Origin of the sequence: Paracidovorax oryzae ATCC 19882 (genome assembly GCF_000687165.1) — a bacterium.
In the GTDB taxonomy this organism is placed as follows: domain Bacteria; phylum Pseudomonadota; class Gammaproteobacteria; order Burkholderiales; family Burkholderiaceae_C; genus Paracidovorax; species Paracidovorax oryzae.
The window spans coordinates 55,336-157,532 of sequence record NZ_JMKU01000017.1; the positions used below are offsets into that span (position 1 = coordinate 55,336).

88 protein-coding genes and 1 tRNA gene (1 of these 89 running past the window's edge) are annotated in these 102,197 nt (G+C 70.4%); 44 read left to right on the forward strand and 45 right to left on the reverse strand.

What is annotated here, in order from left to right:
• The 3 genes from T336_RS0114175 to T336_RS0114185 all read left to right on the forward strand — a co-directional run.
• On the forward strand, nt 1–2,125 hold the 3' portion of the coding sequence (locus tag T336_RS0114175; protein WP_026433056.1) for a beta-keto acid cleavage family enzyme. 1,133 nt of this gene lie to the left of the window's left edge; the window shows 2,125 of its 3,258 coding nt (coding positions 1,134–3,258); its start codon lies off the left edge, out of view; it ends in the stop codon at nt 2,123–2,125.
• 189 nt (nt 2,126–2,314) lie between these two features.
• Nucleotides 2,315–2,812: a hemerythrin domain-containing protein gene (locus T336_RS0114180; RefSeq protein WP_019702050.1), complete on the forward strand. Its 498-nt coding sequence runs from the start codon at nt 2,315–2,317 to the stop codon at nt 2,810–2,812.
• Between the two features lie 257 nt (nt 2,813–3,069).
• A complete protein-coding gene (locus T336_RS0114185) occupies nt 3,070–4,674 on the forward strand; it encodes a methyl-accepting chemotaxis protein (RefSeq protein WP_035226085.1) in 1,605 nt (534 codons plus the stop codon).
• A gap of 97 nt (nt 4,675–4,771) precedes the next feature.
• Here T336_RS0114185 and T336_RS0114190 read toward each other — a convergent pair whose 3' ends face one another.
• Together T336_RS0114190 and T336_RS0114195 are read right to left on the reverse strand one after the other, a co-directional pair.
• Entirely contained in the window at nt 4,772–6,352 is a 1,581-nt protein-coding gene (locus T336_RS0114190) for an MATE family efflux transporter (protein WP_026433058.1), read from the reverse strand.
• Nucleotides 6,353–6,483: 131 nt separating this feature from the next.
• Entirely contained in the window at nt 6,484–7,185 is a 702-nt protein-coding gene (locus T336_RS0114195; protein WP_026433059.1) for a MarC family protein, read from the reverse strand.
• 620 nt (nt 7,186–7,805) lie between these two features.
• Between T336_RS0114195 and rpoH the strand changes: the two genes are divergently transcribed.
• From rpoH to T336_RS25205, 4 genes are all read left to right on the forward strand, one after another.
• Complete coding sequence (rpoH, locus tag T336_RS0114200; RefSeq protein ID WP_013596157.1) at nt 7,806–8,747, forward strand: RNA polymerase sigma factor RpoH; 942 nt, start codon at nt 7,806–7,808, stop codon at nt 8,745–8,747.
• A 105-nt stretch (nt 8,748–8,852) separates the two neighbouring features.
• On the forward strand, nt 8,853–9,881 hold the full coding sequence (locus T336_RS0114205; protein ID WP_026433060.1) for a Bug family tripartite tricarboxylate transporter substrate binding protein: 1,029 nt from the start codon (nt 8,853–8,855) through the stop codon (nt 9,879–9,881).
• A gap of 118 nt (nt 9,882–9,999) precedes the next feature.
• Nucleotides 10,000–10,380, forward strand: a complete 381-nt coding sequence (locus T336_RS0114210; protein WP_026433061.1) for a Gfo/Idh/MocA family oxidoreductase — start codon at nt 10,000–10,002, stop codon at nt 10,378–10,380.
• A gap of 7 nt (nt 10,381–10,387) precedes the next feature.
• The gene (locus tag T336_RS25205; RefSeq protein WP_051647225.1) at nt 10,388–11,236 is read left to right on the forward strand and encodes a Crp/Fnr family transcriptional regulator; all 849 of its coding nucleotides are present in this window, start codon (nt 10,388–10,390) and stop codon (nt 11,234–11,236) included.
• 68 nt (nt 11,237–11,304) lie between these two features.
• Here T336_RS25205 and T336_RS0114220 read toward each other — a convergent pair whose 3' ends face one another.
• Genes T336_RS0114220 through T336_RS0114240 form a run of 5 tightly spaced genes read right to left on the reverse strand, consistent with a single transcriptional unit; the run spans nt 11,305 to nt 15,685 of the window.
• A complete protein-coding gene (locus T336_RS0114220; protein ID WP_026433063.1) occupies nt 11,305–11,928 on the reverse strand; it encodes an SCO family protein in 624 nt (207 codons plus the stop codon).
• Nucleotides 11,929–11,934: 6 nt separating this feature from the next.
• Nucleotides 11,935–12,843 (reverse strand): heme o synthase, encoded by a 909-nt coding sequence (cyoE, locus tag T336_RS0114225; protein ID WP_019702058.1) that lies wholly within the window; start codon nt 12,841–12,843, stop codon nt 11,935–11,937.
• Nucleotides 12,840–14,054: a COX15/CtaA family protein gene (locus tag T336_RS0114230; RefSeq protein WP_026433064.1), complete on the reverse strand. Its 1,215-nt coding sequence runs from the start codon at nt 14,052–14,054 to the stop codon at nt 12,840–12,842. Before T336_RS0114230 ends, cyoE begins: the two co-directional genes overlap by 4 nt.
• Before the next feature lie 52 nt (nt 14,055–14,106).
• A complete protein-coding gene (locus tag T336_RS0114235; RefSeq protein ID WP_026433065.1) occupies nt 14,107–14,871 on the reverse strand; it encodes a redox-active disulfide-containing membrane protein in 765 nt (254 codons plus the stop codon).
• Nucleotides 14,807–15,685 carry an SURF1 family protein gene (locus T336_RS0114240; protein ID WP_035226087.1) on the reverse strand — a complete coding sequence of 293 codons (879 nt, stop codon included), beginning with the start codon at nt 15,683–15,685 and terminating at the stop codon, nt 14,807–14,809. Before T336_RS0114240 ends, T336_RS0114235 begins: the two co-directional genes overlap by 65 nt.
• Here T336_RS0114240 and T336_RS0114245 point away from each other — a divergent pair.
• A complete protein-coding gene (locus T336_RS0114245; RefSeq protein WP_026433067.1) occupies nt 15,684–15,905 on the forward strand; it encodes a twin transmembrane helix small protein in 222 nt (73 codons plus the stop codon). The two genes, T336_RS0114240 and T336_RS0114245, sit on opposite strands and share 2 nt — an antisense overlap.
• Nucleotides 15,906–15,987: 82 nt before the next feature.
• Here the strand turns inward: T336_RS0114245 and T336_RS0114250 are convergent, their stop codons facing one another.
• From T336_RS0114250 to T336_RS0114280, 7 genes are all read right to left on the reverse strand, one after another.
• On the reverse strand, nt 15,988–16,872 hold the full coding sequence (locus T336_RS0114250) for a cytochrome c oxidase subunit 3 (RefSeq protein ID WP_013596166.1): 885 nt from the start codon (nt 16,870–16,872) through the stop codon (nt 15,988–15,990).
• A gap of 61 nt (nt 16,873–16,933) precedes the next feature.
• Nucleotides 16,934–17,161 carry a DUF2970 domain-containing protein gene (locus T336_RS0114255; RefSeq protein WP_026433068.1) on the reverse strand — a complete coding sequence of 76 codons (228 nt, stop codon included), beginning with the start codon at nt 17,159–17,161 and terminating at the stop codon, nt 16,934–16,936.
• Nucleotides 17,158–17,775 carry a cytochrome c oxidase assembly protein gene (locus tag T336_RS0114260; RefSeq protein WP_019701910.1) on the reverse strand — a complete coding sequence of 206 codons (618 nt, stop codon included), beginning with the start codon at nt 17,773–17,775 and terminating at the stop codon, nt 17,158–17,160. The genes T336_RS0114255 and T336_RS0114260 overlap by 4 nt, the downstream gene beginning before the upstream one ends.
• A 172-nt stretch (nt 17,776–17,947) precedes the next feature.
• Entirely contained in the window at nt 17,948–18,058 is a 111-nt protein-coding gene (locus T336_RS27215; protein ID WP_013596169.1) for a cytochrome oxidase small assembly protein, read from the reverse strand.
• 30 nt (nt 18,059–18,088) lie between these two features.
• Entirely contained in the window at nt 18,089–19,732 is a 1,644-nt protein-coding gene (gene ctaD, locus T336_RS0114270) for a cytochrome c oxidase subunit I (RefSeq protein WP_026433069.1), read from the reverse strand.
• Between the two features lie 27 nt (nt 19,733–19,759).
• Nucleotides 19,760–20,932 carry a cytochrome c oxidase subunit II gene (gene coxB / locus T336_RS0114275; protein ID WP_026433070.1) on the reverse strand — a complete coding sequence of 391 codons (1,173 nt, stop codon included), beginning with the start codon at nt 20,930–20,932 and terminating at the stop codon, nt 19,760–19,762.
• A 540-nt stretch (nt 20,933–21,472) separates the two neighbouring features.
• Entirely contained in the window at nt 21,473–22,390 is a 918-nt protein-coding gene (locus T336_RS0114280; RefSeq protein WP_026433071.1) for a class I SAM-dependent methyltransferase, read from the reverse strand.
• Between the two features lie 44 nt (nt 22,391–22,434).
• Between T336_RS0114280 and T336_RS0114285 the strand changes: the two genes are divergently transcribed.
• A complete protein-coding gene (locus tag T336_RS0114285) occupies nt 22,435–23,151 on the forward strand; it encodes a ComF family protein (protein WP_026433072.1) in 717 nt (238 codons plus the stop codon).
• A gap of 116 nt (nt 23,152–23,267) precedes the next feature.
• The gene (locus T336_RS0114290) at nt 23,268–23,744 is read left to right on the forward strand and encodes a tRNA (cytidine(34)-2'-O)-methyltransferase (RefSeq protein ID WP_019701915.1); all 477 of its coding nucleotides are present in this window, start codon (nt 23,268–23,270) and stop codon (nt 23,742–23,744) included.
• A 27-nt stretch (nt 23,745–23,771) separates the two neighbouring features.
• Here T336_RS0114290 and T336_RS0114295 read toward each other — a convergent pair whose 3' ends face one another.
• Complete coding sequence (locus T336_RS0114295; protein ID WP_026433073.1) at nt 23,772–24,707, reverse strand: LysR family transcriptional regulator; 936 nt, start codon at nt 24,705–24,707, stop codon at nt 23,772–23,774.
• Nucleotides 24,708–24,932: 225 nt separating this feature from the next.
• Between T336_RS0114295 and T336_RS0114300 the strand changes: the two genes are divergently transcribed.
• Nucleotides 24,933–25,259: a DUF4148 domain-containing protein gene (locus T336_RS0114300; RefSeq protein WP_026433074.1), complete on the forward strand. Its 327-nt coding sequence runs from the start codon at nt 24,933–24,935 to the stop codon at nt 25,257–25,259.
• Between the two features lie 103 nt (nt 25,260–25,362).
• Here T336_RS0114300 and T336_RS0114305 read toward each other — a convergent pair whose 3' ends face one another.
• From T336_RS0114305 to T336_RS0114315, 3 genes are all read right to left on the reverse strand, one after another.
• Complete coding sequence (locus T336_RS0114305) at nt 25,363–25,830, reverse strand: MaoC family dehydratase (RefSeq protein WP_019701918.1); 468 nt, start codon at nt 25,828–25,830, stop codon at nt 25,363–25,365.
• Between the two features lie 56 nt (nt 25,831–25,886).
• Entirely contained in the window at nt 25,887–26,507 is a 621-nt protein-coding gene (locus tag T336_RS0114310) for a nucleotide-binding protein (RefSeq protein ID WP_019701919.1), read from the reverse strand.
• Nucleotides 26,508–26,582: 75 nt separating this feature from the next.
• Nucleotides 26,583–27,221 carry a LysE family transporter gene (locus tag T336_RS0114315; protein ID WP_026433075.1) on the reverse strand — a complete coding sequence of 213 codons (639 nt, stop codon included), beginning with the start codon at nt 27,219–27,221 and terminating at the stop codon, nt 26,583–26,585.
• 143 nt (nt 27,222–27,364) lie between these two features.
• On the opposite strand from T336_RS0114315, the gene kefC reads away from it, so the two are divergent.
• The 12 genes from kefC to T336_RS0114375 all read left to right on the forward strand — a co-directional run bounded on the left by kefC (nt 27,365) and on the right by T336_RS0114375 (nt 46,594).
• Entirely contained in the window at nt 27,365–29,266 is a 1,902-nt protein-coding gene (gene kefC, locus T336_RS0114320; RefSeq protein ID WP_026433076.1) for a glutathione-regulated potassium-efflux system protein KefC, read from the forward strand.
• A gap of 82 nt (nt 29,267–29,348) precedes the next feature.
• A complete protein-coding gene (locus T336_RS0114325) occupies nt 29,349–33,548 on the forward strand; it encodes a WGR and DUF4132 domain-containing protein (RefSeq protein WP_026433077.1) in 4,200 nt (1,399 codons plus the stop codon).
• A gap of 50 nt (nt 33,549–33,598) precedes the next feature.
• Nucleotides 33,599–34,738: an ATP-binding protein gene (locus T336_RS0114330; protein ID WP_051647219.1), complete on the forward strand. Its 1,140-nt coding sequence runs from the start codon at nt 33,599–33,601 to the stop codon at nt 34,736–34,738.
• Nucleotides 34,735–37,197 (forward strand): DUF5682 family protein, encoded by a 2,463-nt coding sequence (locus tag T336_RS0114335; protein WP_156957865.1) that lies wholly within the window; start codon nt 34,735–34,737, stop codon nt 37,195–37,197. The genes T336_RS0114330 and T336_RS0114335 overlap by 4 nt, the downstream gene beginning before the upstream one ends.
• Nucleotides 37,194–38,318 (forward strand): VWA domain-containing protein, encoded by a 1,125-nt coding sequence (locus T336_RS0114340; RefSeq protein ID WP_019701925.1) that lies wholly within the window; start codon nt 37,194–37,196, stop codon nt 38,316–38,318. The genes T336_RS0114335 and T336_RS0114340 overlap by 4 nt, the downstream gene beginning before the upstream one ends.
• Complete coding sequence (locus tag T336_RS0114345) at nt 38,315–40,507, forward strand: YehQ family protein (protein ID WP_026433080.1); 2,193 nt, start codon at nt 38,315–38,317, stop codon at nt 40,505–40,507. The genes T336_RS0114340 and T336_RS0114345 overlap by 4 nt, the downstream gene beginning before the upstream one ends.
• The gene (locus tag T336_RS0114350; protein WP_026433081.1) at nt 40,504–41,262 is read left to right on the forward strand and encodes a GNAT family N-acetyltransferase; all 759 of its coding nucleotides are present in this window, start codon (nt 40,504–40,506) and stop codon (nt 41,260–41,262) included. Before T336_RS0114345 ends, T336_RS0114350 begins: the two co-directional genes overlap by 4 nt.
• 160 nt (nt 41,263–41,422) lie before the next feature.
• Nucleotides 41,423–43,618, forward strand: a complete 2,196-nt coding sequence (locus T336_RS0114355; protein WP_244883950.1) for a TonB-dependent siderophore receptor — start codon at nt 41,423–41,425, stop codon at nt 43,616–43,618.
• 13 nt (nt 43,619–43,631) lie between these two features.
• Nucleotides 43,632–44,753 (forward strand): PepSY-associated TM helix domain-containing protein, encoded by a 1,122-nt coding sequence (locus T336_RS0114360; RefSeq protein WP_026433083.1) that lies wholly within the window; start codon nt 43,632–43,634, stop codon nt 44,751–44,753.
• Nucleotides 44,746–45,570, forward strand: a complete 825-nt coding sequence (locus T336_RS0114365; RefSeq protein WP_026433084.1) for a hypothetical protein — start codon at nt 44,746–44,748, stop codon at nt 45,568–45,570. The genes T336_RS0114360 and T336_RS0114365 overlap by 8 nt, the downstream gene beginning before the upstream one ends.
• On the forward strand, nt 45,567–45,923 hold the full coding sequence (locus T336_RS0114370; RefSeq protein WP_026433085.1) for a hypothetical protein: 357 nt from the start codon (nt 45,567–45,569) through the stop codon (nt 45,921–45,923). The genes T336_RS0114365 and T336_RS0114370 overlap by 4 nt, the downstream gene beginning before the upstream one ends.
• A 134-nt stretch (nt 45,924–46,057) precedes the next feature.
• Nucleotides 46,058–46,594, forward strand: coding sequence for a cytochrome b (locus T336_RS0114375; protein WP_019701932.1), 537 nt, complete (start codon nt 46,058–46,060; stop codon nt 46,592–46,594).
• Between the two features lie 87 nt (nt 46,595–46,681).
• Here T336_RS0114375 and T336_RS0114380 read toward each other — a convergent pair whose 3' ends face one another.
• The 5 genes from T336_RS0114380 to T336_RS0114400 all read right to left on the reverse strand — a co-directional run bounded on the left by T336_RS0114380 (nt 46,682) and on the right by T336_RS0114400 (nt 53,422).
• A complete protein-coding gene (locus T336_RS0114380; protein ID WP_026433086.1) occupies nt 46,682–47,140 on the reverse strand; it encodes a MarR family winged helix-turn-helix transcriptional regulator in 459 nt (152 codons plus the stop codon).
• Between the two features lie 86 nt (nt 47,141–47,226).
• Nucleotides 47,227–48,543: an MFS transporter gene (locus tag T336_RS0114385; protein ID WP_019701934.1), complete on the reverse strand. Its 1,317-nt coding sequence runs from the start codon at nt 48,541–48,543 to the stop codon at nt 47,227–47,229.
• Between the two features lie 212 nt (nt 48,544–48,755).
• Complete coding sequence (locus tag T336_RS0114390; RefSeq protein WP_051647220.1) at nt 48,756–51,695, reverse strand: c-type cytochrome; 2,940 nt, start codon at nt 51,693–51,695, stop codon at nt 48,756–48,758.
• Nucleotides 51,692–52,234 carry a (2Fe-2S)-binding protein gene (locus T336_RS0114395; RefSeq protein WP_026433088.1) on the reverse strand — a complete coding sequence of 181 codons (543 nt, stop codon included), beginning with the start codon at nt 52,232–52,234 and terminating at the stop codon, nt 51,692–51,694. Before T336_RS0114395 ends, T336_RS0114390 begins: the two co-directional genes overlap by 4 nt.
• Before the next feature lie 30 nt (nt 52,235–52,264).
• Entirely contained in the window at nt 52,265–53,422 is a 1,158-nt protein-coding gene (locus tag T336_RS0114400) for an FAD-dependent monooxygenase (protein WP_026433089.1), read from the reverse strand.
• A 322-nt stretch (nt 53,423–53,744) separates the two neighbouring features.
• On the opposite strand from T336_RS0114400, the gene T336_RS0114405 reads away from it, so the two are divergent.
• From T336_RS0114405 to T336_RS0114430, 6 genes are read left to right on the forward strand one after another with little or no spacing between them, the layout of a single operon-like run.
• On the forward strand, nt 53,745–54,524 hold the full coding sequence (locus T336_RS0114405) for a maleate cis-trans isomerase family protein (RefSeq protein WP_026433090.1): 780 nt from the start codon (nt 53,745–53,747) through the stop codon (nt 54,522–54,524).
• Nucleotides 54,525–54,534: 10 nt separating this feature from the next.
• A complete protein-coding gene (locus T336_RS0114410) occupies nt 54,535–55,380 on the forward strand; it encodes an alpha/beta fold hydrolase (protein ID WP_026433091.1) in 846 nt (281 codons plus the stop codon).
• Between the two features lie 50 nt (nt 55,381–55,430).
• Entirely contained in the window at nt 55,431–56,516 is a 1,086-nt protein-coding gene (locus tag T336_RS0114415; protein WP_026433092.1) for a 2,5-dihydroxypyridine 5,6-dioxygenase NicX family protein, read from the forward strand.
• The gene (locus T336_RS0114420) at nt 56,513–57,190 is read left to right on the forward strand and encodes an N-carbamoylsarcosine amidohydrolase (protein WP_019701941.1); all 678 of its coding nucleotides are present in this window, start codon (nt 56,513–56,515) and stop codon (nt 57,188–57,190) included. Before T336_RS0114415 ends, T336_RS0114420 begins: the two co-directional genes overlap by 4 nt.
• A gap of 14 nt (nt 57,191–57,204) precedes the next feature.
• Nucleotides 57,205–59,496, forward strand: a complete 2,292-nt coding sequence (locus T336_RS0114425; protein ID WP_026433093.1) for a xanthine dehydrogenase family protein molybdopterin-binding subunit — start codon at nt 57,205–57,207, stop codon at nt 59,494–59,496.
• 1 nt (nt 59,497) lies between these two features.
• Complete coding sequence (locus tag T336_RS0114430; RefSeq protein WP_026433094.1) at nt 59,498–60,478, forward strand: XdhC family protein; 981 nt, start codon at nt 59,498–59,500, stop codon at nt 60,476–60,478.
• A 112-nt stretch (nt 60,479–60,590) separates the two neighbouring features.
• Here the strand turns inward: T336_RS0114430 and T336_RS0114435 are convergent, their stop codons facing one another.
• The 10 genes from T336_RS0114435 to T336_RS0114480 form a co-directional block, all read right to left on the reverse strand.
• Nucleotides 60,591–61,577 (reverse strand): tripartite tricarboxylate transporter substrate binding protein, encoded by a 987-nt coding sequence (locus T336_RS0114435; RefSeq protein WP_026433095.1) that lies wholly within the window; start codon nt 61,575–61,577, stop codon nt 60,591–60,593.
• A gap of 74 nt (nt 61,578–61,651) precedes the next feature.
• Nucleotides 61,652–61,936 carry a muconolactone Delta-isomerase gene (gene catC / locus T336_RS0114440; protein WP_011796968.1) on the reverse strand — a complete coding sequence of 95 codons (285 nt, stop codon included), beginning with the start codon at nt 61,934–61,936 and terminating at the stop codon, nt 61,652–61,654.
• A gap of 60 nt (nt 61,937–61,996) precedes the next feature.
• On the reverse strand, nt 61,997–63,334 hold the full coding sequence (locus T336_RS0114445) for a short-chain fatty acid transporter (RefSeq protein ID WP_019701945.1): 1,338 nt from the start codon (nt 63,332–63,334) through the stop codon (nt 61,997–61,999).
• Between the two features lie 58 nt (nt 63,335–63,392).
• Entirely contained in the window at nt 63,393–64,127 is a 735-nt protein-coding gene (locus tag T336_RS0114450; RefSeq protein ID WP_026433096.1) for an SDR family NAD(P)-dependent oxidoreductase, read from the reverse strand.
• Between the two features lie 47 nt (nt 64,128–64,174).
• On the reverse strand, nt 64,175–64,471 hold the full coding sequence (locus tag T336_RS0114455; RefSeq protein WP_019701947.1) for a YciI family protein: 297 nt from the start codon (nt 64,469–64,471) through the stop codon (nt 64,175–64,177).
• A gap of 122 nt (nt 64,472–64,593) precedes the next feature.
• Nucleotides 64,594–65,664, reverse strand: coding sequence for a cyclase family protein (locus tag T336_RS0114460; protein WP_019701948.1), 1,071 nt, complete (start codon nt 65,662–65,664; stop codon nt 64,594–64,596).
• 10 nt (nt 65,665–65,674) lie between these two features.
• Nucleotides 65,675–66,475 carry a 3-oxoadipate enol-lactonase gene (gene pcaD, locus T336_RS0114465; protein WP_026433097.1) on the reverse strand — a complete coding sequence of 267 codons (801 nt, stop codon included), beginning with the start codon at nt 66,473–66,475 and terminating at the stop codon, nt 65,675–65,677.
• 11 nt (nt 66,476–66,486) lie between these two features.
• Nucleotides 66,487–67,695, reverse strand: coding sequence for a 3-oxoadipyl-CoA thiolase (pcaF, locus tag T336_RS0114470; protein ID WP_026433098.1), 1,209 nt, complete (start codon nt 67,693–67,695; stop codon nt 66,487–66,489).
• 36 nt (nt 67,696–67,731) lie between these two features.
• On the reverse strand, nt 67,732–68,379 hold the full coding sequence (locus T336_RS0114475) for a 3-oxoacid CoA-transferase subunit B (RefSeq protein ID WP_019701653.1): 648 nt from the start codon (nt 68,377–68,379) through the stop codon (nt 67,732–67,734).
• A 50-nt stretch (nt 68,380–68,429) separates the two neighbouring features.
• Entirely contained in the window at nt 68,430–69,131 is a 702-nt protein-coding gene (locus tag T336_RS0114480) for a 3-oxoacid CoA-transferase subunit A (RefSeq protein WP_019701654.1), read from the reverse strand.
• 159 nt (nt 69,132–69,290) lie between these two features.
• Here T336_RS0114480 and T336_RS0114485 point away from each other — a divergent pair, with 159 nt between their 5' ends.
• From T336_RS0114485 to T336_RS0114505, 5 genes are all read left to right on the forward strand, one after another.
• Nucleotides 69,291–70,094, forward strand: a complete 804-nt coding sequence (locus T336_RS0114485; RefSeq protein WP_026433099.1) for an IclR family transcriptional regulator — start codon at nt 69,291–69,293, stop codon at nt 70,092–70,094.
• A 164-nt stretch (nt 70,095–70,258) separates the two neighbouring features.
• On the forward strand, nt 70,259–71,221 hold the full coding sequence (locus T336_RS0114490; protein WP_244883951.1) for a CesT family type III secretion system chaperone: 963 nt from the start codon (nt 70,259–70,261) through the stop codon (nt 71,219–71,221).
• 22 nt (nt 71,222–71,243) lie between these two features.
• Complete coding sequence (locus tag T336_RS0114495; RefSeq protein ID WP_026433101.1) at nt 71,244–73,067, forward strand: hypothetical protein; 1,824 nt, start codon at nt 71,244–71,246, stop codon at nt 73,065–73,067.
• Nucleotides 73,068–73,114: 47 nt separating this feature from the next.
• A complete protein-coding gene (locus tag T336_RS0114500) occupies nt 73,115–73,549 on the forward strand; it encodes a DUF1841 family protein (RefSeq protein WP_013596216.1) in 435 nt (144 codons plus the stop codon).
• Between the two features lie 98 nt (nt 73,550–73,647).
• Nucleotides 73,648–76,191 (forward strand): bifunctional diguanylate cyclase/phosphodiesterase, encoded by a 2,544-nt coding sequence (locus tag T336_RS0114505; RefSeq protein ID WP_026433102.1) that lies wholly within the window; start codon nt 73,648–73,650, stop codon nt 76,189–76,191.
• Nucleotides 76,192–76,288: 97 nt separating this feature from the next.
• On the opposite strand, the gene T336_RS0114510 is transcribed toward T336_RS0114505, so the two are convergent.
• Complete coding sequence (locus T336_RS0114510; RefSeq protein WP_026433103.1) at nt 76,289–76,954, reverse strand: c-type cytochrome; 666 nt, start codon at nt 76,952–76,954, stop codon at nt 76,289–76,291.
• A gap of 113 nt (nt 76,955–77,067) precedes the next feature.
• Between T336_RS0114510 and T336_RS0114515 the strand changes: the two genes are divergently transcribed.
• The 6 genes from T336_RS0114515 to T336_RS0114540 are packed head-to-tail and all read left to right on the forward strand — an operon-like array spanning nt 77,068 to nt 86,289.
• Nucleotides 77,068–77,922 carry an AAA family ATPase gene (locus tag T336_RS0114515; protein ID WP_013596219.1) on the forward strand — a complete coding sequence of 285 codons (855 nt, stop codon included), beginning with the start codon at nt 77,068–77,070 and terminating at the stop codon, nt 77,920–77,922.
• A gap of 46 nt (nt 77,923–77,968) precedes the next feature.
• Nucleotides 77,969–78,109 carry a hypothetical protein gene (locus T336_RS26710; RefSeq protein ID WP_156957866.1) on the forward strand — a complete coding sequence of 47 codons (141 nt, stop codon included), beginning with the start codon at nt 77,969–77,971 and terminating at the stop codon, nt 78,107–78,109.
• A 27-nt stretch (nt 78,110–78,136) separates the two neighbouring features.
• On the forward strand, nt 78,137–78,742 hold the full coding sequence (locus tag T336_RS0114525; protein ID WP_026433104.1) for a GNAT family N-acetyltransferase: 606 nt from the start codon (nt 78,137–78,139) through the stop codon (nt 78,740–78,742).
• 19 nt (nt 78,743–78,761) lie between these two features.
• A complete protein-coding gene (locus tag T336_RS0114530; RefSeq protein ID WP_026433105.1) occupies nt 78,762–79,949 on the forward strand; it encodes a vWA domain-containing protein in 1,188 nt (395 codons plus the stop codon).
• Between the two features lie 5 nt (nt 79,950–79,954).
• Entirely contained in the window at nt 79,955–81,844 is a 1,890-nt protein-coding gene (locus T336_RS0114535) for an autotransporter assembly complex protein TamA (protein ID WP_019701664.1), read from the forward strand.
• Nucleotides 81,845–81,876: 32 nt separating this feature from the next.
• Nucleotides 81,877–86,289 (forward strand): translocation/assembly module TamB domain-containing protein, encoded by a 4,413-nt coding sequence (locus T336_RS0114540; RefSeq protein WP_026433106.1) that lies wholly within the window; start codon nt 81,877–81,879, stop codon nt 86,287–86,289.
• 52 nt (nt 86,290–86,341) lie between these two features.
• On the opposite strand, the gene T336_RS0114545 is transcribed toward T336_RS0114540, so the two are convergent.
• Nucleotides 86,342–86,884, reverse strand: a complete 543-nt coding sequence (locus T336_RS0114545) for a GAF domain-containing protein (protein ID WP_026433107.1) — start codon at nt 86,882–86,884, stop codon at nt 86,342–86,344.
• 64 nt (nt 86,885–86,948) lie between these two features.
• Nucleotides 86,949–87,239 (reverse strand): hypothetical protein, encoded by a 291-nt coding sequence (locus T336_RS0114550; RefSeq protein WP_019703046.1) that lies wholly within the window; start codon nt 87,237–87,239, stop codon nt 86,949–86,951.
• Between the two features lie 114 nt (nt 87,240–87,353).
• Between T336_RS0114550 and T336_RS0114555 the strand changes: the two genes are divergently transcribed.
• Nucleotides 87,354–87,428 (forward strand) — tRNA-Arg (locus T336_RS0114555).
• 15 nt (nt 87,429–87,443) lie between these two features.
• Here T336_RS0114555 and T336_RS0114560 read toward each other — a convergent pair.
• Nucleotides 87,444–87,695 (reverse strand): hypothetical protein, encoded by a 252-nt coding sequence (locus T336_RS0114560; protein WP_244883952.1) that lies wholly within the window; start codon nt 87,693–87,695, stop codon nt 87,444–87,446.
• A gap of 80 nt (nt 87,696–87,775) precedes the next feature.
• Nucleotides 87,776–88,042, reverse strand: a complete 267-nt coding sequence (locus T336_RS0114565; RefSeq protein ID WP_019703048.1) for a hypothetical protein — start codon at nt 88,040–88,042, stop codon at nt 87,776–87,778.
• Between the two features lie 263 nt (nt 88,043–88,305).
• Here T336_RS0114565 and T336_RS0114570 point away from each other — a divergent pair, with 263 nt between their 5' ends.
• On the forward strand, nt 88,306–89,340 hold the full coding sequence (locus T336_RS0114570) for an alpha/beta hydrolase (RefSeq protein ID WP_026433109.1): 1,035 nt from the start codon (nt 88,306–88,308) through the stop codon (nt 89,338–89,340).
• A 128-nt stretch (nt 89,341–89,468) separates the two neighbouring features.
• Nucleotides 89,469–90,746 (forward strand): putative Na+/H+ antiporter, encoded by a 1,278-nt coding sequence (locus T336_RS0114575; protein ID WP_026433110.1) that lies wholly within the window; start codon nt 89,469–89,471, stop codon nt 90,744–90,746.
• Between the two features lie 25 nt (nt 90,747–90,771).
• Here the strand turns inward: T336_RS0114575 and T336_RS0114580 are convergent, their stop codons facing one another.
• Nucleotides 90,772–92,058: an aspartate carbamoyltransferase gene (locus T336_RS0114580; protein ID WP_026433111.1), complete on the reverse strand. Its 1,287-nt coding sequence runs from the start codon at nt 92,056–92,058 to the stop codon at nt 90,772–90,774.
• Nucleotides 92,059–92,271: 213 nt separating this feature from the next.
• Between T336_RS0114580 and T336_RS25775 the strand changes: the two genes are divergently transcribed.
• Nucleotides 92,272–93,642, forward strand: a complete 1,371-nt coding sequence (locus tag T336_RS25775) for a polycystic kidney disease 1-like 3 (protein WP_156957867.1) — start codon at nt 92,272–92,274, stop codon at nt 93,640–93,642.
• A 7-nt stretch (nt 93,643–93,649) separates the two neighbouring features.
• On the opposite strand, the gene T336_RS0114590 is transcribed toward T336_RS25775, so the two are convergent.
• The 6 genes from T336_RS0114590 to T336_RS0114610 all read right to left on the reverse strand — a co-directional run.
• Nucleotides 93,650–95,086: a phospholipase D-like domain-containing protein gene (locus T336_RS0114590; protein ID WP_026433112.1), complete on the reverse strand. Its 1,437-nt coding sequence runs from the start codon at nt 95,084–95,086 to the stop codon at nt 93,650–93,652.
• Nucleotides 95,083–96,606, reverse strand: a complete 1,524-nt coding sequence (locus tag T336_RS0114595) for an ATP-binding protein (protein WP_026433113.1) — start codon at nt 96,604–96,606, stop codon at nt 95,083–95,085. The genes T336_RS0114590 and T336_RS0114595 overlap by 4 nt, the downstream gene beginning before the upstream one ends.
• Nucleotides 96,603–97,262, reverse strand: coding sequence for a response regulator transcription factor (locus T336_RS0114600; RefSeq protein WP_019703055.1), 660 nt, complete (start codon nt 97,260–97,262; stop codon nt 96,603–96,605). The genes T336_RS0114595 and T336_RS0114600 overlap by 4 nt, the downstream gene beginning before the upstream one ends.
• Before the next feature lie 196 nt (nt 97,263–97,458).
• Nucleotides 97,459–99,009, reverse strand: coding sequence for a DegQ family serine endoprotease (locus T336_RS0114605; RefSeq protein WP_026433114.1), 1,551 nt, complete (start codon nt 99,007–99,009; stop codon nt 97,459–97,461).
• A 531-nt stretch (nt 99,010–99,540) separates the two neighbouring features.
• Nucleotides 99,541–100,020, reverse strand: a complete 480-nt coding sequence (locus tag T336_RS25215) for a hypothetical protein (RefSeq protein WP_156957868.1) — start codon at nt 100,018–100,020, stop codon at nt 99,541–99,543.
• On the reverse strand, nt 99,989–102,197 hold a 2,209-nt coding region (locus T336_RS0114610), incomplete at its 5' end, for an RHS repeat-associated core domain-containing protein (protein ID WP_026433115.1). The genes T336_RS25215 and T336_RS0114610, both read right to left, overlap by 32 nt.

Here is a 102,197-nt window from a genome sequence, read left to right on the forward strand (position 1 = left end):
CCGCCGCGCCGGCGAGGCTTTCGAGGACGACTCCCTCATCCCCGCCGTGCAACGCCAGGCCATCTTCGCGCTGCTGCAGGCCGGTGACGCCCCCGGTATCGACCGTGCACTGGACATGGCCGCGGCCGCGCTGGCGCCGGTGGTGGAGCAGATAAGGCACCGGCTTCCCACGGCCCGGATCTCCGTGCTGATGCCGGGCCCGATGCAGCAACTGCTGCCCCGCCTGGCCGTGCGCCTGCAGCTCGACGGTGTGCGCGTGGGCCTGGAAGATGGCCTGACGGTGCCGGACCGGAACGTCCCGGGAGGCCTGCGCAAGGGACGGACCGCGGAACAGGTGCGCTGGCTCCGCGAAGAGCTGGAAGCGCTCGGCTGCCGCGTGCTCTCCGCCGAAGCCACCCGGCAGGCACTGCGCATGCCCTCCTCGGTGGAAACCCTGTTACTCGGGGCCATGGAGGCCACGGCATCCCTCGCTGGCGCCGGCGGCCCCGAGCCCGCGAGTCCGATGGAAGCGCTGGTGCACGCCCTGGCGCCATTGCGACCCGCGTTCGAGCGCCGCGAGCAATGGCTGCGCGCGCAGCTGTCGCGCCACGGCCGCGGAGACCCCGCCAACGCGGCGGCCACCGCCCGCGACCTCATCCGGCAGGCGGGCCTGTACGTACGCTATTTCATCGAGGAGCGGGAACGCTACCCCATGCAGGGCGCGCGCGCGTTCCGCAACCCCTACGAGATCCAGCCGCTCAACCATGCATGGGAGCTGCTGCTGGAAGCCGGGCAGGACGCATCGTTCTACGAGGAAGCGCTGCAACGGCTGGCTGCCCGTGCAGGCGTGGCTCCCGGCAGCTTCCTGGCCCCGCCGTCGCAGAGGAAGGGGCGGGACCTGCGGTTCATCGAATACATCGCCTCCCTGCCCTGCCGCCTCGGCCAGGACCGTATGGAGGTGGAGCACTTCGGGCTGCGCCGGCTTCAGGGCTACAACGCCTTCATGGCGAATCTCTTCCTGGGCATGGAAGAAGCATACCGGGGCCTGCGCGCGCGCAGTGAAGCCGAGCCCAAATCGCAAGGCATCCTGGCGTTCCATGCCGATACGGGGGACACCATCGATCCCCGCAACCTGCAGGACGAGCTCGGCAGGAGCCAGTGGGTCGTGCTGCCCTGCACCACCGACACCCACTACGCGGAAGGCATCCGGCAGGCCAACAAACTCGCCGCGGCCTTTCTCTCGTTCCTGCGGATCGTCGTGCCTTCCCATGCCGCTGCGCTGCACGTGATCGGCTTCGTGCATGCCGGGCAGGACCATGAGGGATTGCCGCTGGTCGAGGCCAGCCTGCTGCACCACCGGTTCCTGCTGGGAACCGACCGGCATGCCGGCATCGTCAGCCACGCCTCGCGGCTGCTCTACGAAGCCATCCTGCTTCCACGGCTGGTGCAGGAACCCGAACGCCTGATGCGCCGCATGGATGGCACCGTGGCGCGCGCCGCCGGCTTGCCACTTCATGAAGACGGCAGCGCTGCCCGCCGCGTCGATCCACGGGCGGTCGCGGGAACGCCGCCCCTGCGGTTCCTGGCCCACAGTTCCGGCATCGCGGCCCTGCAGCAGATGGACAACGCCATGCGCCAGGACATGGAGGCGCTGGGCTACTCCGCCCTGGAGCAGAAGACCCTGTTCCACCGCAACGTCGTGGTGTCTTTCGCATCGACGGCGGACATCCGCACGGACCTGCCAGGCACCCCGACCGTGGACATCACTGCCTACAACGATGTGCGCAGCATGGCGGGGACCACCACGCCCGACTACGCCCTGGGCGACAGTCACCGCAGGGCCCAGGCGCGCGCCGCCCGGGCTGCGGGATACCGCTACGAGGCCACGCGCTGGAAGCTCATCGAGCACGCCGGTGGAAAGACCCTGTTGAGGCGCATGGGGGTGTTCCTCCAGGACGACCCTGCCCGCCTGGACGACGGCCATGCGCTCCGCCGCTACCTGCAGGGTGCTCCGGACGAGATCCACCACCTGATCAGGCAACTGCACTGGAATTCCGACGCACCGCACTTCGACGGGACACTGCGGCGCATGGCCCCACAGGAAGCCCTGCAGCCTCAGCCGCAGCAGCGACAGCATCGCCCCTGAAGCCAGATGCGGCACGCGGGTGCGCCGCTGCGGCACCGCTCCCGCTGCGCCGATCCGGCACAGGCTCGACAGGAGCCATTCGCATGGCCCACAGCGCCATGGGAAGACGGACACACAGGCGCCGCTCCTACGGCCAGGCGTGACGGCAAAAAGACAATGGGCTTTCCAACACCTTACGAGGAAAACGCCATGCCCACGACGACGAACCAGCGGACCCCTGCCGATGCCTGCAGCCTTCTGGATGCGGACCATCGCAAGGTGAAGAAGATGTTCAAGGAGTACGAAGAATTCGCAGGCTCCAAATCGAAGACGTCCATCGCCAAGAAACGCGAACTGGCGCAGCAGATCTGCCTGGAGCTGACGGTGCACGCGCAGATCGAGGAGGAAATCTTCTACCCGGCCCTGCGCGAAGCGCTGCGCGAGACAGACCTGCTCGACGAGGCCGAAGTCGAGCACGCCAGTGCCAAGGACCTGATCGCCCAGATCCAGGACGGTGATGCCATGGACGACAAGTTCGATGCCAAGGTGACCGTCCTGGGCGAATACATCGACCACCACGTCAAGGAAGAGCGCAACGAAATCTTCGTCAAGGCCCGCGCATCCCGCAAGCTCGACCTGGTGGCCATGCGCGAGACGCTGCAGGCCCGCAAGGAGGAGCTGATGGAAGAGATGCAGGCCATGGCCTGACGCGCCGCCCTCCCTGGAGCGCATCGAATCGCCCGCCACCGGATAGCCGGTGGCGGGCGATTCGCTTTTCAAGACCGGGGGGCCGTGCCGACCGTGCAGGAAAGTCCCCGCCAAAGAAGAGCTTTCTTCCTACAGAAATGCCAATTTCATTACATATGATTACATTAAGTGCGATCTTTAACAAACTCGCCACGCATGCATTCGCAAACCTGCAACCTGGATAGCAGCACATGCGTGGCTCCCCAACGAAAGACTCTATGAACCTCGACAACTGGACGATACGTTCCAAACTGATCGCCGGCTTCGGGCTGGTGCTGGTCATCGCCTGTATCGTCAGCCTGCTGGGCATCGCCAATCTCTCGAGCATGAACGATCGCTCGGTCGAGATTTCCCGCAAGTCGCTGCCCAGCGTGTCCGCTGCCGGGGCGATCAGCCGCAACCTGTCGGCCCTGCGCATTGCCCGCCTGGGGCTGATCCTTGCGGGCCCCAATTCGCCAATGCCCCAGGCGATCGCGACGGTGGAGAACGCGAGCACGGCACTGAACAAGTCCGTGGAAGAGGCCGCCCCCCTGTTCACCAGCGCCGAGGAGAGCAGGATCTATCAGGAACTGCGCACCCAGGTGGCGGATTACAGCTCGACGCTGCCGCAGCAGCTGAATTTCGCGCGCGAGAACAACATCGAGGCGGTGCGCGCGATTTTCGTGGGGCCTGCCGGCGTCGCATACCGGGCGGCCAACAAGGGCCTCGACGACCTGATCGCCATCAACAACAAAGGCAGCGATCTGGCCGCCGGGCGTGCCATGGAGACCTATCACCAGGGCCGCGTGGAACTCGTGACCGGGCTGGTCGCCATGGTGGGCCTGAGCGGTGTGATCGCGGTGATGCTGGCGGGCAACCTGTCGCGCCGCGCCCGGCAGTGCGCCGATGCGGCGCACCGCATGGCACGGGGCGACCTGAGCCACGTGGTGGTGGCCTCCGGACGCGACGAACTGGCGCAGATGCTGCAGGCGCTGGAGGACACGCGTGAACACCTGCGCACGACCGTGGGCAATGTGCGCCACAACGCGGAAGCCGTGGCCACGGCCAGCGCGGAAATCTCCCAGGGCAACCAGGACCTGAGCGGCCGCACCGAAAGCCAGGCGAGCGCGCTGGAGCAGACAGCCGCCTCCATGGAACAACTGGGATCGACCGTGCAGCAGAACGCCGACAGCGCGCGCCAGGCGAACCAGTTGGCCAAGAACGCGGCCGCCGTCGCGATGCAGGGCGGGCAGGTGGTCAGCCAGGTAGTGGAGACGATGCGCGGCATCAACGAGTCGTCACGACAGATCTCCGACATCATCCAGGTGATCGACAGCATCGCCTTCCAGACCAACATCCTGGCGTTGAACGCCGCAGTGGAAGCCGCGCGTGCCGGCGAGCAGGGGCGCGGCTTCGCGGTGGTGGCCAGCGAGGTGCGCAGCCTGGCGGGCCGCTCCGCCGACGCTGCCAAGGAGATCAAGAACCTCATCGGCGCCAGCGTGGAGCGCGTGACCGCCGGCAACGCCCTGGTGGACCAGGCCGGCACGACCATGACGGAGATCGTCGGCGCCATTAACCGCGTGACGGACATCATGGGCGAGATCAGCGCCGCCAGCGTGGAGCAGGCCTCCGGCGTGGGCCAGGTGGGCGAGGCGGTGACGCAAATGGACCAGGCCACGCAGCAGAACGCCGCGCTGGTCGAGGAAATGGCGGCGGCGGCCGGCAGCCTGAAGAAGCAGGCCGAGGATCTTGTGCGGGGCGTGGCGACGTTCAACCTGGGCGACGGCCGCGCCGCCCATACTGCAGTGGGTTTCTCCCGCCCCGCAGTTGCCCTCACGGCATGAAAGCCACGCTGGCGCTGTCGATGTGCGCTGTGGCGGGGGTATGGGCCTCAGAGGGCTGGCCGCTGTGAACGCGCGATCCCTGCCGCCATGGAAAGCATCAAGCCGGCCGGTGCGTCGCGCCGGACTGCCAGGCCTGCTGGCCGGGTGACCCGTGCGCTGCGCCTGCCTGCGCACAGACCGGCGACGGCGGCAGGCCACCCACTTCGGCCGGAGTCGCCACCACCGGCTCGGCCGGTGCGAGCATGCGCGCCTGGCGCCAGCGGCCCCAGCGGTAGTAGGCCATCGACATCAGCATGGCGCACAGCGCGCTCGCCGGAAAGCTCCACCAGATCGCATCGGTGCCCAGCCACGGCTGAAGGCCGTAGGCGATCGGCAGGCGGATGCCCCAGAGCGCCAGGCCCAGGATGATGAGCGGCGGCACCACCGCGCCGGTGGAGCGCACCACGCCCGAGAGCACGAAGGTCACGCCGAAGAACAGGAACGAGCCCACGGCGATGTGATTCAAGTGGCGCGCCGCCTCCAGCGACGCACTGCCGGCAGGCAGGAAGAGCGACAGCGCCGTGCGGTCCAGCAGCACCAGAGGCATGATGATCGCGCCGGTCAGCACGAAGTTGAACAGCGTGCCGCTGCGGGCCACGCCGTCCACCCGCTCCCAGCGGCCGGCGCCCACGTTCTGCGCCGCCATGGACGAGCAGGCCGCCCCGATGGCCATGGCCGGCATCTGCACATAGGTCCAGAGCTGCAGCGCGGCGCCATAGGCCGACGCGGTGACCACGCCCTGCGCGTTGACCAGCCCCATCAGCATCAGCATGGCGGTGGAGATCATCACCATCTGAGCTCCCATCGGCAGCCCCTTGACGACCAGCGCGCGCAGGATGGCCCCGTCAGGCACGAAGAGCCGCCAGTCGGCCCGCCCGATCCAGAGCGGGTGCCGGCGCCAGCGCAGCCAGGCCAGCAGCGCGACGAAGCTGATGGCGTTGGCCACCAGCGTGGCCATGGCCGAGCCGGAGATGCCCAGGCGCGGCACCGGCCCCCAGCCGAAGATGAGCAGCGGGTTCAGCGCTGTATCCAGTACGACCACCAGCAGCAGGAACAGGAACGGCGTGCGCGTGTCGCCCGCGCCGCGCAGCACGGCCGAGATGAAAGCGAACAGGTAGAGCAGCGGCACGGCCAGGAACAGCGTCCGCAGGTACGCCTCGGCCAGCGGGAGGGCGGCGGCAGGTGTGCCCATCCATCCGAGGATCTCGCGCGACAGCGGCGGGCCGGCCGCCGCGATCAGCACCGCCGTGCCGCCGAAGAAGGTCGCGCTGGTGCCGATCACGCGGCGCGCCTGCTGCGGGTTGCGCGCCCCCATGGCCTGCGCCACGAGGATGGTGGCCGCCATGCCCACGCCGAACACCGCGCCGATCAAGAGGAACAGGATGTTGTTGGCATTGGCCGTGGCAGTGAGCGCCGCCTCGCCCAGGTAGCGTCCCACCCACACCGCGTTGACCGAGCCGTTGAGCGACTGCAGCACGTTGCCAGCCAGGATGGGGAGCGCGAAGACCAGAAGGGTGCGGCCGATGGGCCCTTGCGTCAGGTCGCGGGTCGGGGCACGGGTGGTAGAAGACGGGCTTGCAATTGGATGTGCAGGTGGGCTCGAGGGAGCGCCAGGGAGAGCGGGTGGCGACGCGGTCATGCGGCATGGTGCCCACGCATTGCAGCGGGGCCTGTCGGCCGACGCCGAAAGTCTGCGGCAGCGAAGGTGGATCCTGCCGCGGCCGGGCGACTCACCGCCTTGCGCCCACATTCGCCACTAATGGTTTTCGCTCAAGAATGCAGTGGCAGCATCCCGTCGCGCAACATCGCGACGCCCAGCTCGTACACGCCATCCCACACGATCTGCACGCCCAGGCACAGCAGGATGAAAGCCGACAACCGCAGGAAGATCACCGAGCCGGCTTCGCCGAGCGGCTTGAGCAGCTGCTGTGCATAGCGGAAGGCGAAATACAGCAGTACGGCGACGGACAGCAGCGCCAGCACGCCGCCGCCCATCCGCGCCAGTGACAGCGACAGCCGCGCGTCGGCCAGCGACACACCCACCGTGATGGCCGCCGCGATCGAGCCGGGCCCACAGCTCACCGGGAAGGTGAGCGGGTAGAAGGCCTGGCGTCGCGCCATGTCGGGCGTGAAGCTCTCGGCCAATTCGGTGCGGCTGTCCACCGTGGCCTGCGTGGCCGTCAGCAACCGCCAGGCCGTCGCCGCCACGATCATGCCGCCACCCACGCGCACGATGGGCAGCGAGATGCCGAAGAACTCCAGTACGTAGGAACCGACCAGCATGGCACCCAGCAGCAGCCAGAACATGTTGCGTGCGATGCGGCGCGCCAGCAGCGCGCGCGTGTTCGGTGATGCACCCTCGGTCAAGCCCAGGAAGATGGGCGCCGTGGCGGCCGGGTTCAGTATCGGCAGCAGCGCGGCCACCACGAAGAGAAAGCTCTTGCCGAAGGCGCCCAGAAGTTCAAGTGTCACGGTGTTCCTATTCAGATGGGGAGCGTCTGGTCGACGAACTCCCGCATGCGCCGGGGTTGTGCGCCAGGGTGTCATTACCGCCGATGCCCATCAAGCGCAGCACCAACGCTGCGTACCGCGCGATTCTGCCTTCGGTCACTTTTTTGGCAGGCCGCGCATGTTGGAGCCGCATGGGCTCGAACTTGCGTACCTCGCCCACCAAGTGCTGATCTACCGGGCACTCCGTTCGCCGCAATTTGGGCGGGGGTGTCGAAGCAGTGTCGTCTCGCGCGCAAGCGCAGCATTGGCTCGGCAAAAGAGCGTCCAGCAGTTGGGGGCCGCATGCACGACAGATCCATTCCCAGAAAATTCGCACGAGTTGCTCAAAATTTGAGTAGCCGACCTTCGACAACGTCGTGAAGGGGGCCGAATTATCTTTACAAATCAATGACCTACAACACACCCGATGTACCAAGCAGCACAAAACTGAGTGAGCAAAGTACAAGACTGACCGGGTGTCGACAGAAATCACACTCCGACTTCGCAGACATCCCCAGTCCTACGCAGGGAAAGGAACTTCGGCCTTAGCACTCCCTCCAATAGACTGCTAAAGTGAAAGCATGGAAGAAAGGATTTCTGGAATGACGATTCAGTCTGGAACCGCCGCCACCGCGCTCGCACCGGCCAACGCCTGGGCCCTGATCCCCCCGCTGGGCAACCTGGATGCCTACATCTCCGCCGTGAACCGTCTGCCGATGCTGACGGCGGAGGAGGAGCGCACCTACGCGCGCCGGCTGAAGGAACACAACGACGTCGAAGCCGCAGGCCGGATGGTGATGTCGCACCTGCGGCTGGTGGTGTCGATCGCCCGGCAGTACCTGGGCTACGGCCTGCCGCACGGCGACCTGATCCAGGAAGGCAACGTGGGCCTGATGAAGGCCGTGAAACGTTTCGATCCGGACCAGAACGTGCGGCTGGTGAGCTACGCGATGCACTGGATCAAGGCCGAGATCCACGAGTACATCCTGAAGAACTGGCGCATGGTGAAGGTGGCCACCACCAAGAGCCAGCGCAAGCTGTTCTTCAACCTGCGCTCGATGAAGCAGGGCTTCAAGGCCGATTCCGCCGCCGGGAACACGGGTACCCACCGCGAGACGCTCTCCGAGCAGGAAATCGACGTCGTGGCGCAGCAGCTCAACGTCAAGCGCGAAGAAGTCATCGAGATGGAAACGCGCCTGTCCGGAGGCGACGTGATGCTGGACCCGGCCCCGTCGGACGATGGTGAGCAGGCCTATGGCCCCATCGCCTACCTGGCCGACGGCACGCACGAGCCGACCGCCATGATCGAATCGCGCCAGCGCGACGTGCTTGCCACGGACGGCATCGCGAACGCGCTGGCCACGCTGGACGACCGCAGCCGCCGCATCGTCGAGGAGCGCTGGCTCAAGGTCAACGACGACGGCTCGGGTGGCATGACGCTGCATGAACTGGCGGCCGTGTACGGCGTGAGCGCGGAGCGCATCCGGCAAATCGAAGTGGCCGCGATGAAGAAGATGAAGAAGGCGCTGGCGGAATACGCCTGACACCTTTCACACCGTTTCGCGCTACGGAATCTTCGTGGCGACAGCGATAATCGGGTGTGCTACCTGAACGGGTAGCGCGCCCTTTTTTCATCTGCCGCACATTCCATGCAACGCCCAGACAAGTCGTTTTCCATTTCCCTGGCCCGCCGCCGTATCCTCGCTTCCGGAGCCGCCCTGCTGGGCAGTGGATGGGCAGTGGCCGCACAGCCGGCGGCCCAGGGCACCACCTGGCCTTCCAGGCCGTTGCGCCTCATCGTGGGATTTCCCCCGGGTTCCTCGCCCGACCTGACGGCGCGCACCTTCGCGGATCCGCTCGCCCATGCTCTGGGCCAGCCGGTGGTCGTCGAGAACAAGGTCGGCGCCAGCGGCAATATCGGCGCGGATGCCGTGGCCAAGGCGACGGACGGCCACACCATCGGATTGTTCATCAACGTCAACTTCACCATCGCGAAGCTGGTCAATCCCTCGCTGCCCTTCGATCCGCACAAGGATCTTGCGCCGCTGAGCCTCGTGGGCGTGTCGCCGCTGGTGTTGACGGCGCCCGTGGCGCAGGCGGGGGTGCCGGCCCATGCGGATGCACGCACCTTCCTGGAGGCAGCCCGCCAGGCGGGCGACCGCTGGAGCTACGGGACGCCCGGCGTCGGCACCATGGGCCATATCGGGACCGAACTGCTCAAGGCCCGCACGGGCATCGCGCCGGTGCATGTCCCCTATCCGGGCTATCCGCAGGTGGCGATGGGCATGCTCGGCGGGCAACTGCAGATGGCCCTGCTGCCGCCGGCGCTGGCCGTGGCACAGCAACGCAGCGGCAAGCTGCAGCTGCTGGGCGTGACCTCGGCCGGCCGCAGTTCGCTCGTGCCGGGTATCCCGAGCCTCGCGGAGGCCGGCGTGAAGGATTTCCAGCTGGAGATCTGGAATGCCTTCGCCGCGCCCGCTTCGATGCCGGCCGCCCACCGGGCGCGCCTTTCCACGGCGATCGCCGGGATCGCCCGGACGCCGGAAGTGCGCGACGCGCTGTTCCAGCAGGGCTGGCAGGTGGCCGGCACCTCCGCGGAGGGCCTGGCCCGCCGCATCGAGGCGGATACCTCGCAGATGGAGCAGGTGATCCGCGCGCAGAAGATCCGGGTGGAGTGACGGGACGCGGGCACCCCGCTCCTGCGAACGCAGCGCGGCCATTGATGTAGATCATGCCCGCCAGGGCATCGCGCCGGCAGACTCCGGTCATCGATCCAACTTCCGGGAGTTCCCTGCCATGCCAACATTCCGCATCATCGTCATCGGTGCCGGCCAGACGGGCACGCCGCTGCTGCGGCAGCTGCTGGCCGCGCCTTTCGTCCAGGTGCTGGGCGTGGCGGAACTGGATCTCTCGCTGCCCGGCGTCGCCCTGGCACGCAGCCATGGCGTGCCCATCCACCAGGACTACATGGACCTGCTGCAGCAGCATGGCGCCGACTCGGACATCGTGATCGACGTCACAGGCCAGGCGCCGGTGCGCGAAGCGTTGCGCAAGCACATGGTGGACTCGGGCAACCAGAAGACCGTGATCCTGCATGAGCGGATCGCGCTGCTCATGATGTCGCTTTCCGCCGGCACCCTCGTGCCGAGCCGCCATGGCGACGTGGCCTACGCCTGAGCCGGCCATGTCCATCTCCGACGCCCCCGACACGGACCGCCAGAACTGCCATGAATGTTCCAGCCGGCACCAGTGCCTGATCGGCCGCCAGAGCGATGCCGCGAGGGTGCCCTGGCACGCGCTCGTGCAGGAGCACCGGTTCCGCAAGGGGGATGTACTCCAGCTGCAGGGGGAAACGGCCGAATCCCTGTCGGTGCTCAAGGTGGGGACGGCACTGCTGCAGCGCACGGGCCCCGACCAGGTGGCGCGTCCCGTGGCCATGGCGGGCTGCGGACAGGCGCTCGGCACCGGTGCGGTGCTCGGCACGGCCGAGCGCCTGACCTGGGTCGCCGTGCAGGAAGGACGGCTGTGCAGGCTGCCGGCTGCCACTCTGGTGCGCTCCGGCGGGCTGGATTCGGAGTTCCTGCAGGCGCTGCTGCACGAGGAAGCGCAGGCGCAGTCACGGCTGGCGGACTGGTCGGGCCTGCTGCACCTGCGCGGCGTGCCCGCCCAGTTGGCCAGCGCACTGCTGCAGCTGTCCCAGCTGCAGCGCAGCACGCTCGTGCGGCTGCCCACGCATACGGTGCTGGCCTCCCTGCTGGCCACCACCCGGGAAACCATTGCGCGGTCGCTGACGCAACTGGCGCAGCAGGGCGCCGTGGTGCGCCATGACCGCTGGCATTGCGCCATCGTGCGCGCCCCGCTGGTCGCCTTGCTGGCGAGCCAGGCGGCCCGGGCCGAGGACACGCCACCGGCCCCCGCCCCGGTGAAGCGCACCACGCCCTCTGCGCGCGATGCCGCCCGGCCGACCTCCTGGCGGGTGGCGCGTACCGCGCCCGCCACGCGCGCCCCTGCCGCGCAAGCGCTCGGCGTGTGACGCCTTCACGGTTCGGGCTGGCACGCCGGCCCCGCACCGCGGAGGGCGGCCTGCCCTGCCCTCCGTGCTCAGGCGGCCGGGGCCTGCAGCAGGGCCTTGACGTCGGAAGCGAGTGCCTGTGCCCCGCTGCCGTAGCGGTGGTACACGCGCAGCCGGCCGGCGGGGTCGTAGATGTAGCTGCCCGCGGAGTGGTCCATGGTGTAGCTCGTGGGCGTCTTGCCCGGCACCTTTTTGTAGTAGATCTTGAAGTCCTTGGCGACGGCAGCGAGCTGCTCGGGCGTGCCGCGCAGCGCCAGGAAGCTCGGGTCGAAATTGGTCATGTAGGCCTTGAGCACCTCGGGCGTGTCGCGCTCCGGGTCGACCGTGACGAACAGGCCCTGCAGCCGGTCGCCGTCCGCACCCAGCGAGCGCTTGACCTCGGCCAGCTCGGCCATGGAGGTCGGGCAGACGTCCGGGCACTGGGTGTAGCCGAAGAAGACCACCACCACCTTGCCGGCGAAGTCCTTCAGGTGGCGCGGCTGGCCGTTGTGGTCGGGCAGCGCCAGGTCGCGCGCGTACTCCGCGCCGGTGATGTCCACGCCCTGGAAGGACGGGGCCTGTTCCTTGGAGCAGCCCGCGAGCAGGCCCGCCGCGCCGGCGAACAGGGCGCAGGCCGCTGCGCTGCGAAGAAAGGTGCGTTTGTGCATGGGCATGGCGGTTCAGAGCACGTAATGGTCCACCAGCAGCGCGGCGAAGAGCAGGCTGAGGTGGATCAGGGAGAAGCGGAAGGTCTTGCGCGCGAGCGCGTCCGAATAGCTGCGCCAGAGGCGGAAGGCATAGGCGCAGAAGCCGGTGCAGAGCACCACGGCCGCGGCCAGGTAGATCCAGGAGCTCATGCCGTACACGAAGGGCATCAGGCAGCCGGCGAACAGGATGAAGGTGTAGAGCAGCACCTGCAGCCGCGTGAATTCGTTGCCGTGGGTGACGGGCAGCATGGGCAGGCCGGACTTGCGGTAGTCCTCCACGCGGTAGAGCGCGAGCGCCCAGAAATGCGGCGGCGTCCAGAGAAAGATGATGAGGAAGAGGATCAGCGGCTCCGGCCCCACGTCGCCCGTCATGGACGCCCAGCCCAGCACGGGCGGCATCGCGCCGGAGGCACCGCCGATCACGATGTTCTGCGGCGTGCGCGGCTTGAGCACCACGGTGTAGATGATGGCGTAGCCCACGAAGGTGGCGAAGGTGAGCCACATCGTGAGCGCATTCACCCAGAAGAACAGCACGAGCGAGCCGGCCAGGCACAGCAGGGCCGAGAAGGCGAGCGTCTGGGCATTGGAGAGCTCGCCCTTGGCGGTGGGGCGCCAGGCGGTGCGCTTCATCTTGGCGTCGATGTGCTGCTCCACGAGGCAGTTGAAGGCGGCCGCGGCGCCGGCGACCAGCCAGATCCCGAAGCAGGCGATGGCCATGTGCAGCCACTGTGCCCCGCTCGGCAGGCCGGGCACCGCGAGCACCATGCCGATGAATGCGCAGAAGACGATGAGCTGGACCACGCGCGGCTTGGTCAGCGCGTAGAACTGCGAGAAGCGGGACGGCACCGCGGGGGATGCGGTGGAAGCGGAAGCGGCACTCATGGCGAAGAAATTCTCGGGGCACCCGCGGCGGTTTCAACCGCGCGGGGGGTGGACATTTTGTCTCTGGCGCCCACGGCCCGGCTGGCGGCCAGGGTCCAGGTGAGCGCGACAACGAGGGCGGCCGCGCCGCCGGTATGGAGCACGGCGGCCACCAGCGGCCAGTCGAGCACGACGTTGGACAGGCCGGTGGCGAACTGCAGCAGTGCCAGCCCCGCCAGCCAGCGGGCCTGCGGCCGCAATGCCGGCACGGCGCGCAGGCGCCAGGCCAGCAGGGCGAGCGCGGCCAGCACGGCATAGGCCGCCAGCCGGTGGGCGTAGTGGATGGCGGTGAGGCCGGCAAAGCTGATGTGGCTGCCGTCCTGCAGCAGGCCGAGGGGCCGCCAGATCTGGAAGCCCTCGGCGAAGGCCATGTCGGGCCACCAGCTGCCCTGGCAGGTGGGGAAGGTGGAGCAGGCGAGAACGGCGTAGTTGGTGCTCACCCAGCCGCCCAGCAGGATCTGCAGACCCACCAGCACCGCCGTCAGCACGAGCAGCGTGCGCAGGCCCGGTGCCAGGGGAGCCGGCGCGATGCCGCGCGAGGCCTGGGTCTGCCGCACGGCCTGCACGCACAGCAGGGCCAGCAGCACGATGCCGCCGACGAGGTGCAGCGTGACGATAGCGGGGAAAAGCTTCATGGTCACCGTCCAGGCACCGAACGCCCCCTGCAGGCAGACCCACACGAGCGTGGCCGTGGGCCACCAGGGATGCACGGCCATGCGCTCGTGCGCGGCATCCGGGCCGGCCCGGCGGTGGCGGCGCCATTGCCACCATGCGCCCACCGTGAGCGCGATGATGAGCACGCCTACGGCAGAGGCCAGGTAGCGGTGGACCATCTCCACCCACGCCTTGCGGTGCGTGACCGGGCCGGTGGGCATGGCTTCCTGCGCGGCGGAGATTTCCGCACGGGCGCCCACCGGGCTCGCATTGCCGTAGCAGCCGGGCCAGTCGGGGCAGCCCAGCCCGGAATCGGTGAGCCGGGTGAAGGCGCCGAACAGCACCAGGTCGAACGTGAGGAAGAGCGTGAGGATCGCCAGCGCCTGCCAGCGCCGTACGGGCGATCCATGGCGGTTGCGCCACGCCACCCAGGCCAGCGGCCCGAGGGCGATCGCGAGGCCGAGCAGCATCAGTTCGGCGAGCGGCGCGAAATCGTAGAGCGGCTGGGCGGCGTTCATCGCGCGGCACCTCCTGCGGGCATCGCCCCGCGCGCGCCCGGGCCGGCGCGGCTCATGGCCGTGCCTCCGGGCGGCCCGGCTGGTCCCACGACGACGAGGCCCGCATGAGCCGCTCCAGGTCGCGCTTGGCCCGTGCGGCGCCCGCGGAGTCCATGCGCGCGGGGAAGCGCATCATCCAGTGGCCCAGCGGGTCCACGACGAAGAGATGGTCGGACAGCGCATGGCCCGGGGCCGGGGCCAGCCATGCCGCGAGCGCCTGGGCGTCCACGCGGCGCACCACGGCATCGCGCAGGCCCGGGGCGATCTCGGCGGGGGCCGGGGCCGCGTCGGTCACGAGCCAGACCCAGTCCATGCGTTCCTTGTCCTTGCCGAGGCCCTCGCGCAGCTGGCGCTGCAGGTAGAGGTGGTTGCGGCACGGTTCGTCGCACGCACCCGATGCCACGCTCACCAGCAGCCACTGCCCTTTCAACGCCCCGAGAGGGCCGGCCGCCGCGCCGTCGATGCCGCGGGTGGCGAGGGCATCGGGCAGGGGCCGCTGCGGATCGATGAGTTCGCCGTAGCTGCGGCGGGCCTCCGGGCGCACCACGTAATAGGCGGTGTAGGAAGCGATGACCGGGGCGGCGCACACCAGCAGCACGCCCAGCATCTTCCAGCGGCCCTGACGCGCGCGCGTTTCCAGCGCCGCCACGGCATCCGCCGCGGCCGGCAGGCCATGCACGCTCAGGCCCAGCGGATGGGAGGAACCCGGTCCGTCAGGCAGGGGGGGCCGGCTGGCGGCCTGGGCGAATGAAGCGTCGGACGATTTGGAACCAGACATAGAGGATTGCCACGAGGGCGCAGAGCCCGAACCACTGGAAGGCGTAGCCATGGTGCCTGGCGACCCCGGCATCGACCGCCGGCCAGTCGCGCAGCAGCGGACCTTCGGGCCCGCCCGTCTCGATCACCGTGAGGGGGGCGAGCCGCTGCAGCCCCGTCTCGGCGCGGTAGGCCGCCAGGTCGAGATTCTGCCGGATGCGGGAAGACCCCTCGCCGCCTGCGGCGGAAGCTGGCCCGCCGGGCTCGTAGAGCCGCGAAGGCGCTGCCGCGACGCGGCCGCGCACTTCGACATCTTCCGCAGGCGCCGGCACCTCGGGCAGACGCGTGCGGTCCTGGAAATCGCGCGGCACCCATCCGCGCTGCACGAGTACCACGGCCCCCTCGGCTCCCGGCGAGGTGAGCTGCAGGGGCGTGAGGACGAAGAACCCGGGACGGCCCTGCATCTGCCGGTTGTCGAGGAAGACCGTATCGCGGGGAAGCCATCGGCCCCGGAGCACCGCCGGACGGTGCACGAGGGGGTTGCCGCCCGGCATGCCGGCAGCGCCATCCTCGGCGGGTGCCTTCGCGCCCGCTCCCGCGGGGCCAGAGACGGGCGGCAGCGAAGCCAGGGCCGTGGCGAGCACGGGCGGCATCGCCTGCCGTGCATCGACCATGGCCTGCCAGGCCTGCTTCTCCGCCGCGCGCGAGAGCTGCCAGCGGCCGAGTGCCGCGGTGGCGGCCATGGTGGCGACGGCGGCAGCGGTGATGCACCAGAAGCGCCAGTCCGGGCGGAGACCCCTGGCGCCATCGGTGCGCTTGCGGATAATGGGCTGCATGAAATACGTCGTGGTGCTGGCCTTCCTGGCCATTCTGGCGAGCCTCGCATCGGCGCTTTTCTTCATGATGCGCACGGGGCGGGACGACGCCCGCCGCGGCAGGCACATGGCCCGGGCGCTCGCGGTACGGGTGGGGCTGTCCATTCTGCTCTTCCTCTGCCTGCTCGCGGCATGGAAGCTGGGCTACATCCAGCCCACGGGCCTGCCCGTCGGGCGCTAGGAGCGGCTCCGAAGCCCCTCCCCCACCGCCCCGGATGCAAAAAAGCGCCCGGGGGCGCTTTCCTGCCGGTGCGCGTGCCGGCTCAGAGCCAGTACACCAGCACGTACAGGCCCAGCCACACCACGTCCACGAAGTGCCAGTACCAGGCGGCGCCCTCGAAGCCGAAGTGGCGCTCGGCGGTGAAATGGCCCTTCTGCAGCCGCAGCGTGATGAACAGCAGCATCAGCATGCCCACGAAGACGTGGAAGCCGTGGAAGCCCGTCAGCATGAAGAACGTGGAGCCGAAGACGCCGGAGCTGAGCTTGAGGTTCAGCTCGGTGTAGAGGTGGAAGTACTCGTAGCCCTGCACGCAGAGGAACACGAAGCCGAGCACCACGGTGACCCACATGAAGCCGATGGCGCGTGCGCGGTGGCTTTCGCGCAGGGCATGGTGGGCGATGGTGAGGGTGACGCCCGAGGTCAGCAGCAGCGCGGTGTTGATGGTGGGCAGCCAGAAGGGGCCCACGGTCTGGAAGGGCTCGACGATGCCGGCGGGCGAGGCCGTGGCGCCAGCGGCCATGCTGGGCCACACGGCCTTGAAGTCGGGCCAGAGCAGCGCGTTGTCGAGGCTGCCCAGCGCCGGCACGGAATGCGAGCGCGCCCACCACAGGGCGGTGAAGAAGGCGCCGAAGAACATCACTTCGGAGAAGATGAACCAGCTCATGCTCCAGCGGTACGAGAGGTCGATCTTGCGGCTGTAGAGGCCGCCCTCGCTTTCGCGGGCCGCATCGCGGAACCACTGGTAGAGCACGAACAGCCACCAGGCGAGGCCGAAGAACAGCGAATACTTGCCCCAATCGTGGCCGTTGACCCACTGGCCCGCGCCGAGGATCACGAAGAAGAGGCCCGCGGCGGCCATGGCCGGATGGCGCGACTCGGCGGGAACGTAGTAGTACGGCGTGGTGCCCTGGGGGGTGGATGCACTCATGGCTGGCTCCTGTCTCTTTCCTTCTTGTCGTCTTTCGTCTTCTCGGGATCGGACCGGGCGGCTACACCACCCAGTTCACAACGGCGATGAGGCCGGCCACCAGCAGCACGACGGCCACGAGGCCGACCGCGATGATGTGCAGCGGGTTGATGCGCTCGGTGTCCTGCCGGTACTCGTCGCCCTTGCGGATGCCCAGCAGCGACCATGCCACGGCGCGTACCGTGCGCCACAGCGAGCCGGGGCGCGCGGCTGGCGAGGCGTGGCGGGGTTCGTGGCGCGATCCCGTCATGAGCCGGCCTCCGGGCGGGCCTGCGGCGCTGCGGACACGGTAGCGGGCGCCGGTGGCGTCTTGCCGCCGACCTCGAAGAACGTATAGGACAGCGTGATCGTGGTCACGTCCCTGGGCAGGCGCGGATCGACCACGAAGGCCACCGGCCATTCGCGTTTCTCGCCGGGCTCTAGCGTGTACTGGTTGAAGCAGAAGCACTCGAGCTTGTTGAAGTGCGCCGCCGCCTGCCGGGGCGCGTAGCTCGGGATGGCCTGGGCCGCCATGCGGCGGTTCTGCACGTTCTGGAATTCGTACATCACGGTGGTGAGCTCGCCCGGATGCACCTGGACGGAGGAGCGGGCGGGCTTGAAGTCCCACGGGCCGCGCGCGTTGGCATCGAACTCGACCGTGATCGTGCGGCTGGTGTCCACCTGCGTGTTCGCGGGCAGCTTCACGTCGCGGCCTGCCACGCCGTTGCCCGGCACCTGCCGTTCCGACAGCGAGAGGATGTTGATGCCCGTGATTTCGCAGATGTGCTTGTAGATGGGGATGAGGACGTAGCCGAACGCGAACATGCCGGCCGAGATCACGGCCAGCTTGCCCACCATCTTGAAGTTCTCGCGGCGGCGGCTCATCGGACCCCTTCCTCCTGCGGCACGATCCGCACGGCGCAGCAACCCGCCACGGTTTCACCCGTCCGATGGCCGCGGAGCAGGCCACGCCAGCAGACCCCGTGGAACCGGCTTCGCCGGGCCACGGGCGCCGACCCCCTGGAGGGGGAAGGCGCGCAGCGACTCAGGGGGTGCCTCATAGTCTCCAGGCCATCTTGACCATGAAACCGATGAAGAAGGCCACGGCGATGGAGGCCAGGATGATGGCCATGCGCAGGTTGGCCTTCTTCTGCTCGGGTGTCGCCATGTCGTGCGCGCTCCTTCCTGGCCTGTGCGGTCAGCCGATCACGCGGGTGGCGGATGCGTCGAGCCTGGGCGGAGTCTCGTAGGTGTGGAACGGCGCCGGGGACGGCACTTCCCATTCCAGGCCCTCGGCGGCCTCCCACGGGCGCTGGGGCGCGGGCTCGCCCTTGCCGCGCATCGCGGGCAGCACGACGGCGAGGAAGAAATACACCTGCATCAGCCCGAAGCCGAAGGCGCCGATGGAGGCCACCATGTTGAAGTCGGCGAACTGCATGGGGTAGTCGGCATAGCGGCGCGGCATGCCGGCCAGGCCCAGGAAGTGCATCGGGAAGAAGGTGATGTTGAAGGTGATGAGCGAGCCCCAGAAGTGGATCTGGCCGCGCCGCTCCGAATACATCACGCCCGTCCACTTAGGGGCCCAGTAGTAGTAGGCCGCGAACATGGAGAACAGCGAGCCGGCCACCAGCACGTAGTGGAAGTGGGCCACGACGTAGTAGGTATCCTGCAGCTGGATGTCGATGGGCGCCATCGACAGGATGAGGCCGGTGAAGCCGCCCATGGTGAACACGAAGATGAAGCCCACGGCGAACAGCATGGGCGTCTCGAAGGTCATGGAGCCGCGCCACATGGTGGCGATCCAGTTGAAGATCTTCACGGCCGTGGGCACGGAGATCAGCATGGTGGCGTACATGAAGAACAGCTGGCCCGTGACCGGCATGCCCGTGGTGAACATGTGGTGCGCCCATACGATGAACGACAGGATGGCGATGGACGAGGTGGCATACACCATGGAGGCGTAGCCGAAGAGCTTCTTGCGGCTGAAGGCCGGCACGATCTGGCTGATGATGCCGAAGGCCGGCAGGATCATGATGTACACCTCGGGGTGGCCGAAGAACCAGAAGATGTGCTGGTACATCACCGGGTCGCCGCCGCCTGCCGGGTTGAAGAAGCTGGTGCCGAAGTGGCGGTCGGTCAGCGTCATGGTGATGGCGCCGGCCAGCACGGGCATCACGGCGATCAGCAGGTAGGCGGTGATGAGCCAGGTCCAGCAGAACATGGGCATCTTCATGAGCGTCATGCCCGGCGCGCGCATGTTCAGGATGGTCACGATGATGTTGATCGAGCCCATGATGGACGAGGCGCCCAGGATGTGCATGGCGAAGATGCCGGCGTCCATCGACGGGCCCATCTGCAGCGTGAGCGGCGCATAGAGCGTCCAGCCCGCGGCGGGCGCGCCGCCGGGCATGAAGAACGAGCTGACCAGCATCAGCGCGGCCGGGATCATCAGCCAGAAGCTGAAGTTGTTCATGCGCGCGAAGGCCATGTCGGACGCGCCGATCTGCAGCGGGATCATCCAGTTCGCGAAGCCCACGAAGGCCGGCATGATGGCGCCGAACACCATGATGAGGCCGTGCATGGTGGTGAGCTGGTTGAAGAGCTCGGGGTTCACGATCTGCAGGCCGGGCTGGAACAGCTCGGCGCGGATCAGCAGCGCCAGGATGCCGCCGATCATCAGCATGGTGAACGAGAACAGCAGGTACAGCGTGCCGATGTCCTTGTGGTTGGTGGCGAACACCCAGCGGCGCCAGCCCGTGGGGCCGTGGTGTCCATGGTCGTGGTCGTGGCTGCCGTGGTCGTGGCCGGCGGCATGCCCGGTGGGGTCGAGAACTGCGCTCATGTCGGGTTCCTCAATGCTTTAGCTGTCTCACTTGCCACGCTGGGCCACGATTTCCGAGGGCTGGACGATCTGGCCGGTCTTGTTGGACCAGGCGTTCTTCGTGTAGCTGACCACGGCCGCGAGGTCGGTGTCGCTCAGCTGCGCCCAGGAGGGCATGGCGCCGCCGGCCGCGCCCTTGAGCACGATGTGGATCTGCTTGGTATGGTCTTCGTCCTTGACGATGGCCGAGCCGTCGAGCGGCTTGATGGGGCCGGCGCCCTTGCCGTTGGGCTGGTGGCAGGCGGCGCAGTTGGCGGCATACACCTTCTCGCCGCGGGCCACGATGTCGGTCAGCGTCCAGACCTTGTTGGGATCGTCGGCCTTGGCGGCGGCCTTCTTCTTCTCGGCGGCGACCCACTGGGTGTAGTCGGCGGCGGAGAGCACCTTCACGTGGATGGGCATGTAGGCGTGCTCCTTGCCGCAGAGCTCGGCGCACTGGCCGTAGTAGTCGCCGACCTTGTCGGCGCGGAACCAGGTGTCGCGCACGAAGCCGGGGATCGCGTCCTGCTTGATGCCGAAGGCCGGCACCATGAACGAATGGATGACGTCGTTGGCGGTGGTGATCACGCGCACCTTCTTGCCCACGGGCACGACGAGGGGGTTGTCCACCTTGAGCAGGTAGTCCGGCGGCGCGTCGGCGACCTTGCCGCTGTCGGAGAGCCGGCGGTGGCTGCTGTCGAGCGTGGAGATGTAGGCCAGGCCCTGGCCCTCGCCGTTGATGTAGTCGTAGCCCCACTTCCACTGGTAGCCGGTGACCTTCACCGTGAGGTCGGCGTTGGTGGTGTCCTTCTGGGCCACGAGCACCTTGGTGGCAGGCAGGGCCATGAGGATCACGATGATGAAGGGGACGATGGTCCAGATGACCTCGACCGTGACGGACTCGTGGAAGTTGGCGGGCTTGGCGCCCTGCGACTTGCGGTGCTTCCAGATGGAATAGAACATCACCGAGAACACGCCCACGAAGATCAGCGTGCAGATGACGAGCATCATCCAGTGCAGGAAATGCTGCTCCTCGGCGATGCGCGTGACCGGGGGCGCAAGATTGAGCTGGCGCACGGCCGGGCCGCCGGGGAGGTCCTGCACCGCGTGCGCAGCGCCCCCCACCCATGCTCCGCACAGCAGCAGCAACGAAGGCAGCGGGTTGGAAATGCTTTTCTTCATAGTTCTCACTTCTCAGCCTCAATGAACCCTTTTCCCCGGGTGCGCCCGCGTGGGTCGGGCGGCGCCCGGGGGCATGCGGATTCCGACAGCCGGGGCGCGGCGGCCCCCGGCCGCGGTGCCCCGGGTTCCGCATGAACCCGGCGTGATCGAATGCGCGGTGCCGGCAGCGCCGCGCGGGTGTCTCTCTCCTGTCCCTGCATGCACCGGCCCGCCACCCCGAAAGGCGGCCAGCCGTGCATGGCGCAGCATGCCGTCCCCGTGTCGCGATTGCAATAGCGCAGGCGCCATCCGCGGCCCGGCCCAGTACAAACCATGAGAAGGAAGGAGGCGGCCGTGCGACAGGTCGGCCGGGCCATGGCGCGCGAAGGCGCCACGCACTCGGGCAGGCGCGCGGCGCGGGGTGCTCAGGCCCGTGCATGCTGCGCACGGGCTGGCCAGGCCCCATAGCCCGTAAATTGTAGCTTGCGGTGGATTCAGGCCACTGGCCGTAGCCGTCCGGGAAAACCCGCCGCACGGCGCGGCGCCGGGCCGGGCCCGCCCTCAGGGCCCGGGCGGGCGCCCCTGGCGCAGCATGGCGCGCATGTCCTGCAGCGAGACCGCGCTGCTCTCGCTCATCTTGAGCCGCGGCGCGGGCTTGAAGGCATGGCCGTAGATGATCTCGAAGGTGAGCGCGAGCTGTCCCCCGTTGTCGGGGCTGGCGAGGCGATCGGCCAGCGCCCGCTCGAGCCGGTCGCGCCAGGCGCGGCCCCGCAGCGCGGGAAAGCGCGCGGGATGGAAGTTGCGGCCGAGTTCGCGCAGTTCCTGCAGCAGCCGCGCGGGCGTGGCGAAGGTCAGGGTGATGCGCTCCATGTCCATCACCGGCTCCGCGAAGCCCTGCTGGACCAGCATGTCGCCCCAGTCGTGCATGTCGGTCATGGCGTGCCCCGCGGGCGGCCATCCCAGGGCCGCGTGGAGCGCGTGCAGCTCGCGCACGGTGTCGGGCCCCAGGCAGGAGAACATCAGGTAGCCGTCCACGGCCAGCGCGCGGTGCCAGCGGGCGATCAGCGCCTGTGGATCGGCCGAGAGGTGCAGCGCCATGTTGGCCCAGAGCATCTGCACGCCGCCGTCCGGGGGCAGGCCGAACCGCGGGGCGCCGGACGCCCAGCGCCCCGGGCTCCACCAGGGCCGCGCGAGCGCCTCGCGCGCCGCCGTCAGGTGCCGCGGCGCGGTCTCGGCGATCCACGCCACGGCCCCCGGGTAGCGGCGGGCCACCAGCCCGTGCCCCTGCAGGCCGCCGCGCACCGGGTCCCAGTCGGCCCAGGCCGCGGGTGCCTGCCGGATCCACTGCAGCCGGTCTTCCATGCGGCGCGCGACCTCTTCGTGCAGCCAAGGGGAGGCAGCGGGCGCGGCCGCATGCCAGCGCGCTGCGGCGGCCGGGTCGATGGTGGGGGGAAGCTGGCGGTCGGGGGGCGCGGACATCGGGGGCGGAGGGCGGGAAGCGGGTCGGGCAGTATATTGATGCCATGTGGAAGCAGTGGTTCTCGGGGATATCGGACGGGTTCGCCGCCGCCGTCCGTGCGGTGCCCAGCCAGTGCGCGGTCTGCCATGCTTGGCCGGCGCGCCGCGTGTGCGATGCCTGCGCCGAGCGCTTCGCCCAGCCCCGCCCCCGGTGCACGACCTGCGCCCTGCCCGTGCCCGCGGGCGTGCGCCGGTGCGGGGACTGCCTGCGCGATCCCCCGCCCCTGTCGGCCTGTGTCGCCGCGGTGGACTACGGCTATCCGTGGTCGGACGCACTGGCCGGGTTCAAATTCCACTCCGATCCCGGCTGGGCCGCCAGCCTCGCCCTGCTGGTGCGTGCGGCGCCCTGGGCCGAGCCGCTGCTCGATGCGGCGGATGCGGTGCTGCCGATACCGCTCGCGCCGGAGCGCTTGCGCGAGCGCGGCTTCAACCAGTCGGCGCTGCTGGCGGCAGCGCTGTCGCCTGGCCGCTGCGACGCGCGCACCCTGGTGCGCCTGCACGCCGCACCGGCCCAGAGCAGCCTGTCGCGCGCCGGGCGGCTGCGCAATCTGGACGGCGTCTTCGCCGTGGCGCGCGACCGTGCCGCACGGGTGCAGGGCCAACGCATCGTGCTGGTGGACGACGTGATGACCACCGGCGCGACGCTGCATGCCGCCGCCCGCGTGCTGCTGCAGGCCGGTGCCACCCGGGTGGACGCGGTGGTGCTGGCGCGCACGGCCTGAGGGCGGGAAGGGAAGGTGATGGCCGAGTCGGGCAGGCTGCGCCGCCTGATACATTTTTTTTCAATCTGCCGTCCGCCGCGGCGAGGCGCCCGCATGCTGCGGCACACAATAGGTCCATGTTCCACATCGTCCTCGTCGAACCGGAAATTCCGCCCAACACCGGCAACGTGATCCGGCTGGCCGCGAATACGGGCTGCACCCTGCACCTGGTGGAACCGCTGGGCTTCTCCATGGAAGACAAGCTCATGAAGCGCGCGGGCCTGGACTACCACGAATATGCGGAAGTCCGGCAGCACGCAGGCTGGACGGCTTTCCTGCGCGACGCCCAGCCCAGCCCGGAGCGCGTGTTCGCCATGACCACGCACGGCGTGCACACGGTCTACGAGAGCCTGTTCCTGCCGGGCGACTGGTTCGTGTTCGGTGCCGAAAGCCGGGGGTTGCCGCCCGAACTGCGGGACGCCTTCCCGCCCGCCCAGCGCCTGCGCCTGCCGATGCTCCCGGGCCAGCGCAGCCTCAACCTGTCGAATGCCGTCGCCGTGACGGTGTACGAGGCCTGGCGGCAGAACGGCTTCGCGCTGCCCGAGCCGGCCTGAAAACCTTGTTTCCGCCGCCCTGCCCCATCACCCCTGCGCTCCCGGGGCCTGCATGGCCTCCTCGATGGAGCGGCGCGTGCGCTGGCTCAGGAAATCCAGGAAGGCCCGGGTGCGCGCGGGCATGAACTTGCGGCTCGGCAGTGCCGCATACAGCGTGAAGTGTCCCGTGGTCCAGGACTCCAGCACGCGCACGAGCCGGCCGCTGCGCAGGTAGGGCGCCGTCAGGTCGAGCGGCTGCGAGCTGATGCCCGCCCCATCCAGCGTGGCGCGCAGCAGCGTATCGATATGGTTGGACACGCACACGGGTTGCACCGCGACTTCCACCACGCGCCCTTCGTCTCCGCCTTCCAGCAGGCGCATCACGCCGGGCCGGGTCTCGGAGCGCCGCCGCAGCAGGCACTGGTGGTACTTCAGGTCTTGCGGCACCTGCGGGATGCCGTGGGCGCGCAGGTACTCGGGCGAGGCGCAGACGATGCCGTCGAGCGAGACGATGGGCCGGGCGATGACGTTGGCATTGAATCGCTCGTCGGCACCGAGCAGGGTGATGTCGTAGTCGCCGATCGGCGGGTCGAGCGAGGCATCGGCGTGGATCTCCAGCGTGACGCGCGGATGGGCCTGGCGGAAGCCGGCGACCAGCGGGGCGAGGATGTGCACGGCCAGCGCCGGTGGCGCGAGCAGGCGCAGCACGCCGGCGATCTCGGAGGTGTGCGCCTGGGCGACGGCGAAGGCCTCGTCCACGTCGGCCAGGATGCTGCGCACCCGCAGCAGGTAAGCCTCCCCGGCTTCGGTGAGCGACACCCTGCGGGTGGTGCGCTGCAGCAGCCGCGTGCCGATGTGGTCCTCGAGGTCGGCCACCAGCCGGGTGACGGCCGCGGGAGAAAGATCCAGGGCCCGGGCGGCGGCGGCGAAGCCGCCCTCGTCCGCCACGGACTGGAAGACGCGCATGGTGAGCAATCTATCCATGTTCGCAATGAAGATGATCCATGAAATCAGATTATTTCAATTTCATGAATTAATCATTGCCGCCGATGCTGTTTTTCCCGGGGTTAACCCTGCGTACAGTCGGTTCCATCGATGAGCGACCCGTCGGGCTCACCGAGGCAGGACAAGACCGGCGCCGCGCCCTCGCGCAGCAAGCCGGCCTTGCCCGGACATTCCCCGACGCATGGAAAGACAAAGGAACACATCATGAACCGCAAGCCTCTCGCCATTGCCGCAGCCCTGCTCGCACTGACCGCCGTCTCCGCCCAGGCCGACAACCGCATCCAGGGCGACTGGAACAACTACCCGGCCGTGAACGACACCGCCCCCAGCACGCTGACGCGCGAAGCCGTGATCGCCGACCTCGTGGCCGCACGCCAGAACGGCACGATGCCGCGCGGCGGCGACTGGAGCGACGTACCCGCTCCGCTGGCCGTGTCCAATGGCAACACCCAGGTGGTGACCCGCGAACAGGTGCGCGCCGAAGCCATCGCGGCAGCCCGCTCGCATGAGATCGTCAGCGGCGACCATTGAGACCGCGCCGCGGCGCATACCGCAAGCCCGCCCATGGCTCCGGCCCGGCGGGCTTTTTCACGCCTGCACGGCGCCCGTGCGAGGTGAGCCTCCGGTCAGGCGATCAGGGTTTCGCGCCGTAGTTGCGGGTCAGGGATTCGGCCACGCACACGGGTTTGTCGACGCCCTCGCGCTCGATCGTGGCCAGCCAGGTCATCTGCACGCCGTCCGGCGGTGCGGGCTCGCAGGCCTGCAGCGTGAGCCGCGCCCGCAAGCGGCTGCCCACGGGCACGGGCGACATGAAGCGCACGCGGTTGAGGCCGTAGTTGACGCCCATGCGCGCGCCCTCGATATCGAAAGCCGCCTCGAAAAAGCGCGGCAGCAGCGACAGCGTCAGGAAGCCGTGGGCGATGGGGCCGCCGAACGGCCCCTGCGCGGCACGCGCCGGATCGACATGGATCCACTGGTGGTCGCCCGTGGCTTCTGCGAACCGGTTCACCTGCTCCTGCGTGACGGTGATCCATTCGGTGACGGCCACCTCGCTGCCGACGCAGGCCGCCAGCTCGGAATACGACTGAAAGGTCTTCTTCATGTCCTGCACTGTAGTGCGCGGGCCGCGCCGGGGCGTGTCGGCCCGGCGACAGCGCGTCAGCCGCCGGAGAGCCAGTCGCAGATGGGCTTCCACTGCTCCAGGTCGCGGGCGACCCGGCCGGGCGAGACGTCGAAGAGCGACAGGCCCTGCGCCGCGAGGTGGATGTAGTTCTGGGTGTCGCGGAGCATGCCCAGGACGGGCAGCCCCAGCCCCTCCACGAATTCCTGCAGCTTGTCGGCGGCGATGGTGCGCGAGTCCACGCGCATGCCGACGATGCCGATCTGCGTCGAGGCGGCCTGGCGGTGGGCGGCCAGCTCGTCCAGGAAGCTGCGGGTGGCGAAGATGTCGAAGACGCTGGGCTGCAGCGGCACCACCACCTTGTCGGCGAGCTTGAGCACCTCCTTGAGCGGCGCGCCGTGCAGGCCGGCCGGGGTGTCCAGCACCGCATGGGTGGCGTCGCGCGGGGGGCGCGGCACGGCGCCCGCGGGCGTTTCCCAGTCGGCGATGGGGCGCGCGGCCGGCGGCCGCAGGCTGCGCCAGAGGCGCGACGACTGCTGGGGATCCAGGTCACCGAGGGCGACGGCATGCCCCTGGCTCGCGAAATAGCCAGCCACGTTCATGGCTAGCGTGGACTTGCCGACACCCCCTTTGGGGTTTGCCACTGCGATCACGGGCATGTGCGACTCCTCGATGGCGGAACTCGTTCGGTACGGGACGCCGATGGTAGCGCCACGGCGTGACGGCGCAAGCCGTCAGGCGTGCGGCCCGCCGCGCCGCACGAAGAACAGCCCGGCGCCCACGGCCATCAGCAGGCCGCCGAAGACGCGGTTCTGGTTGCGTACCGCCCGGGGGCTGCGCAGCAGGCGCCGCAGTGCGCTGGCGCTGGCGGCATAGCCGTGCATGACGGTGAGATCCACCACGACCATGGTGGCACCCAGCGCGAGCAGCTGGGTCCACAGGGGCCGCGACTCCGTCAGGAACTGCGGCAGCACCGCGACCATGAAGATGATGCCCTTGGGGTTGGTGGCGTTGGTGAGGAAGCCGGCGGCGCAACGGCGGCGCCAGGAGGCCGCGGGGGCGGCCCCTTCGTCGCCGAACACCGAGGCGCCGCCCGCACGCCACTGGGTGAACCCGAGGTAGATCAGGTAGCACGCACCCATCACCTTCACCGCGCTGAACGCGGTCTCGGATGCCAGCAGCAGCGAGCCCACGCCGGCACCGGCGATCACCAGCACGAGCAGGAGGCCCAGTTGCAGGCCGAGGATGGTCGCGCCCGTCCGGCGCACGCCGTAGGCCAGCCCGTGGCTCATGGACAGCACGGCCCCGGAGCCGGGCGAGAGGGCGATGAGGCAGGCGGCGGCGGCGAAGGCGAGCCAGGTGTGGAAATCCATGGGAGGGCAGCAGGAGACAATGGAAAGGGGATGCCGCGCCGGCATGGCCGCCGACACGGTGGAGCATGTTAACGGGGCACAATGCCCCGGCGCCCCATCTTCCATCCTCTCTCCTCGTTCCTGCCGCTGCCGACACCGCGTCCATGGCCCACGCACCCACCTGGCTCACCTACGGATTCCTCTACCTCGGCGCCGCCGTGCTGGCGGTGCCCATCGCGCGCGCGCTCGGGCTCGGCGCCATCATCGGCTACCTCGCGGCCGGCATCGCCATCGGCCCGTGGGGCCTGGGCCTGGTGAGCAACGTGCAGGACATCCTGCATTTCGCCGAGTTCGGGGTGGTGCTGATGCTCTTTCTCGTGGGGCTCGAGCTGCAGCCGAGCCGGCTCTGGAGCCTGCGGCGGCCGATCTTCGGGCTCGGCAGCGCGCAGGTGCTGGGCTGCGCGGCCCTGCTGTGGGCGGTGGCCTGGGCCTGCGGGCTGCCGTGGCGCGTCGCGCTGGTCGGGGCGCTGGGGCTGGCGCTGTCGTCCACCGCGATCGCGCTGCAGGTGCTGGCCGAGCGCAACCTGATGCGCACGGACAGCGGGCAGAAGGCGTTCTCGATACTGCTCTTCCAGGACGTGGCAGCCATCCCCATCTTGGCGCTGCTGCCGCTGCTGGCCGCCGGCGCGGAGGGCGCGGGCGGCGCGGCACAGCCCCACACGGCCAGCGGCCTGGCGCTGGAGGCCGCGAAGATCATCGGCGTGGTGGGCGGCATCGTGCTGGGCGGGCGCCTGCTGCTGCGTCCGCTGCTGCGCTGGATCGCGCGCAGCCGCACGCCGGAGATCTTCACGGCCGCGGCGCTGCTGCTGGTGGTGGCCACGGCGATGCTGATGCTGGCCGTGGGCCTGTCGATGGCGCTGGGCGCCTTCCTCGCCGGCGTGCTGCTGGCCGAGAGCGAATACCGCCGCGAACTGGAAACCGACCTGGAGCCGTTCAAGGGCCTGCTGCTGGGCCTGTTCTTCATGGCCGTGGGCATGACCATCGACTTCGGCGTGCTGATGCGCTCGCCCTGGACCATGCTGGCGTTGCTGTTTGGCTTCCTTGCCGTGAAGGCCATGGTGATCCACACGCTCGCCCGGGCCACCGGCATGGCCTACCAGGAGCGGCCGGTGTTCACGCTGCTGCTCGCGCAGGGCGGGGAGTTCGCGTTCGTGGTGTTCCAGACCGGCGCGGGCGCAGGGGCGATCCCGGCGGAGACGGCATCCCTGCTGATCGGCGCCGTGGCGCTGTCGATGCTGCTGAGCCCGCTGCTGCTCACGGCAATGGACCGCGTGCTGCTGCGGCGCCATGCGCGCCTGGAAGACGGCGCGCCGCCGGACGTGGAAGAGATATCGGAGCCGCAGGAGGCCCCGGTGATCATCGCGGGCTTCGGCCGCTACGGCCAGATCGTGGCGCGCATGATGCTGGCGCAGGGCGTGCCGGCCACGGTGCTGGACCACAGCGTGGACATGCTGGAGGTGGCGCACACCTTCGGCTACCGCGTGTTCTACGGCGACGCCACGCGGCTGGACCTGCTACGCATCGCGGGCGCGGCGCAGGCGCGCGTGCTGGTGGTGGCGGTGGACGATACCGAGCAGTCGCTCAAGATCGTGAAGATCGCGCGCAAGCATTTCCCGCAGCTGGAGATCGTGGCCCGCGCGCGCGACGTGACGCACTGGAACGCGCTGCGCGACCTGGGCGTGACGCGGGTGGAACGCGAGGTGTTCGAGTCCAGCCTGAAGACCGCGCGCACCGTGCTGGAGGTGATGGGCATGCCCCCCGCGCAGGCCGAGGCGCTGGCGAACCGCTTCCGCCACCACAACATCGCCCTGGCCGACCGCATGTACCCGCACCACAAGGATCGCGCGAAAATGATCGCCGTGGCCCAGCAGGGCCGCCAGCAACTGGTGGAGCAGATGGCCAAGGAACGCCAGGAGCAGGCGGCCGCTGCTGCCGCCGCCCAGGGCGGCGGGCCGGTGCCCGCCGAAGGCACGGAGGGCGCGGGCCCGCCGGCCCGCAGCCCCTGATCCCGGCCGGCATCCGGCCGGCACCGGCGGCCCGTAAGCCGCCGCCCCTTGAGGCTCTTTTTCCGAAAGGATTCACGACTTCATGCGCCGTTTCGAACTGATCGAGGGAAACTCCAGCAAATTCTGGGAAGTGGAGCAGGCCGGCTCCGGCCTGAACATCCGGTGGGGCCGCATCGGCACCGCCGGCCAGAGCCAGACCAAGGCGTTCGCCGACGCGGCCAAGGCCACGGCCGCGATGGCCAGGCTGGTCACCGAGAAGACGGGCAAGGGCTATGCGGAAGTGGGGGTGGCGCCGGGAGCGGCCATCGGCGCGTCGCCAGCGCCTGCACCCGCGAAGCCGGCACCTGCGAAGCCCCCTTCTCCGGGGACCCCCACGGGCGATGCCCCGGACGCCGCGCCGGTTGCATCGGCACAGGGCGGGGAGGCGGCGCCGGCCGAGGGCCTGGACGCCCAGTGCGAGCGCGCCGTCGCGGCCACGTGGGCGCAGATCGCCGAAGGCAGCCTGAAGGTGGACGACGTGCTCTCCGCGGCCGTGATCAAGCGTCGGCATGGGGTGAGCGACCAGGGTGCCGCCATGGCGTTCGAGCAGCTCAAGTCGGCAGGCCTGCTGCAGGGCTGGGGCACGACGGCGCAGGTTTCCAAGCGCGCGCAGGAACGTGCCCGGGCGCTGATCGCGGATGCCGCGGCCCGCGCGGCCCAGGCGGCATCCACTGCGGAAACGCCGGCAATCTCCGTGGCGGCCACCGGCGACGGCGGGACGACGGTACCGCCCTGGCTCGCGCAGGGCGACCCGGTGCGCCTGTCGCCGCAGATGGAGCGCGAGGCCTATGCCACGCGCCGGTTCCCGCCCCCGGTGCGGGCCGTGCCGCTGGCCGAGGCCTGGCAGCGGGCCCGGGGAGCGCTGGACGTGCAACTGGACCTGCCGGGCACCGACGCCGCACTGCGCGACGTGCTGCAGCGCATGTCCGACCGCCTGGCCCGGACGGCCCCGCAGCCCGACGCAGAGGCCGACACGGTGCTGCTGGCGCTGGCGCTGTCCATGTCCGGCTACCACGGGGAAAACGCGGGCGGCGCCGCGATCGTGGACTATCTGGTGGCGCAGTACGGGTTGCCCGGCGCGGTGGACATTTTGATCGCCGCCCAGCGAATCAAGGTCACGGGCGTGTACGACTCCCAGGCCCAGCAGCGCCGCCTGCAGCTGTCCGGCGCGGTGACGCACCCGATGTCCAACGGCTGGCGCGGTCCGCTGGGCCAGGGCGAGGAGACCTTCCGCAACTACCTCGCGGCCGCGCCGCAGGCCGAATGGGAAGCCTGCGCAGACCGGATCGAAGCCGCCCTGCCCTCCCTGCACCCCAGCCGGCAGCCCGTGATGGCGCTGCTGCTGCCGGACCGGCCCGCGCTGTCGGATGCGCTCGCGCACCGGCTGGCAGCCGAAAAGGAAACGCCCGAGACCGCCCACTGGCTGCTGCTGACGGCCCAGGACCCTGCCGCGCTGGCGATCGCCGCCAGGACGCGGCTGTCCTATTCTTCGGGCTTCTGGGGGCACGGCCGGATGGTGGCCACCGCCGTGCGCGAGCGCGGCTGCGCCGCGGTGGCGGTGCTGGAGCGCGGGGCCGCCGACGAGGCCGCGGGCGAGGCGCTCGCCGCCATCGGCACGCCCGAGGCCGTGCTGGCGCTGGCCAGGGTGGCCAGCAGTTCCAAGGGCTCGCTCGCGCGGCTTTCGCTCGCGGTGGACCGCTGGCCGCTGGCAGGCATCGTCGCGCTGTCGCGGCTGGTGGCGGCCGACGGCAAGGACGCGGGCCTGTTGACGCCCACTCTGTCGCGCCTGCTGCGTGCCCACGGCGAAAGCGTGCCGCCGCTGCGCCCCTGGCTGGACGCCGCCGCGCAAGCCGCCGTGGACCGGCAGCTGGCGCTGCTTAGCGGCCCCGCCGAGGTGGCGGGCCCGGACGAGTTGCCCGAGGTGCTGGCGCGCCCGCCGTGGCTGGCCAAGGCGGCACGGAAGGCGGTGGCGGTACTGGCCCTGGAGCCGCTGCCGCTGGCGCCCGTGGAGCAATGGGCGCCAGGCGCCCGCGAGGAAGCACGGCGCCTGTCCTCCTGGCAGATGAACCGGTATGCCAGCGCCGCCCAGAACGTGGACGAGATGCTGAACCTGCTGGGTTTCGATACCCGGAAAAAGCAGCAGTACGTCCCTATGCGCAACGATGCCGCAGGGGCCATCCGCGCACGGGACACAGGAGCGCTGGTCGCGGCCTGGCGGGCCCTGGTGGCCGAGCGCAAGCGCGAACGCTACTACTGGTACACGCTCGACACCACCGCGGTGGCGCACCTGCCGCCGGAGATGGCCGTGCCGTTCTGGAACGCCGTGGCCGGCGAGACGGAAGGCAGCGATATCGGCCACGCGATCGCCACGCTGGGCCTGCCCGCGTTGCCGGCCCTCGCCGCCATGGTGCGCCTGAAGCCGGCCGAGAACCTGGCCTGGGCGATGCACTACGGTGCGGTGGAGATCGCGCCCACCGCGGCGCGGGCCTTCGCCAAGCTCAAGACCGCGCGGGCCACCGGCCGCGCCTGGCTGCTGCAATACCCCGAGCACGCGGCATGCGCGCTCATCGCGCCGGCGCTGGGCAAGGCCGGCGAGGCGCGCGACTGCGCGGGTTCGGCACTGCGCCTGCTGTGCGCCCAGGGGCACGAGGCGTTGCTGCTCGACGTAGCGGCACGCCATGGCGACGATGCCGTGGTGCAGGCGCTGCGTGCAGTGCTCGACGAAAGCCCGCTGGACCGCTTTCCCACCAGGCGCGCGAAGCTGCCGGAATTCTGGCAGCCGCGCGGATGGCGCCGTCCCGTACTGAAGGACGGCCCCGGCCAGGGCAAGGCGCTGCCGGACGACGCGCTCGACGCGCTCGGGCAGATGCTTACCTTCCCCACGAGCGAAGAGGTGTATGCCGGCATCGCGCTGGTGCGGGAAGCCTGCACGCCCGATTCGCTGGCCGACTTCGCCTGGGACGCCTTCAGCGCCTGGCTGGAGGCGGGCGGCCCGTCGAAGGAGGGCTGGGCCCTGACCGCGCTCGGGTTGCTCGGCACCGATGACACGGCCCGCCGGCTCACGCCGTTCATCCGCGCCTGGCCGGGCGAATCGGCGCATGCACGCGCCGTCACCGGGCTGGACGTGCTCGCGCAGATCGGCACCGACGTGGCGCTGATGCTGCTCAACGGCATCGCGCAGAAGATCAAGTTCAAGGGCCTGCAGGACAAGGCGCGCGAGAAGATCGCGGCGATCGCCGAGGCGCGCGGCCTCACTCCCGAGGAACTGGAGGACCGGCTCGCGCCCGACCTGGGCCTGGACGCGCAGGGCACGCTGCGGCTGGATTTCGGGCCGCGGGCGTTCAAGGTGGGATTCGACGAGGCGCTCAAGCCCTATGTGCGCGAGATCTCGGCGGACGGCAGCGACGGCGCGCGCCTGCCGGATTTGCCCAAGCCGAAGAAGACCGACGACCCCGCGCTGTCGCAGGAGGCGGTGGAGCGCTTCAAGCTGCTGAAGAAGGACGCCCGCACCATCGCCAGCCAGCAGCTGCTGCGGCTGGAGGTGGCCATGTGCGCCCGCCGGCGGTGGACGCCGGACGTGTTCCGTACCTTCCTGGCCGGCCACCCGCTGGTGCGCCACATCGTGCAGCGCCTGGTCTGGGGCGTGTACGAGGTGGAGGACGGCGGCAGCTACGGCGGCCGGCTCGCGGCCTGCTTCCGCGTGGCGGAGGATGGCAGCGCCACCACGGCCGAGGACGACCCCTTCGACATTCCGGAGGGCACGCAGGTGCGCATCGGCGTGCCGCACGCGCTGGAGATCACGCCCGCGGACGCGGCGGCCTTCGGGCAGGTCTTCGCGGACTACGAACTGCTGCAGCCCTTCCCGCAGATCGGCCGCGATACCTATACGCTGACCGAGGCGGAGAAGGCGGACATCAAGCTCTCGCGCTGGGCCCAGGCCAAGGTGCCCACGGGGCGCGTGCTGGGGCTGGTGAACAAGGGATGGCGCCGCGGACAGGCGCAGGACGGCGGCGGTATCTGGTACTTCACCAAGCCGCTGGGCGCCGACCGCGTGATCGAGCTGCACCTGGACCCGGGCATCATCGTGGGCATGGTGGACGAGTACCCCGAGCAGGAGCTGGGCGACGTGCAGGTCGGCAAGCCGACGGCCTGGGGCGACATGCAGAACCCCGAGGCGATCGGGCGGCTGGACGCCATCTCCGCGAGCGAACTGATCCGCGACATGGAGGGACTGCGCGCCTGATGCGCGCCGTGCGCAGCCGCCCCTTCGATGACTGAACCCTCCAAACTCCCATGGCCACTTCACGCAAATCGACACCTTCCGGCGATGCCGCAGCCGGCGCTCCGCTGCAGCGCCCGCCCGCGGAGATCCTCCACGCCGCCGAGCTGGAGCGCCTGCGCGCGCAGGACACCGACCCGCGCCCGCCGGGCTGGTCGATGGGCCTGCGCGCCGCGCGCAGCTTCATCCTCGGCGATGCGGCACTGGGCATCGCGCCCAAGATCGTGGCACCCGTGGCGGGCATCGAACGCATGCTGGTGACGCTGGCGACCGGCCGCGGCCTGATGCTGGTGGGCGAGCCCGGCACTGCCAAGTCGCTGCTGTCCGAACTGCTCGCCACGGCGATCTCTGGCGTCTCCACGCTGACCATCCAGGGCGGCGCCTCGATCACGGAAGACCAGATCAAGTACGGGTGGAACTATGCGCTGCTGATCAACGAGGGGCCGAGCCCGCGCGCCCTGGTGCCCGCGCCGCTCTACCAGGGCATGCAGCAGGGGCGCATCGTGCGCTTCGAGGAAATCACGCGCGCGCCGCTGGAAGTGCAGGACTGCCTGCTGGGCATGCTCTCCGACCGCGTGATGGCGGTGCCCGAACTCGCGGGCGAGCACGCCATGCTCTATGCGCGCGAGGGCTTCAACATCATCGCCACGGCCAACACGCGCGACCGCGGCGTGAACGAGATGAGCGCGGCGCTCAAGCGCCGGTTCGATTTCGAGACCGTGTTCCCCATCCTCGACTTCGACCGCGAAATGTCGCTGGTGCAGGATGCCAGCGCGCGGCTGCTCGCGCAGAGCGGCATCCCGCATGCCGTGCCGCAGCCGGTGGTGGAATTGCTGGTCTCCACCTTCCGCGACCTGCGCGGCGCTCCGGCCGATGGCCGCGGCGCGTCCGCGGACGCGGCCATGGACCGCCTCTCGGCCGTGATGTCGACGGCGGAAGCCGTGAACGTGGCCCATGCCGTGGGCGTGCGCGCCTGGTTCCTGGAGCAGCGCGAGGGCTCGCCCGCCGACCTCGTGGACTGCATTGCCGGGACGGTGGTCAAGGACAACGCCGACGACCGCGCCAAGCTGCGCCGCTACTTCGAGCAGAAGGCGGCCAAGCGCACGGGCGCGCACTGGCGCGCGTATTACGAAGCGCGCCACCGGCTGCCGTGAAGGACGCCGCGGTGCCGGGCGCCGATCCCGTCATCCTGGGCGTGCGCCACCACAGCCCCGCCTGCGCGCGGCTGGTGGCGGAGCGCATCCGCGCGCTGCGGCCGGCCTTCGTGCTGATCGAGGGGCCGGCGGACTTCAACGGCCGGCTCCATGAGCTCGCCCTGCCCCACCGGTTGCCGGTGGCGATCTATTCCTACCTGTCGCACGGCGAAACCCACCGCGGATCGTGGACGCCGTTCGCGGAGCATTCACCCGAATGGCAGGCGCTGCAGGCCGGGCGCGAGACCGGGGCGCAGGTGCGCTTCATCGACCTGCCCGCCTGGCATCCGGCCTTCTCGCACCTGGAGAACCGCTACGCCGACGCGGCCGATGCACAGCACCAGGCCCGCGCGGAAGCCTACGAACGCGCGCTCGCGGACAAGCTCTCGGTACAGGGCCGGGATGCCCTGTGGGACCATCTCTTCGAGGACGAGGGGCCGGAGAACGGCGCGGGGAACGGTGGAGACGACAGCCTCGCCCTGCGCCTGTCCACCTATTTCAGCCACCTGCGGGGGGATGGGGAAGCCGGCTCGGAGGGCAACCAGGCGCGCGAGCAGATGATGGCGCGCTGGATCGCCTGGGCCATGGCGCGCGGTGCCGGCCCGGTGCTGGTGGTCTGCGGCGGCTACCACGCCCCGGCGCTCGCGCGGCTCTGGCGCGGGCTGCCGGACGGCGAGCCTGCGGTGCCGCGGCCCGATGAGGACTGCGCCGCGCAAGACTCCGCGCCTTCTCCGGCAGCACTGGAGGATGCGCCGCGCTTCGGCTCCTACCTCGTGCCCTACACCTTCCGCAGGCTCGATGCCTTCGCAGGCTATGCCTCCGGCATGCCCTCACCGCAGTATTACCAGTGGCTGTGGGAGCACGGCCCCGAGGGCGCTGCGCGCGAGGCGCTGCGGCACGTGGTGCAGCGCCTGCGCGGCCGCAAGCTGCCGGCCTCCACGGCCGACCTGATGGCCGTGCATGCGCGGGCGAACGGCCTGGCGCGGCTGCGCGGGCACCGGCAGCCCCTGCGCTCGGACTGGCTGGATGCACTCGCGGGTGCGCTGGTGAAGGATGCCCTGGATGCGCCGCTGCCGTGGACCTACCGCGGCCCGCTGCGCGCGGGGACCGACCCGGTGCTGGTGGAAGCCATGGACGTGCTCGCCGGTGACGCGGCAGGACGCCTCGCACCCGGTACGCCGCAGCCGCCCCTGGTGGCCGCGGTGCAGGCGGAGCTGGCCGCGCACGGGCTGGAGCTGCGTGGCACGATCACGCTCGACCTGCTGCAGGACCGGGACCGCGCCCGCAGCCGCGTGCTGCACCGGCTGGCCCTGCTGCAACTGCCCGGCGTGGTGCGCACGCGCGGCCCGGCGCTGGCGATGTCGGGCGAGCGCGAGGAGGCCTGGCGCCTCGGCGAGCCGCTGGAGCAGCAGGCCGCCCTCATCGAGGCGGGCGCCTGGGGCGCCACGCTGGAGGATGCAGCGCGCGCCCGGCTCGAGGACGACCTGCGGCGCGCGCGCGGCCGCATCGTGCCGCTGGCCGAAGGACTGAACCGCGCCGCCTGGGCAGGCCTGCCGTCCGTGAGCGACGGGTTGCTGAGGGAAATCGGCGCAGCCATCGGCCAGGAACCGCGCTTCGAGGCACTGGCGCCGGCCCTGGGGCTGCTGCACACGCTGCTGCGGCACGGCCGGTGGCTGGGCATGGCGGACGCGCCCGCGCTGCGCGTGACGGTCGAAGCGGGCTTCGACCGCGCGCTCTGGCTGCTGGAGGCCCCTGCCGCGGTGGCGCCCGCCGACGTCGAGGACCACCTGCAGGGCCACCGCGCCCTGCACCGCATCGTGGCGGACCACCTCGCCGACCTGCACGAGGGCGCGGCGGCACCACTGGCCCTGGAGCCGGCGCGGGCCATCGCCGTCTGGCAGCGCAAGGCCGCCGATGCGCAGGCGGCCCCCGTCGGCCGCGGCGCGGCGCTCGGCGCGGTCCTGGCGCTGTCGGGGCGGCCCGGCACGGGGGATGCCGAGCCTCCCGAGGCCGTGGAAGAGGCCCTGGCGCTGCTGGGCGCCATGACGGCCTCCACCCTGGGCGACGCGCTGGCCGGACTGCTCGCCCTCGCGCGCGAAACGCTGGCCACCCAGCCGGCCTTCGCGGCGGGGATGGACCGCCGGGTCCGGGCACTGGACGATGCGGAGTTCATCCTCGCCCTGCCGGCAATGCGTGCGGCCTTCGCCTGGCTGCCGCCGCGCGAGCGCGGCGACCTGGCCGGCCAGGTGCTCGCGCTGCACGGCGCGCAGCACCTGCCGCGGCGCACCCTCACCGCGGCGCAGGCCGGCGGCTTCGCGCCGGAAGACATCGCCGCCGCGCGCGCTGGCGAGGCGGCGGCCGCCGCCCGGCTGGCCGCCTGGGGCCTGTCCACGGATACCGGGATGGAGGCACCGGCATGACCCTGTCCATTCCAGATCCCCTGCAGCGCTGGCGCCTGCTGCTGGGCGAGCCGGCCGAGCCGGCCTGCGGCGCACTCGGCGAGGCCGCGCAGGCGGCCGACGCAGCCCTCGAATGGCTCTATGGCCGCGACGGCGACCGCGCCGAACGCGGCGAGCGCAGCGCCGGCCTGGGCCCCTCGGCGCTGAGCACCCCGGACTGGATCAACGCCATCCACACGCTCTTCCCCAAGGAGGTGATCGAACGCCTGGAGCGCGACGCGGTGGAGCGCTACGGCATCGACGAGGTGGTGACCAACCTCGAGGTGCTGGAACGCATCGAGCCCTCCGAATCGCTGCTGCGCGCGGTGCTGCACACCAAGCACCTGATGAACCCCGAGGTGCTGGCCGCCGCGCGCCGGCTGGTGGCCGAGGTCGTGCGGCGCATCATGGAGAAGCTCGCGACCGAGGTGCGGCAGGCCTTCGGCGGCAGCCGCGACCGGCGCAGGCGCTCGCGCCTCAAGGTGGCGCGCAACTTCGACTTCCAGCGCACCCTGGCAGCCAACCTGCGCCGCTGGGATCCGGTGCGCGGCAGGCTCTACCTGGAGCGGCCCGTGTTCGCGAGCCGCACGCGCCGGCATGCCGAGCCCTGGGACATCGTGCTGCTGATCGACCAGAGCGGCTCCATGGTGGATTCCGTCATCCACAGCGCCGTGATGGCCGCGTGCCTCTGGCAGCTGCCGGGCATGCGCACGCGGCTGGTCGCGTTCGACACGCAGGTGGTGGACCTGACGGCCGACGTGTCCGATCCGGTGGAGCTGCTCATGAAGGTGCAGCTGGGCGGCGGCACCGACATCGCCAAGGCCGTGGGGTATGCCCAATCGCTGGTGGCCAATCCTTCGCGCACCATCGTCGTGCTGGTGAGCGACTTCTACGAGGGCGGCGACCCGGGCGAGCTGGTGCGCCGCGTGAAGGCGCTGACCGGCGCGGGCGCCAGGGTGCTGGGCCTGGCCGCGCTCGATGCGCAGGCCGAACCCGCCTATGACCGGGAGATGGCCGCGCGGCTCGTGCGCGAAGGCGCGCAGGTGGGCGCCATGACGCCGGGGCAGCTCGCGGCCTGGCTGGCCGAGAAGGTGCAGGCATGAGCGGCACAGCGCACCGGGCCGACCTGCTCGAACTCACTGCCGAAGCGCTCACCGCGCTGGCCAACGCGGGCTTCGTGAAGCGCGCGCAGAAGGACGTGGCCGCGGGCCTGCTGCCCCGCCTGGCGACGGAAGCCGACGGCACGGTGGTGGCGGAATTCGCCGACGGCGCGCGCACGCGCCTGCCGCCGGGCCGCACGCTGCGCGATGCGGCATGCACCTGCGCGGCCAGCGGCATGTGCCGGCACCGCGTGATGCTGGTGCTCGCCTACCAGCAGGACCATGCACGCAACGCCGCGTCCGGGGCCGGTGACGACAGTGCCAGTGGCGGCGATGCTGCAGCCGCCATGGCCGCTCCTGCGCCCGCGGCCGAGGGGCCCTGGAGCCCCGCCCATTTCGACGACGCGACGGTGGCCGCCAGCATCGCGCCTTCGGTGCTGGAGCAGGCCGTGCGCCTGGCGGCGTCGCGGCCGGTGGTGGCGGTACAGCCCTGGCACAGCCCATCGGTACCGCCCGCGGCACGGTTGCCGATGTGCACGGTGCGCTTTTTCTCGCGCAGTTCGCTGGTGCATGCACGCTGCGACTGCCAGCAGGGCAGCGGCTGCGCGCACGTGGTGGTGGCCCTCTGGGCCTTCCGGGCCGCGGGCGAACTGCCGCCCGGTGGCGACGAGGCCATGGTGGAGGTCGCGCCGCGTGGCGACGCGCAGCCGGCTGCGCCGCAAGGCGGTGGCGCGGCCCCGGTGGCCGCGGCGCCAGCCTCCGGGCGCCTGCGCGCTCCGCAAGCCCTGCAGCTGCGCGGCGCGCTGGACGAGATGCTGCTGGCGCTGTGGCTCGAAGGCACGTCGCAGCCCCCCATGGCCCTGGCCGCGCGGTTCGGGGCCGTGCGCGCCCAGGCGCAGGCGCTGGGCTGGCGCTGGGTGGACGACGGCCTGGCCGAGCTGTCGCTGCTGCTGCAGTCCCAGCAGGCGCGCAGTAGCCGCGATGACCCCGCGCGGACGCTGCAGGTGGCGGCAGAACTGTGGGCGCGGCCGCGCGCCGCCGCGCATGCCGAGGACGCCGCCGGGCAGCCGCCGGGCCCGTCGCGGCCGCCGCTGCATGCAAGCCAGATCCTGGGCATCGGGGTGAAGGGCGAGGTGGCGCTGGACCACCTCAAGCTCGTATCGCTGGGCGCGGCGCTGTGGGCCGACGACGCGGCCGAAGGCGCCAGCGTGCTGTTCGCCGACCCGGACACGCAGACCGTGACAGTGCTGGAGCGCCAGTGGCCGCGCGGCGAAGGCGGCCCCGGGCAGGCCCTGTCCGGCCGGCGGGTGGCGGGTTTTCCGCTGCGGCAGATCGCCGCGGGGCAGGTCATCACCAAGACCGCGACGCGGCGCGCCAACGGCGCCATCGACATCGGCTCCGGATCGCGCCAGACGGGCGTGGTGCCGCTGTCGCCCACGGCCTGGGACGACCTGGGTGCCCCGCTGCGCCAGGGCAGCGTGGAGTCGCTGGTGGAGCGCCTGCGCAATGCGCCGCCGGAGTTCGTGCAGCCGCGCCAGGCGGCCACGGGCGCGGCCGGGGGCACGTCAGGCCCGCTGCACGTGGTGGCCTTCCCGGGCATGCACACCGAAGAATGCACCTGGGACGCCGCCGCCCAGGTGCTGCACGCACGCATCGTGCGCCGCGATGGCGATGGCGATGGCGCCGCGGATACGGCCTCAGCCGCCTTGCACCTCGCCTTGCCGCACCGCGCGGCGGCGCCGGGCGCGGTGGATGCGCTGGCGCGCGCGCTGTCGGGAGAATGGGGCAGCCTGCGCGCCGTCGCAGGGCCGGTGACCCTGCACCAGGGCCGTGCCGTGATGCAGCCGCTGGCCCTGCTCACGGACCAGCGCGCGGTGGTGCCGCAGACCGAGGCCCCCGCCGCACAGGCGCTCGCGCTGCGCACGGCCAGCGAAACACCGCAGGCTGTTCAGGCCCTCCTCGGCGCCACATCGCAAGGGCTGGCACAGTGGCTGCGCCAGGGCCTGCGCCACCAGCCGGGCGGGCTGGAGACGCGGGTACGGGACCAGGCCCGCCAGCTCCGGCACGCCGGCCTGGACCGCACGGCGGCGCTGCTGGAAGGCGTTCCCGCGCAGTTGCGGTCGCCGGAGCGCGGAGCGCTGCTGCGGGCGCTGTCCACCCTTGCATTGCTGGTACAGGCACAGGAACGATGACCGACACGGCCCCCACGAACCTCGTCCGCGCGCTGGAAGAGCGCGCCTTCAACGCCTGGCCGGCGCACCAGACGGTGTTCCACGGAGGCTGGGTATTCCGGCTGTCGGGCGGCTACACCAAGCGCGCCAATTCGGTCAACGCGCTGGTGCCGGGTGCGCCGTTCGATGGCGTGCGCGAGGCGGCGGCAGCGCTGTATGCGCGGCATGGACTGCCCGCCGTGTTCCGCATCACGCCCCTGGCGCCGGCCGAAGCCGACCACGCACTGGCGGATGCGGGCTACCAGCACTTCGATCCCTCGCTGGTGCTGCAACGGCCCCTGCCGCCGGGATCGCTGCCACGGCCCGATGGCAGCACCCTGGTCAGCACCTCGCCATCGGCCGCGTGGCTGGAAGGCTTCGCGGCGGCCAACGGCGTGGCCCTGCACCACCGCAAGCTGCACCGCAGCATCCTCGACGCCATCGCCCACCCGGTGGGCTACGCGCTGCAGCGGGACGCCGACGGCCATGCCGTGGGTTTCGGCCTGGCGGTGCTGGAGCGCCACGCGGTCGGCCTGTACGACCTGGCCGTGGCGCCGGGACACCGGGGCAGCGGGCGCGGCCGCGCCCTGGTGCAGGCCCTGCTGCACTGGGGCAGCGAGGCCGGAGCAACCAGCGCCTACCTGCAGGTGCGAGCGCAGAACACGCCTGCGCTGCGGCTGTATGAATCGATGGGGTTCAGGACGGCGTACGGGTACCACTACCGGGTTCCGGGCTGAGACCGCAGGCGCGACGAGCCGCGCCGGCCTCCGGATTCCTCCGCACGGAACGTTGATGACAGCTCAACCGCAGGCATTGAATGCGAATTGTTTTCAATATAATTAATAAAACTTTTTTATGCGCCGATGCACGCGGCAGCCTTTCTTCTTACCGCATCCCATGGTCCACACCCGTTCCACGATGGTGGCGGCCGCGCATGGCGCAGCCGTCGTCCCCCAGCGTATTCACAGGGCTGCACGCCCGGCCCGCCGGCTGGGCCGGGGCGCCCTGACCCCGCTGGCGCTCTGCCTGTCGCAGGCCGCATTTGCACAGGCCACGGCCCCCGCAGAGGCCGCTGGTGCGGCGAACACGGCGCAACTGCAGGAAGTGCGCATCAATGCCGGCGCCGAGAAGGACGTGGGCTTCGCCCCCGCCGAAGCCCAGACGGCCGGCAAGGCGCCGATGCGCCGGCTGGAGACGCCGCAGTCGGTGAGCGTGGTGACGCGCGAGCAAATGGAATCGCGCCAGATCACCAACATGCAGCAGGCACTGCAGACCGTGGCGGGCGTGAGCCCGGTGAACTTCGGGCGGCGCGGCTTCGACGACATCAACATCCGGGGTTTCCGCTCCACCGAGTCCATCCTGATCGACGGGCTGGTACAGAGCGCCGGCATGTGGACGCGCCTGAACCCCTACGGCTACGAGCGCTTCGAGGTGCTCAAAGGCGCGGCCTCGGTGCTGTACGGCCAGGTGCAACCCGGCGGCATCGTCAACGCGATCAGCAAACGCCCCAAGCGCGAGGCATTGGGTGAAGTGGGCGTGGAAGTGGGCAGCTACGGGCTGCGCACGCTGCAGGCCGACCTGAACCGGCCGCTGAACGAGTCGGGCAAGGCCGCCTTCCGCATCAACGCGCAGGTGTCCAACAGCGACGATCCGACCGACTTCATCTACCGCCGCGACCGCTGGATCGCCCCCTCGCTCTCGCTGGACCTGGGCCCGCAGACAGATCTGGTGCTGTTCGCCACCTACAGCCAGGGCAACTGGATGCGCCAGCAAGGCGTCACGCCCTACGGCACGGTGCTGCCCAACCGCAACGGCCCGGTGCGCACCACGCTCTACACCGGCGACCCCGGCTTCGGCGGCTACGACATCGAGACCAAGTCGGTCGGCTATGCGCTGGAGCACCGCTTTTCGCCGGCCCTGACGCTGCGCCAGAACGTGCGCTACGAAACCGAGGGCGGCACGGGCAACCTCGTCGCCAACGGCACGCTGCAGGCCAACCAGCGCCTGCAGAACCGCACCGCCACGCGCCAGTACATGGACGACGACATGCTGGCCACCGACACTTCCCTGCTGGCGCAGTTCGACGCCCTGGGCGTGAAGCACCGGCTGGTGGCCGGCCTGGACGCGCGCAGCGGCAAGACCTGGCTGGGCCGCCGGACCTGCACCATCGCCCCGATGGACCTGTTCAACCCGGTGTACGGCGTGCCGGCGACCTGCCCCACGGGCTACACGGCCGATGCGCCGGAGCGGCTCGACGTGGTGGGCCTGTATGCGCAGGAGCAGATCAAATTCAATCCGCAGTGGACGGCACTCTTCGGCCTGCGGCGCGATTGGTCGAGCAACACCATCGATGACCATGTCGCCGGGCAGAAGACCAAACAGAAGGATTCCGCCACCACGCTGTCCGCCGGCCTGGTCTATGAATTCGTGCCCGGCTGGGCCGCCTATGCCAGCTATGGCGAATCGTTCCTGCCGGTGGCGGGCACCACGTTCTCGGGCACACCGTTCGCGCCGGAGACGGGCAAGCAGTGGGAAACGGGCCTGAAGTACGAAGCGCCCGACCGCAGCGTGACCGGCTCGCTGGCGCTCTTCGACCTCAAGCGCCGCAACGTCACCACCGCCGACGCAGATCATCCCAGCTACAGCGTGCAGACCGGCGCGCAGCGCGCGCGCGGGCTGGAACTGGAAGTGGGCGCCGACCTGCGCCGCGACTGGAAGCTCACCGGTGCCTACACCTACATCGACACCGAGGTCACGCGCGACAACAACGCCGCCATCGTGGGCAAGCCGCTCAACCTGACGCCGCGCCATGCGGTCTCCCTGTGGGCCACCTACAAGCTGCCCCAGGTACCGCAGCTCACGCTGGGTGCCGGCGTGCGCCACGCCAGCAGGCAGATCGGCTCCTACCCCTTCACCCTGCCCGCCTACACGGTGGCCGATGTGTCGGTGAGCTATGCCGGGCCCAGCTACCGCATCACGGCGGGCGTGAAGAACGTGTTCGACCGGGCCTACTACGACGGCGCGATCAACGCCAACGTGGTCTCGCCGGCCATGCCGCGCAATTTCAGTCTGGGCCTGACGTACTTCTTCTGACGGTGCCCGCGCCATGCCCGGACATCGCACGCTGAACCGCCTGCTCACGCTGCACTCGTGGGCGGGCATCGTCACGGGCCTGCTGCTGTTCATCGTGTGCTTTTCGGGGTCGGTGGTGGTGTTCAAGCACGAGATCGACCTGTGGGCCAATCCGTCGCTCGCGCAACTGCCGCGGGCGGAACACCCGGCCCCGCTCGATACGGTGCTGGCGCAGGTGCAGGCGCACTACCCCGGCGCCACCGTGGAGGCGATCGCCCTGCCCGATGCGGTGAACCCCGCGTATTTCGCCTTCGTGCGCGAGGCCGGAGCGCCCGCGGCCCAGCGCACCAAGCTCGCGCTGCGGCCCGACACGGGCGCGCTCATCGGCCCGGTGGACAGCCAGCTGGGGCAGTACCTGCGCATGCTGCACGTCTTCCTGTTCTTCGGGCCGCGCTGGATCGTGGGTTTCCTCGGCGTGGCCATGCTGGTGCTGATCGGCACCGGCATCGTGATCCACCGCAAGATCCTGGCCGAGCTGTTCACGCTGCGCTGGGGACGCAGCCTGCGCGTGGTGATGTCGGACCTGCACAAGTCCGCGGGCATCTGGGGCCTGGGCTTTCACCTGCTGATCGCGGGCACGGGGGCCTGGCTGGGGCTGGCCCCGCTGTTCGAGCAAGGCTGGAAGTACCTGGCGGCGCCCGTTGCACCCGCCGCGCGCATGGCCCCCACCCCGCCCGGGGCGGCGAACGTACCCGCTGCCATGCAGTCGCTCGATGCGCTGCACGCGGCCGCCCGCCAGGCGGTCCCGGGGCTGGACGTGGCCTATGTCTCGCTGCGCCGGTGGGGCACGGCGGGCGCCGAGGCCGGCTTCACGGGCGACCTGCAGGGACATCTGGCCAGCACGGCCCGGGTGGAGTTCGATGCCGCGGCCGGCCGCATCCGCCAGGCCCACGATCCGCGCACGGCGGGCTTCTGGTCGATGGTGAACGCGCTCATGGAACCGCTGCATTTCGGCGATTTCGGCGGGCTGCCGCTGAAGTGGCTGTACTTCTTCCTGGGGCTCATGCCCGCCTTCCTGTCCCTCAGCGGCACGCTGATCTGGCTCGACGGGCGGCGCCTGCGCGCCCACCCGGCAAGGCCCGCGGCCCATGCCTGAGCGGCGCAACCCCGCCCCCCACGACGGCATGGCCCGCTTCTATGTCGCGCTGCATGCCGCACTGCCCGCCGCGCTGGCGGGGGCCGTGCTGCTGCACTGGTTCCCGCCCGCCGGCCTGGAGCCGCTCGCACGGCGGCCCGCCTGGACCGCCTGGGCCGCGATCGGCCTGTGGCTGCTGGCCTCGGCCCTGCTCGGCGCACTGGCGCGGCACGCTACCCCGCTGTGGCGCATGGCGCTGTGCGCGGCCACGGCATTGCTCCTGCTGGCCGGTGTGTCGGGCTGGATGCAGCGGGCGCCCCTGTCCCTGCCGGTGCTCGCCGCGGTGTCGGCCCTCGCACTGGCCTGCGCGGGCCTGGCGCAGTGCATCGGCCCGGGCCGCGTGCAGGCGGAACGGGTGGGGCGGAACGCGGGCCGCGGCCTGCGTGGCGGCCCCGCGGGGAATGGCGGGCCGCGACGGCACCGCCTGCACACGGGCCTGCACGCAATGGCGCGCCACCTGCCTTTTTGGCTGGCGGGCCTGCTGGCGCTGGAGTCGTTCCGCATCGCCCACCTGGCCGCGCCCGGGCCGGATCGCCCGGCGGGCATGCTGGGATTGCTGCTGGCCTGCCTGGTCGCGCTGCCGGCCGCCACGCTGCGCACGTGGCTGCCGGGCACCAGCACCACCCTCTGGGTGCTGGCCGCGGTCTGCCATGCAGGGCTGGCCGCCAAGGCGGGCCCGCTCCCCTGGGCACTGGCGGCGGCCCTGTGCACCCTCGCAGCCGTGCAGGCCGCATGGCCGTCCCGCGCCCGGGGCGGCGACCTGGAGGCTCGCGCATGAACGCATTCCTGCTCGGCAGCGCCGTGCTGGCCTCGCTGGCAGGACTTTGCCTGTGGGCCCGGGCGGTGCCCACGCGGGCCTGGGGCGACGGGGCCGGCAGTGCCTCCCAGCGCCGCGGCACGCTGGCGGCAGTGTGCCTGGTCCTGGCCCTGCAGGGGATGTCGGCCGGCATGGCAGCGGGTGCGGCGGCGGCCGCCGCCCTGGTGCCCGCCGCCTGGATGGTGGCCGGCTGGGGGCTGACCCTGGCGATGAACCAGTGGCCGGAACACAGCCTGCGCTGGGCGCGGTGGCTGGGAACGGCCGGCCTGCTCGGGTGCACCAGCGGGCTGGCCGTGCGGGCCATCGCGTACTGAGATCCGGACCGGGCCGGCACCGCACCGAGGCGGGGATTCCACGGCGCGGCATGGCACACTGTCGCGCCATGGCAGGCCGCCCAGGCCTCCGCCACGCCCCCATTCCTCCACTGCCCCCACGAGGAGCCCCGACGATGAACACGCCCTCCAAGTATTCGGCCACGCTGCGCCTGCTGCACTGGTCCATGTTCGCGCTCGTCGCGCTGGCCTATGCCAGCATCAACCTGCGCAAGGCCTTCGAGCGCGGCAGCGACAGCCGCCTGCTGATGGTGGAATCGCATTTCCTGCTCGGCATGCTGGTGCTGCTGCTCGTGCTGCCGCGGCTGGTCGCCCGCTGGCGCTCGCCGCAGCCGCCGATCGAGCCGCCACTGCCGGCGCCCCTGCGCATCGGCGCGCACCTGGGGCATGGCCTGCTCTATGCCTTCCTCATCGTGCAGCCCCTGCTGGGCATGGCCTGCCGCCTGGTGAGCGGCCGCGGCATCGGCCTGCCGCTCACTGAGGCATCCATCCCCTGGCCTGCCGCGTGGGTGGACAAGCAGTTCGCCGGCACGCTCGAATCCGCCCACGAATGGCTGGGCACGGCCTTCTACTGGGTGATCGGCCTGCACATCGCGGCGGCGCTGTGGCACGCGCTGGTGCGCCGGGACAATGCGCTGCGGCGGATGTGGTGATGCTGCAGGCGCCGTTAAACACTTCTTCAGATTGAAAGCACCTGACAGTGCCGTCCGGCTGCGTACGAGGCGGCACAGGCAGCCTGGCTACTCGTCCTCACCACCTTCCAGCATCTTGCGCAAGAGGAAATCCAGCGCCAGCCGTTCCGCGGGATTGAGCCGGCCGTAGGTGCTCTGGGTGATCCTGCGCGCGAACGGCTGCATCGTGCGCACCAGATCGCGGCCCTCGTCCGTGAGTTCGATCACCACCTTGCGCCGGTCCACGCGGTCGTGGTCCACGCTGATCAGGCCGCGCTGCTTCAGACGGTCCACCACGCCCCGGATGGTGGCCTGGTCGATGACGGTGGCCTTCACCACCTCGGCCAGGGAACTGCTGCCCTGGTCGTGCAGCGAGCACAGCACCACGAACTGGGCAGCCGTCAGTTGGGAATCCGGGATGTACTGCTGGAACAGCGCCGTGTGCCGCTGGTACACGCGGCGCAGCAGGTGCCCCACCTGTTCGGAGAACACATATTCCTCATCCTCGGTCGCGGTCTTGTCTGCCATGCGCGGATTGTAGGTAGCGTGCATGGCACGGGCCGGCCGCGGGGGGGCGGGCGAAGCCCCGCTGCCGGGCGCCGCCCGGGCCGACATCAGTCGAGCGCGCGGTTGCGCGACTCCACATCCACCGCCCAGATCGACAGCGCGCCGCCCACCAGCATGGCGGACAGCACGGCCAGGGCCAGCGTGAAATGCGTGGCCATGATGGGCGCGATGATGGCCGGGGCGAACAGGCCGCCGAAGCGCGCGACGGCGCCCGCCATGCCCATGCCGCTGGCGCGCAGGTCGGTGGGATAGACCTCGGGGGTGAAGGCGTAGAGCGCGCCCCAGGTGCCCAGCAGCGAGAAGCTCATGAGCAGGGTCGAGCCGATCACCACGAACGGCGACGAGCCCAGGCTGTAGAGCATGCAACCCGCGGCGCTGAGCAGCAGGAAGCCGATCAGCGTGGGTTTGCGGCCCCAGCGCTCCACGCCGTAGGCCGAGAGCGCGAAGCCGGGCAGTTGCACCAGCGCCAGCACCACCAGGAAGACCTGGCCGCGCATGAAGGCGAAGCCCTCGCTGCCCAGCTTGACGGGCAGGTAGACGAAGACGCCGTAGTAGGCAATGGAGATCAGCGCCCAGGCCAGGAACAGCGCCAGGCTGCGGCGGCGCAGCTCGGCCGAGAACAGCGAGAACAGCGACTTGCGTTCCTGCTTCTCGGGCTGCAGCGGCGGGATGGGCGCGGTGTTGCCGTTGACCTTGGCCACGCGCTCGAGCACCTGGCGCGCCTGGTCGGACTTGCCGTTGCGGTTCAGGAACATCGGCGACTCGGGAATGTAGAAGCGCAGCACCACGCCGATCAGCGCCGGGATGCCGGTGACGAAGAAGATCACGCGCCAGGCGTCGTTGCCCCAGGACACGGCTACCAGGGCCAGGATGGCCAGGAAGATGGTGCCCACGGCCCAGAACGATTCCAGCAGCACCAGCCAGCGGCCGCGGCGGTCGCTGGGCAGGAACTCGGCCATCATGGTGTAGTCCACGGGCAGCGTGCCGCCCACGCCGATGCCGGTGATGAAGCGCAGCACCAGCAGCCAGGCGAATTCGGGCGCGAACGCCGAGGCCACGCCCGCGCAGGCATCGATCACCACGGCCATCATCAGCACCGGGCGGCGCCCGATGCGGTCGGCCAGGCGGCCGAAGACGAAGGCGCCGATCAGCATGCCGATGAAGAAGAAGGTGCCGGTCTGCAGCGCCTCGGGCACCGTCTTGCCGAAGGTCTTGGCGATGGACGGCGCGCTGAATCCGATGGACAGCACCTGCATGGCGTCGGCCAGCCAGACCAGGCCGAAGATCACGAAGAGCCGGTACTGGAACCGGCCGACACCCGCTGTCTGGATGCCTTTTTCCACCGAAACGAATGAAGATGACATGGGAACTCCTGTGGTCGTCACCGCTAGCTGTTGATGTGCCCCTTCCGCCAGGCCGCGCCGCCATGCCGGCACGCGCCCTGACAGAGAACTCCTGGCGCGATCGAACCCTCCGGCGCCACCCGAAGGGGCCGATCGCGAAAACCGTCCTCCCGCTTTTCCTCTTCTTGTCCGCGGCCCCGCATGCCGCGGCCCGCGCTTACCGGGTCATGTGGTCATGGCGCACCCGCATGCGCCGTGGCACGCAGCCGGCGTACCGTGTCCGTGTCCTGCGGCCACGCCTTCTCCCCGGGTGCGAAGCGGGCGCGCAGGTAGCCGAGCAGGTCGGTGATCTGCCGGTCGTCCAGGCTGTCGCCGAAGCCGGGCATGTAGCCCAGGGCGTCGTTGGCGGGTTGCTGTATGCCGTGGAGGATGACCTGGACCAGGTTGTCCGGCGTGGCGGCATGCAGGTTGGTGTTGAGGCCCAGCTGCGGCCTGGCGCCGAAGAGGGTCGGGCCGCTGCCGGCCTCGTGGCAGACGGCGCAGGCGTTCTGGTAGATGCGCTCGCCGCTGGCGTGGCGGTCCAGGGTGCGCGCAGGCACCGGCACCGCTGCGGCCGTGGCCGCCGCCGGTACGGCGGCTGGCGCGGTATCCGCGGCCGGGGCGGCCTGCGGCGCCCGGCCGGGCAGCTCCAGCAGGTAGGTGGCGATGGCGCGCACGTCGGTATCGGGCAGTTCGGTCAGGCCGTGGATCACGGGCGCCATGGGCCCGGCGGCCACGCCGTGGCGCGCAGAGAAACCCGTGCGCAGGTACTGGTAGAGCGATTCGCGGCTCCAGGGCCGGGGGCCGTCGGCCAGGCGGTTGAGCGCGGGTGCGCTCCAGCCCTCGGCCTCGCCGCCGCCCAGGTAGTGGATGCCATCCTTCTCGGCGCCCAGCGCGTTGCGCGGGGAATGGCAGGCCGCGCAGTGGCCCGCGCCTTCCACCAGGTAGGCGCCCCGGTTCCATTCGGCGCTGCGGGCCGGATCGGCACGGAAGGGCATGGCATCGTGGAACAGCAGGTTCCAGCCGGCCATGGCCGGGCGCAGGCTGTAGGGGAAGGCCAGTTGCGTCTCGGGCGCGCGGGCCTGCACGGCGGGCCGGGACATCAGGTAGCCGTAGAGTGCCTGCAGGTCGCCGTCGCTGAGTTTCGCGAAGGCCGTGTACGGGAAGGCCGGGTAGAGCTGGCGGCCATCCTGGTGGATGCCCTGGCGCATCGCGCGCTCGAAGGCCGCATACGACCAGCGGCCGATACCGGTCTCCTTGTCGGGCGTGATGTTGGTCGAGTAGATGGTGCCGAACGGCGTCTCCAGGCCCAGGCCGCCCGCATTCGGGGCGCCGCCGGGCGCGGTATGGCAGACGGCGCAATCGCCGGCCGCCGCGACCAGCCGCCCACGCTCGATCGCCTGCGGCGAGTAGAGCGACGCATCGGGCCCGTCGGTGAGCGGCAACGCCGGCTTCATCGGCCACGCCATGGCGGCCAGGCCCGCGATGCCGGCGGCACCCGCCGCGAGCCAGCCCAGGCCGCGGCGCAGCGTGCTGCGCGCGGGTTGTCCACCCGCACCCGCCTCGCCGGCCAGCGCCAGGCGCAGCGGCTCGGTCTGGAAGGGGACTTCGCGCAGGCGCACGCCCGTGGCATGGCGGATGGCGTTGGCGATCGCGGCGGCGGCGGGCAGGGTGGCCACGCCGTCCAGGTCCAGCTGGCCATGGCGGACGAGGGCCTTCTCGCCCTGCCCTGCCGCCACGAGTTGACCGCCCGCGGCCGGCCCCTCTTCGGCGGAGGCCGGGCTGTCCCATGTGTCGAAGGTGGCCGGCGCGCCCAGCAGCCGGCGTGCGCTGGCCAGCCACCGCGCATCGTGTTCCACGGTGTGCGCGTGCACGCTGGCGCCCTGCGCTGCCTGCAGGTGCTGGCCGTCGTGGCCTGCGACCACGCGGGTCACTTCGATCTCGCCGGTCTGCGGATGCACGGCCACTTCGGCCACCCAGGCGCTCCAGACCACGCGGTCCCGGCCTTCGGCATCGAGGCTCTGCATGCAGGCGGTCGCGAAGCCCCGGCCGTGCAGGCGGCCATCGCCATCCTTCGCGTCACCGGGCCACGGCGCGCTCTGCACCACGCGCGTGGCCAGGTCGCGCGCCGGGCCTTCGGGCAGCTGCCGCAGGCGCCAGTCCAGCGGATCCTGCCCCTGCGCCAGCGCCTGTTCGTGCCACAGGCTTTCGCTGGCGAACACCTGCGCGGCATTGAGATCGTCCACCCCGGCCTGCGCAAGGTGGCGGGCATGGCGTCCGCCCTGCACGGTACCGGCATCCAGAACGCTGGGCTGGGCAGATGCGCGGGCCGCACCGGGTTGGCCCAGCAGGCGCGCACAGCTGGGCCGCACGGCCCAGGACAGGGGCGAGGAAAAAACAAACGAGGCTGGCGCTTCATCGGCGCTCCCGGCCGGGCCCAACGCGTTGCCTGCGCCAGCGCCGGTGCCCATGGAGGGCAGGACGGCGGGTTGCAGCGCCAGCGCGCACGGCTCGACGCCCGCCGCGCACGCCACGCTGACGGGCCGGGCTACGGCCCGGGACAGCAGCGCCGCATCGGCCGCCGCGTCCATCAATGCCAGCGCGGGCGGCGCGGCGCCGCCCAGCACAAACAGGCGCACGGCCTGCACGGGCAGTTGCAGCAGCGCCGCGATTTCACCAGCGACCAGGGACTGGACATCCGGTGTGCAGCGGGGCAGCCACAGGCTGGCATGGCCGTCCATGCACCAGGCGATGGCGCGCGCGCCGGCAGGCACATCGGTGCGGGGCGGGTGCCAGACGAACGCATCGCCCGCCGGGGCCCCGGGCAGCGGCTCACGCGCACCGCCACCGGCATCCATCCCGCGCCAGACCGGCGCCAGGACGACGGCCGCCTGCTGCGCATGGACCGGTGCCATGGCGACCACGCCCAGGAAGTTGTCCTGGCGCACCGCGGCCACGACGCCGGCCATGGCACGCGCATCGTCCAGCCGGGCATCGGCCAGTACATCGCCCTGGTAGCGCAGCCCGTCCCAGCCCATGCGGTCGGGCCGCACGGCCAGCCCGTGCAGGAGATCCGCGGGCACGCCCGGCACATCCGTGACAGGGGGCGCGATGGAACGGACGGGCAGGCTCATGGACGCACTCCCGCATCGTCCGCCAGTCCATCCACGCCCGTGCCGCCCACACGCAGTTGCGCGGCGCGCAGCGCGGCCTGCAGGATCTCGACATGCGTGCCGCAGCGGCAGAGGTTGTGGTGCAGCTCGCTGCGCACCTCCTGCTCCGAGGGATGGGGATTGCGGCGCAGCAGGGCCTCGACGGTCATGACCATGCCGTTGAGGCAGTAGCCGCACTGGGCCGCCTGGCAGTCGATGAAGGCCTGCTGCGTGGGGCCGGGGCATGCGCGCGAGCCGAGCCCTTCGAGCGTGGTCACCTCGCGGCCCACGGCGGCCTGCACGGGGATCACGCAGGAGCGCGCGGCCACGCCGTCGATCAGCACCGTGCAGGCACCGCACTCGCCCAGGCCGCAGCCGTACTTCGGCCCGTTCAGCTCCAGGTCGTTGCGCAGCACGTGCAGCAGCGCCGTGCCGGGCGCGGCGGGCACGTCGCAGGCGCGACCGTTGACCCGCAGCCGGAGGCCGGGGGCCGGGCTGCTGGATTGGAGGGCGTTTCCCATGGGATGCGTTTCGGCGGCGGCAGGGAAGTATCAGGCCGCGGCGGCGACCTTCGGTTCCACCAGGGGGATACTGAACACGTCGTAGCCGAAGCACCACGACGGATCCTCGTTCGTGCGCAGCCAGGTGTTGTCGTGCGAGATGCGCTGCACCTTGCTCGCGCGCTCGGCGCGGTTGGCCTCGTACAGCGCGAACGCGAGTTCGTGGTTGTGCGCGCCGACCTCCTTCAGGCAGCGCGCCAGCATGGCACCATCTTCGATCGCCATCGCCGCACCTTGCGCCATGTGCGGCTTCATGGGATGGCAGGCATCGCCCAGCAGCACCAGGCGGCCGCGGCTCCAGAGCGGCAGCGGGTCGCGCTCCAGCAGCGACCACTTCGTCACCTCCACCGTGGCGTCGATCAGCGCCTGCACCGTGGGATGCCAGCCCGAGAAGGCCTCGCGCATCTCTTCCTTGCTGCTCGGCAGCCAGCGGTCGTTCAGGTCCCACTGCTCGACGGGCACGCCGGTCACGTAGTAGAGCTCGTCCTGCTTGCCGGTGACGAAGTAGGTCATCATGTGGCGGTCATCGCTCCACCACTTCACGCAGGCGTCGAAGGGCAGCATGCCCGCCTTGACCTCGGGCGTGGGGAACACGGCGCGGTGGGCCAGGTAGCCCGCGTACTTCGGCAGCTCGGGGCCCAGCAGTTCCTCGCGGATGCGGGAGTTCACGCCGTCGGCGCCGATCACGATGTCGGCCTCTTCCGTCGTGCCGTCGGCGAAGTGCATCACGACGACATCGCCGCGGTCCTCGACCTTCGTCAGGAACTTGCCGTACGCCATCACGCTGTCCGGCAGCGCATCGATCAGCAGCGCGTGGAAGTCGCCGCGGTGCACGGTCAGGTAGCTGGCGCCGTACTCCTTGACGGCGTAGTCGCCCAGCGGGATCTGCGCGAGCACGTCGCCGGTCTGCCAGTGGCGGCTGTACCAGTAGTCGGGATGCGAGCCCTGGGCGTTGAGCGCATCCTCGATGCCGATGCGGCGCAGGATCTTCATCACGTTGGGCCCGACGTGGATGCCGGCCCCCAGGCGCGAGAAGCTGGGAGCCTGCTCATAGACGCGGACATCGAAGCCCTCCTGCAGCAGCAGCTTGGCGGCGGCGGCGCCGCCCAGGCCGGCGCCGACGACGGCGATACGGGGGGATTGGGACACGGTTCTCTCCTTGCGGGAATGGGGATGGATCGGGGCGGGCGGCCGTTGCTGCGGCAGGCTCTTGCAGGGTGAAAAGCACTATCCATGCCATGCAAGAAAACCAGCCAATTCAGGTGTATGCACTCTATTGATGGAGCCACATCAAGTGCACCACGGCGTGCAAGGATAAGCCGTCTATTGCAGTTTTTGGTGCATTTCATGCACAACATAGGTGCAAACCCCGATGAAATTGCCGTTTGCCAGAAGGCACGGGTTTTGCAAAAATAAAGCGTACACACCTATCTGATCTTTATCAAAAGCGCATTGCGCGACAAGGCACGCCATGACCCAGACATACCGCATCGGCCAGATCGTCCCCAGCTCCAACACCACGATGGAGACCGAGGTGCCGGCCATGCTGCAGGCCCACTCCACGCTGCGCCCGCAGGACCGCTTCACCTTCCATTCCAGCCGCATGCGCATGAAGAAAGTGCAGAAGGAAGAGCTGGCCGCCATGGATGCCGAAAGCGACCGCTGCGCGCTGGAGCTGAGCGATGCGCGGGTGGACGTGCTGGGCTATGCCTGCCTCGTGGCCATCATGGCGATGGGCAAGGGCTACCACCGCGTGTCGCAGCAGCGCCTGACGGAACGCACGGCGAGCAACGGCGCCACGGCCCCGGTGATCACCAGCGCAGGCGCACTGGTCGAAGCACTGAAAGTGATGGGCGCGAAGAAGGTCGCCCTGGTGGCGCCCTACATGGTTCCGCTCACCCAATTGGTCATGGACTACATCGCCGCCGAGGGTTTCGAGATCGTCGACTGGCGCGCGCTGGAGATTCCCGACAACCTCGAGGTGGGCCGCCACGATCCCGCGAAGCTGCCCGGCATCGTCGCAGGCATGGACTACGCCGATGCCGACGTGATCGTGCTGTCGGCCTGCGTGCAGATGCCCTCGCTGCCGGCCGTGGCCCAGGTGGAAGCGGCCACAGGCAAGCCCGTGCTCACTGCCTCCATCGCCACGACCTATGCCATCCTCAAGGAACTGGGCCTGGACCCGGTGGTGCCGGGCGCGGGCGCGCTGCTGTCGGGCGCCTATCCGTACGACACGGCCGCCAAGGCCTGAGGAGCGTTCCATGAGCGACCATGCCAGCACCTCCAGCACCTTCCGCTACGGCGGCCACGTCCATGCCAACGGCATCCGCCAGCACTACCTGCGCTACGGCGGCGCCGGGGGCGAGCGCACGGCGCGCGATGCCGTCATCCTGATCCCCGGCATCACCAGCCCGGCGGTGACCTGGGGCTTCGTCGCCGAGCACCTGGGCCGCCAGTTCGACACTTACGTGCTGGACGTGCGCGGGCGCGGGCTGTCGTCGTCCGGTCCCGGGCTGGACTACGGCCTCGACGCCCAGGCCGCCGACGTGACCGCGCTGGCGCAGGCCCTGGGCCTGCAGCATTGGGCCCTGGTCGGCCACTCCATGGGCGGGCGCATCGCCGTGCGCGCGGCCCGCGGTCAGCCGGCCGGGCTCACGCGCCTGGTCATCGTCGATCCGCCCGTCTCCGGCCCCGGCCGCCGCGCCTACCCGGCCGCCCTGCCCTGGTACGTGGATTCGATCCGCCAGGCCACGCAGGGCATGGATGCCGAGGCCATGCGCGCCTTCTGTCCCACCTGGACGCAGGAGCAGCGCCAGCTGCGCGCGCAGTGGCTGCACACCTGCCATGAACCCGCCATCGTGCAGAGCTTCGAGGACTTCGGCCGCGACGACATCCACGCCGACCTGCCCCGCATCGCGCAGCCGCTGCTGCTCGTCACCGCCGAGCGCGGCGACGTGGTGCGCGACGCGGACGTGGCCGAGTGGCAGGGCCTCGCGCCCCAGACCGTCCACGTGCGCGTGCCCGGCGCCGGGCACATGATCCCGTGGGACAACGAGGCCGGGTTCTATGCGGCGCTCGGCGACTTCCTCGGCGCCAAGGTCGACTGAATGCTCGCCTGCCGCACCCTTTCCGCCACCACACCGCCAAGGAGCCCCGCATGTCCGTCAGCGACAACGATCTGATCCACGCCTGGAAGCAGGTGCTCACGCTGTCCCGGCTCGAGCCCGGCCAGACGGTCACCGTGCTCACGGGCGCCGACACGCATCCGCAAACGCTGCGCTGCGCGATCGCGGCCTCCAGCGACCTGGGCGCGCGCGTCAACCGGCTGGACCTGCCGCCCGTCAACGCCGAGAAATCGCTCAGCCGCGACTCGCTGGCCTACCTGGGCACCACGCCCCTGACCGGCAACCCCGCCGCCATCGCCGCGCTCAAGGCGAGCGATCTGGTGCTCGATCTCATGACCCTGCTGTTCTCGCCCGAGCAGCACGAGATCCTGCAGACCGGCACCAGGATCCTGCTGGCCGTGGAGCCGCCCGAGGTGCTGTGCCGCCTGGTGCCCACCGAGGCCGACCGCGCGCGCGTGCAGGCCGCATCGAAGCGCATCGAGGCGGCGAAGCAGATGCACATCACCTCCGCGGCCGGCACCGACCTGCGCTGCGCTTTGGGTGAGTTCCCCGCCATCTGCGAATACGGCTTCGTGGACGAGCCCGGCCGGTGGGACCACTGGCCGAGCGGCTTCGTGCTGACCTGGCCCGACGAAGGCCAGAGCCACGGCCGCGTGGTGCTGGACCGCGGCGACATCCTGCTGCCCATGAAGGACTACGTGACCGATCCCATCGAACTCACGATCGACAAGGGCTACGTGACGCGCATCAGCGGCGGCCTGCAGGCCGAGATCCTGAGCGAGTACATGGCCTCCTACGAGGACCCGGAAGCCTATGCCGTCTCGCACGTCGGCTGGGGTCTGCAGCCGCGCGCCCACTGGTCGATGCTGGCGCACTACAACAAGGAGACCCACATCGGCATGGACGCGCGGGCTTTCGAGGGCAACTTCCTCTGGTCCATGGGCCCCAACAACGAAGCCGGCGGCAGCCGCACCACCGCCTGCCACATCGACATTCCCATGCGCCGCTGCACGGTGGCGCTGGACGGCACGCCCGTGGTGATCGAGGGCGTGGTGCAGGACGAAGCAGGACTGGCACGCGCTGCCAGAAAATCCCGGCAAGGCAAGGACATCGCATGACGAACCCCACCAACACCAGCGCCCAGGCCATCCCCGCGGGGGCCGTACAGGGCGACATCTCCGCCTACGCCCGCCAGGGCTTCGGCACGCCGCTGCCGCTCAAGGCGCCCTTCGGCCTGCTGATCATCGACTTCGTCAACGGCTTCGCCGATCCGGCCGTGTTCGGCGGCGGCAACATTCCCGAGGCGATCGCGCGCACGCGCGGCCTGCTGGCCCATGCGCGCGAGCGCGGCTGGCCCGTGGCGCACAGCCGGATCGTGTTCTCGGACGACGATGCGGACAGCAACATCTTCTGCCTGAAGGTGCCCGGCATGCTGACGCTGAAGGAGGACAGCCCGGCCAGCGCCATCGTGCCCGAGCTGGCCCCCGCCCCCGGCGAATACGTGGTGCGCAAGAGCACGCCTTCGGCCTTCTTCGGCACCATGCTCGCGCCCTGGCTGGCCCAGCGCGGCGTGCAGACGCTGCTGGTGGCCGGCTGCGTGACCAGCGGCTGCGTGCGCGCCAGCGTGGTCGATGCCATGCAGTCGGGTTTCCGCCCGCTGGTGGTGGCCGACTGCTGCGGCGACCGCGCCCTGGGCCCGCACGAGGCCAACCTGTTCGACATGGCGCAGAAGTACGCGGCCGTGATGCCCCTCGACCAGGCCCTGGCAGACACCGGCGCGCTCGCGCGCTGAGAGAACGCCGCTCCATGAACCTGCCCCGGCCCCACGACCTGCACGCCCGACTGCTGGAACGCCCCGACGCCCTGCTCGTGGTGCGCCAGCCCGTGGCGCCTCCGAAGCCCGCGCCGGGGCAGCCCGGTTCGGGCACCGATTACGTGCAGGCCACGCCCGAGATCTTCGTGGCGGTGCTGGCCGACCCCGGTGCGGAAGCGGGCTGGCGCGCCCTCGCCTTCAACGGCCACGTAGACCTGGGCACGGGCATCCGCACCGCACTCGCGCAGATCGTGGCGGAAGAACTGGAAGTGCCCCTGGCCCGGCTGGAGATGGTGCTGGGCCACACGGCCGCTTCGCCCAACCAGGGGCCGACCATCGCCAGCGCGAGCATCCAGATTTCCGCGGTGCCGCTGCGCCGCGCTGCCGCCCAGGCACGCGAGCAGCTGCTGGCGCTGGCCGCCGCGCAATGGGGCGCGGATTCCGGACAACTGCAGGCACGCGACGGCATCGTGCGTTTCGCGGAGGGTGGCGACGCACGCACGCTCCACTACGGACAGCTATTGCAGGGTCTGCAGGGACAGCGCCTGCACCTCCCGCTGGCACCGCCCGATCAGCCGGTAAAGCTCAAGCCCTCGAGCGACTACCGCCTGGTGGGCCGCGGCGCCGCGCGCGTGGACATTCCCGCCAAGGCCACCGGCGAGCTGAGCTTCGTGCACGACGTGCGTGTGCCGGGCATGCGCCATGGCCGCGTCGTGCGCCCGCCGCACCCCGGCCGCGACGGCGGCGATTTCATCGGCCACTGCCTCGTCGCGGTGGACCATGCCTCCGTCGCCCACCTGCCCGGCAACGTGCAGGTGGTCGCCGAGGGTGACTTCGTCGGCGTGGTCGCCGACCGCGAAGAGCAGGCCATCGCCGCACTGCGCGCGCTGCGCGTGCAATGGCGGCCCGTGCCTCCCGCACCCGACCTGCGCGACGTGGCCGGCGCCATCCGGGCGAACCCGGCGCAGCGCCGCGCGCTGGTGGACGAGGGCGATGTGGATGCCGCGTTCGCGGACGCGGCAACGGCCACCGTGCTGGAGCGCAGCTACGTCTGGCCCTACCAGATGCACGCCTCCATCGGCCCCTCCTGCGCGGTGGCCGACTTCCAGGGCGGGCGGCTCACCGTGTGGTCCGGCACGCAGAACCCGCACATGCTGCGCACCGACCTGGACCGGCTGCTGCGGCTGGGCGAGGACCGCATCGACATCGTGCGCCTGGAGGCCGCGGGCTGCTACGGCCGCAACTGCGCCGACGACGTGTGCGCCGACGCAGCCCTGCTCTCCATGGCCGTGGGCGCACCGGTGCGCGTGCAGCTCACGCGCGAGCAGGAGCACCAGTGGGAGCCCAAGGGCACGGGCCAACTCATGGACGTGCGCGCGGCCATCGGCCATGGCGGCGAGCTGCTGGCCTGCGATTTCGCCGTGCGCTATCCCTCCAACGATGCGCCCCTGCTGGCCCTGCTGCTCACGGGCCGCGTGCCGGGCCAGCCGCGCACGCTGGAGATGGGCGACCGTACCGCCGTGCCTCCCTACCGCTACGCGAGCCGGCGCATCGCCTGCCACGACATGGCGCCGCTGGTGCGATCGTCCTGGCTGCGCGGCGTGTCCGCCCTGCCCAACTCCTTCGCCCACGACTGCATGATCGACGAGCTGGCCCACGCGGCCGGCGCCGATCCGGTGGACTACCGCATCCGCCACCTCGACGACCACCGCGCCATCGACCTGATCGACGCCACGGCACGCCATGCGGGCTGGCAGCGCGGTCAGCCGGGCAGCCGGGGAAAGCCCGGTGCCCAGGGTCTGCTGCGCGGTCGCGGCGTGGCCTATGCGCGCTATGTGCACAGCCGGTTTCCCGGCTTCGGCGCGGCCTGGGCCGCATGGGTCGTCGATATCGAGGTCGATCCGGCGAGCGGCTGCATCGCCGTGCGGCGCGTGGTCGTCGGCCAGGACACGGGCATGATGGTCAACCCCGACGGCGTGCGCCACCAGATCCACGGCAACGTCATCCAGACTTTGAGCCGCAGCCTGCTGGAGCGCGTCGCCTTCGATGAACGGGGCGTGGCCAGCCGCGAATGGGGCGGCTATCCCATCATCGGTTTCCGCGACGTACCACCGATCGAGGTGGTGCTCATGCCGCGCCAGGACGAGCCGCCCATGGGCGCCGGAGAATCCGCCTCGGTGCCCGGCCCGGCCGCGCTGGCGAATGCGCTGTTCGATGCGACGGGGCGGCGCTTCTACCAGGCCCCGTTCACTCCGGACGTGGTGCAGTCCGCGCTCGCCGGCTGACATGGAGGCGGGCGACCTGGACAGCCTCGTGCTGCGCACGGCGGACGGCTGGCTGCAGGCCGGCGTTCCCGCATGGCTGGTGGCCGTCGCACGCACCTGGGGATCGTCGCCGCGGCCGCCGGGATCGCTCATGGCGATGAATGCACGCGGCGAGGTGGTGGGGTCCGTCTCGGGCGGCTGCATCGAGGACGATCTGGTGCGCCGCGTGCAGCAGCAGGCCACGGCGCGGACGCACGGCACCACGGCACGTCCCGAAGTCCTGCGCTACGGCATCTCGGCTGACGAGGCCCATCGCTTCGGCCTGCCCTGCGGCGGCACCGTGGAACTGGTGGTGGAGCCACTGCGGGAGCGCAGCCGTCTGCCGGAACTGATGGAGGCCTGCGCACGGCGGCGCTGCGTGGAGCGCACGCTGCACCTGGCCACCGGCGACGTGCTGCTGCGCGAAGTCGCGCAGGGTGCGGCGCCGCAGCTGGATGCCGAGCGCTTCGTGACGTGCTTCGCGCCGGTCGCGCGCCTCGTCGTCATCGGCGCGGGCGACACCGCGTACTACGCCTGCCGGATGGCCCTGGACGTCGGCTTCGACATCGTGCTGTGCGACCCTCGCCTGGACGAAGCGCCCGCCTGGGCCAGGGGCCGCATCGCCTTCACGCGCGACATGCCCGACGACGTGGTCCTGGCCCTGCGGGGCGACGACCGCACGGCCGTGCTCGCCCTGAGCCACGACCCCAAGCTCGACGACCTGGCCCTGATCGAGGCCCTGCGCTCGCGCGCGTTCTATGTCGGCGCCATCGGTTCGCGCGGCAACAGCGCACGCCGGCGCGAGCGGTTGCAGACGCATTTCGGGCTGCAGGATGCCGAACTGCAGCGCCTGCACGGCCCCGCAGGCCTGTTCATCGGCAGCCGGACGCCGGCCGAGATCGCCCTCTCGATGGTGGCCGAGGTGGTGGCGGCGAAGAACGGCACGTCAGGCACCGCGTTCTAGAGCGGCCCACAGGACCCAGCAAAACGGTTCTGGCGAGGCGCCGCATCGCAGGCAGTACGCACCAGTACGACAAGATGCGGCAACGACGCCAGAAGGGTTCCGTGGGTCGCTCTCAATCCACGCTGGCGCCGGACTCCTTCACCACCTTGCCCCACTTCACGCTCTCCTTCTGGATGAAGTCGGCGAACTGTGCGGGTGTCTCGCCGGCAGCCTCGGCGCCCTGCTCCGCGAGCTTCTTCCGGATGTCGGGCTGCGCGAGCACCTTCACGATGGTGGCGTTGAGCTGGGCGACCACGGGCGCAGGAGTGGCGGCGGGCGCGAACATGCCGAACCACGACGTCGCTTCGTAGCCGGGCACGCCAGCTTCGGCGATGGTCGGCACGTCGGGCAGTTCGGGCGAGCGCCTGGCGGTGGTGACGGCGATGGCGCGCAGCTTGCCCGAGCGCACGTGCTGGATGGCCGAGGGCATGTTGTCGAACATGATCGCGATCTGGTTGCCGAGCAGGTCGGTCACGGCCGGCGCGCTGCCCTTGTAGGGCACGTGCTGCATGTCCACCTTGGCCATGCTCTTGAACAGCTCGCCCGACAGGTGGATGGAACTGCCGCTGCCCGAGGAGCCGAAGTTGATCTTGCCCGGGTTGGCCTTGGCATAGGCGATCAGCTCCTGCACCGTCTTGAAGGGCTGCGCGGGGTTGGCGACCAGCAGGTTGGGCACGTTGGCCACGCGGGTCAGGGGCGCGAAGTCCTTGATCGGATCGAACGGCATCTTCTTGTAGAGCGCCGCATTGATGGCGTGCGTGCCCACCGTGCCCATGAAGAGCGTGTAGCCGTCGGCCGGTGCGCGTGCCGCGACCTGGCCGCCGATGTTGCCGCCCGCGCCGGCGCGGTTGTCCACCACCACCGACTGGCCCAGCTCGGCGCCCATGCCCTGGGCGATGATGCGCGCCAGGATGTCGGTGGTGCCGCCGGCCGCGAACGGCACGACGATGGTGATGGGCTTGCTCGGGAACGCCTGGGCGGCGGCGAGGCCGGGCAGCAGGGCGCAGGCGGCAGCGGCGGCGAGCAGGCCGCGGCGGAAGGTGGAGTGGGCGATGGTCATGGCTTGTTTCCTCGGATCTCTTCGTTGTATGGGTGCGGTGCGGTGGGTGGCAAGTGCGCGGCGCGCACCCGCGCTCACTCCTGCACGATGGACGACGGGTGGTTGGCCAGCGGCGTCACCTTGATTTCCATGTACGGGAACAGCGGCAGCCCGCTCAGGATGGTGTGCAGCTCGTCGTTGCCGGACACGTCGAAAATGCTCACGTTGGCGTATTCGCCGACGACGCGCCACAGGTGGCGCCACTTGCCGTCGCGCTGCAGCTGCTGCGAATACTCCTTCTCCTTGCGCTTGATCTCGTCGGCCACTTCGGGGGCCAGCGTGGACGGGATGCGGACGGTCATTTCAGCCATGAACAGCATGGGTTGCTCCTTGGGGTTCGGGTTGGGATGTCGAAAGAAGGCGGGCGGCCCGGGCGGCCCTCACAGATGCGGCCAGACCAGCATGGTCACGGCATAGATGGCGCCCACGAGCAGCATGGAAACCACCGTGTAGCCCATGATGTCCTTGAGCTTGAGCTTGGACAGCGCCAGCGCCGGCAGGATCCAGAACGGCTGCACGAGGTCGTTCCAGCCGTTGCCCAGCATCACCGACATGGCCGTCTGCGCCTGCGAGGCGCCCAGCGTGGTGGCCGCGTTGATCATGAATGGGCCCTGCAGCACCCAGTGGCCGCCGCCCGAGGGCGCGAAGAAGTTGATCACGAAGGAACTCACGAGGCCCCACAGCGGCAGCGTGGCGGCGGTGGATATGTTCACGAACACGTGCGCGATCGATTCCACCAGCCCCGAGCCGTGCATGATCGCCATGATCCCGGCGTAGAACGGGAACTGCAGGATGATCCCGCCGATCGTCTTCACGCCCTCGTTGACCTTCTCCACGTACTTCATCGGCGTGCCCAGCAGCAGCACCCCGAGGAACAGGATGAAGAAGTTGATCATGTTCAGGTCGAGGTTGCCGCCGCGGATGAAATGCATGGCCACGTACGCCATGCCGCACAGCCCGATCAGCAGGCTCAAGACCCGGCTGTTGTTCAGGCGGTACGCCAGCGTCTTCTCGTCGCCCAGCAGCCCCTCGGCGCTGGCGGCGGGTTTCGCATCGGCCACGGTGGCCGGGTCCAGCTCGACCACCTTCTCGCCCTGCTTCGGGTGCATCGCGGCATTGAGCAGCGGCAGCGCGATCAGCACGGCCAGGCTGGTGAGCAGGATGGGCGCGGAGAAGATCGTCTGCGTGAGCGGGATCAGGCCCATCGTGCCCTCGAACGCATGGCCCTTGGTGGAGATGAGCACGGGGATCGTCGCCGAGAAGCCCAGGCTGTACATCGTGAAGCCCGTGTAGGCCGCCGCGATGATCAGCGGATAGTGCACGCCGCGCACCTTCAGTGCCAGCTTGCGCGCCATGATGCCGCCGATCACCAGGCCGAAGCCCCAGTTCAGGTAGCTGCCCACGCCGCCCACGATGGTCGCGACGATGATGGCCTGGCGCGGCGTGCTCACGCGCGCGGCGATGCGGTCGAGGAACCGGTCCACGATGGGCGCGGCCGCCAGCACGTAGCCCATCACCAGGATCACGGCCATCTGCGTCGTGAAGGCCAGCAGGCTCCAGAAGCCCTTGCCCCAGTCCTGCACCACGGCATCGATCGGGCGGCTCTCCACGCCGAAGGCCAGCGCCATGGTCAGCAGCGTGAGCAGGATCGCGAAGACGAACGGATCGGGCAGGTAGCGCCGCATCAGCTCGGTGAAGAAGGCGGTGATTTTCGACATGGAGTTGTCTCTTTGGTGTTGTGAGTTTTGAGAAAAAGAGAGCGGGAAATGGCGACCGTCAGACCCCGGCCACGCCCACTGTCATGCCGCCGCAGACGTACAAGACCTGCCCCGTGACGAAGCCGCTGCGCGCATCGAGCAGGTACGACACGGCATGCGCCACATCCTGGGGCGTGCCCACGCGCTTCACGGGCACCGCATCGATGATGGCCTGCGTGCGCGGCGCATCCGGCGGGTTGGCGCGGTCGAACAGCTCGGTGCGGATGGGCCCCGGCCCGATGGCGTTGGCCGTGATGCCGTGGCGCCCCAGTTCCAGCGCCCAGACGCGCGTCATGCCGATCAGGCCGGCCTTGGTGGCCGAATACGCGGTGCGCAGTTCCTTGCCCAGGGCGGCGCGCGAGGACATGTTCACGATGCGCCCGAAGCCGGCCGCCTGCATGCCCGGCAGCAGCGCCTGCATGCACTGCAGGCTGCAGCGCAGGTTCAGCGCCACGGCCAGGTCGAACTGCTCCAGCGTCTGCTCGGCCGCCCCGGCCGGCACCACGATGCCCACGTTGTTGACCAGGCGCGTGATGGGGCCGCCGGCCAGCGCCTGCTGCAGCGCGCGCGCCGTCTCCGCAGGGTTGGACAGGTCGGCCTGGATGCCGCCGGGCACGTGGTCGACCACGCGGTCGATCACGACCGGCTCGTAGCCGTCGGCGCGGCAGCGTTCGGCCGTGGCCGCGCCGATGCCGGCGCCGCCGCCGGTGATGAGGACACGCTCGCGCGCGGAGGAGGCAAGGGAGTTCGTCATGGGGAATCCTTCAGGGGAACAGGTGGCGCCGCGCTGCAGCGGAGGGCTCACAGGTAGCACTGCCCGTCCACATAGGCCTTGCGCCAGCGGGTGAGCGTGACGCGCTCGAACAGCCCGGCGGCATGGAAGGGATCGGCCTCGATGAAGCGCTGCGCCTCTTCCCGCGCATCCAGAGCCACCACGTAGAGGCCGCCGCCCAGATCCTTTCCGTCGTCGTCCAGCTTGGCCCCGCAGGCCAGCAGCAGTTCCTTGTGGCGGTCCAGGAATTCCAGGTGTGCGGCACGCGTGGCCTGGCGCACGTGCTGGTGACCGGGCTTGTCGAAGGTCTCGATGATGAAAGGCATGGCGTGTTCTTTCCGTGCGCGGCGGGCCGGCACATGGTGGATGCCGCGGGCCGAGGGGCCTGCGGCGTGTTCGGGACGGGTGGCTCCCGGGCCCGCGGGTCCGGGAAGTGGCAGTGGCGGTCTCAGACCGTGGCGACGGGCGTCACGGGCGAGCCCACGGCGCCGGGCAGGTTCAGCGGCGGCGCCGTCAGCAGGAACCGGTGGCGGCCGTGCTCGCGCAGCCAGCGCGCCAGCGGCGTGAGGTGCCACAGCTCGCCCAGGTGCACGCCCAGCTTGAACAGGCAGTGCTCGTGCAGCGGCAGCGCCGCGCAGCAGGCCGGCCCCGGGCGCGCGGGTAGGCCCTCGACGGCGTAGTTGTCCGCCGCGATGGCCGCGAGCTGGCTGTCGGTGATCCACTGCAGCAGCCTCTCGTCGCGGCCGTCCAGCACCGCGCAGGCGTTGTGCAGCACCTGCGGGTCGGGATGCCGGCGCATGCCCAGCACCACGTCGGCGAAGCCCGTGTGCAGGCAGACGATGTCACCCGTCTCCACCGCCACGCCGTCGGCGTCGAGCACGCGCATCAGCGTGTCGTAGCCGACCAGCGTGCGCGCATCGCCCAGGTGGGCGCGCAGGTCGATCATCACGCCGCGGCCCTGCACGCCCGTGCGCGCCATGCCCTCGATGCCCAGGGCATGCGCGGCCGAGGTGCTGCCTGCAGGCCCCGCAGCCGCCGGCACGCCGGTGTCGCGCACGTCCTGCGGGCCGACGATGTGCCTCCCCGCCGCGTAGCCGTTGTAGTAGAGCGCCTCGGGCAGGCCGTCGCCGTTGGCGTCGAACAGCGAGCCGGCATGCGCCAGGCTGTCCCACTGCGTCGAGTACTGCAGGTACAGGATGGCCAGGTCGTCGGACATCACGTCGGTGCGGCCCGGCTCCAGTTCGGCCATCAGGCAGTTGAAATTGACCAGCCCCTTGCGCAGCGTGGGCCGCAGCACGGGCGGATGCCGGTTGGGGTTGAGCGCGCTGCCGCCCGGATAGTCCAGCGGCAGGCTGAGTGCGAAACTCAGGCCCTCGCGCACCTCGGCCACGCCCTGGCGCACCTTCTCGGGCGTGAGCAGGTTCAGTCGGCCCAGCTGGTCGTCGGGCCCGAAGTCGCCCCAGGTGGAGCCGGGCGGGCGCTGCTTCCAGCGGGGGTTTTCGGGCTGTGGCTGTTCCATGGAATCGGTCCTAGTCCCTTTGCAGAAAATCCGCGAGCGCGGCATCGAAGGCCTGCGGCGCCTCGAGGTTGGACAGGTGCGAGGCCGGCAGTTCGGCCACGCGTGCGCCATTGATGGCGGCCTGCATGGCCTGCGCGTCCGCCACCGTGGTGACCGGGTCGGCCGTGCCGGCGATGAGCAGCGTGGGCACCGCGATGCCGCCGATGGCCGCGCGCAGGTCGGCCTGGGCCAGGGCTTCGCAGCAGCCGGCGTAGCCCTCCGGCGCGATGCCCGCGATCCAGCCCTGGGCGCGGCGCACCACGTCGGGCTGCGCGGCGGCGAAGGCGTCGGTGAACCAGCGCCCCGGCGAGGAGGCGGCCAGCTCGGCCATGCCGGCCGCGCCCTTCTCGCGCACCATGGCGGCGCGCGTGGTCCACCCGTCGGCAGTGCCGATCTTCGCGGCACTGTTGGCCACCACCAGTCGCTCGAGCCGCTGCGGCGCGTTCACGCCGAGCCAGAGACCGGTGAAGCCGCCCATCGAGATGCCGCAGAAGGCGGCCCGCGCGATGCCCAGGGCATCGAGCAGCGCGACCACGTCGCCACCCAGCTGCTCGAAGGTATACGGCCCGGAAGACACCACGCTGCCGCCGTGGCCGCGCGTGTCGTAGCGCACCACGCGGTGGGTGCGTGCGAACCGTTCGGCCTGCGCGTCCCACATCTCCAGCGTGGTGCCCAGGGAATTGGAGAACACCAGGGCCGGCGCATCGGCAGGCCCTTCCACCCGCACGCGGAAGTTGCCTGCCGCGGTCTTCAGCACCTCGTTCATGGCCATGCCGCCCCCGCTCACACGCGCTCCAGGATCACCGCGATGCCCTGGCCCACGCCGATGCACATCGTGGCCAGCGCATAGCGCCCGCCCGTGGCATGCAGGCGGTTGACGGCCGTGGTGGCCAGGCGCGCGCCGCTGGCGCCCAGCGGGTGGCCCAGGGCGATGGCACCGCCCCAGGCGTTCACACGCTCGTCGTCGTCTTTCAGGCCCAGCATGCGCAGCACGGCCAGGCCCTGCGCGGCGAAGGCTTCGTTCAGCTCGATCACGTCGAGCTGCTCCAGCGTGAGGCCGGTCAGCGCCAGCACCTTCTGCGTGGCGGGCGCGGGGCCGATGCCCATCACGCGCGGCGCCACGCCGGCCGTGGCCATGCCGACCACGCGGGCCTTCGGCGTCAGGCCATGCTTCGCGGCAGAGGCCTCGTCGGCCAGCAGCAGCGCGCAGGCACCGTCGTTCACGCCGCTGGCATTTCCGGCAGTCACCGTGCCGCCCTCGCGCACCACGCCCTTGAGCCTGGCGAGCGCTTCCAGGCTGGTCTCGCGCGGGTGTTCGTCCTTGTCCACCACCACCGCGTCCCCCTTCTTCTGGGGAATGGTGACGGCGGTGATCTCGCGCGCCAGGTGGCCGGCCTTCTGCGCGGCCACGGCCTTGAGCTGGCTGGCCAGGGCCATGCGGTCCTGCGCCTCGCGCTCGATCTTGTAGTCGTCAGCCACGTTCTCGGCCGTTTCCGGCATGGAATCGACCCCGTACTGCGCCTTCATGAGCTTGTTCACGAAGCGCCAGCCGATGGTCGTGTCATACACCGCGTTGCTGCGGCTGAAGGCGCTCTCGGCTTTCGGCATCACGAAAGGCGCGCGGCTCATGCTCTCCACGCCCCCGGCGATCATCAGGCCCGCCTCGCCCGCCTTGATGGCGCGCGCCGCCGTGCCCACCGCATCCAGGCCCGAACCGCACAGGCGGTTGATGGTGGCGCCCGGCAGGTCGATGGGCAGGCCGGCCAGCAGCGCGCTCATGCGGGCCACGTTGCGGTTGTCTTCGCCGGCCTGGTTGGCACAGCCGTAGAGTACGTCGGTCACCGCGGCCCAGTCGACATGGGGGTTGCGCGCCATCAGCGCCTTGAGCGGAACGGCGCCCAGGTCGTCGGTGCGCACGCTGGAGAGCGCGCCGCCGTAGCGGCCGAAGGGCGTGCGGATGGCGTCGCAGATGAAGGCTTGCGAAGAGGTCATGGTGTCGTGTCTCCTTGGGGGTTCGGGCTCGGCGTTTCAGGCGGCGCGGATGGGCAGGCCGACCAGGCGTTCGAGTTCGGCATGTTCCAGGCCCGGCACGGCATCGATCAGCGCCAGGCCGTCCGGCGTGCAGGCCAGCGTGGCGAGGTCGGTGTAGATGCGCTTGACGCAGCCGATGCCGGTGAGCGGGTAGGTGCATTGCGCCACGATCTTGGACTGGCCCTGCTTGGTCAGCAGGTCCATCATCACCCAGGTCTGCTTGGCGCCGATGGCCAGGTCCATCGCGCCGCCCACGGCCGGGATGGCCCCGGGCTCGCCCGTGCTCCAGTTGGCCAGGTCGCCCGTGGCGCTGACCTGGAAGGCGCCCAGCACGCAGATGTCCAGGTGGCCGCCGCGCATCATGGCGAAGCTGTCGGCATGGTGGAAGTACGCGCCGCCCGGCAGCAGCGTGACGGGCTGCTTGCCCGCGTTGATGAGGTCGTAGTCCTCCTGCCCGGCCGCGGGCGCGGGGCCCATGCCGAGGATGCCGTTCTCGCTCTGCAGGATGACTTCGCGGTCGGCCGGGATGTGGTTGGCCACGAGGGTGGGCTGCCCGATGCCCAGGTTGACGACGGCGCCTTCGTGGATGTCCTGGGCCACGCGGCGGGCCAGTTCGTCTTTGCTGCGTTTCTGATAACTGCTCACGCTGATTCCTTCTGCGCTGTGGCCTGTTCAATTCCGATGCGATGCCGGGCTCATGCGGTCTTCCTGAAGCCCGCGCCCTGGGTGGCGGTGCGCTCGATGCGCACGATCCGGCTCACGAAGATGCCGGGGGTGACGATGGCCTCGGGGTCCAGCGCGCCCAGCTCCGCGATCTCGTGCACCGTGGCGATGGTCTGCTTCGCGGCCGTGGCCATCACGGGGCCGAAGTTGCGCGCGGACATGCGGTAGGTCAGGTTGCCCCAGCGGTCGCCGCGTTCGGCCTTGATGAGGGCCACGTCGCCGTGGATGGGGTACTCCAGCACGTAGTGCTTGCCGCCGATCTCGCGCGTTTCCTTGCCCTTCGCCAGTTCGGTGCCGTAGGCCGTGGGGCAGAAGAAGGCGCCGATGCCGGCCCCGGCCGCGCGCAGGCGCTCGGCGAGGTTGCCCTGCGGCACCAGCTCCAGCTCCAGCTTGCCGGAGCGGTACAGGTCGTCGAACACCCAGCTGTCCACCTGCCGCGGAAAGCTGCAGATGATCTTGCGCACGCGGCCCGTCTTGAGCAGCGCGGCCAGGCCCGTGTCGCCGTTGCCGGCGTTGTTGTTGACCACCGTGAGGTCACGGGCGCCCTGCTCGATCAGTCCGTCGATCAGTTCGCCGGGAATGCCGGCCGTGCCGAAGCCGCCGACGAGCACCGTGGCGCCGTCCTGGACGCCCGAAAGGGCCTGGGCAACGGAATCCGCAATCTTGTTGATCATGGGAAGAAACACCTGGAATGGGAGGCAGGACCGGACCACCGTGCCGCACGGCGACAATCCGGCCCGCGAGCGGGAGGCAACCGGATGGCCGGCTGCGGAATTTTGTTCGTATAAAGAACAAATGTTCGTACAATGAATTAATTCTAGAACCAACAGCTTATGAGCGATACCCCCACGGACATTGGTAAAAACCCTAGGCCGGGCGACAGCTATGTGCAATCGTTCGCCCGCGGGCTGGAAGTGATCCGCTCTTTCAGCGCCGCCGCGCCGCAGCAGACGCTGAGCGAAGTGGCGGCTTCCTCGGGCCTCACGCGGGCCGGGGCGCGCCGCATCCTGCTCACGCTGCAGACGCTGGGCTACGTGGAAAGCGACGGGCGGCTCTTCCGCCTCACGCCGCGCATCCTGGACCTGGGCTTCGCCTACCTCTCGTCCATGCCCATCTGGGACCTGGCGGAGCCGTCCATGGAAGCGCTGGCCGGCGAGGTGCACGAGTCGTGCTCGGCCGCCGTGCTGGACGGGCACGACATCGTCTATGTGCTGCGCATCCACACCCACAAGATCATGAGCACCAATCTCGGCGTGGGCTCGCGCCTGCCCGCGTTCTGGACCTCCATGGGCCGCATGCTGCTGGCCGGCCTGCCCGACGAGCGCGTCATCGCGCTCATGCACGACCTGCCGCGCAAGCGCTTCACCCCGCGCACCGTGGTGGAGGATGCCGAACTGCTCGCCCGCGTGCAGACCGCCCGCGCGCAGGGCTGGTGCCTGATCGACCAGGAACTGGAGGAAGGGCTGATCTCCGTCGCCGCCCCGCTGCGCGACCGCGCCGGCCGCACGGTGGCCGCGCTCAACATCAGCGGGCAGGCCAACCGCACCAGCGCGAAGGTGATGCAGCGCGACCTGCTGCCCGTGCTGCTGCGCACGGCCGACACCATCTCGCGGCTGCTGGGCACGCGGCGCGGCTGAGCCGCGCCTCCATCCGCGAGGCCAGGCAGCGCCTATCACGCTCCAGCCCCCGGTCACGGCCTGCACCGGCGCGCAGCTTCGCATGCCTCGCACCTGCTTCGCCGCTCATGCCGCTTCCGATGATGGATATGCAAAAGATGTGCATAACCAACGGGAGCGCCATCATGCAGACCTCATCCACCGCAAGCACCACTGATCCATCCACCCTATCGCCTCCCCCGGCGGCATGGCTGCGCGAAGCTGCCCGCCGGTTCGGCGAAACGGAAGGCGCGGAGCCTTTCTCCGAGTCGCGCTCCTTCGAACAGGACGGCATCCGCTACAGCCCCCTGCGGATCGAGGACGCCCCGCGGGAGCGCTGGGTTCTGGTGGCGTCGCAGCCCTGCCCTGCCGGCGTGGAAGAGCCCGTCTGGACCAGCCTGCTGCTGCACCTCAACGCACCGGCCATGGCGCTCGGGTCCGTCGGCATCGGCCTGGATCGCACCGGACGCGCCGTGGTCGTGCACGGCGTGCCCCCGTCGCATGTCGGCGATGCGGCCCTGCTGGCCCAGGATCTGTTCCAGCTCAGCTACTTCAGCGGCATGCTGCGGGAAAGCGCGCTCGGGGTGCAGCACCACCTGCCCTCGATGATCGAAGCGCATGCCCTGCGCCAGGCCGGGAGCGCCTCCGGGCCGGAAGCCGCGCCACCGGAGATGCCGCCGCTGCCGCCAGGCCTCGCAGCCACCGTGCAGGCACAGGCCGGTGCGGACTGGCACCGCCCCCTTCTCGGGCAGGCCGTGGACGAGCTGGGCGCCGCGGTCTCGGGCACCCCCGACCTTCCATTGGGCGCCATCGCCCGGCTGCAGGGCAAGGACATCCAGATCGCGGCCTGCGGCGATGGCCGCACGCTGCTGCTGTCGGCACCGCTGGACCGGCCGCTGGCCGACAGCGCCGGGCGCACCGCTGCGCTGCAAGCCAACGTGGAGCTGATGTTGATCGCCGGCTGCGCGCTGAGCCTCTCCCCCGAAGGCACGTTCGTACAGACACGCTGGGATTCCGAGGGCATGGATGGCAACGACCTGGCCGTCCAGCTGGACGGATTCGCCGCCCTGGCCGCCAGCATGGACGGCACCTCTGCCTCCACGCAATGAAACCCACCGAACGGAGCCTCCCATGCTGAAAAACGCCACCGCCTCGCCGAGCACCTCGTCGCCCCAGCACCTGCTGACCTCCCCGGGCAAGGAGACGCAGCCCACCAGCAGCCCGCCGACGTCACCCATCGTCCGCTCAGGCAGCCAGCGCCTGCCGGAGATGGAACTGCAACGCTTCGCACGGCCGGATGCGCAGGCATCCACCTCCGCCGCGGCATCGTCCAGCAGGCCCCCGCGCAACGATGCGCCCCGGGCCCCGGTGCGCGAAATGTCCCTGCGCTACATGGCCGACGTGGAAGCCCAGACCGACACGCCCGTCCCGGGAAGGGGTGCGCGGCTCCTGCAGCAGGGCAGGCATCTGGCCTCCGGGGCCCGGAATCTGGCGCAGAGTTCGATGAGCCAGGTAAGGAGCGGCGCGGCCGCGGGCGCCGCATACGCAGGGCAGGCCGCCACGGCGGCCAGGGACAAAGCCGTGCAGGGCTACCACTACACGGCAGCGAAGGCACAGCAGGGCTGGCAGGCCACGAGCGAATTCACCCGGCAAAGCGCGCAGGACCTCGTGGGCGACCGGCTCCCCAGCCGCGCAGCCGTGGGCGCCTTCACCGGCCACACGGTGCAGCAGTTGCTGACCTGCGGGATTCCCACCTTCTCCCGCGAATACGCGATGCTGCAGATCTACCGCGGCATCGTGAACTCCAAATTCGCCCAGGACAACCCCTTCGCCGTCGTCGGCATGCAGACCGCCGTGTCGATGGCGGCCGTGCTGGCGCACGCGAAACTGCGCCATGCGCGCATGGACCGGGATCCGGAAGCCGCGGTCAAGGGGCATTTCGGCCTCACGAACGCGCAGTGGGACGCCATGTCCCCGCAGGACAAGGCAAGGCACAAGGAGATCCAGCAGGCGGATTCCCGGCGCGTGACGGCGAACCAGGTCATCGCCGAGACGGGCAACTTCATCATGGGCGCCACCGCCGCGGCCGGCGGGGACCCCGGCGTGTCGGCGCGCGTGCTCGCCACCCAGGTGCGCAACATCATCTATGCCGCCATGCGCGAGCTGATGCAGGCCAGCCTCAAATTCGTCGATACCCGCGGTCCCGGCACCAGCGGCGTGAACGACGCCAACATGAGCTCCATGGCGGCGGTGTACACGTTGATGACCATGGGCGCCAGCACGGCCTCGGACGGCGTGGTCGGCGCGGTGCTGAACGCGCGCTCCGTCAGCCTCAGCGGCCTGCAGTTCCAGGTGGCGGACACGAACAACCCGGTCAACGATCCGCAACTGGAGAACGCGGCCCTCGTGGCCCTGGTCCGCGGGCTCTTCAATACCTCGGTGGAAGTGATCGACGCGGGCGTGGGCAAGCACTACGAGACGAAGCAGGTGGGCGCGCAGCAGGTGTGGAACTCGGGCAGCAAGCTGCCCATGAAGGACCACGACCGCATCCTGGACCACTCCGTCGCGCGGTTCTCCTGGAACCAGTTCGCGGGCATGGCCAACCTCGCGGTGCAGCAGGTCGCCAGGGCCACCGGCCTCAACAGGGCGGCTCCCGCGCTGACCTCGTTCCTCGGCGTCGGCACGACGGCTGCCGCCTTCGGCCTGGCCTACCGCAACACGAACCAGACCTACCAGGCCCATGCCAGGGTGCGCTCCGCCGTGGCGAACGCGCAGGCGCCCGCCGCCCCGGCGACGGCGCCTGCGCCGGACGGTGGCTCTCAGGCGGTGGCGTCCGGCGCAGGCCACGCCACGCAGGCGCGGCAGCGCCATACCGCAGTACCGGAGATCGAAGAGCCCGCGGACGACAGTGCCGCCCTGCCCCCGCACGGCGGGCAGGCCCGGCCCACGGCCTGATCGGCACCGCGCAGGGACGATGCCGCCGTGCTACGCTGCACGGCATCATGTTCAATCCCACGCAAGCGGACGTGCGCCGCTTTTTCTGCGCGGTGCATGCCAAGGCCCAGGCAGGCCAGCCGATGGAAGCCATCGAGACCCTGGCCAGCCTCTGGATCGCGGAACACCCCGAATACCACGAGGAACTCTCCGACGTGGACGCGGCCCTCGCGCGCGACTACGACCGCACGCCCGGCCGCACCAACCCCTTCCTGCACCTGTCCATGCACCTCTCGATCAGCGAGCAGTGCAGCATCGACCAGCCGCGCGGCATCCGCCAGGCGGTGGAACTGCTCGCCGCCCGCCTGGGATCGCTGCAGGAGGCGCACCATGCCGCCATGGAATGCCTGGGCAGCATGCTCTGGGAGAGCCAGCGCTCGGGGCGCCCTCCGGATGGCGACGCGTATGTGGCCTGCGTGCAGCGCCGGGCCACCCGCGACTGAAACCGCACCCCGGCGGTAGCTATAATAAAAATAGCAAACACCCGACGACGACCACGGCAGTCCCACCATGAACCGACGACCTCCGGCACGCCGGGAACATGGTTTCGAAGGGCGGTGCTGAAGTGCAGCGCTGGCGCCTGTCGCTGCGCACGGCCATCGCCGTTCCGTTCGCGGCCCTCTTCATCGGCACCGTGGCATTGCAGGCGGTCACCCAGCACCGCCAGATCGATGCGCTGATCGACCAGGAAAGCGTGCGCCTGCTCGACGCCGTGACGCACACGGCCAGCGACCGGCTCCTGCATTTCCTGGCCACGCCGTTCCGCGTCCAGCGCAGCGTCGCGGACGCGATCGGCCGCCATGGCCTCTACCATGCGGGCGACCTGCGCCCGATCCACGAATACCTGCGCGCCATCCTGGACGCCATCTATGCCGACGAGCGGCAGATCGGCCTGCTGGGCTTCGGCGGGCGCGAGGGCGAATACGCCGGCATCCGGCGCGAGGACGACGGCCGCCTGCGGCTGATCCTGCAGGACCGCAGCACCCACGGCCGGCTGCAGGTTTACGGGCTGGGCAGCAACAACTCGGTCATCGCCTCGCAGGAGGACTACGACCCGCGCGGCCGCCCGTGGTACGCCCCCGTCGCCGCCTCGGGCCAGGCGCGCTGGTCGGAGATCTACACCAGCGCGGGCGAGCGCGGCGACGTGATGATCGCGGCCTCGTCCCCGGTCGTGTCCGACGGTGAACCCGTGGGCGTGGTGCAGGCCGAGGTACGGCTCGACACGCTGCAGCGCTTCCTGGGCAACGACCCCCTGCTGGGCCATGGACACATCTTCGTGATCGATGCCGAGGACCGGCTGGTCGCGCAGTCCGGGGAAGGCAGCGTGACGCTACCCATGGCGCCCGGCAGCCGCCAGTACGGCCGGCGGCTCGCCAGCCAGAGCACCAGCGAGGCGGTGCGCGCCGCGGCCCGGTTCCTGCCCGCAGGCGGCCAGGACGAGGAAGCCGCTGCGTTCAGCTACCCCATGGACGGCCAGCGCTACTTCGCCCGCGTGACGCCATTCACCCAGGTCCCCGGCCTGAACTGGCGCATCGTGGTCGCGCTGCCCGAGGCCGACCTGCTCGGCGACACCCGCGCGGCCTCCCGCCGGCTGCTGCTCGCCACCGCCGCCATCGCGGCGTTCGGCCTGCTGCTGGGGCTGTGGGCCATCCAGCGCATTGCCGCCCCGATTCTGCTCACCGCCCGGGCCGCCCAGCGCATGGCCCGCGGCGACTGGGAAACCGAGCTGCGCATCACCAGCCCGCTGCGCGAGACCGGGGCGCTGGTGCAGGCCTTCAACGACATGGCCGGCCGGCTGCGCCATTCGTTCGAGCAATTGCACCGGCAGTTGCTGGGCGATCCGCTGACCGGCCTGCTCACGCGCCGCGGCCTCCTGGAGAAAGCCGACTGGCCCCATCCCCGGCGGGCCGTGCTGGTGCTGGCGGGCATCGATGCCTTCCGCGCGGTGAACGACAGCATGGGCCTGGACACGGGCGACCGGCTGCTGCAGGCAGCGGCGGACCGGATGCGCGGCTCGCTGCCCGCGCCGGCGTTCGCCGCGCGGCTGGGCGGCGATGAATTCGCGCTCCTGTACCTGGCCAGCGAGGCAGCCCCACCGGCCGATGCCGGGCGCGCCATACAGGACGTCTTCGCCCAGCCTTTTTCGGTCGGCGAGGACGAAGTGCAGCTGACCGTCTCCGTGGGGACCGTCTCCGGCACGCTGCCGGCCGGCCGTCTGGCGGACTGGCTGCGCAACGCGAGCAGTGCGCTCGGCGAGGCCAAGCGGATGGGCCGCGGCCAGTGCGTGCCCTTCACCCCGGACATGATGGAGCGCTCCCTGGAGCGCGTGCGCCTGGCCTCCGAACTGCGGCAGGCCTTGGAGCGCGGCCAGTTCGTGCTGCACTACCAGCCGGTCGTGGAGCTCTCCTCCGGCCGCACCATCGGCGCCGAGGCCCTGGTCCGCTGGGAGAGCCCCACGCGCGGCATGGTGCCGCCCGGCGTGTTCATTCCCGTGGCGGAAGCCTCCGATCTGATCCTGGGCCTCGGCGAATGGGTGCTGCGCGAGGCCACGCACGCCATCGCCGGGCGGCTGCCACAGTTGCCTGACGGCTTCGACATCCACGTCAACGTCTCGGCGCGGCAGCTCATCCAGTCCGATTTCCAGGACACCCTGAAGCAGATCCTGCAGGACAGCGGCCTGCCCGCGGGGCACCTGACGCTGGAGCTCACCGAATCGGTCCTGCTCGAGGACGACGGCGTGACCCGCGCGCGGCTGGCGGCGATCCGCGCGCTGGGCGTGAAGATCGCCATCGACGACTTCGGCACCGGCTACTCCTCGCTGGCCTACCTGGGCCGGCTGCCGTTCGATTGCCTGAAGGTGGACCAGCGCTTCGTGCGCAACCTGCTGCACTCGCCGCAGGACGAAGCCATCGTGACCGCCGTGCTCAGCATGGCCCGGGGCTTCGCCGTCACGGTGGTGGCCGAAGGCGTGGAAACCGCGCAAGAGGCCGACCGCCTGCGGTCCATGGGCTGCGCGAGCGCCCAGGGATACCACTTCGGGCGCCCGGCACCGCTGGAGCACCTGCGCCTCGCCACCCCCCTCTGAACGGCACCGCGGCTTCACCCGCCGCAATTAATCAGCGGCATTTTCCCGAAAAAGGAAATGGGTAAATACCCTGGAATATGCGCCCGCGGCGCGAAACTCAGCGGAAGCGCGATTGCGGTACCACCTGCAATTCACCGTCGAGCGAACCCAGATACCCGGACAGGGCCTTGAGCTCGGCATTGGAGAACTGCTTGGCGATGCCCGCCATGATCGCGTTGGAGCGGCCCACGGTGGCCGCGGCGGGCCCGCCCGTCTTGTAGGCCTTGAGCGCGGCGAACAGGTAGTCGGGATGCTGGCCCGCGATCTTCGGGTAGGACGGATCGATGGGCTTGGAGAAGTTCTCCCCGTGGCAGGACACGCAGGCGCCCTTTTGCAGCAGCTGCGCCACCTGGGCACCCGGCTCGCGCGAGGGCTTGGCGGGAGCGCCGCCCGGGCGGGCCTGGCCGGCGTAGTAGGCGGCCACGTCGGCGATGTCCTGGTCGGTGAGCGAATCGGCGATGCCGCGCATGGTGGGATGCCTGCGGTCGCCCTTCTTGTAGGCCTGCAGTGCCGAGGCGATGTAGCCGGCGTTCTGGCCCGAGATCATCGGCACCTTGTACACCTCGGGGAAGCTCGCCTGGTAGCCCGGGATGCCGTGGCAGCCGATGCACATGGCGATCTTGCCCTCCCCGGCCTTGGCGTCTCCCTTGACGTCCTGGGCATGCGCCACCGCGGTCACGCAAGCGACAGCGACGGCGAATATCGTGGTCAACTTCTTGTTCATTTTGCGCGCACAATCCAATGGAGTTTGTCGGTGCTCGGGGGCCAAAATGATTATAGCCAGCGCCCCTTCCGGCCATTTATCAACGATTACCCTCACCGCCCGCACGCACGCCCATGAAATTCCAAGGCTCCGAAAGTTATGTCGCCACGCCGGATCTCAAGCTCGCGGTGAACGCGGCCATCACCCTGCAGCGCCCGCTGCTGGTCAAGGGCGAGCCGGGCACCGGCAAGACCCTGCTGGCCGAGGAGGTGGCGCGCACCCTGGGGCTGCCGCTGCTGCAGTGGCACATCAAGTCCACCACCAAGGCCCAGCAGGGCCTCTACGAATACGACGCCGTGAGCCGGCTGCGCGACAGCCAGCTGGGCGACGCCGAGAGCGGCGAGCGCGTGAAGGACATCCGCAACTACATCGTGCAGGGCGTGCTCTGGCAGGCCTTCACCGCCGACCAGCCCGTGGCGCTGCTGATCGACGAGATCGACAAGGCCGATATCGAATTCCCCAACGACCTGCTGCGCGAGCTCGACCGCATGGAGTTCCACTGCTACGAGACGCGCGAGCTCATCCGGGCGAAGCACCGCCCGCTGGTCTTCATCACCTCAAACAACGAGAAGGAGCTGCCCGACGCCTTCCTGCGCCGCTGCTTCTTCCACTACATCCGCTTCCCCGACGCGGACACCATGCGCCAGATCGTCGCCGTGCACTTCCCCACGCTCAAGAGCGAGTTGCTCACCGCGGCGATGAAGACCTTCTACGACGTGCGCAACCTGCCCGGCCTCAAGAAGAAGCCCTCCACCAGCGAACTGATCGACTGGCTCAAGCTGCTGGTGGCGGAAGACATCCCCCTCTCGGCCCTGCAGAGCGCGGACGACAAGGTCTCCATCCCGCCGCTCGTGGGCGCGCTGCTCAAGAACGAACAGGACGTGAGCCTGTTCGAGAAGCTGGTGTTCATGAACCAGCGCAACCGCTGACCGGCCCGCTTCCGCGCCCCGCCCGGCCCCCCCGAAGGCATTGCGCATGGCCAGCGACACCCCACGGCAACTCCTGATCGAAGGCCTCTCCGACGCGGCAGGCTTCGTGGGCGGCGCGCTCGCCGGCTACGGCCTGGGCATGCTGCTCGGCCTCGACATCTTCGCGCAGGGCTATGGCGCCTCCTGAAACCCGTTCCCGAACACATCGATCCTCATGGCCTTCGTCGAACCCGTCATCCTGCAGGACCGCGGCATCCGCCTGGAGCCGCTCTCGCTCAGCCACGAAGCGGGCCTGGCCGCCGCGGCGGCCGACGGCCAGCTGTGGACGCTGCGCGTCACCTCCGTGCCCGAGCCCGCGAACACCCGCGCCTACATCGAGGCCGCGCTGGAAGGCCGCGCCCAGGGCCACCGCTTCGCCTTCGCGGTCATCGAAGAGGCCAGCGGCGAGGTGCTGGGCACCACCAGCTACCACGACATCCTGCCCGCGGTGAAGCGCGTGGAGATCGGCTGGACGTGGTATGCCCGGCGCGTGCAGCGCACCCACGTCAACACCACCGCCAAGCTGCTCATGATGGGCCATGCGTTCGACACGCTCGGCTGCCACGTCGTGGGCTGGCGCACCGACAACTTCAACTTCGCCTCGCAGCGCGCCATCGAGCGCCTGGGCGCGAAAAAGGACGGCGTGCTCCGCGGCCACGCGCTGCGACGCGACGGCACCATCCGCGACACGGTGATGTACAGCCTGCGCGCCGGCGAGTGGCCCGAGACGAAGGCCCACCTGCTCCACCTGCTGGAGCGGCACGGCGCGGCCTCGGCCTGACCCGCGAAGGAAACGCCCCATGCTGATCGACTTCTTCTACGCGCTGCGCGCCGGCCAGCTGCCGGTATCCGTCAAGGAATACCTCGCCCTGCTGGAGGCGCTGCAGGCGGGCGTCGTCGGCCCGAAGTCCGAAGACGGCTGGAGCATCGACGACTTCTACCACCTCGCGCGCACCATCCTGGTCAAGGACGAGAAGCACTTCGACAAGTTCGACCGCGCGTTCGGCGCCTACTTCAAGGGCGTCGAGATGGTGGCCGACTTCCGCAAGGAGGTGCCCGCCGACTGGCTGCGCCAGATCCTGGAGCGCGAACTCACGCCCGAGCAGAAGGCCGCCATCGAGAAAATGGGCTGGGACGAGCTCATGGAAACGCTGAAGAAGCGCCTGGAAGAGCAGAAGGAGCGCCACGAGGGGGGCAGCAAGTGGATCGGCACCGGCGGCACCAGCCCCTACGGCCATGGCGGCTACAACCCGCAGGGCGTGCGCATCGGCGGAGCGGGCAGGAACAAGAGTGCCGTGAAGGTGTGGGAGCAGCGCGCCTACCGCGACTACGACGACACCCAGGAGCTCGGCACCCGCAACATCAAGGTCGCCCTGCGCCGGCTGCGGCGCTTCGCGCGCGAAGGCAACGACCTGGAACTGGACCTGCCGGACACCATCCGCAGCACGGCTGCCAACGCCGGGTACCTCGACATCAAGATGGTGCCCGAGCGCCACAACAACGTGAAGGTGCTGCTGCTCATGGACGTGGGCGGCACCATGGACGAGCACATCCAGCGCGTCGAGGAGCTGTTCTCCGCCGTCAAAAGCGAGTTCAAGCACCTGGAGTTCTACTACTTCCACAACTGCGTCTACGACTACATGTGGAAGAACAACCGGCGTCGCTTCGCGGAGAAGTTCCCGACCTGGGACATCATCCGCAAGTACAACCGCGACTACAAGCTGATCTTCGTGGGTGACGCGACCATGAGCCCCTACGAGATCCTGCAGCCCGGCGGCAGCGTGGAATACCACAACGAGGAGCCCGGCGCGGAGTGGCTGCAGCGGCTCACCCACGCCTTCCCGAAACACGCCTGGATCAACCCCGAACCGCAGGGCGTCTGGCAGTACCGGCAAAGTATCGGCCTCATCCTACAGTTGCTGGGGGGGCGGATGTACCCTTTGTCCCTCAAAGGGCTCGAGGAGACCATGCGGCTGCTGTCAAAATAAACTTCATGCCCAGCCTGACTACAGCGCCGGCCCGTTGGCCGGCGTTGCTGCTTCTGAGTCTCGTGGCGCTCCAGGGCTGCAGCCTGCTGCCCGGCGCCCGCGACAAGGCGGACAGCGACGACACCACCGCCACCATCGCCTCCGATACCGGGGAAGCCGCCAGCGGCGCCGATGCCTTCACGCTCGACGTGCGAGGCCCCGACGCCGTGCGCGAACTGCTCGAGCGGCACATGGAACTGCAGCGCTTCCGCAAGCTGCCCGACCTGCAGGCCAGCGAACTCTCGCGCCTGCTCGGCGCGGCCGATGCCAATGCCCGCGAACTGCTGGGCACCATGGGCTACTTCAGCCCCACGCTCACCATCGCGCTGAAAGAAACGCCCGGCGGCCCCGCGCCCCGGTCCATCACGGTGGACGTGGATCCCGGCCCGCGCACCCAGGTCGCCGCGGTCGACATCGCCTTCACCGGCCCCGAGGCCGAATCGCCGGGATTCGCGCGCCGCAAGGAGCGCATCCAGCGCTCCTGGTCGCTGCAGCCCGGCCAGCCCTTCACGCAGGACGCCTGGGACGGCGCCAAGGCCGACGGCCTGCGCCAGCTGCAGGTCCGCCGCTACCCCACCGCGCGCATCGACGCCAGCCGTGCCGAGATCGACGCCGACCGCAGCGAGGCCAAACTGGGCGTGACCTACGCCCCGGGCCCGCCCTACCGCTTCGGCGCGCTGCGCGTGCAGGGCGCGCACCGCTACGACCCCGACGGCGCGCGCCGCATCGCGCGCCTGCCCACGGGCTCGGACTACTCCGAGAAGGAACTGCTGGACGCGCAGGCGCGCCTGGCCAGCAGCGGCTACTACGACGCGGTGTTCCTCGCCCTCGACACCGACGGCACCGACCCGCAGGCCGCGCCCGTCACCGCGCAGGTGCGCGAGGCGCCGCTGCAGAAGGTGGTGTTCGGCGTCGGCATCTCCACCGACACCGGTGCGCGCCTGAGCGTGGACCACATCCACAACCGCCTGCCCGGCATCGGCTGGCGCGCCGTGAGCAAGGTCACCATCGACCAGAAGACGCGCCTGCTGTCCACCGAATGGACGGCCCTGCCCGAAGAGAGCGGCTGGCGCTGGTTCGGCGGCGCGCAGGTGCAGCGCGAGGAAACCGGCAGCTACGACACCGACAGCGTGCGCCTGCGCGGCGGCCGCACGAAAAGCACCGGGCACATCGACCGCAGCTACTTCCTGCAGTACGACGACTCCAAGAGCCGCGGCCCGTCGGCGCCACCCTCCAGCAACGCCATCAGCGCCAACTACGGCTGGACGGGCCGCTACTTCAACAACGACACCTCGCCCACGCGCGGCTACGGCCTCGCGGCCGAACTGGGCGTGGGCACCACGCTGCGGCCCGAGCGCGATCCGTTCGTGCGCACGCGCGTGCGCTGGCAGTCCTTCCTGCCCCTGGGCCGCGTGGACATGGGCGAGGGCGTCGTGCGCTCCAGCCGCCTCTCGCTGCGCGCCGAGGGCGGCGCGGTGATCGCCCGCCAGGGCGCGGACATCCCGGTCACCCAGCTGTTCCTCACGGGCGGCGACACCACCGTGCGCGGCTACGGCTACCGCAAGATCGGCGCGCGCACCGAGAACGACACCCTCTACGGCGGCCGCTATCTCGCCGTGGGCAGCGTGGAATGGCAGCGCCCCATCACCCTGCGCGGCAACCGCACCGACTTCGAGAGCGCCGTGTTCGTGGATGCCGGCGCCGTGGCCGACCGCTGGGGCGACTTCGATCCGCGCGTGGGCGTGGGCGCCGGCCTGCGCTGGCGCAGCCCCGTGGGCCCGCTGCAGGCCGACATCGCCTACGGCGTGCAGGCCAAGGCCCTGCGTCTGCACCTGCGCCTGGGCTTCAGCTTCTGACCGGCTCCGGCCGCTTTTATTCGCGCGATCCGATGGCCACCCACCAGACCCCGAACCCCTACGCCGCCGCCGCGGCCCCGCCACCCCGCCCGCGCCGGCGGCGCGCCCTGCGCATCACGCTCTGGTCCTTCGCCGGCCTCGTCGCGCTGCTGCTCGTGCTGCTCGCCGCGGCCTGGTGGTGGACGGGCACCGGCAACTCCCTGGCCACCGCGCTCGCCCAGGCCGCCCGCTACTTGCCGGCCGGCCAGACCCTGGAAACGCGCGACGTCTCCGGCTCGGTGCGCGCGGGCGGGCAGATCGGCTGGCTGCGCTGGAGCAGCCCCACCCTCGTGGTGGAAGTGCAGGACGCGCGCATCGGCTGGAGCCTGCCGCCGCTGCTGCAGCGCGAACTCTCGCTGGGCGAAGTGCATGCCGCGCGCATCGTCGCCACGCCGCGTACGCCCGCGGAGCCCGAGCCCGACAAGCCGGTGCAGCCCCTGGAACAGCTGGTGCTGCCGTTGCGCATCGACATTCCCCTGCGCGTGGACGAAATCACCTGGGCCGCCGCCAGCCCCGTCACCGTGCGCAACCTCGCCGGCCGCTACCGCTTCGACGGCGACCAGCACAGCGCCACGCTCGACAACCTGGAACTGGCCCAGGGCCGCTACAGCGGCAGTGCCACGCTGCAGGCTCAGGCCCCGATGGCCCTGCAACTCACGGCCGATGGCGTGGTCCGCACGCCGGCCCCCGGCGGCGGCGCAGACCTCGAAGCCACCGCCCGCGCCGAGGTGCGCGGCACCCTCGCCACCGCCGCCGCGCGCCTGGACGTGTCCGGGCGCCTGCAGGCCGTGGCCGCGCAGGCCGCAGCGCCGCAGGGCCCCGCGGCGTCCGCGCCGCGCCGCGCCGGCTCCGCGCCCCGCCCGGCCCCTGCCACGCCCACCACGCCTTCGGCCTCGGCCTCGGCAACCGCATCCTCCCGTGCCGGCACGACACCTGCCAGCGCGGAGCCCATGCAGGCCCAGGTCCAGGCCCGCATCGCCCCCTGGGCGCCGCAGCCGCTGCTGCAGGCGCAGGCGCAGGTGCAGGCCCTGGACGTGGCCGCGATCTGGCCCCAGGCCCCCGCCACGCGGCTGAGCGGCCGCATCGAAGCCGCCCCCGCGCCAGTAACCGGGGCTCCGCAGGCCGCGCCGCAGCCAGCGCCTGCCCAGGCACCGGCATCGGCCGCCTCCGCGCCCGCCCCGTCCGCCGGCACGCCGCCCGCCACCGGCTGGGCCCTGTCCGCCCAGCTGGAGAACGCCCTGCCCGGCCCCTGGGACAAGGGCCGGCTGCCGGTCGAATCCATCGACGCGCGCGCCGATTTCGATGGCTCGCGCTGGACCGTGCCCCAGGCCACCGCCCGCGTGGGCAGCGGCACGATCGCACTGGAGGGCGCCTTCACGCCCGCCACGCACGCCCTGCAGGGCGACCTGGAACTGCGCGGCGTGCGCCCCGACGCCGTGCTCAGCACCCTGGACGCCGCGCCGCTCTCCGGCCGGGCGCGCGCGCGCAGCGACGGAGCCCCCGCCACCGGCACCGATGCCGCGCCCGCCCCGCTGGTGCGCTTCTCGGCCGACATCCGCTCCGCGGGCACCGCCCGCGCGCCGCGCAAGGGCGGCACGGCCAGCGCGCCGGCCGCCCCGCCGCTGCGCATCGACCGGCTCGCCACAGAAGGCACCTGGCAGGGCACCCTGCTCACCCTCGTCCAACTCCAGCTGGACGCGCTGCAGGTGCAGGCCAGTGCGCGCCAATTGCGCATCGATACCGCCGCACGCTCCGCACAGGGCCAGTTGCAGGCCACGCTGCCCGGCGCCACCGCGCAGGTGGACGGCCGCATCGCCCCGCGCGCAGGCGCGGGCACGCTCGACCTGCGCGTGGCAGACGCGCAGCGCGTGCAGCGCTGGATCGAATCCGTTCCCGGCCTGGGCACCGCCCTCGGCGGCGCGGCGCTGCAGGGCGAGGCGCGGCTCGATGCGCGCTGGAACGGCGGCTGGGAATCCCTGCTGGGGCAGTTGCAGGCCGCGGGACTCGTGGCCCGTCCCCGGGCCGGCGCCGCCACCGCTGCCGGCCCCTTCGAGTTGCAGGCCCGCCTCGCCGCCCCGCGCTGGGAAGTGGCCCTGCCGCCGCGGCCCGGCACCGGCGCGGGCCCCGCCACCATCCAACTCACGGCCGTGCGGGCCGACGTGGCCGGCTCCGTGCCGAAAGCCACCCTCTCGCTGGACGGCGAGGCGCGGCTCGACGAGCGCCGGCTGGACCTGCGCCTGCGCGGCTCCGGCGGCGCTGCGGGCCCGGACCAGTGGCGCGCGCAGATCGATGAACTGCGCCTGCAGGCCCGCGACGGACAGCGCCCGGGCCCCTGGACGATGCAGTTCGCGCAACCGCTCACCGTGTCGGCACGCACCGCGCCCACGCTGCAGGTGGAAACCTCCGGCGGGCAGGCGCGCGTGTCCGCGCCCGCCCCGGGCGATGTCACCCTGCGCTGGGAGCCCGTGCACTTCGCGCGCACCGCATCGGGCAGCCTGCAGCTGCGCACGCGCGGCCAGCTCCAGGGCCTGCCCATGGCCTGGGCCGAGGCGCTGGCGCAGGGCAGCGACGCCCTGGACCGCCTGGGCGTGCAGGGCAACCTGGTCTTCGACGGCGACTGGGACGTGGACGCGGGCGACACCCTGCGCGCATCCGCCAGCCTGCGCCGCACCTCCGGCGACCTGCGCCTGCTGACCGGCAACGCGCCCGCGGCCACCGTAGTGCGCAGCAGCGGCCCGAGCGCGGGCACTGGCACGGGATCGGCCGCCGGCATGGTCCGCGGAACGGCCGCTGCCGCGAACGCCTCAGCGACCGACACGCCCCGCGGCGCCGGCACGCCTGCGGGCGTGCGCGCTGCCGAACTGCGCCTGCAGGCGGAAGGCGACACCGTGCGTGCGCGCCTGCAATGGGACAGCGAGCGCGCCGGCCAGGTCCAGGCCGAGGCCTCCACGCGCCTGGCGCGCGTGGGCGAAGGATGGGAATGGCCCGCCGATGCGCCCCTCTCCGCCACCGCGCGCGCGCGGCTGCCCGACGTGGGCGTGTGGTCCACCCTCGCCCCGCCGGGCTGGCGCGTGCAGGGCACGCTCGATGCCGACGTGGCGCTGTCCGGCACCCGCACCGCGCCGCGCTGGAGCGGCACGCTCGCCGCAGACCAACTGGCCGTGCGCTCGCTGCTCGACGGCGTGGACCTGCAGAACGGCCGCCTGCGCGCAGCGCTGCGCGGCGACCGGCTCGAGATCACCGAATTCCGCGTGAACGGCGGCCCCGGCAGCAGCGCACGCATCGCGGGCTTCAGCGGCAACCGCACCGCCGCGCCCAAGGACGGCGGCACGCTCTCGGGCACGGGCACCGTGTCCTGGGCCGGCATGGGCCAGGAGGCCGCAGCGGGCGGCTCGGGCATCGCCATGGACTTCACCGCGGATGCACGCGCCCTGCAGGTGCTGGTGCGCGCCGACCGCCAGGTGAGCGTCTCGGGCCAGATGCGCGCGCAGCTGCGCCAGGGCCAGCTGTCGCTGCGCGGCAAGCTCACCGCCGACCGGGCCACCATCATCCTGCCGGAGGCCGGCGCCCCCAGCCTCGGCAGCGACGTGGTCGTGCGCTCCGCCGCCACCGACCGCGCCCGCGCCGAGGCCGCCCAGCGCGAAGGCGCCCAGGCCGGCCGCGTGGAGGCCGCGCGCCCGCCGGACATCGCCCTCACCTTCGACCTCGGCGACGACTTCGCGCTGCAGGGCCACGGCGTCACCACGCGCCTGGCCGGCGAACTGGAGATCCGCGGCGCCACCACGGCCGGCGGCCCGCCGCGCATCACCGGCGAGGTCCGCACCGTCGAGGGCCGCTATCGCGCATGGGGCCAGGCACTCAACATCGAGACCGGCCTCGCGCGCTTCAACGGCCCCTACGACAACCCCGCGCTGGACGTGCTGGCCATCCGGCCCAACATCAGCGTGCGCGCGGGCGTGCAGGTCTCGGGCACGGCCAAGGCGCCGCGCGTGGCGCTCTATTCCGACCCGGACCTGCCCGACGCCGAAAAACTCTCCTGGGTGGTCCTGGGCCGCAGCACCGCCGCGGGCGGGGCCGAGGCCGCGCTGCTGCAGCAGGCCGCGCTGGCCCTGCTGGGCGGCGGGGGCGGCAACGCCGGTTCGGGCAATTTCGCGAGCCGCCTGGGGCTGGACGAGATCGGCTTCCGCGGCCCCAACTCCGGCGCCAGCAGCGAAGACGCCTCCGGCGCCGCGCTCACCTTCGGCAAGCGGCTGTCCAAGGACCTGTACGTCACCTACGAACGCAGTCTCTCGGGCGCCCTGGGCACGCTCTACATCTTCTACGACCTGACACAGCGGCTCACGCTGCGCGGCCAGACGGGTGTGCAGAGCGCGGTGGACCTGATCTACACGCTGCGGTACGACTGACGCGGCGCGCGGGCCGCGCGCTGCCGCCCGGCCGGTGCGGAACCGCAGGTCTTCAGGAAACGGAAGGGAAAGGGAGAGGCGACGTGGAAAGGGCCTGCGCGCCCGGCGCCGCCTCCGGCACGCGCCCGCCGTGCAGTTGGCGCACGAAGGGATAGAGCATGTGGCCCGCCGCCTTCAGTAGCTCGTACTGCGCGGGCGTGAGCTCGCGCTCCTCGTAGTCGAAATGGCACAGCGTGCCCCAGAGCCCGCCCGCGTTGTCGCCGATCGGCACGCCGTGGTAGGCGACGACCACGCCGCGGAAAGGGCTGTGGACCAGCTTGTCCTCGTGCAGCGAGTTCGCGGTCAGCAACTCGCCATCCCGCAGCACGAACTGGCAGAAGCTGTCGGCCAGCTCCACCACCGCCAGGGCCTCCGGGCGCGCCTGGCCGAGCTTGTCGTACACGTGGACATTGAAAAGGCGGGGCCCATCGACCCGGAAGATGCCGGTGTAGCGGTGCGCGACATTGGCATTGAGCGCCTCCATGCCGGCGTCCAGCCCCCGCCCGCGCAGGATCGCCAGCAGTTGCGGGGACGTCAGGTCGGGAAGTGGAGGCATGTGGAAACCATTGTAGAGCCGGGCCCGGTGGAATGACGACGATCCCCCGGGTGTTCGTCGGCGATCAGCCCCGGCCGCCGGGCGCCAGCTGGATGGTGCCCAGGCCCGCGGGCGCATCGCCCGGCCTGCGGGGCGCGAGCCAGTACACCCAGGCGCCCTGCAGCCAGGCCAGCGCATAGAGCGCAGAGGCCGCGAACACGCCCCAGTGCCCCGACCGCCACCCGGCCCAGAACCAGAAAGGCTGCCCCAGCAGCCCGACCACGCACGCCCAGCGCCGCCAGCGCGCCGAGCGCGCCTGCGACAGCCACGCGGCGAAAGCGCCGAAAAACGCGATGGCAATCTGTTCGAAAGGCATGTCCGGAGCATACTGTATATTCAAACAGCCTCCAAGGCGGGCTTCGGGCGGTCCGCGCCGCGTTCGGGTGCCCGCCCGGCCACCTTTGCGGCCGGCCTTACAATCCCCCGTCCTCTCCTCATAGTTCAATGGATAGAACGAGTGCCTCCTAAGCGCTAGATGCAGGTTCGATTCCTGCTGAGGGGACCAGCCTCCGGCGCCGGCTCAGTCTCCGCCGCCTCCGCCGTCCCCATCCCCGCACCCTCCCGCGTCGCGACTGTCACAGCCATCGGTGGCGCCACCGTCCGAGTTGCCACCGTCCGGGACATCGCCGGCGCCCGACCGCCAGGCCAGCAGCGGAATCGCGGCCAGCCACAGCAGCCAGCCGTTGCCTTCCTCATGGGCAAGGAATGCGCAGCAGAGGGCAAAAAGCACGGCCACTCCACCGGACAGCAGGGAAAAACGCCGGAACCGCATGGCGGGCATTCTCGTGCCTGCGGCCCCAAAGACAAGACCCGCTCGAGGCGGGCCTTGCAGCTGGTCGGGAGGAAGCAGCGTCAGTCGGTGGACTTCTTCAGCGATTCCTTCGCCTTTTCCTTGGAGTGGTGCGCACGGTTCTTGTGGTAGCCGGCCTTCGCGTTGTTGACGGCCTTGCCCACGGGGCCGCTGTGCTTGGCGTCGTTCTCGGCGCGCTTCTGGTCGATCTTGTGCTCGGTGGCGTCGGCCGCTTCGGAAGCGGCCTTGCCCACCTGGGCGTGGGCGGCATGGCCTGCCAGCAGGGCGGCGGCAGTGGCGAGGGCGGCGAAGGTCTTGTTGAGAGTCATGGTGCGTTCTCCTGGTGGTGTTGTGGCACGTAGACGGCAGCATCGCGGCCCCTGCAGCCCGGCCGTGTCAGCGGGCAGCCCGACCCGCTGGCGGCGCCTGCCCCGCCTGCGCTGCCCATGGAACGGGTCCGCAGCGCCCACGCCGGGGCGGGCGCCCGTCCCACAGCAGGGCATGTCCCTGCCGCCTACAGTGGCACGGCCGGGCTGCTGCCGGCGCCGACACCGGCTCCTCCCTCTCCTCCCTCTTCACGCACAGGACTCCCATGAGCGACGACGACCACGGCCAGCCCAACCCCCTTATCAATGCCATCTCCAACGCCGTCGCCGCCGTGCGCGCGGACGACGACCAACTGGCGCTGGCCCGCGCCCATGAAGCGCTGGGCCCCAAGGCCATCGAAAAGCTCGACGTGGCGGAGGCCCGCCGCCAGCCCACGGTAGCGGACGCCGTGCACCACCTGCTGCGCGAACAGGGCCGCTCCACCGATCCCGAACGCCTGGTGCCCGGCGTGCGGGCCGCCGAAACCACCGTGGACGGCGCCACGGGACCGCTGCGCGCGACGGTCTACACGCCCGAGACCGCGCCGGGCCCGCTGCCGGTGGTGCTGTACTTCCACGGTGGCGGCTGGGTGATCGCCAGCAAGGAGGTCTATGACGGCGGCGCGCGCGGCCTGGCCCGAGAAGCGCATGCCATCGTGGTGTCGGTGGACTACCGGCAGGCCCCGGAAAACCGCTTCCCCGCGGCCTGGGACGACGCCTTTGCCGCCTACCGCTGGGTCACCGAGAACGCCGGCACCCTCGGCGGCGACCCCGACCGCATCGCGCTGGCCGGCGAGAGCGCCGGCGGCAACCTGGCCGTGGCCACCGCCATCGCGGTGCGCGATGCGGGCCTGCGCGCGCCGCGCCATGTGCTGAGCGTCTATCCCGTCGCGCAGACCAGCCTGAACACGGAGTCCTACCTGGAAAACGCCATCGCCAAGCCGCTCAACCGCGCGATGGTGAAATGGTTCGTGGACCACCTGGTGCGCTCCGAAGAGGACCTGGCCGACCCGCGCCTGTCCCTCGTCGATGCCCGCCTGGAAGGCCTGCCGCCGGTGACCATCATCAACGCCCGCATCGACCCGCTGCGCAGCGACGGCGCCAGGCTCGAGAAGGCACTGCAGGAGGCCGGCGTGCCGGTGGAGCGGCGCGACTATGAAGGCGTGGCCCACGAGTTCTTCGGCGCCGCCGCCGTGCTCGAAAAAGCCCGCCAAGCCCAGGCCTACGCGGGCGAGCGGCTGCGCGCGGCCCTGCGCGCCTGAGACGCTACACTCGCGCACCATTGGGTGCCCTTCCCCGGTGCCGCGCCCCGCGGTGCCGGTGAAAATGGCAGGTCGTCGCGCTGGTCGGGCCGCCGCGCGCGTACAACCACGATCTCCTGCACCCCTCCATGGACACCCATCCCCTCGCCCAGGGCGTTTCCGCCGCGGTCTTCGCCGTCGCGCTGCTCCACACCTTCGCCGCCAGCCAGTTCGAGAGGCTCTCGCAGCGCTTCCCGCGCCATGCCGGCCTCTTCCACCTGCTCGGCGAGGTGGAGGTGGTGTTCGGCTTCTGGGCCATCGTGCTCATCGCGCTGCTGGCCCTGTTGCAGGGCGGCACCGAGGCCCTGGCCTATGCGGAATCCCGCAATTACACCGAGCCGCTGTTCGTCTTCGTGGTGATGGTGGTGGCGGCATCCCGCCCCATCCTGGACGCGGTGACCCGCACGGTGGCGGGCCTCGCGCGCGGCCTGCCCGTGGCGCAGCCGGTGGCCATGGCCTGGCTGGGCCTGTCGGTGGTGCCGCTGCTGGGCTCCCTCATCACCGAGCCGGCGGCGATGACGCTGGCCGCCCTGCTGCTCGCGCCCGTGGCCTTCCACGCGGGCATTCCGGAACGCGCCAAATACCTCGCGCTGGGCGCGCTGCTGGTCAATGTCTCCATCGGCGGCACCCTCACCGCGTACGCGGCGCCGCCGGTGCTCATGGTGGCCTCGACCTGGCAATGGGACAGCGCCTTCATGTTCACGCACTTCGGCTGGAAGGCCGCGCTGGCCGTGGCGGCCAATGCCACGCTCGCGGCGTGGACGCTGCGCCCGCACCTGCTGCGCCACGATGGCCGGCCGGCCGGCCCCCGGGACGCGCCGGGCACGCCCCCCGCCGTCCCCGCGCTGGTATCCGCCGTGCACATCGCCCTGCTCGCAGGCGTCGTGCTGTTCGCGCACCATCCCGTCGCCTTCCTGGGCATGTTCCTGCTGTTCCTGGGCTTCACGCAAGCCTATGCGCGCTACCAGAACCCGCTGATCCTCAAGGAGGCGCTGCTCGTCGGCTTCTTCCTCGCGGGCCTGGTGGTGCTGGGCGGCCTGCAGCGCTGGTGGCTGCAGCCCATCGTCTCCAGCCTGGAGCCGCTGGCGCTCTTCTTCGGGGCCCTGGGCCTCACGGCCGTGACCGACAACGCAGCGCTCACCTACCTGGGCTCGCTCATCGCGGGCATCTCTCCGCAGAGCCAGTACATGCTGGTGGCCGGCGCCGTGGCCGGGGGCGGCCTGACGGTGATCGCCAATGCGCCCAACCCGGCCGGGGTGGCCCTGCTCAAGCCGGGCTTCGCGGATGGCACCGTGGGGGCAGGAGAGCTGCTGCTGGGCGCGATGGTGCCCACGGCGGTGGCGGCGGCAGCCTTCCTGCTGCTGTAGCGGGGCGGCCTGCGCGCGGCGGAGGTCATTCCAGGCCGTCGAAGGTCGCGTCGTCCGGCCCCACGTACCGGGGCGACTTCCACGTGGCGTCGCGCAGGGAGCCGGCGACCTGCGCCTCCACGCCCATCAGCACGGCGAACAGGGCCATGCGCACCGCGATGCCGTTGTCGGCCTGGCGGAAGATGGCCAGGCGCGGATCGTGGTTCAGGTCGGTGCTCAGGTCGTTCGCGCCCGGCCGGCCGTCGCGCGGCAAGGGATGCATGAGGATGGTTTCGGGCTTGCACACTGCATCCACCAGCGCCTTGCGCACCTGGAATTCAGGCGTATAGCCCTCGATGGCCTCGCCCTCGAAGCGCTCCTTCTGCACCCGCGTGGCATACACCACGTCGGCTCCTGTCAGCCCTGCCTCCAGCGAGGCCACGGTCTCCACGGCGTGGCCGTTGCGGGCCGCAAGTTCGACGAGGTGGGCCGGCATCTCCAGCGACGGAGGCGCCACCAGCGTGAACCGCAACCCCCGGTACAGCGAGAGTAGCCGGATCAGTGAATGCACGGTGCGACCGTACTTCAGGTCGCCCACGATGGCGATGTGCGCTCCATCGAGCAGCTTGCCCTGCCGCGAGAACTCGCGCTGGATGGTGTAGAGGTCGAGGATCGCCTGGCTGGGGTGCTCGCCCGGCCCGTCACCGGCATTGATCACGGGAATGTTCGTGGCGCGGGCGAATTCGGCGACCGAACCCTGGTCCGGGTGACGCACCACCAGCGCATCGACGTACCCGCTCATCACGCGGCTCGTGTCGTAGATCGATTCGCCCTTGGCCATGGACGAGAAGGTGAAGCCGGTGGTGTCGCACACGCTGCCTCCCAGCCGGCAGAACGCCGCGCCGAAGCTCACCCGGGTGCGCGTGCTGGCCTCGAAGAACAGGCTGCCGAGCACCGCGCCCTCGAGCACCCGGGATACCTTCTGCCGGCGCGCGATGGGCTGCATCACGTCGGCGACGTGGAACAGGTCCTCCAGGCTGCCGCGGTCGAACTGCGACACCGACAGCAGGTGGCGCTGCCCCTCCACCGCGATACGGTCGGCGAGCGGCCGGTGGTCCGGCTGCCCTGGCAGTTCGGCCGCCAGCGCCTCGTGCCGCAGGATCTCGGCGACGAATTTCCCGACCATGTCCGGCATGGCCCGTGATTCCGACGAATCCTCCGGCAGCAGCCAGGTATCGAGCGCGCGGCGCCGCACGCCCAGGCGCTCGGCAAACGCATTGCGCGTCAGGTTGAGGCGGCGCATCGCGTCGCGCAAGAATTCCTGTTGTTGCATGGGATATATACGCAATGCGTTTTCAATGAATCGAATTTGAAACGCATTGCGTACACAAGTCAAGCCAGAAGCTCCCGAATACACAGACTTGGCATGGCATGCAAAGCCCGCCGCGCTGCTTCGGCTTCGCCACCGGGCACACCGCTTCGCGCCTGGAACATGCGCTGCGCCCCCCCGCCCTACCCTGGTGTTTTGATCTTCTTGATCATCGATATGGCACCCATCAATCTCAATCCGTTTTCCCGCAAAAAAACCCACCGCCACTCCCAGGGCGAAAGCTCTTCCCAAGCCACCGAGCGCGCTTCCCGGCATGCGCCCCGCTCCGCGGCGTCGGACCACCTCCCGGCCCGGCAGGGCACGCGCTCTGCCGGTGCAGGGGGGTCCGCTCCCGCCCCGCGGCTGGAACGCCTGCGCCCCATCGTCCGCAGCGAGTACGCCGAACAGTTGGCTACCCGCGCGGCCCAGTCTGCAACATCACCCGAAGGGTCGAGCATCGGCCGCGGCGGCCCTTATATCGACCATCGGATCAACCCTCCCGACGAAGAGGAATGGCAGAACCTCTTCGATGCAGATTCTGCGGCGCTCCTGGGCCTGGAGGAACCCGAATGGGCACAGGCGTCGCAGGCCTGGAATCCCTGGTACGGTGACGCCACGCCAGCGTGGCAGGGGCAGACTGCCACGACCCGGATCGATCTCCGGGACTATCCCCACGCCAGCGTAGGCTCCCTGCCGGAACCAGTGCTGCAAAGCCTGGGAACCGCCCTCGGCCTGCCGGGCAGCACCGGCTATCTACCGGCTCCAGCGCTTGCCGAAGGCATTCGCCAAAGCCTGGCAGCACTGGACATGGGCGTGTTCTCGGTCTATGACGATGTGCATATCCTCAACATGGACCGCGACACGCCGTTGCGGCGCAACCTCGACTCCGGCGACCGGCACAGGCTCTCGCATCTCGCGACCAAGACCCATATGACGATCCGACAGACGCCTGTCACGCCGGCCGTACCGGGCGGGCCATCCTATCGTGTCAGCATCTATTTCGACGGAATGCCGGATGGCAGCAAGCAGCAGAACGGCACCACCCTGAAGGGGGGGGTGGGACAGGTCTACCGCATGGCCTGCGAGGCGGCGCAACTCGTCGCCAAGGCACTGCAGGCCGATCCGACGGTGCAGGTGTCGCACATCTGCGGCTTGTCCATGGGCGGGGGCAGTGCGCAGATGTTCGCAGCGGTGCTGCAAGGCCACCTGCCGTGGGCCCCGCGGCCTGCGCTGGTGCTGCTCGACCCGATGCTGCTCAACCCGAAGCAGAAGGCGCACGCGTTGGCGCAGAGCCCCCATGGCTACGATTTCACCCAGCCACGCGGCATCGCGCTGACCCTGGACTACGCGGCCAATCCCCGCAAATGCCTCATGGACCGCCAGCACGCCATCGGCCGGTCATCCGAGGGACTGGTCCGGTTGCGGTTGGGACTGACCGACCGTGACGGGCTGGGCGGCACGCCTCCGAAGCCCTACGGGCCGCCGGGCACGGGCTACCACGCGAACCGCCACCACTACGAGGCCGCGCTGGCGCGCTTCACAGGCTGAATCCAGGCTACAGCTGGAACCCGACCGCCCGCACCACGCCTTCGGCAATGTCCCGCGGCCACGACGGCGGGCGGGCATGCAGGCGCCGGGCGCGGGCGAACTGCGCTTCGCACCAGCCCGCCAGCCACCCTACTTCCTCCGGCCCGTAGAAGGCCGTCATCGCCTCGTAGTTGAGGAACAGGCTGCGTGCGTCGAGGTTGAGCGAGCCCGACAGCGCGAGGTCGCCGTCGATCACCACCGCCTTGGCATGCACCATGCCGGGCGCGAGCCAGACCTCCGCGCCGGCCTGGGCCAGTTCGCGCAGGGCGCGGGGGCGCGCCCAGTCGGCCAGCCGGTGGTTGGAGCGCTCGGGCACCAGCAGGCGCACCTGCACGCCGCGCCGGCAGGCCAGGCACCAGGCATCGAGCAGCGCATCGTCCGGCACGAAATACGGCGTCACCGCCACGATGCGCTCCTGCGCGTGGTAGGCGCCGGCCACCAGCAGCGCATGCACCGTGTCGTCCGCATGGTCGGGGCCGCTGGGCACCCACTGCGCGGGCACGCCCTCCGGCGGGCCGGGGGGCAGCGGCCGCGGCAGCACCGCGCGGGCCATGCGCCCGCTCGCCGCCTGCCAGTCGGCCGCGAACTGGGCTGCGGCCTGCAGCGCGATCGGCCCGTCGATCTCGTAGCTCAGGTCGATCCAGGCCGGCAGCTGCGGCCGGTCCAGGAAATACTCGCAGGCCAGGTTGCGGCCACCACTCCAGAGCCGCTCGCCATCGGCCACCACCATCTTGCGGTGGTTGCGCAGGTTGGTGTGGCCGCGCATCGGGTTGTGCAGCAGCGGCATGAAGCGGCGCACCTGCACCCCGCCCTGCTTCAGCGTGCGCGACAGCTCCGCCGGCATGCCCAGGCTGCCCACCGCGTCCAGCAGCAGCCGCACCGCCACGCCCCGGCCTGCGGCCTCCTGCAGCGCCGCGGCCACGCGCCGGCCCACCTCGTCGTCGCCGAAGACGAAGGTGCAGACATCCAGGCTGTGTTGCGCCGAGGCCACCGTGGCCAGCAGCGCCTCCAGCGCCTGCGGGCCCTGACCGTGGAAGACGATGCGCGCATTGCGCACCGGCGGCGCCAGCTCCAGCCCCGCCAGCAGCTGCGTGGCCCAGGCGGGCCCGGGTGGAGGCAACGGTGCCGGCGAAGCTTCCGGTGGCGGGCCGGCGACCAGCGATGCCGGTCCGGCCGCCAGCATGGGGGCGGCGCGCCGCTGCGGACGCACGAACTTGCGCGATCCGAACATCAGGAACAGCGGCACCGCCGCATACGGGAAGGCCACGATCGCCAGCACCCAGCCCATGGCCGCCGAGGGATGGCGGCGCTGGCGCCCGATGCGCGTGGCCATGACGTAAACCAGCAGGCCCACGGCCACGAAAACCGCATGCCCCAGGCCCGAGAGCAGCGCGAAGCGCGTCAAGCGCCGCCCCCCGGGCTCCCCGTGCCACCGCCTGGCAGCGCCGGAACGCCGGCCGCCGCCGCGAAGCGCACCGCCACGCGCAACCCGCCCAGGCGCGGCGATGCATCCAGCGCCACCGAGGTGCCGTGCAGCCGCGCGATCGACTCCACGATCGCCAGGCCCAGCCCGCTGCCGCCCACCGGCGCGCTGCCGGCCGCCGCCGGCGCGCGGTAGAAGCGCCCCAGCACGCGCTCGCGGTCGTCCTCGGCAATCCCGGGGCCGCTGTCCTCCACCACCAGCTCCACGCCGGCCGGCCCCGGGCCTGCGGCCACTTCGCGCACGTGCACGTCCACCACGCCGCCAGTGGGCGTGTACTTCACGGCGTTGTCCACGAGGTTGCGCAGCAGGATGCGCAGCGCATCCGCATACCCCAGCACCGCCACCGCGTCGCCGGTCGCAAGGCCCAGGTCGATGTCCTTGTTCTGCGCGGCAGGCGTGGCATCGGCCACGGCCTGCCGGGCGAGTCCGGCCAGGGGCACGGGCTCGGGGGGCGTTCCGGCAGCGGCGCTGGCCTCCTGCCGCGCCAGGGCCAGCAGTTGCTCCACGAGGCGCGTGGCACGGTCGATGCCGGCCGCGAGCCGGCCCGCCGCCACCGCACGCGCCTCTTCGCTGCCCGCGCGCTGCAGGCCCTGCAGCTGCAGCTTGAGCGCCGCCAGCGGCGAGCGCAGCTCGTGCGCCGCATCCGCCACGAAATGCTGCTGCGCCTCGAAGGCGCGCCGCACGCGCTCGAACAGCAGGTTCAGCTCGTCCACCATCGGCCGCACCTCGTCCGGCAGCGCGCCCGCATGCACGGGCGACAGGTCGTCGGCCTGCCGCTTCGCCAGCTGCCGCCGCACCCGTTCCACGGGCGCGAGCGAGCCGCTCACCGCCCACCACACGGCCAGGGCCAGCAGCGGCGCCAGCAGCGCGATCGGCCCTGCCGTGCGCCAGGCCAGGTCGCGCGCCATCGCGCGGCGCGCGGCCATGTCCTGCGCCACCTGGATCACCTGCGAGCGCGTCTGCACCGAGAACACGCGGTAGGTGGTGCCGTGCGCGCGCACGTTCGAGAAACCCAGCACCGCGCGCTGCGGCAGCGCCGCGCCCACGGACGACTCGAACACCCGCAGCCCGTCGGACGACCAGATCTGCACCACGAACTCGGTGCTCTCCTCCTCCTGCTCCAGCGGCTCCGGCGTGCCCTCCGCCATGGCCGGCACGCCAGGGCGCAGCGCCATCGCCGTCTGCTGCATGTGGTAGTCGAAAATCTGGTCCGCCTCGGCCAGCGCCGAGCGGTAGGCGAGCGCGAACTGCAGCAGCGCCGCGCAAACGATCGACACGAACAGGAAGCACAGCAGCCGCGCCCGCAGCGAGTGCGGCGCGCGCGCGGAGAGGGCGTCCATCCAGCGGCTCCAGCGGCTGCCGCCGCGCGGGGGCGGCGCGGACGCATCGGCCGGCGCCGCTTCGAGCCTGTCGCCCGGGCCGCCGTCCACCACCCCGCTCATACCTTCGGCACCATGTAGCCCACGCCCCGCACGTTCAGCACCAGGTCCGCGCCGAGCTTCTTGCGCAGCCCGTGGATATAGACCTCGACCGCATTGCTGCTGATCTCGTCCTTCCAGCTGTAGAGCTTTTCCTCGAGCTGAGCGCGCGAGAGCACGCGCCCCGGGCGGGCGATGAGCGGCTCCAGCACCGCCCATTCGCGCCCGGACAGCACCACGGGCTCGCCGTTCACGGTGACCTCGCGGGTGGCCGGATCGATGGTCACGCCCTTGTGCTCATAGACCGGCTCGGCCCGGCCTGCCGCGCGCCGCGCCAGCGCCCGGATGCGCGCCAGCAATTCATCCAATTCGTAGGGCTTGAGCACGTAGTCGTCGGCACCGGCGTCCAGGCCCTGCACGCGCTGGGCCACCGCGTCGCGCGCCGTGGCCACCAGCACCGGCGTGCGGTCCTTGCGCGCGCGCAGATCGCGCAGCACCTCCAGGCCGTCGCGGCGCGGCAGGCCCAGGTCCAGCAGCACCACGTCGTAGGTCTGCGTGCGCAGCGCCGTATCGGCCATCTCGCCATCGCGTACCCAGTCCACCGCGTGCTGCTCCGCGCGCAGCAGGTCATACACGGCTTCGCCGATCATCGTGTCGTCTTCCACCAGCAGAAGGCGCATGGCAGGTGTCCTCGGAAGGTAGTTTCGTTCCCGCGCCGGCCGGGAGCAGGCCAGGGCCCGGCGCCATCCGCCAAGGATAGCGGCAGGCCCTGCTGCGCCGCGTAGGAACCGGCCGGGCCGCAGGGACATGGGCCCGCCCAATGCGGGCCGAGGCCCCGGGCTCCGCCGGCGATGACCGGCGCCCGCCCGGGAAGGGTCAGCCCAGGGGCACGGGCACGAAGATCTTGTCGCCGTCGCGCTGGATCAGCAGCGCCACCGACTTGCCCGCCTTGGCCATCGCGGCGCGCACCTGCTCGATGCTCTGCGCCGGCGCGCCGTTGATGGAAAGCAGCACGTCGCCGGGGGCCACGCCCGCCAGGGCGGCCGGGCCGCGCGCTTCTTCCACCACCAGCCCGCCGCTCACGCCGGCCTCGCGGCGCTCCTGCGGCTGCAGCGGCCGCAGCGACAGGCCCAGCTGGCCCTTGCCCACGGCCTTGTCGGCGCTGGCCAGCTTGGCCGGCTTGTCGTTCGCATCGCCCAGCGTCGCGGTGAGCTCTTCCTGCTTGCCGTGGCGCCACACCTCCATGCGCGCGGTGGAGCCGGGCGCGGACTGGCCCACGAAGGCCGGCAGGTCGCCGGACGCCACGATGGGCTGGCCGTTGATGCGCAGGATCACGTCGCCCGACTTCAGGCCGGCCTTGTCCGCGGGGCCGCCCGGCTCCACGCCCGCCACCAGCGCACCTTCGGGCTTGTCGAGCTGGAAGGAATCGGCGAACGCCTGGTTCACCTCCTGCACCGACACGCCCAGGCGCGCATGGCTGGCCTTGCCCGTGGCCAGGATCTGCTCCTTCACCCGCTCCGCCACTTCGATCGGGATCGCGAACGACACGCCCTGGTAGCCGCCCGAGCGGCTGTAGATCTGCGAGTTGATGCCCACCACCTCGCCGCGCGAGTTGAACAGCGGGCCACCGGAATTGCCGGGGTTCACCGCCACGTCCGTCTGGATGAAGGGCACGAAGCTGTCGTCCGGCAGCGCCCGGCCCTTGGCGCTCACCACGCCCGCCGTCACGCTGTTCTCGAAGCCGAACGGCGAACCGATGGCCAGCACCCACTCACCCACCGCGAGCTTTTTCGTATCGCCCAGGTGCACCACGGGCAGGTCCTTCGCGTCGATCTTCAACACGGCGATGTCGGTCTTGGGATCGGAGCCCAGCACCTTGGCGCGGAACTCGCGCCGGTCGGTGAGCTTCACCGTGACCGTATTGGCGCCCTTCACCACGTGGGCATTGGTCAGGATGACGCCGTCCGGGCTCACGATGAAGCCCGAGCCTTCGCCGCGCATCGGCACCTCGCGCTGCGGCATGCGCCCGCCCCCCGCGCCGGGCATGCCGGGCATGCCGAAGCGGCGGAAGAACTCGAAGAACGGATCGTCCGGATCCATGCCCTGACCGCCGCGGGGCTGCTGGTGCTGGGCGGACGGCGTCTCGTCGTCGCCGTCATCCCCGCCGTTGTACGAGGTCTTGGTCGTGCCCGTCACGCTGATGTTCACCACCGCCGGACCGTTGAGCGCCGTGATCTGCGCGAAATCCGGGGCGGACACGCCGGAATACGCCGCCGGCGCCGCGGCCACCGGCCCCGTGGCCGCGGGAGGCACGGCGGCATGGCTGGAATGCAGGTTGGTGACGAGCCCCGCGCCCGTCGCCCCCATGGCCCCGGCGACCACCAAGGCGAGGGTCAGGCGGCGGGGCGTGGAGAGGATCGTGTTCATGGCAAACCTTTCAGGTGGGTTGTGGCATGGACGGGAGTGTGCGGAGCGAGGCTTAGAGCGGGCTTAGAGGATGGTTAGGGGAGGCTTAGGGTGGTGTGGGAAGGTACCGGCCCAGGAGGTGCTCAGCACTGCGAGAGGAAGCCGGCTGATGGGTGCCGCAGGTGCGCGCAACCCAGTGCAACCGAGGGCGCACTGGCAAAAACGCTACGAACCGCGTACCTTATTTAGATATCCCACGGGTCGTCCTCTTTATCCGGGACCTTTTTTGCAATGGCCCTCAACCAGACAAACAAGAACACCATGACGCCTATGGAAATATAGATAATTGTCCGCGCTTTTCCTGGCGGAAAAACAAGCGAAATAGCAACCGCAAATGAAAGTGCCACGGCGACACAAGACAATATCGTAGAACTGAACTTCATGTCAATTCAACCCCGCATCTTACCTTGCGCACAAGCTCAACACCAAAGCACTCAATCATAACCAAAGGACGCTCTTCAGCAGCCAAAGATACTTGATGATTTCATTCCATCATTCTCTGAGGACCCTGGCCAAGGCAATAGAAATTAAACGAATCAATACCAGAATCACAGCAGCAGATACCATAATCACCAATAAATTAACAATAAATTTTGAAGCATATCCACAGGATCTAGTCATCCACAACGAGGGCAACCCAGCCAGACGGCACAACCCACTACCGTCAATGCCAAGAAACACCCCCACAACCTCAAAAAACGGGAAAATAGCCAAAATTATTACCAACAAATAAACGACGACGCTCTTCACTGGACTTTCCAGTTTCTTGTTCAACTTCACCAAACCCATGAGGGAAAATACAACAAGAAAAAGATACGTGATCAGGAAGTGGACAGCCTGGAGTTTCATTACAAAATCCAGACTCTCACCCCCCATATTCTCCAGGCAGTAGTAAAAAAAACCTGCATAGAGAAGCCAAAAAAACGACATCAAAAATATTTTATTTTTTGAAGAAATCAATTGATGGTCCATTAGAATCAAGAAGGGTTGCACAATCTGGCGGGTTGGTCGTGAAGTAGCCGTACAATTTTCCAAGCGATTCCAGACTCCAGTCCAACTGAATGCCTGCACTTGCCTCACCGGCTGCCACATCTCTGACTACAGCAGCACGATCCTCGACCTTATTTTGCCGCCCCTCTTCGTAGCGTTTTTCTCTTTCCGCAGCGCGCATGCAGGTGTTCTTGGCGCTCTCTATTTTCAACTCAGCCCCTTCTTGCACATTTTCTCGCCAATTGAAAATTCCGGATATTTTCTCCCACCACCCTAGTGCTTTTTCCGGGCTTACTGTACCCGACGCGGGACTGAGCCCGAGAGGATCACTCCATTCAAGGGGATTGAGAGGATAGATGGCCTTATTCAAACCTCCGCGCAGCCCCATCGGATCCTGCGTCACATACTGCCCCAGCATCGGGTCGTAGTACCGAAAGCGGTTGTAGTGCAAACCTGTCTCGGCATCGAACTGCTGCCCCTGGAAGCGGATGTCCTGGCAAACACCGTGTGGATCGTATTCCTCGCGCAGGGCACCCCATGCGTGGTACGTGGCAGCCCAGGTGACCAGGCCCGCCCGAGGGCCTTTGGCGTCCACCAGCGCGATGGGCGTGCCCAGGTGGTCACACAGGACATGGCGGATGTGCGTCGCGTGGGCCTGGGTGGTAGCCTGCCGTTGCTGCTGCACGGCCCGGAGGCCCGCTGAGAGCAGTGCGCCGGTTTCTTCGGGCAAGCCTGCCTGCAGGCGGGATCGCAGTGCTTCGCCATGTGGCCCCAGGGCGTCGTCCAGCGCCTGCTCCAGCCATTCGCGCTGCGCGCGCGGCAATCCCGCGAACAAGGCTGCCGCATGGAATTCGCCACCATGGTCTTCCAGCGCGAACATGGCCTGCACGGGTGTGGGGATGGCCCGGTCGCGCTCCAGCCGCAGCAGCGGCACGAAGGAGCCCGGCTCGTACAGCGTGTGCTTCAGCCCCTGCGGACCCTCGGTATGCACGAGGCGGTCGCCATCCCAGCCCGCATAGGTGGCCAGGTCATCCTGGCCCGACGGACCGTACACGGTCTTGCCCAGGCGGCGCCCGAAAGCGTCGTACCGATAGCGGGCCACCTGTCGCCACGCCCCACCGGGGCCCTCGCGTAGCCAGACTTCACGCAACTGGTGCAGCGCGTCGTAGCGCAGGCGCTGGATGCGCCCATCGGGCAGGAGCGTCTGGACGCGGTTGCCGAAGGCGTCGTAGCGATAGCGAACCAAGGTGCCTTTGCCGTCGCTGCCGGCTCCATCGGCATCGCCATCCACCGTGCTCCATCCGATGCGGTTGCCCTTCCAGCGCGTGACCGGGCCCTGTCCCTCGCCCGGCCCGCCACCCGGGCGAAGCAGGTCGAAGTCCGGGTCGTGCAGTTGGTCGCGCACCTGCCGTGCCCAGTCCTGGCGCCCGGCGCTGGAGGGCCCGGCCGCGCGCGCATCCACGGGCGCGGGCAGGCGGTTGCCCGCCGCGTCCAGCGTCCAGTGCGCCTGCATTTCCGTCGAGCCCGGGCCTGCGCGATGCAGCCCGCTCAGGCGCTGCCAGGCGTCGTAGCCGTAGCGCGTGGCTTCGCCCGGCGTCTGCAAGCCCACGAGTTGGCCCAGGGGGTCGTACCAGTAGCGGCGCTGGGCCAGCGTGGACAGCGGACCCAGGGCCGGGGCGATGCGCCCTGCAGCGGACGAAGGGCCGGTGTCCGGATCTTCTACCGCCTGTGTCTGCCCCGCCGCATGGCGCAGGCCACGCCAGTCCTGGTGCAGCATCCTGCCCATCGGATCGAGTTGCCGCGCATGCACGATCGCCGGCAGGTCGTCGTTGCCTTGGCCTTCCAGCACGTGCAGCGTGCGCCCCACCTCGCGGTGCAGCGCATCGCGCTCCCAATCCACCAGCGGCTGGCCGTCCAGCAGCAGCCCGTGCACGTGGCCTGAGCCGTAGGCCAACCATTGCAGCGTGCCCAGCCCTTGCGCCTGCGTGGCCGTACGCTGGCCCAGCGGGCCCAGGGTGTGGGCGATTGCGTGCTCGAACTCCACGGGGGGCTCTCCACCGGCATGGGGTGCCTGCGGCTGGGTGGCTTGCCGGTACAGCGTCTGCGTCTCTCCGCACACGCGCCCGAAGGCATCGCGCGCCAGGGCCACGCGGGCCTCG

Excerpts from the sequence above, each read along its gene's own strand:
- T336_RS0114180 (WP_019702050.1), top strand. The coding sequence starts at position 2,315 with ATGCCCACGACGACGAACCAGCGGACCCCTGCCGATGCCTGCAGCCTT.
- T336_RS0114185 (WP_035226085.1), top strand. The coding sequence starts at position 3,070 with ATGAACCTCGACAACTGGACGATACGTTCCAAACTGATCGCCGGCTTC.
- T336_RS0114190 (WP_026433058.1), bottom strand. The coding sequence starts at position 6,352 with ATGACCGCGTCGCCACCCGCTCTCCCTGGCGCTCCCTCGAGCCCACCT.
- rpoH (WP_013596157.1), top strand. The coding sequence starts at position 7,806 with ATGACGATTCAGTCTGGAACCGCCGCCACCGCGCTCGCACCGGCCAAC.
- T336_RS0114205 (WP_026433060.1), top strand. The coding sequence starts at position 8,853 with ATGCAACGCCCAGACAAGTCGTTTTCCATTTCCCTGGCCCGCCGCCGT.
- T336_RS0114210 (WP_026433061.1), top strand. The coding sequence starts at position 10,000 with ATGCCAACATTCCGCATCATCGTCATCGGTGCCGGCCAGACGGGCACG.
- T336_RS25205 (WP_051647225.1), top strand. The coding sequence starts at position 10,388 with ATGTCCATCTCCGACGCCCCCGACACGGACCGCCAGAACTGCCATGAA.
- T336_RS0114220 (WP_026433063.1), bottom strand. The coding sequence starts at position 11,928 with ATGCCCATGCACAAACGCACCTTTCTTCGCAGCGCAGCGGCCTGCGCC.
- cyoE (WP_019702058.1), bottom strand. The coding sequence starts at position 12,843 with ATGAGTGCCGCTTCCGCTTCCACCGCATCCCCCGCGGTGCCGTCCCGC.
- T336_RS0114230 (WP_026433064.1), bottom strand. The coding sequence starts at position 14,054 with ATGAACGCCGCCCAGCCGCTCTACGATTTCGCGCCGCTCGCCGAACTG.
- T336_RS0114235 (WP_026433065.1), bottom strand. The coding sequence starts at position 14,871 with ATGTCTGGTTCCAAATCGTCCGACGCTTCATTCGCCCAGGCCGCCAGC.
- T336_RS0114245 (WP_026433067.1), top strand. The coding sequence starts at position 15,684 with ATGAAATACGTCGTGGTGCTGGCCTTCCTGGCCATTCTGGCGAGCCTC.
- T336_RS0114240 (WP_035226087.1), bottom strand. The coding sequence starts at position 15,685 with ATGCAGCCCATTATCCGCAAGCGCACCGATGGCGCCAGGGGTCTCCGC.
- T336_RS0114250 (WP_013596166.1), bottom strand. The coding sequence starts at position 16,872 with ATGAGTGCATCCACCCCCCAGGGCACCACGCCGTACTACTACGTTCCC.
- T336_RS0114255 (WP_026433068.1), bottom strand. The coding sequence starts at position 17,161 with ATGACGGGATCGCGCCACGAACCCCGCCACGCCTCGCCAGCCGCGCGC.
- T336_RS0114260 (WP_019701910.1), bottom strand. The coding sequence starts at position 17,775 with ATGAGCCGCCGCCGCGAGAACTTCAAGATGGTGGGCAAGCTGGCCGTG.
- T336_RS27215 (WP_013596169.1), bottom strand. The coding sequence starts at position 18,058 with ATGGCGACACCCGAGCAGAAGAAGGCCAACCTGCGCATGGCCATCATC.
- ctaD (WP_026433069.1), bottom strand. The coding sequence starts at position 19,732 with ATGAGCGCAGTTCTCGACCCCACCGGGCATGCCGCCGGCCACGACCAC.
- coxB (WP_026433070.1), bottom strand. The coding sequence starts at position 20,932 with ATGAAGAAAAGCATTTCCAACCCGCTGCCTTCGTTGCTGCTGCTGTGC.
- T336_RS0114280 (WP_026433071.1), bottom strand. The coding sequence starts at position 22,390 with ATGTCCGCGCCCCCCGACCGCCAGCTTCCCCCCACCATCGACCCGGCC.
- T336_RS0114285 (WP_026433072.1), top strand. The coding sequence starts at position 22,435 with ATGTGGAAGCAGTGGTTCTCGGGGATATCGGACGGGTTCGCCGCCGCC.
- T336_RS0114290 (WP_019701915.1), top strand. The coding sequence starts at position 23,268 with ATGTTCCACATCGTCCTCGTCGAACCGGAAATTCCGCCCAACACCGGC.
- T336_RS0114295 (WP_026433073.1), bottom strand. The coding sequence starts at position 24,707 with ATGGATAGATTGCTCACCATGCGCGTCTTCCAGTCCGTGGCGGACGAG.
- T336_RS0114300 (WP_026433074.1), top strand. The coding sequence starts at position 24,933 with ATGAACCGCAAGCCTCTCGCCATTGCCGCAGCCCTGCTCGCACTGACC.
- T336_RS0114305 (WP_019701918.1), bottom strand. The coding sequence starts at position 25,830 with ATGAAGAAGACCTTTCAGTCGTATTCCGAGCTGGCGGCCTGCGTCGGC.
- T336_RS0114310 (WP_019701919.1), bottom strand. The coding sequence starts at position 26,507 with ATGCCCGTGATCGCAGTGGCAAACCCCAAAGGGGGTGTCGGCAAGTCC.
- T336_RS0114315 (WP_026433075.1), bottom strand. The coding sequence starts at position 27,221 with ATGGATTTCCACACCTGGCTCGCCTTCGCCGCCGCCGCCTGCCTCATC.
- kefC (WP_026433076.1), top strand. The coding sequence starts at position 27,365 with ATGGCCCACGCACCCACCTGGCTCACCTACGGATTCCTCTACCTCGGC.
- T336_RS0114325 (WP_026433077.1), top strand. The coding sequence starts at position 29,349 with ATGCGCCGTTTCGAACTGATCGAGGGAAACTCCAGCAAATTCTGGGAA.
- T336_RS0114330 (WP_051647219.1), top strand. The coding sequence starts at position 33,599 with ATGGCCACTTCACGCAAATCGACACCTTCCGGCGATGCCGCAGCCGGC.
- T336_RS0114340 (WP_019701925.1), top strand. The coding sequence starts at position 37,194 with ATGACCCTGTCCATTCCAGATCCCCTGCAGCGCTGGCGCCTGCTGCTG.
- T336_RS0114345 (WP_026433080.1), top strand. The coding sequence starts at position 38,315 with ATGAGCGGCACAGCGCACCGGGCCGACCTGCTCGAACTCACTGCCGAA.
- T336_RS0114350 (WP_026433081.1), top strand. The coding sequence starts at position 40,504 with ATGACCGACACGGCCCCCACGAACCTCGTCCGCGCGCTGGAAGAGCGC.
- T336_RS0114355 (WP_244883950.1), top strand. The coding sequence starts at position 41,423 with ATGGTCCACACCCGTTCCACGATGGTGGCGGCCGCGCATGGCGCAGCC.
- T336_RS0114360 (WP_026433083.1), top strand. The coding sequence starts at position 43,632 with ATGCCCGGACATCGCACGCTGAACCGCCTGCTCACGCTGCACTCGTGG.
- T336_RS0114365 (WP_026433084.1), top strand. The coding sequence starts at position 44,746 with ATGCCTGAGCGGCGCAACCCCGCCCCCCACGACGGCATGGCCCGCTTC.
- T336_RS0114370 (WP_026433085.1), top strand. The coding sequence starts at position 45,567 with ATGAACGCATTCCTGCTCGGCAGCGCCGTGCTGGCCTCGCTGGCAGGA.
- T336_RS0114375 (WP_019701932.1), top strand. The coding sequence starts at position 46,058 with ATGAACACGCCCTCCAAGTATTCGGCCACGCTGCGCCTGCTGCACTGG.
- T336_RS0114380 (WP_026433086.1), bottom strand. The coding sequence starts at position 47,140 with ATGGCAGACAAGACCGCGACCGAGGATGAGGAATATGTGTTCTCCGAA.
- T336_RS0114385 (WP_019701934.1), bottom strand. The coding sequence starts at position 48,543 with ATGTCATCTTCATTCGTTTCGGTGGAAAAAGGCATCCAGACAGCGGGT.
- T336_RS0114390 (WP_051647220.1), bottom strand. The coding sequence starts at position 51,695 with ATGAGCCTGCCCGTCCGTTCCATCGCGCCCCCTGTCACGGATGTGCCG.
- T336_RS0114395 (WP_026433088.1), bottom strand. The coding sequence starts at position 52,234 with ATGGGAAACGCCCTCCAATCCAGCAGCCCGGCCCCCGGCCTCCGGCTG.
- T336_RS0114405 (WP_026433090.1), top strand. The coding sequence starts at position 53,745 with ATGACCCAGACATACCGCATCGGCCAGATCGTCCCCAGCTCCAACACC.
- T336_RS0114410 (WP_026433091.1), top strand. The coding sequence starts at position 54,535 with ATGAGCGACCATGCCAGCACCTCCAGCACCTTCCGCTACGGCGGCCAC.
- T336_RS0114415 (WP_026433092.1), top strand. The coding sequence starts at position 55,431 with ATGTCCGTCAGCGACAACGATCTGATCCACGCCTGGAAGCAGGTGCTC.
- T336_RS0114420 (WP_019701941.1), top strand. The coding sequence starts at position 56,513 with ATGACGAACCCCACCAACACCAGCGCCCAGGCCATCCCCGCGGGGGCC.
- T336_RS0114425 (WP_026433093.1), top strand. The coding sequence starts at position 57,205 with ATGAACCTGCCCCGGCCCCACGACCTGCACGCCCGACTGCTGGAACGC.
- T336_RS0114430 (WP_026433094.1), top strand. The coding sequence starts at position 59,498 with ATGGAGGCGGGCGACCTGGACAGCCTCGTGCTGCGCACGGCGGACGGC.
- T336_RS0114435 (WP_026433095.1), bottom strand. The coding sequence starts at position 61,577 with ATGACCATCGCCCACTCCACCTTCCGCCGCGGCCTGCTCGCCGCCGCT.
- catC (WP_011796968.1), bottom strand. The coding sequence starts at position 61,936 with ATGCTGTTCATGGCTGAAATGACCGTCCGCATCCCGTCCACGCTGGCC.
- T336_RS0114445 (WP_019701945.1), bottom strand. The coding sequence starts at position 63,334 with ATGTCGAAAATCACCGCCTTCTTCACCGAGCTGATGCGGCGCTACCTG.
- T336_RS0114450 (WP_026433096.1), bottom strand. The coding sequence starts at position 64,127 with ATGACGAACTCCCTTGCCTCCTCCGCGCGCGAGCGTGTCCTCATCACC.
- T336_RS0114455 (WP_019701947.1), bottom strand. The coding sequence starts at position 64,471 with ATGCCTTTCATCATCGAGACCTTCGACAAGCCCGGTCACCAGCACGTG.
- T336_RS0114460 (WP_019701948.1), bottom strand. The coding sequence starts at position 65,664 with ATGGAACAGCCACAGCCCGAAAACCCCCGCTGGAAGCAGCGCCCGCCC.
- pcaD (WP_026433097.1), bottom strand. The coding sequence starts at position 66,475 with ATGGCCATGAACGAGGTGCTGAAGACCGCGGCAGGCAACTTCCGCGTG.
- pcaF (WP_026433098.1), bottom strand. The coding sequence starts at position 67,695 with ATGACCTCTTCGCAAGCCTTCATCTGCGACGCCATCCGCACGCCCTTC.
- T336_RS0114480 (WP_019701654.1), bottom strand. The coding sequence starts at position 69,131 with ATGATCAACAAGATTGCGGATTCCGTTGCCCAGGCCCTTTCGGGCGTC.
- T336_RS0114485 (WP_026433099.1), top strand. The coding sequence starts at position 69,291 with ATGAGCGATACCCCCACGGACATTGGTAAAAACCCTAGGCCGGGCGAC.
- T336_RS0114490 (WP_244883951.1), top strand. The coding sequence starts at position 70,259 with ATGCAGACCTCATCCACCGCAAGCACCACTGATCCATCCACCCTATCG.
- T336_RS0114495 (WP_026433101.1), top strand. The coding sequence starts at position 71,244 with ATGCTGAAAAACGCCACCGCCTCGCCGAGCACCTCGTCGCCCCAGCAC.
- T336_RS0114500 (WP_013596216.1), top strand. The coding sequence starts at position 73,115 with ATGTTCAATCCCACGCAAGCGGACGTGCGCCGCTTTTTCTGCGCGGTG.
- T336_RS0114505 (WP_026433102.1), top strand. The coding sequence starts at position 73,648 with ATGGTTTCGAAGGGCGGTGCTGAAGTGCAGCGCTGGCGCCTGTCGCTG.
- T336_RS0114510 (WP_026433103.1), bottom strand. The coding sequence starts at position 76,954 with ATGAACAAGAAGTTGACCACGATATTCGCCGTCGCTGTCGCTTGCGTG.
- T336_RS0114515 (WP_013596219.1), top strand. The coding sequence starts at position 77,068 with ATGAAATTCCAAGGCTCCGAAAGTTATGTCGCCACGCCGGATCTCAAG.
- T336_RS26710 (WP_156957866.1), top strand. The coding sequence starts at position 77,969 with ATGGCCAGCGACACCCCACGGCAACTCCTGATCGAAGGCCTCTCCGAC.
- T336_RS0114525 (WP_026433104.1), top strand. The coding sequence starts at position 78,137 with ATGGCCTTCGTCGAACCCGTCATCCTGCAGGACCGCGGCATCCGCCTG.
- T336_RS0114530 (WP_026433105.1), top strand. The coding sequence starts at position 78,762 with ATGCTGATCGACTTCTTCTACGCGCTGCGCGCCGGCCAGCTGCCGGTA.
- T336_RS0114535 (WP_019701664.1), top strand. The coding sequence starts at position 79,955 with ATGCCCAGCCTGACTACAGCGCCGGCCCGTTGGCCGGCGTTGCTGCTT.
- T336_RS0114540 (WP_026433106.1), top strand. The coding sequence starts at position 81,877 with ATGGCCACCCACCAGACCCCGAACCCCTACGCCGCCGCCGCGGCCCCG.
- T336_RS0114545 (WP_026433107.1), bottom strand. The coding sequence starts at position 86,884 with ATGCCTCCACTTCCCGACCTGACGTCCCCGCAACTGCTGGCGATCCTG.
- T336_RS0114550 (WP_019703046.1), bottom strand. The coding sequence starts at position 87,239 with ATGCCTTTCGAACAGATTGCCATCGCGTTTTTCGGCGCTTTCGCCGCG.
- T336_RS0114560 (WP_244883952.1), bottom strand. The coding sequence starts at position 87,695 with ATGCGGTTCCGGCGTTTTTCCCTGCTGTCCGGTGGAGTGGCCGTGCTT.
- T336_RS0114565 (WP_019703048.1), bottom strand. The coding sequence starts at position 88,042 with ATGACTCTCAACAAGACCTTCGCCGCCCTCGCCACTGCCGCCGCCCTG.
- T336_RS0114570 (WP_026433109.1), top strand. The coding sequence starts at position 88,306 with ATGAGCGACGACGACCACGGCCAGCCCAACCCCCTTATCAATGCCATC.
- T336_RS0114575 (WP_026433110.1), top strand. The coding sequence starts at position 89,469 with ATGGACACCCATCCCCTCGCCCAGGGCGTTTCCGCCGCGGTCTTCGCC.
- T336_RS0114580 (WP_026433111.1), bottom strand. The coding sequence starts at position 92,058 with ATGCAACAACAGGAATTCTTGCGCGACGCGATGCGCCGCCTCAACCTG.
- T336_RS25775 (WP_156957867.1), top strand. The coding sequence starts at position 92,272 with ATGGCACCCATCAATCTCAATCCGTTTTCCCGCAAAAAAACCCACCGC.
- T336_RS0114595 (WP_026433113.1), bottom strand. The coding sequence starts at position 96,606 with ATGAGCGGGGTGGTGGACGGCGGCCCGGGCGACAGGCTCGAAGCGGCG.
- T336_RS0114600 (WP_019703055.1), bottom strand. The coding sequence starts at position 97,262 with ATGCGCCTTCTGCTGGTGGAAGACGACACGATGATCGGCGAAGCCGTG.
- T336_RS0114605 (WP_026433114.1), bottom strand. The coding sequence starts at position 99,009 with ATGAACACGATCCTCTCCACGCCCCGCCGCCTGACCCTCGCCTTGGTG.
- T336_RS25215 (WP_156957868.1), bottom strand. The coding sequence starts at position 100,020 with ATGGACCATCAATTGATTTCTTCAAAAAATAAAATATTTTTGATGTCG.